Source organism: Streptomyces sp. WZ-12 (assembly GCF_028898845.1).
Classification (GTDB): Bacteria; Actinomycetota; Actinomycetes; order Streptomycetales; family Streptomycetaceae; genus Streptomyces.
This window is the reverse complement of record NZ_CP118574.1, coordinates 5,137,218-5,252,560: the sequence shown is the minus strand read 5'-3', so window position 1 is coordinate 5,252,560 and position 115,343 is coordinate 5,137,218. Positions and strand designations below refer to the sequence as shown.

At 72.4% G+C, this 115,343-nt stretch carries 88 protein-coding genes, 1 tRNA gene and 4 pseudogenes; 45 read left to right on the top strand and 48 right to left on the bottom strand.

Annotated elements, in window-relative coordinates; all coding sequences use genetic code 11:
• Positions 1-212: 212 nt before the first annotated feature.
• From PV796_RS22790 to PV796_RS22780, 3 genes and pseudogenes are all read left to right on the top strand, one after another.
• On the top strand, positions 213-419 hold the full coding sequence (locus tag PV796_RS22790; RefSeq protein WP_274915192.1) for an SDR family oxidoreductase: 207 nt from the start codon (positions 213-215) through the stop codon (positions 417-419).
• Positions 420-1,201: 782 nt separating this feature from the next.
• Positions 1,202-1,675 (top strand): annotated as a pseudogene (locus PV796_RS22785) (transposase); the annotation flags it as partial.
• Between the two features lie 279 nt (positions 1,676-1,954).
• Positions 1,955-2,027 (top strand) — tRNA-Arg (locus tag PV796_RS22780).
• Between the two features lie 1,039 nt (positions 2,028-3,066).
• On the opposite strand, the gene PV796_RS22775 is transcribed toward PV796_RS22780, so the two are convergent.
• The 5 genes from PV796_RS22775 to PV796_RS22755 form a co-directional block, all read right to left on the bottom strand.
• Positions 3,067-4,638: a glycosyltransferase gene (locus PV796_RS22775; protein ID WP_274915191.1), complete on the bottom strand. Its 1,572-nt coding sequence runs from the start codon at positions 4,636-4,638 to the stop codon at positions 3,067-3,069.
• A gap of 178 nt (positions 4,639-4,816) precedes the next feature.
• Positions 4,817-7,045 (bottom strand): FtsX-like permease family protein, encoded by a 2,229-nt coding sequence (locus tag PV796_RS22770; protein ID WP_274915190.1) that lies wholly within the window; start codon positions 7,043-7,045, stop codon positions 4,817-4,819.
• Complete coding sequence (locus PV796_RS22765; RefSeq protein ID WP_274915189.1) at positions 7,042-7,725, bottom strand: ABC transporter ATP-binding protein; 684 nt, start codon at positions 7,723-7,725, stop codon at positions 7,042-7,044. The genes PV796_RS22770 and PV796_RS22765 overlap by 4 nt, the downstream gene beginning before the upstream one ends.
• 156 nt (positions 7,726-7,881) lie before the next feature.
• Positions 7,882-8,229 carry a hypothetical protein gene (locus PV796_RS22760; RefSeq protein ID WP_274915188.1) on the bottom strand — a complete coding sequence of 116 codons (348 nt, stop codon included), beginning with the start codon at positions 8,227-8,229 and terminating at the stop codon, positions 7,882-7,884.
• Between the two features lie 624 nt (positions 8,230-8,853).
• Positions 8,854-11,304 (bottom strand): tetratricopeptide repeat protein, encoded by a 2,451-nt coding sequence (locus tag PV796_RS22755; RefSeq protein ID WP_274915187.1) that lies wholly within the window; start codon positions 11,302-11,304, stop codon positions 8,854-8,856.
• Positions 11,305-11,530: 226 nt separating this feature from the next.
• On the opposite strand from PV796_RS22755, the pseudogene PV796_RS22750 reads away from it, so the two are divergent.
• A pseudogene (locus PV796_RS22750) lies at positions 11,531-12,229 on the top strand (RecQ family ATP-dependent DNA helicase); the annotation flags it as partial.
• Between the two features lie 16 nt (positions 12,230-12,245).
• Here the strand turns inward: PV796_RS22750 and PV796_RS22745 are convergent.
• Positions 12,246-13,010 carry an IS5 family transposase gene (locus tag PV796_RS22745; RefSeq protein WP_274918887.1) on the bottom strand — a complete coding sequence of 255 codons (765 nt, stop codon included), beginning with the start codon at positions 13,008-13,010 and terminating at the stop codon, positions 12,246-12,248.
• A gap of 115 nt (positions 13,011-13,125) precedes the next feature.
• Between PV796_RS22745 and PV796_RS22740 the strand changes: the two are divergent.
• Positions 13,126-14,454, top strand: a pseudogene (locus PV796_RS22740) (RecQ family ATP-dependent DNA helicase); the annotation flags it as partial.
• A gap of 60 nt (positions 14,455-14,514) precedes the next feature.
• On the opposite strand, the gene PV796_RS22735 reads toward PV796_RS22740, so the two are convergent.
• Positions 14,515-15,807, bottom strand: a complete 1,293-nt coding sequence (locus tag PV796_RS22735) for a sensor histidine kinase (protein ID WP_274915186.1) — start codon at positions 15,805-15,807, stop codon at positions 14,515-14,517.
• Positions 15,804-16,511, bottom strand: coding sequence for a hypothetical protein (locus tag PV796_RS22730; RefSeq protein WP_274915185.1), 708 nt, complete (start codon positions 16,509-16,511; stop codon positions 15,804-15,806). Before PV796_RS22730 ends, PV796_RS22735 begins: the two co-directional genes overlap by 4 nt.
• Positions 16,512-16,829: 318 nt before the next feature.
• Between PV796_RS22730 and PV796_RS22725 the strand changes: the two genes are divergently transcribed.
• Positions 16,830-17,114, top strand: a complete 285-nt coding sequence (locus PV796_RS22725) for a hypothetical protein (protein ID WP_274915184.1) — start codon at positions 16,830-16,832, stop codon at positions 17,112-17,114.
• A 102-nt stretch (positions 17,115-17,216) separates the two neighbouring features.
• On the opposite strand, the gene PV796_RS22720 is transcribed toward PV796_RS22725, so the two are convergent.
• A complete protein-coding gene (locus PV796_RS22720) occupies positions 17,217-18,074 on the bottom strand; it encodes an isocitrate lyase/PEP mutase family protein (RefSeq protein ID WP_274915183.1) in 858 nt (285 codons plus the stop codon).
• 63 nt (positions 18,075-18,137) lie between these two features.
• On the opposite strand from PV796_RS22720, the gene PV796_RS22715 reads away from it, so the two are divergent.
• Positions 18,138-18,947 (top strand): ArsR/SmtB family transcription factor, encoded by an 810-nt coding sequence (locus PV796_RS22715; protein WP_274915182.1) that lies wholly within the window; start codon positions 18,138-18,140, stop codon positions 18,945-18,947.
• Positions 18,948-19,063: 116 nt separating this feature from the next.
• On the opposite strand, the gene PV796_RS22710 is transcribed toward PV796_RS22715, so the two are convergent.
• Positions 19,064-20,644 carry a glycosyltransferase family 39 protein gene (locus tag PV796_RS22710; RefSeq protein WP_274915181.1) on the bottom strand — a complete coding sequence of 527 codons (1,581 nt, stop codon included), beginning with the start codon at positions 20,642-20,644 and terminating at the stop codon, positions 19,064-19,066.
• Between the two features lie 464 nt (positions 20,645-21,108).
• Between PV796_RS22710 and PV796_RS22705 the strand changes: the two genes are divergently transcribed.
• Positions 21,109-21,438, top strand: coding sequence for a hypothetical protein (locus tag PV796_RS22705; protein WP_274915180.1), 330 nt, complete (start codon positions 21,109-21,111; stop codon positions 21,436-21,438).
• A 91-nt stretch (positions 21,439-21,529) separates the two neighbouring features.
• Here PV796_RS22705 and PV796_RS22700 read toward each other — a convergent pair whose 3' ends face one another.
• On the bottom strand, positions 21,530-24,286 hold the full coding sequence (locus PV796_RS22700; RefSeq protein WP_274915179.1) for a D-alanyl-D-alanine carboxypeptidase family protein: 2,757 nt from the start codon (positions 24,284-24,286) through the stop codon (positions 21,530-21,532).
• A 260-nt stretch (positions 24,287-24,546) separates the two neighbouring features.
• Between PV796_RS22700 and PV796_RS22695 the strand changes: the two genes are divergently transcribed.
• The 3 genes from PV796_RS22695 (at position 24,547) to PV796_RS22685 (ending at position 26,854) form a co-directional block, all read left to right on the top strand.
• On the top strand, positions 24,547-25,320 hold the full coding sequence (locus tag PV796_RS22695) for a GOLPH3/VPS74 family protein (RefSeq protein ID WP_274915178.1): 774 nt from the start codon (positions 24,547-24,549) through the stop codon (positions 25,318-25,320).
• Between the two features lie 248 nt (positions 25,321-25,568).
• The gene (locus PV796_RS22690; protein ID WP_274915177.1) at positions 25,569-26,435 is read left to right on the top strand and encodes a helix-turn-helix domain-containing protein; all 867 of its coding nucleotides are present in this window, start codon (positions 25,569-25,571) and stop codon (positions 26,433-26,435) included.
• Between the two features lie 212 nt (positions 26,436-26,647).
• Positions 26,648-26,854, top strand: a complete 207-nt coding sequence (locus tag PV796_RS22685) for a DUF397 domain-containing protein (protein ID WP_274915176.1) — start codon at positions 26,648-26,650, stop codon at positions 26,852-26,854.
• Positions 26,855-26,986: 132 nt separating this feature from the next.
• Here the strand turns inward: PV796_RS22685 and PV796_RS22680 are convergent, their stop codons facing one another.
• Positions 26,987-27,856 (bottom strand): hypothetical protein, encoded by an 870-nt coding sequence (locus tag PV796_RS22680; RefSeq protein WP_274915175.1) that lies wholly within the window; start codon positions 27,854-27,856, stop codon positions 26,987-26,989.
• Between the two features lie 177 nt (positions 27,857-28,033).
• On the opposite strand from PV796_RS22680, the gene PV796_RS22675 reads away from it, so the two are divergent.
• The 4 genes from PV796_RS22675 to PV796_RS22660 all read left to right on the top strand — a co-directional run bounded on the left by PV796_RS22675 (position 28,034) and on the right by PV796_RS22660 (position 32,750).
• Positions 28,034-29,251 carry an aminotransferase-like domain-containing protein gene (locus tag PV796_RS22675; RefSeq protein WP_274915174.1) on the top strand — a complete coding sequence of 406 codons (1,218 nt, stop codon included), beginning with the start codon at positions 28,034-28,036 and terminating at the stop codon, positions 29,249-29,251.
• 171 nt (positions 29,252-29,422) lie between these two features.
• A complete protein-coding gene (locus PV796_RS22670; protein ID WP_274915173.1) occupies positions 29,423-30,028 on the top strand; it encodes a DUF2690 domain-containing protein in 606 nt (201 codons plus the stop codon).
• A gap of 122 nt (positions 30,029-30,150) precedes the next feature.
• Positions 30,151-30,936, top strand: coding sequence for an SDR family oxidoreductase (locus tag PV796_RS22665; protein ID WP_274915172.1), 786 nt, complete (start codon positions 30,151-30,153; stop codon positions 30,934-30,936).
• Between the two features lie 287 nt (positions 30,937-31,223).
• Positions 31,224-32,750, top strand: a complete 1,527-nt coding sequence (locus PV796_RS22660; RefSeq protein WP_274915171.1) for a sodium:solute symporter family protein — start codon at positions 31,224-31,226, stop codon at positions 32,748-32,750.
• A gap of 52 nt (positions 32,751-32,802) precedes the next feature.
• On the opposite strand, the gene PV796_RS22655 is transcribed toward PV796_RS22660, so the two are convergent.
• Positions 32,803-33,924 carry an ADP-ribosylglycohydrolase family protein gene (locus PV796_RS22655; RefSeq protein WP_274915170.1) on the bottom strand — a complete coding sequence of 374 codons (1,122 nt, stop codon included), beginning with the start codon at positions 33,922-33,924 and terminating at the stop codon, positions 32,803-32,805.
• 192 nt (positions 33,925-34,116) lie between these two features.
• Between PV796_RS22655 and PV796_RS22650 the strand changes: the two genes are divergently transcribed.
• Positions 34,117-35,097 (top strand): D-2-hydroxyacid dehydrogenase family protein, encoded by a 981-nt coding sequence (locus tag PV796_RS22650; protein ID WP_274915169.1) that lies wholly within the window; start codon positions 34,117-34,119, stop codon positions 35,095-35,097.
• Between the two features lie 124 nt (positions 35,098-35,221).
• Positions 35,222-35,476 carry a hypothetical protein gene (locus PV796_RS22645; RefSeq protein WP_274915168.1) on the top strand — a complete coding sequence of 85 codons (255 nt, stop codon included), beginning with the start codon at positions 35,222-35,224 and terminating at the stop codon, positions 35,474-35,476.
• 219 nt (positions 35,477-35,695) lie between these two features.
• On the opposite strand, the gene PV796_RS22640 is transcribed toward PV796_RS22645, so the two are convergent.
• The 3 genes from PV796_RS22640 to PV796_RS22630 all read right to left on the bottom strand — a co-directional run bounded on the left by PV796_RS22640 (position 35,696) and on the right by PV796_RS22630 (position 39,996).
• Positions 35,696-38,356, bottom strand: coding sequence for a bifunctional FO biosynthesis protein CofGH (locus tag PV796_RS22640; RefSeq protein WP_274915167.1), 2,661 nt, complete (start codon positions 38,354-38,356; stop codon positions 35,696-35,698).
• A 209-nt stretch (positions 38,357-38,565) separates the two neighbouring features.
• Complete coding sequence (locus PV796_RS22635; protein WP_274915166.1) at positions 38,566-38,967, bottom strand: VOC family protein; 402 nt, start codon at positions 38,965-38,967, stop codon at positions 38,566-38,568.
• Between the two features lie 204 nt (positions 38,968-39,171).
• Positions 39,172-39,996, bottom strand: a complete 825-nt coding sequence (locus tag PV796_RS22630; RefSeq protein ID WP_274915165.1) for a TIGR03619 family F420-dependent LLM class oxidoreductase — start codon at positions 39,994-39,996, stop codon at positions 39,172-39,174.
• Positions 39,997-40,384: 388 nt separating this feature from the next.
• Here PV796_RS22630 and PV796_RS22625 point away from each other — a divergent pair, with 388 nt between their 5' ends.
• Positions 40,385-41,920: a CehA/McbA family metallohydrolase gene (locus tag PV796_RS22625; protein WP_274915164.1), complete on the top strand. Its 1,536-nt coding sequence runs from the start codon at positions 40,385-40,387 to the stop codon at positions 41,918-41,920.
• Between the two features lie 193 nt (positions 41,921-42,113).
• Here the strand turns inward: PV796_RS22625 and PV796_RS22620 are convergent, their stop codons facing one another.
• The 7 genes and pseudogenes from PV796_RS22620 to PV796_RS22590 all read right to left on the bottom strand — a co-directional run bounded on the left by PV796_RS22620 (position 42,114) and on the right by PV796_RS22590 (position 50,607).
• Positions 42,114-43,700 (bottom strand): APC family permease, encoded by a 1,587-nt coding sequence (locus PV796_RS22620; protein ID WP_274915163.1) that lies wholly within the window; start codon positions 43,698-43,700, stop codon positions 42,114-42,116.
• A 318-nt stretch (positions 43,701-44,018) separates the two neighbouring features.
• Positions 44,019-45,521 (bottom strand): aldehyde dehydrogenase family protein, encoded by a 1,503-nt coding sequence (locus tag PV796_RS22615; protein WP_274915161.1) that lies wholly within the window; start codon positions 45,519-45,521, stop codon positions 44,019-44,021.
• A complete protein-coding gene (locus PV796_RS22610) occupies positions 45,518-47,257 on the bottom strand; it encodes an N-acyl-D-amino-acid deacylase family protein (protein ID WP_274915160.1) in 1,740 nt (579 codons plus the stop codon). Before PV796_RS22610 ends, PV796_RS22615 begins: the two co-directional genes overlap by 4 nt.
• A 61-nt stretch (positions 47,258-47,318) precedes the next feature.
• Positions 47,319-48,455 (bottom strand): LLM class flavin-dependent oxidoreductase, encoded by a 1,137-nt coding sequence (locus tag PV796_RS22605; protein ID WP_274915159.1) that lies wholly within the window; start codon positions 48,453-48,455, stop codon positions 47,319-47,321.
• A 342-nt stretch (positions 48,456-48,797) separates the two neighbouring features.
• Positions 48,798-48,921, bottom strand: a pseudogene (locus PV796_RS22600) (short-chain dehydrogenase); the annotation flags it as partial.
• A gap of 56 nt (positions 48,922-48,977) precedes the next feature.
• Positions 48,978-49,928, bottom strand: a complete 951-nt coding sequence (locus tag PV796_RS22595) for a TIGR03619 family F420-dependent LLM class oxidoreductase (RefSeq protein WP_274915158.1) — start codon at positions 49,926-49,928, stop codon at positions 48,978-48,980.
• Positions 49,929-50,307: 379 nt separating this feature from the next.
• Positions 50,308-50,607: a hypothetical protein gene (locus PV796_RS22590; RefSeq protein ID WP_274915157.1), complete on the bottom strand. Its 300-nt coding sequence runs from the start codon at positions 50,605-50,607 to the stop codon at positions 50,308-50,310.
• A gap of 375 nt (positions 50,608-50,982) precedes the next feature.
• Here PV796_RS22590 and PV796_RS22585 point away from each other — a divergent pair, with 375 nt between their 5' ends.
• From PV796_RS22585 to PV796_RS22565, 5 genes are all read left to right on the top strand, one after another.
• Positions 50,983-52,209, top strand: a complete 1,227-nt coding sequence (locus PV796_RS22585; RefSeq protein ID WP_274915156.1) for a helix-turn-helix domain-containing protein — start codon at positions 50,983-50,985, stop codon at positions 52,207-52,209.
• Between the two features lie 53 nt (positions 52,210-52,262).
• Positions 52,263-52,586 (top strand): hypothetical protein, encoded by a 324-nt coding sequence (locus PV796_RS22580; protein ID WP_342456926.1) that lies wholly within the window; start codon positions 52,263-52,265, stop codon positions 52,584-52,586.
• Between the two features lie 228 nt (positions 52,587-52,814).
• Positions 52,815-53,033, top strand: a complete 219-nt coding sequence (locus tag PV796_RS22575; protein WP_274915155.1) for a hypothetical protein — start codon at positions 52,815-52,817, stop codon at positions 53,031-53,033.
• Positions 53,020-53,529: a DUF6879 family protein gene (locus PV796_RS22570; RefSeq protein WP_274915154.1), complete on the top strand. Its 510-nt coding sequence runs from the start codon at positions 53,020-53,022 to the stop codon at positions 53,527-53,529. Before PV796_RS22575 ends, PV796_RS22570 begins: the two co-directional genes overlap by 14 nt.
• Positions 53,481-54,344, top strand: coding sequence for a helix-turn-helix domain-containing protein (locus PV796_RS22565; RefSeq protein WP_342456965.1), 864 nt, complete (start codon positions 53,481-53,483; stop codon positions 54,342-54,344). The genes PV796_RS22570 and PV796_RS22565 overlap by 49 nt, the downstream gene beginning before the upstream one ends.
• A gap of 537 nt (positions 54,345-54,881) precedes the next feature.
• Here PV796_RS22565 and PV796_RS22560 read toward each other — a convergent pair.
• Entirely contained in the window at positions 54,882-56,138 is a 1,257-nt protein-coding gene (locus PV796_RS22560) for an amidohydrolase family protein (protein ID WP_274915153.1), read from the bottom strand.
• A gap of 589 nt (positions 56,139-56,727) precedes the next feature.
• Here PV796_RS22560 and PV796_RS22555 point away from each other — a divergent pair.
• The 5 genes from PV796_RS22555 (at position 56,728) to PV796_RS22535 (ending at position 63,297) form a co-directional block, all read left to right on the top strand.
• Positions 56,728-59,667, top strand: coding sequence for an AfsR/SARP family transcriptional regulator (locus tag PV796_RS22555; protein ID WP_274915152.1), 2,940 nt, complete (start codon positions 56,728-56,730; stop codon positions 59,665-59,667).
• A gap of 216 nt (positions 59,668-59,883) precedes the next feature.
• The gene (locus PV796_RS22550) at positions 59,884-60,102 is read left to right on the top strand and encodes a hypothetical protein (protein ID WP_274915150.1); all 219 of its coding nucleotides are present in this window, start codon (positions 59,884-59,886) and stop codon (positions 60,100-60,102) included.
• A 245-nt stretch (positions 60,103-60,347) separates the two neighbouring features.
• On the top strand, positions 60,348-60,569 hold the full coding sequence (locus PV796_RS22545; RefSeq protein ID WP_274915149.1) for a hypothetical protein: 222 nt from the start codon (positions 60,348-60,350) through the stop codon (positions 60,567-60,569).
• A 255-nt stretch (positions 60,570-60,824) separates the two neighbouring features.
• Entirely contained in the window at positions 60,825-62,432 is a 1,608-nt protein-coding gene (locus PV796_RS22540) for a class I adenylate-forming enzyme family protein (protein ID WP_274915148.1), read from the top strand.
• Positions 62,433-62,634: 202 nt separating this feature from the next.
• Positions 62,635-63,297: a TIGR03086 family metal-binding protein gene (locus PV796_RS22535; protein WP_274915147.1), complete on the top strand. Its 663-nt coding sequence runs from the start codon at positions 62,635-62,637 to the stop codon at positions 63,295-63,297.
• Positions 63,298-63,408: 111 nt separating this feature from the next.
• On the opposite strand, the gene PV796_RS22530 is transcribed toward PV796_RS22535, so the two are convergent.
• A complete protein-coding gene (locus tag PV796_RS22530; RefSeq protein WP_274915146.1) occupies positions 63,409-65,070 on the bottom strand; it encodes a FadD3 family acyl-CoA ligase in 1,662 nt (553 codons plus the stop codon).
• 114 nt (positions 65,071-65,184) lie between these two features.
• Between PV796_RS22530 and PV796_RS22525 the strand changes: the two genes are divergently transcribed.
• From PV796_RS22525 to PV796_RS22515, 3 genes are all read left to right on the top strand, one after another.
• Entirely contained in the window at positions 65,185-66,336 is a 1,152-nt protein-coding gene (locus PV796_RS22525; RefSeq protein WP_274915145.1) for a lipid-transfer protein, read from the top strand.
• 147 nt (positions 66,337-66,483) lie between these two features.
• A complete protein-coding gene (locus PV796_RS22520; RefSeq protein ID WP_274919180.1) occupies positions 66,484-66,978 on the top strand; it encodes a Zn-ribbon domain-containing OB-fold protein in 495 nt (164 codons plus the stop codon).
• The gene (locus PV796_RS22515; RefSeq protein ID WP_274915144.1) at positions 66,975-67,763 is read left to right on the top strand and encodes an enoyl-CoA hydratase/isomerase family protein; all 789 of its coding nucleotides are present in this window, start codon (positions 66,975-66,977) and stop codon (positions 67,761-67,763) included. Before PV796_RS22520 ends, PV796_RS22515 begins: the two co-directional genes overlap by 4 nt.
• Positions 67,764-67,793: 30 nt before the next feature.
• On the opposite strand, the gene PV796_RS22510 is transcribed toward PV796_RS22515, so the two are convergent.
• Positions 67,794-68,363 (bottom strand): hypothetical protein, encoded by a 570-nt coding sequence (locus PV796_RS22510; RefSeq protein WP_274915143.1) that lies wholly within the window; start codon positions 68,361-68,363, stop codon positions 67,794-67,796.
• A 216-nt stretch (positions 68,364-68,579) separates the two neighbouring features.
• Between PV796_RS22510 and PV796_RS22505 the strand changes: the two genes are divergently transcribed.
• Positions 68,580-69,251, top strand: a complete 672-nt coding sequence (locus PV796_RS22505; RefSeq protein WP_274915142.1) for a hypothetical protein — start codon at positions 68,580-68,582, stop codon at positions 69,249-69,251.
• A 25-nt stretch (positions 69,252-69,276) separates the two neighbouring features.
• Here PV796_RS22505 and PV796_RS22500 read toward each other — a convergent pair whose 3' ends face one another.
• The gene (locus tag PV796_RS22500) at positions 69,277-71,787 is read right to left on the bottom strand and encodes an outer membrane protein assembly factor BamB family protein (RefSeq protein ID WP_446750617.1); all 2,511 of its coding nucleotides are present in this window, start codon (positions 71,785-71,787) and stop codon (positions 69,277-69,279) included.
• 821 nt (positions 71,788-72,608) lie between these two features.
• Between PV796_RS22500 and PV796_RS22495 the strand changes: the two genes are divergently transcribed.
• Positions 72,609-73,256, top strand: coding sequence for a TetR family transcriptional regulator (locus PV796_RS22495; protein ID WP_274915140.1), 648 nt, complete (start codon positions 72,609-72,611; stop codon positions 73,254-73,256).
• A gap of 293 nt (positions 73,257-73,549) precedes the next feature.
• Here the strand turns inward: PV796_RS22495 and PV796_RS22490 are convergent, their stop codons facing one another.
• Together PV796_RS22490 and PV796_RS22485 are read right to left on the bottom strand one after the other, a co-directional pair.
• Entirely contained in the window at positions 73,550-74,020 is a 471-nt protein-coding gene (locus PV796_RS22490; protein ID WP_274915138.1) for a nitroreductase family deazaflavin-dependent oxidoreductase, read from the bottom strand.
• A complete protein-coding gene (locus tag PV796_RS22485; RefSeq protein ID WP_274915137.1) occupies positions 74,020-75,300 on the bottom strand; it encodes an acyl-CoA dehydrogenase family protein in 1,281 nt (426 codons plus the stop codon). Before PV796_RS22485 ends, PV796_RS22490 begins: the two co-directional genes overlap by 1 nt.
• Positions 75,301-75,595: 295 nt before the next feature.
• Here PV796_RS22485 and PV796_RS22480 point away from each other — a divergent pair, with 295 nt between their 5' ends.
• Together PV796_RS22480 and PV796_RS22475 are read left to right on the top strand one after the other, a co-directional pair.
• Positions 75,596-76,786: a thiolase C-terminal domain-containing protein gene (locus tag PV796_RS22480; protein ID WP_274915136.1), complete on the top strand. Its 1,191-nt coding sequence runs from the start codon at positions 75,596-75,598 to the stop codon at positions 76,784-76,786.
• Between the two features lie 67 nt (positions 76,787-76,853).
• On the top strand, positions 76,854-77,585 hold the full coding sequence (locus PV796_RS22475; RefSeq protein ID WP_274915135.1) for a pyridoxine/pyridoxamine 5'-phosphate oxidase: 732 nt from the start codon (positions 76,854-76,856) through the stop codon (positions 77,583-77,585).
• Between the two features lie 129 nt (positions 77,586-77,714).
• Here PV796_RS22475 and PV796_RS22470 read toward each other — a convergent pair whose 3' ends face one another.
• Positions 77,715-78,209, bottom strand: coding sequence for a Zn-ribbon domain-containing OB-fold protein (locus PV796_RS22470; protein ID WP_274915134.1), 495 nt, complete (start codon positions 78,207-78,209; stop codon positions 77,715-77,717).
• A 507-nt stretch (positions 78,210-78,716) separates the two neighbouring features.
• On the opposite strand from PV796_RS22470, the gene PV796_RS22465 reads away from it, so the two are divergent.
• The 3 genes from PV796_RS22465 (at position 78,717) to PV796_RS22455 (ending at position 82,812) form a co-directional block, all read left to right on the top strand.
• Positions 78,717-80,999 (top strand): acetate--CoA ligase family protein, encoded by a 2,283-nt coding sequence (locus PV796_RS22465; protein ID WP_274915133.1) that lies wholly within the window; start codon positions 78,717-78,719, stop codon positions 80,997-80,999.
• 49 nt (positions 81,000-81,048) lie between these two features.
• Positions 81,049-81,909: an enoyl-CoA hydratase/isomerase family protein gene (locus PV796_RS22460; RefSeq protein WP_274915132.1), complete on the top strand. Its 861-nt coding sequence runs from the start codon at positions 81,049-81,051 to the stop codon at positions 81,907-81,909.
• 267 nt (positions 81,910-82,176) lie between these two features.
• On the top strand, positions 82,177-82,812 hold the full coding sequence (locus PV796_RS22455; RefSeq protein ID WP_274915131.1) for a flavin reductase family protein: 636 nt from the start codon (positions 82,177-82,179) through the stop codon (positions 82,810-82,812).
• A 102-nt stretch (positions 82,813-82,914) separates the two neighbouring features.
• Here PV796_RS22455 and PV796_RS22450 read toward each other — a convergent pair whose 3' ends face one another.
• The 4 genes from PV796_RS22450 to PV796_RS22435 all read right to left on the bottom strand — a co-directional run bounded on the left by PV796_RS22450 (position 82,915) and on the right by PV796_RS22435 (position 87,677).
• On the bottom strand, positions 82,915-84,246 hold the full coding sequence (locus PV796_RS22450; protein ID WP_274915130.1) for an MFS transporter: 1,332 nt from the start codon (positions 84,244-84,246) through the stop codon (positions 82,915-82,917).
• Positions 84,247-84,340: 94 nt separating this feature from the next.
• Positions 84,341-85,414, bottom strand: a complete 1,074-nt coding sequence (locus PV796_RS22445; protein WP_274915129.1) for an alcohol dehydrogenase catalytic domain-containing protein — start codon at positions 85,412-85,414, stop codon at positions 84,341-84,343.
• Entirely contained in the window at positions 85,411-86,637 is a 1,227-nt protein-coding gene (locus PV796_RS22440) for an acyl-CoA dehydrogenase family protein (protein WP_274915128.1), read from the bottom strand. Before PV796_RS22440 ends, PV796_RS22445 begins: the two co-directional genes overlap by 4 nt.
• Positions 86,638-86,762: 125 nt before the next feature.
• Positions 86,763-87,677 carry an SDR family oxidoreductase gene (locus tag PV796_RS22435; protein ID WP_274915127.1) on the bottom strand — a complete coding sequence of 305 codons (915 nt, stop codon included), beginning with the start codon at positions 87,675-87,677 and terminating at the stop codon, positions 86,763-86,765.
• Between the two features lie 153 nt (positions 87,678-87,830).
• Between PV796_RS22435 and PV796_RS22430 the strand changes: the two genes are divergently transcribed.
• Entirely contained in the window at positions 87,831-88,757 is a 927-nt protein-coding gene (locus PV796_RS22430) for a cyclase family protein (RefSeq protein WP_274915125.1), read from the top strand.
• A gap of 333 nt (positions 88,758-89,090) precedes the next feature.
• Here PV796_RS22430 and PV796_RS22425 read toward each other — a convergent pair whose 3' ends face one another.
• The 3 genes from PV796_RS22425 to PV796_RS22415 all read right to left on the bottom strand — a co-directional run bounded on the left by PV796_RS22425 (position 89,091) and on the right by PV796_RS22415 (position 92,206).
• Positions 89,091-89,564, bottom strand: a complete 474-nt coding sequence (locus PV796_RS22425; protein ID WP_274915124.1) for an ATP-binding protein — start codon at positions 89,562-89,564, stop codon at positions 89,091-89,093.
• 478 nt (positions 89,565-90,042) lie between these two features.
• Entirely contained in the window at positions 90,043-91,005 is a 963-nt protein-coding gene (locus PV796_RS22420; RefSeq protein WP_274915123.1) for an acyl-CoA dehydrogenase family protein, read from the bottom strand.
• A 7-nt stretch (positions 91,006-91,012) separates the two neighbouring features.
• Positions 91,013-92,206, bottom strand: coding sequence for an acyl-CoA dehydrogenase family protein (locus PV796_RS22415; RefSeq protein WP_274915122.1), 1,194 nt, complete (start codon positions 92,204-92,206; stop codon positions 91,013-91,015).
• Positions 92,207-92,482: 276 nt separating this feature from the next.
• Here PV796_RS22415 and PV796_RS22410 point away from each other — a divergent pair, with 276 nt between their 5' ends.
• Positions 92,483-93,994: a class I adenylate-forming enzyme family protein gene (locus PV796_RS22410; RefSeq protein WP_274915121.1), complete on the top strand. Its 1,512-nt coding sequence runs from the start codon at positions 92,483-92,485 to the stop codon at positions 93,992-93,994.
• A 38-nt stretch (positions 93,995-94,032) separates the two neighbouring features.
• Here the strand turns inward: PV796_RS22410 and PV796_RS22405 are convergent, their stop codons facing one another.
• Together PV796_RS22405 and PV796_RS22400 are read right to left on the bottom strand one after the other, a co-directional pair.
• A complete protein-coding gene (locus tag PV796_RS22405; RefSeq protein WP_274915120.1) occupies positions 94,033-96,237 on the bottom strand; it encodes a hypothetical protein in 2,205 nt (734 codons plus the stop codon).
• Positions 96,238-96,506: 269 nt separating this feature from the next.
• Entirely contained in the window at positions 96,507-98,543 is a 2,037-nt protein-coding gene (locus tag PV796_RS22400; RefSeq protein WP_274915119.1) for a serine/threonine-protein kinase, read from the bottom strand.
• A gap of 189 nt (positions 98,544-98,732) precedes the next feature.
• On the opposite strand from PV796_RS22400, the gene PV796_RS22395 reads away from it, so the two are divergent.
• Positions 98,733-99,929, top strand: a complete 1,197-nt coding sequence (locus PV796_RS22395; RefSeq protein ID WP_274915118.1) for a serine hydrolase domain-containing protein — start codon at positions 98,733-98,735, stop codon at positions 99,927-99,929.
• Between the two features lie 11 nt (positions 99,930-99,940).
• Here PV796_RS22395 and PV796_RS22390 read toward each other — a convergent pair whose 3' ends face one another.
• On the bottom strand, positions 99,941-101,650 hold the full coding sequence (locus PV796_RS22390; RefSeq protein WP_274915117.1) for a glycerol-3-phosphate dehydrogenase/oxidase: 1,710 nt from the start codon (positions 101,648-101,650) through the stop codon (positions 99,941-99,943).
• Positions 101,651-101,901: 251 nt separating this feature from the next.
• On the opposite strand from PV796_RS22390, the gene PV796_RS22385 reads away from it, so the two are divergent.
• Positions 101,902-103,149 carry a nucleotide sugar dehydrogenase gene (locus tag PV796_RS22385; RefSeq protein ID WP_274915116.1) on the top strand — a complete coding sequence of 416 codons (1,248 nt, stop codon included), beginning with the start codon at positions 101,902-101,904 and terminating at the stop codon, positions 103,147-103,149.
• A gap of 139 nt (positions 103,150-103,288) precedes the next feature.
• On the opposite strand, the gene PV796_RS22380 is transcribed toward PV796_RS22385, so the two are convergent.
• The 4 genes from PV796_RS22380 to PV796_RS22365 all read right to left on the bottom strand — a co-directional run bounded on the left by PV796_RS22380 (position 103,289) and on the right by PV796_RS22365 (position 107,634).
• The gene (locus PV796_RS22380) at positions 103,289-104,404 is read right to left on the bottom strand and encodes a GuaB3 family IMP dehydrogenase-related protein (protein ID WP_039635462.1); all 1,116 of its coding nucleotides are present in this window, start codon (positions 104,402-104,404) and stop codon (positions 103,289-103,291) included.
• Positions 104,405-104,494: 90 nt separating this feature from the next.
• Complete coding sequence (gene guaB / locus PV796_RS22375; protein ID WP_274915115.1) at positions 104,495-105,997, bottom strand: IMP dehydrogenase; 1,503 nt, start codon at positions 105,995-105,997, stop codon at positions 104,495-104,497.
• A gap of 170 nt (positions 105,998-106,167) precedes the next feature.
• A complete protein-coding gene (locus PV796_RS22370) occupies positions 106,168-106,743 on the bottom strand; it encodes a sigma-70 family RNA polymerase sigma factor (RefSeq protein ID WP_274915114.1) in 576 nt (191 codons plus the stop codon).
• Positions 106,744-107,022: 279 nt separating this feature from the next.
• On the bottom strand, positions 107,023-107,634 hold the full coding sequence (locus PV796_RS22365; protein WP_003948568.1) for a response regulator transcription factor: 612 nt from the start codon (positions 107,632-107,634) through the stop codon (positions 107,023-107,025).
• Positions 107,635-108,017: 383 nt separating this feature from the next.
• Here PV796_RS22365 and PV796_RS22360 point away from each other — a divergent pair, with 383 nt between their 5' ends.
• Positions 108,018-108,350: a WhiB family transcriptional regulator gene (locus tag PV796_RS22360; RefSeq protein WP_016571318.1), complete on the top strand. Its 333-nt coding sequence runs from the start codon at positions 108,018-108,020 to the stop codon at positions 108,348-108,350.
• A 90-nt stretch (positions 108,351-108,440) separates the two neighbouring features.
• Here the strand turns inward: PV796_RS22360 and PV796_RS22355 are convergent, their stop codons facing one another.
• Positions 108,441-109,352: a LysR family transcriptional regulator gene (locus PV796_RS22355; RefSeq protein WP_274915112.1), complete on the bottom strand. Its 912-nt coding sequence runs from the start codon at positions 109,350-109,352 to the stop codon at positions 108,441-108,443.
• Positions 109,353-109,430: 78 nt separating this feature from the next.
• Between PV796_RS22355 and PV796_RS22350 the strand changes: the two genes are divergently transcribed.
• Positions 109,431-110,102, top strand: coding sequence for an MOSC domain-containing protein (locus tag PV796_RS22350; RefSeq protein ID WP_274915110.1), 672 nt, complete (start codon positions 109,431-109,433; stop codon positions 110,100-110,102).
• Between the two features lie 88 nt (positions 110,103-110,190).
• Here the strand turns inward: PV796_RS22350 and PV796_RS22345 are convergent, their stop codons facing one another.
• A complete protein-coding gene (locus PV796_RS22345) occupies positions 110,191-110,964 on the bottom strand; it encodes an SDR family NAD(P)-dependent oxidoreductase (protein WP_274915109.1) in 774 nt (257 codons plus the stop codon).
• Between the two features lie 544 nt (positions 110,965-111,508).
• Here PV796_RS22345 and PV796_RS22340 point away from each other — a divergent pair.
• Positions 111,509-112,522 carry a hydroxyacid dehydrogenase gene (locus PV796_RS22340; RefSeq protein WP_274915108.1) on the top strand — a complete coding sequence of 338 codons (1,014 nt, stop codon included), beginning with the start codon at positions 111,509-111,511 and terminating at the stop codon, positions 112,520-112,522.
• Positions 112,523-113,058: 536 nt separating this feature from the next.
• On the opposite strand, the gene groL is transcribed toward PV796_RS22340, so the two are convergent.
• Both groL and groES read right to left on the bottom strand, forming a co-directional pair.
• Positions 113,059-114,684 (bottom strand): chaperonin GroEL, encoded by a 1,626-nt coding sequence (gene groL / locus PV796_RS22335; protein WP_274915107.1) that lies wholly within the window; start codon positions 114,682-114,684, stop codon positions 113,059-113,061.
• Positions 114,685-114,818: 134 nt separating this feature from the next.
• Complete coding sequence (groES, locus tag PV796_RS22330) at positions 114,819-115,127, bottom strand: co-chaperone GroES (protein WP_016571324.1); 309 nt, start codon at positions 115,125-115,127, stop codon at positions 114,819-114,821.
• Between the last annotated feature and the right edge of the window lie 216 nt (positions 115,128-115,343).

The window sequence follows — 115,343 nt, the reverse complement described above, 5'->3', positions numbered from 1 at the left end:
TGTGCCCAAAGCCCCCTCCAAAGCGGAAGTCGCCACCACCACCGATGCCACCACCGGGAAAAGCGCATCCACCGTGTCGACCCGGCCGCCCGCCTCTACTACGAAAACAGCGAGAAGGAAAAGCGGCCCTCCCGGGGCACGGAATGGTTCTTCGCCTCAGCCCGCGACGACGGCTACTGGCGCCGCATCACCCGGGGCTCATATCCACCAAGATGGGCATGCAAATCGTGCAGGACATGGTGGACTTGGGGCTCTGGCCGAGCGCCGAAGAAGCCATCGGCGAGGTCGTGGAGCGCACCCCGCTCGGGCGCCTTGGAGAGGTCACCGACATGGCCGACGCGGTGGTTTTCCTCGCCTCCGACGCCGCCCGGTTCATCACCGGCGCCGGGCTTCCAATCGACGGCGGAATGGGAATGTGAGCCGGCGCGCGGTGGAATCAGACAGGCGGTATCGCTCCTGGACGGTGGCCCGAGGAGATCTCACCCAATGCCGGCGACTTAGGTCGACCGCTGTCCGTGTTGGTCCCGTTCGGCTACCTGTCCGGGGTTCCGCCGAACGCAACGAAGTCGTCCCGGGCCCACCAGGGACCGGGACGACTTCGTTGTCAGGCCATGGTGGCATGGGCACGGGCTGGCCCTCCAGCGTAGGCCGGCTGTTGAACCGCGTCAGGTGCCGGGGATGGCGTGCCATACCCTGCCGGCGCTTGTCGACGAGGTGCTGGAGAAAACGAGCCGGGCTTCAGCGGCGCTTTCGAGCACTGCCGTCTCGGCTGGGGGACGGGAGCGTGATCGCCAAGGTTGTGGCGGGGCGACGGGACCTGCTGGGGGCTGCGGGCTGTGCCTCCCGTCGTCGACGGCGCTGGCCAAACTGCGGCACCGTCTAGGGACGGCGCACTTCGAGCTGCTCTTGCGGCGGCTCTCCGGCCCGTCGGTGCCGCGGAGCGCACCGTGGTCGCACGCTTTCGGACTGCTGCTGGTCGCGGGTGACGGCACCCATGTGGATCTGGCCGACTCACTTAAGAACGCCAAAGCGTTCGCCCGCCCGAGCCGCAAGAAGGGAGCAGCGGGAACCCCCAGTCACGCGTGATCGTACTCATCGCGTGCGGCAGCCGCCGGATCATCGACGTAGCCGTCGACACCTACCGCGACAGTGAACGGGGCCTGGCCGAGAGCCTGTTGCCTGCTCCCCAGGCCGGCATGCTGCTACCGACCGGGAATTCCCCAGTTACCGCTTGTGGTGCGCGGCTCAGGCCGCCGGTGCCCACCTGTTGTGGCGGGTCCCGGCCGATCGCCAGCTACCCGTCCAACAGGTCCTGCCCGACGAGCCTTTCCCCTCGCAGTGGACCGACCCCACCGACTCCACCCGCCAGGCCAAGAAGAGAACACGCCGCCGTCAAGCCGGGAAGACACCACCGGCCCCACTGACACCCCGAGTCCCCGTAGTGCGCGTGGTCGAGGCCGCCATCGCCGTGCGCACCGACGACGGCGCCGTACGGACCGGCCACTACCGCCTGGCCACCACCTTGCTCACCCCGAAGACCGCGACTGCCGGAGCACTTGCTACCACCTACGTCAAACGATGGACCTGTGAAACCGGCTTCCGAGAGCTCAAGACCTACCTGCGCGGCACGCGCCGAGCCCCACGAGGCGCATTGATTAGCAAAACGGATAATTAACCCTCCTTCGCCCTCCCTGAAGCCAGCCCTCCACACACAGACTTCATGCGGAGATCCCTCGCAAATCCGCACGTCAGCGCAACCCTGCCGACAACTCTGCCAGCGGGGGCGAACCGCAGGGGACTCATCCGCTACCCTGTCAGAGGTCGGCTGGGATCTCCGCCGTTGCCTTCGTCCCGCACGTCGGGCGTCGCTGCACGGGCCATCCGACCAGCGGGTTTGCGTGACCGGGCCGAGAGCCAGTCACAGGGTTTTCGACAAGGTTTTCAACAAGCCCCCGCCTCCGTAGCTCAGGGGATAGAGCACCGCTCTCCTAAAGCGGGTGTCGGCAGTTCGAATCTGCCCGGGGGCACTATGCGGTAAGCCGCTGACCTGAGGTTTCTCCCCCAGGAAGGCGTGCTATTCGGCCTCGGACTCACCGTCCGGGGCCGTTTGCGTGAGCGGTGCGAAAGCCCACGGCAGCCGAACCGCCTTACCACGCCCCCTGGTTACCGACCCGAACCTCCGCCACACGCAGTAGACGCACAGGACCACGCATGCCTGACCGGATGGATTGCCCACACGACGTGCCCAAGGGCAAGAAGCGCTGCACAAAGTGCGGCAAGCAGATCTACCTGTGAGTTTGGACGGAGCGCCGAGGTACGCCTCCGACCGCTCCGCCCGCACAACCTCCCCCAACCAGACGGCCCGAGAGGACAACACGAGTCCCCTCGCACCTGAGCCGACGGGCGCAGGTCACTGGCCCGGTCCGTCCCGCGGGGAGCATTTCCGGACGCTCCCTTGAAGGATGCCGCGCCACGGCGGCGCGGCGAGGGAAAACGGTCCCGCCCTTCTACGGGTCACCGCAGGAGGGCGGGGGCCACCGCCCGCTCCGGCGTCTCCACCGCGCGCAGGTCGAAGGACCGGAGCAGGGCTCACACGGCGCGGGGACCGACTCTCCGCGCATCGAGGCAAGGAAACGCAGTGACCGCACGTCCCGACTTCGAGTTCCGCACGGCCCACGCCTGCAAGTACGACGACAACAACCCCCGGTGTGGGGAGGTGGCCACCAACGTCCCCGGCGCCGTGGCCGTCCGCAACCGGCGCCACCGTCGAGTCCACCACCGGGGAATGAACCGACTTCCTCACCGGTGCCAAGCTGGGAGAGTTCGACCCGTCCGCCTGAAGCGAAGCCAGCGATGTCCGAGTGCAGGCCGGGGAACCCGCTGCGCGGCACTGCGTGTGCTGGACGAGTCGCGGCACCTGAACCGCTGACCTGACGTGTGAACACCCCGCTCGTCTGCCGCCTCAGGCAGGTGGGCGGGGTTGTTCCCTTCTTCGCGGTTTCTTGAGCGTGGAGGTCGAGTGAGGGGCAGTCGGTGATTGCATCATCTGCTGCCCGTGACCGCTGACTACGGTTGCACGGTGATGACGGTGGCCGATCCGACGGCGCCATTCGTCGGAATGTGACGCACGCTGGTGGCGCGGTGGCCGATCAGGCGCCTCAGCGCGTCTGATGTGGGTTGGTATCGCCCTCGTTCGAAGAGGATGAAGCTGGTCTTCACGCCCGGTGCAGGCTTCACGTCCTGGTACTGGGAGTAGGTGACTGCGTCGCATCCGGAGTACCAACCCATTTCGGGCTCGTAGCCCGTGACCAGCAGGCAAGATGTTGAGGAAGTCATTTCTCGGGCAACCGGCACTGTTGACCGGCTGAGGTCCTCCGGGCCAGGCATTGCTCCCTTTGCCACGACCTGAGCGGTCCCGGCAATGGTGATGCCGGCTAGAGCCGCGACGACAAGGAGTGCCCTGCTTGCCCAACGCCCCGCTATTTCCACGATTCCTTCTACCCCGAGCACGGTAAGGAGGATGACCGGAAGGTAGACGAAGCGTGCTTCACCGTGTGCGGTGAGCCCCAGTGTGGCGAAGATCAGTACAGAGGAGAGGCCCAGGAAGACATGTCGCCGGTCACGCGGCCGTGGCAAGCTGTTTCCTCCCCGGCGAGCCTGCAAGAGTCGGCGTGCGCTCGCCCCCGCGACGAACAGGCCAGCTGTCATCACGATCGCCCCGAGGTCACCCGCGAGCCGGTAGGGGAAGATCGCGAGGTAGTAGACGAGCCCTTCACCTATGTAGTCCCGGTTCGCCTGTCCAGTGGCGGAGAAGATGATGCCCAGTGGAGAGCCGGTCTCCTGGATGGCGTAGACGAAATGCGGTAGGAGTCCGGCGGCAAGAATCCCAGTGGCGGCGAGAAGTTGACGCCAGTGTTTTCTCCAGGCGCGAAGGCCATAGACGCCTAGGCTTGCCAGCGCGATGGCGATAAGGCTCCCTAGCACTCCGTAGCGGAAGTAGAAGGCAGCAAGTATCGCGAAGGGAAGGAGCAGCAGCGCGGAGCACTTTGCCTTCTCCTGTGCGCGAACCAATAGGAAGACGACGAGCAGCAGGAGACCTGTCGCTCCGATGTCGTTGAGGAACTCCGGGGCCCGCCGAAGAAATCCGAGCCCGCTCACCACGAGCAACACCGTGACAGCAGCCCTATGAGGAGTAGTCCAGTGCGCCGTAATCAGGTGGGTGACGGCGAGCGTCGCCAACGTGAGGAGGACTGCTACACCGCGCAGCGCACCAACATCATGGTGCACGGCCAGTGCTATTCGGCCGAGGAACGGGAGCCCGAAGGGCCGGTAGAGGCCCCAGCCCGCGTCCGGAGTGCCGTCGGCCCAAGATCGGGCTTTATTGGCGTAGACCGCTTCTTCGTGTGCCATGTGCGGTTCGTTGCCTTGCAGCCATATGCACACCGTCGCGGTGAGGGCCAGAGCCCCGAGACAGTAGAGCCAAGCCGGCAGGCGCCGTGCCGAGTTCGCGAGCCGGCTCCATGCCTTCGGGCCGGCCTTCTGTTGCCACCAGGGGCGCGAGGCGAGCCACGCCGGCGCCGCGAGCAGGAGGTAGGGCCACGGCTGCCAGCCGGGAAGCCAGCCGCCCAGCCCGACCACGATGAGGACTTGCTGAGCAGCTGCTGCGACGGTCAGTCCGACGGCGGCGATGAAGAGCGCCCGGCGAGCAGTGCCGACAGGACGGCTACTGGTTCGGGGTGCCGGCGCCCAGCCCACCGAGCAAGACTCGGCCGGGGGCGCCGACGGTATGCCGGACGGGGGTGCCTCGGCGCTTCGTTCACTCACCATAGGGGCGCCACCTTGAAGATTGGCGAACCGCTGACAGGGAGCCCCAGAGCCACGTCGCAGCTGACAGGACCGCCAACGCCGCCGCCGAGGTGGTGAGCAGTCCCGGCGACAGTTCGATGCCCGCGACGGGGTTCTCCTGCGGAGCTGCGAGCCAGACGGCAACGATCACGCTGGTGACGATGGAGGCCAGCATCGGAGCCAGGAGAGACCACGCTGCCGTGGAGTAGTAGATGCTGCGGGTGCCGGACAGCACGGACAGGGGGGCGGTCTTGCGGCTGAACCGAAGGAATTCAGCGAGGTTGGCCAGCGCGATCGTAAGAGCGATCACCATCACCCCGGGCACGCCGATGAAGATGACCCATCTCCCATGGTCGGCCAGGGTGTTGGCGCCAACCAGCCACGACCCGCCCGGAACGTCGACGTCAGCGGAGTTCAGCGGAAGCGCTCGACGTACTTCCTGTTTGATGTCTGCAACAGGCAGGTCCGCACCGGTGGCGGAGACGAGAAGCACCATCGCGGGCTTGTTGCGGATGTCGGGCGCGACAGTAGGGACGACGGTCATCTGCTTCGCCTCCCCCACGGACCAGCGCAGGGCCTCGAAGACACGCCGATCCGTTTCGGCAGGAGATACCGTCACCCGTGTATGAGAACAGGTGACCTTGACCGCCTTCAGGGCCTCGCAAGGTCCTGCAAGTCGAACCGACGCAGCAGGCTTCTCCCCGTTCCGGTAAATCGAAAGTGCCTGCACGTCAGCCGGCAGCTGGTGCAACACTTCCCCCACCTCACGGGGGGATGCCTTGTCCCACTTCGGCTGCATCAGCAGCAGGCTCTGCCCTACACGGTGTGCGGTCTCCTGAGCCGCGAGCACGCTGCTGCCGAACTGGATCTGTTTGAGCTGCACCTGACTCACCAGCACCATGGCGATCCCCACTCCCGCGACGAGACGTGCGGTCACCCCCGGGTGAGCGGCCATGTGCCGACCGGCGACGAGGGAGCCCTCGGCGCCCGTCCGGCGAACGGAACCGGCCAACCGGGCCCCGAGTAGGGAGGTTCCGTAGGCGATGGCCCCCGGGAAGGTCGCCAGGACCGCCACCACGCCGATGTTGTAGAGCTTCATCCGCAGGTCGGAAAAGTGTGCGGGGTCCAACTGCTGCGGGCCCCAGACCGTGGCGAAGATCAGTACCGGGCAGGCAAGGGCGGCCCATCGCGTGATGCGGCTCGTCCGGGCAGCCAGGCGACTGGATCGCCTGGTGCCTCGTCGGCCCTGTCGGTGCAGCACGCAGACCAGCAGCAGGGTGCCGAGTGCCGCTGCGATCGTGGCGAGTGCCGTCGCCCATCCGTAATGCCTCAAGTCCACGGAGGAGAGCCAGTAGTTGATCCACGGCAGTCGCACAGCGCTGGTCGTCATGGCCAAGAACGCCGGCGCGGCTCCCAGGAGCGCTCCGGCCACGACGGGAAGCGCCGACTCGCCAAGGTTCAGCCAAGCCCGGTGCCGGTGCCCACCGCCCAGTGCGCTAAGCAGGGCGGTGCGTCGATCGCGCCCATCGGATCCCATGCGCACCGCTACGACCACCAAGGCGGCGACGGGCAGGAGGACCAGCGAGAGCGCCGTCAGCAGCTTTCCGCGGTTGGCTATGAACAGCACATCGCCGGATGCCCCACTGCCCGACCCGCCGAACCCCACGAAGGCGTAGGTGTCCTCGGCGTTGAACTGGCGATCGGTGGGGTTGGCGTAGGCGTACTTCTCGCCGGGGCTGGCCAGTCCCTCGTCACCGATGGTGCCGACGACCTTGCCGAAGCGGTGCTGCGCTCCCTCTGCTGCCAGCGCCCGCTGCAGACCGGGGGACAGAAAAGCTTCACCTGGCTTCGGCCAGTGGTTGATACCAGGAGGACGGGGGACCTCATCGGAGACAGGGCGCAGGTAGACGACGCTGTACTGACGTCCGTCGACTTCGTCGAAGGAATCGACACCGTGGGCAATGGTCTTGCGGTCGGGCGACGCGTCCTTGTATTGGAGCGCCCGCGCTGCTGACCGCGCGTTGATGCCGTCGTAGGCCGCGTAGACCGCTACTACTGACGACAGTCCCACTGCCAGGAGTGCGGCCGCCAGCAGCAACGCAACGGCGCGGACCGAGCCCCCCGGAGTGCGGCGCGCCGAAGCCCACCCCATGCGCATCAACTGGGCCCGCAGGGAACGGTTCTTCCCCTGTGGAGTCATGAGCCGGCCTCCGCTCCGCGGGACGCGAGCGTGGTTCCGCGCAGCTCCAAGCCGCGTTCGGCCCGGTCCGCCACCGTGGCGTCGTGCGTGACCACGACAAGCCCGCAGCCCCATCGCTCCGGCAGGTCGAAGAGCAGATCGCAAACGCTGTCCCGGGTGGCCGCGTCCAGCGCACCGGTCGGTTCGTCCGCCAGCAGCAGCTTCGGCTCGTTCACCAGGGCACGAGCCACCGCGGTGCGCTGCCGTTCCCCACCCGACAGGTGGCCGGTACTGACACCGTTCAACGGAACACCGAGTTCGTCCAGGATCCGCTCGGCCTTCTCGTACGCCTGGTGGGCGCCCTCGCCGGCCAACAACGCGGCCAGGGCGACGTTCTCGACCGGCGACAGCTCCGGAAGCAGCTCACCGAACTGGAAGATCACTCCCATATGAGCGCTGCGATGGCGCTCCAAGGCGCGCTGCCGCATTCGCACCACGTCGGCGCCGACCACCTCGACCACCCCGGCCGACGGCTTCACCAGACCGAGGATGCAGCCGAGCAGCGTGCTCTTGCCACTGCCGCTCGGCCCCACCACGGCAACGGACTGGCCCGCCTCCACCTGCATGTCGATGTCCTTCAACAGCGTCCGGCCGGCGATCTCGTATCCGAGTCCCCGCACTGCCAGCGGCCTGTCCCTCACGCCCGTCCTTCCCGATTCCGATCCACAGTCGGCACCTCTTGATCATTTGTGTTGTGCAGACGCGCAGCGGGAGGAACGGCAACATGCCGTTCCTCCCGCTGGAGTTCGCGGTTCGCCGAGCGCGTTTCACAGCTCAGCGATCACGCCGTGAACCGGTCAGTGGTTCACGTACTTGCCGCACTCGTCGTCGTTGTCCTTGACCCAGTTGCAAGCACGCATCTTGACGACGCGGTTGCCGTTGCCGCTCGTCGCGGTCGAGCCCATGATGCCGGACTTGTTCCACAGGTGGTACGGCTCGTTCGGGTCCGTGGTGCGGTAGTAGTCGGCGTGCGACTTGCCGAGATCGTTCTGCTGCAACTTGACGACCCGATCGGAAGTCGTCGTCCAAGCGTGTGCGTGCGCGCTCGGCGAGTACGCCTCCATCGCGAACGCCGGCGATGCGCCCACCAGCGCAAGCCCACCGATGGCAAGACCAGCCAGGCCCCGAGCGGTTGCCTTCTTCATGTTCATCTCCTCCTTGGGCGGAGGCGTGGCCCATCGCCACCCCCCCGGTGCTTCCGACACTAAATGATCTTGATGTTTTCTTTACGGACAGACCGACGTAACAGGTCACTTACTGGCTAGAAGTGCCACTTGCGTGCGTACCTCGCGACATCAAGGAGGGAAGGCACCTATTTCCGAACTCCACCTCGTTCGTGTCCCGTTCGGGCTGCCTGGCCGGGGGAGGCCGTTCAACTGGCGAGCCAGGGGTGATCTGGCCGAAAAATACCCACGAGGTGAGACTCGCCGCGATTGGGCGGTATCGGTGCTGTCCAGGCCATCAAGAGGTACGCATTCGACTGCGCGTCACCGACAAGAGGGTGGCCGGGCGTCAGGCCCCGACGCGCCGTACGGTGAGTGCCGACGGAGGGACGCTCACACGCACTCAATAGGACATGCATTGCGCGTAGTTCTGCATGTCGCACCCCTTGCCGGCCGTCCGCTATGCATGAGCGATGCGTGAGCGGACGGTGGAACACGAGGCGCCGAAGGCCGGATCAAACATCAGGCCGGGTGGCGCTGACCTGCGATAACAGCACCACTCCCCGGCAGGACCGAACACCCTCGATCAAGGATTCGACCCCACTCCTAAAGCGGGTGTCGGCAGTTCGAATCTGCCCGGGGGCACCAGCGTGAAGGCCACCTAGGAACGTTCCTGGGTGGCCTTTGGCGTCTGTGTTTGCTGGTGTCATCGGGGCGGCCGCTGGCGGTCGGGGGCTTGGGTTCTGGGCGGTTGAACGCGCCTGGGGGCGATCGGCTCGGGCCGGTGGGGTGGGGTGGGAGGCGGGTGAACTCTTGGGCCGTGGTGCGCAGTTCATGGCACGGGCGGCGGCTCGGCTTCCCGGTAGAGGGTTGGTTTGGGGGCGCACTCCGGGCCCTTTGTGGGGGATTGGGGGAGTCCTCGGAGGCGAGGGTGGTGAGCTGTGGGTGGAGGCGGTGGGTTTCGGTGGGGCGGTGTTGGGACGTGTAGAGGGTGAGGGCCTGGTGCCAGGCGGCGTGGGCCTCGGGTTTGTTGTGGGGGGCGAGGGTGTGGCCCAGGTGGTCGAGGGTGTCCGCCTGGGCTGAGGTGTCACCGAGGTCGCGGTAGAGGGCGAGGGCCTGGCGGTAGCGGTCGGCGGCCTCGTCGTGGTGGCCGGTGTGGTGGGCGAGGTAGCCGAGGCTGAGCAGGGTCCTGGCCTGGCCGCTGCGGTCTTCGGCGGCGCGGCATTGCTGGAGCGCCTGGTCGCAGTGGCGGCGGGCCTCCTCGTAGTGGCCCAGCTTGGCCAGGTACCAGCCGACCTCGTTGCGGGCGTGGGAGCCGCTGACCTTGACGTCGAGGTCCTCGTAGAGGTGCAGGGCGCGGCGGACGTGGTCCAACGCCCGTTGGTATTGGCCCTGTTGCTCCCAGGCGATGGCGATGGCCCGATGGGTGTGGGCCTGGCCGAGCCGGTCGCCGTCGCGCTCCGCGCCGGCGAGACCGTCCTGGAGGTGGACCAGCGCCGCCTCGTGCTGGCCGAGTTGGGCGTGGGCCCGGCCGAGGTGGCGGTACGAGCGCGTACGGGAGCGCGGGTCGTCCAGGTGGTTCGACGCGGCGGCGCCGGCCTTCCAGGCGGTGAGGTTGTCCTGGAGGTGCCCCTGGCGCAGTTGGAACGTGGTGAGCGTCCAGGCCAGTTGCCACACCTGCGGGTGCCAGGAGCGCTCCGCGGCCGCGTGTTGGACGGCCATGAGGTTGACGCGTTCGGCGGCGAACCAGGCCCATGCCTCGGTGGCGTCGGCGAGCGACTGAGGCCGGCAACCGGGGCCGGGGGTGCCGAGTTCGATGGGGGCGTGGTGCGGGGCGATGAGGCGGTCGGCGGTATGCGCGGTGTGGGCGGCGCACTCCGCCAGGCGCCGCAGGGCCTCTTCGAGGGCGGCGGGCTCCTGTGTGCAGCGGGCGAAGGTGGCGGCGCACAGGCGGACCAGGTCGTGCATCCAGTAACGGCCCGCCCCCTGCTGCTGCACCAGGGAGACGCGTTCCAGGTGGCGCAGCACGCGGCGCACCTCCGACGCCGGTCGGCCGACGAGACTGGTGGCGGCCGGCAGGCTGATGTCGGAGCCCGGGGCCGTCCCCAACAGGCCGAACACCGTGGCCTGTTCGTCCGTCAACTGCTCGTACGACCAGGACAGCACCGTCTCCAGGCACGCCATCGGGGGCTCCTCGGCCAGCGCGTCGAGCCGTGACGAGGCGTCCCGCAGCTCCTCGGCCAGTGCCGCGAGCGGGATCGTGGGGTTCAGTCGGGCGCGGGCGGTGACGATGCTCAGGGCCAGCGGGAGCCCCGCGCACCAGGTGAGGATCTCCGCGACCGCAGCGGGCTCGTCGGTCACCCGCCGTTCGCCGAGGTGGCGGGTCAGGAGCGCCCGCGCGCCCTGGTCGTCAAGCGTGTGGACGGTGACCGACCGGGCGCTGTGCGCGGTGATCAGGCCGGCCATGTGGTAGCGGCTGGTGACCAGCACCGTGCAGGTCGGCGTGCCGGGCAGCAGGGCGTCCACCTGGGCCGAGTCGTGGGCGTTGTCCAGGACGATCAGCAGCCGGCGGTCGGCCACCAGGCTGCGGTAGAGCCCCAGTTGGGCGGCCGGCTCGGCCGGGATCTCCGTGGGCGGGACGCCCAGGGCATCCAGGAAGCCGCGGATCGCCTCCTGCGGGGTCATCGGGCGCTGGCTCGGGTGGAAGCCCCGGAGGTCGACGAAGAGCTGGCCGTCCGGGAAGCGGTCCGCGTGCCGGTGCGCCCAGTGCAGGGCGAGCCAGGTCTTGCCGATCCCGCCGGTCCCGCCGATCGCCGCGATGATCAGCGTGGCGCCCCGGTCGGCGGCGTCGTGTGCGGCGGTGAGCTGCGCGGTCTCGCCCTCCCTGCCGATGAAGCGGTCGGGCGCGGGCGGGAGCTGGCGCGGCACCGCCGGCGCGCGGCGGGGGTGGTTGAGGTGGATCTCGCCGTCGTTCCGGCCGATCTGTACCAGGATGTCGCTGACCGTGCCGGTCGCGTTGTTGTGGATCTCGTCGGCACCCCTCGTCGCACCCGTCATGGCGGTCAGTGTGGCAGGCGGCGGGGGCGGCGGGAGGCCCGGTTCAGCGGGCCGTTCGGGGGTGGCTGGCGTCGGGGTGGGGTGGGGTGGTGATGTTGCGGTCCGGTCGGTCGTGGGGCGGCAGGGGTGGAGTTATCCACAGGCTCGGCGAGCGGTGGGGTGGAGCTCGTAGGCTTTCGGGGTGGTTCCGGCGGACGTGGGAGTGGTCGTGGGCGTGGAGGAAGACGTGCAGAGCGCGGCGGGCGTGGTGGGTGCGCCCGAAGGCGGTGTGCTGGCGGACGAGGCGGTGCAGGTGCTGCGCCGGGTGTTCGGGTACGACGCGTTCCGCGGGGATCAGCGCGAGATCATCGAGCATGTCGTCGGGGGCGGGGACGCGGTCGTCCTGATGCCCACGGGCGGCGGGAAGTCGCTGTGCTACCAGATTCCCGCGCTGGTGCGGCCGGGCGTCGGGGTGGTCATCTCGCCGCTGATCGCGCTGATGCAGGACCAGGTCGATGCGCTGCGAGCGCTGGGCGTGCGGGCCGGCTTCCTGAACTCCACGCAGGATCTTGAGGAGCGGCGGCTGGTCGAGGCCGAGTTCCTGGCCGGCGAGTTGGACGTGCTGTATCTGGCGCCGGAGCGGCTGCGGGTCGAGCAGACGGTGCAGTTGCTGGAGCGCGGGAAGATCTCGCTCTTCGCGATCGACGAGGCGCACTGCGTGGCCCAGTGGGGCCACGACTTCCGGCCGGACTACCTGGCGCTGTCGATGCTGCACGAGCGCTGGCCGGACGTGCCGCGGATCGCGCTGACCGCGACGGCGACGAAGGCGACGCACGAGGAGATCACCTCCCGGCTGCGGCTGGACGGCGCCCGGCACTTCGTCGCCAGCTTCGACCGGCCCAACATCCAGTACCGGATCGCGGCGAAGAGCGAGCCCAAGCGGCAGTGAGCCTTTGCCAACCTCACTTTGAGCAGTTCAGGTGAAGCGTCAGCACTGCTTGAACGACGCCGGTGATGCGGGTGGTGCTGCAGCGGAGTTTGCGCAGGAGGCGCCACGTTTTGAGCGTGGCCATCGCCTGCTCTCCGAGAGCCCGAATGCGCGCATGTGCGACGTTAACAGCTTGCTGACCTGCGGAGAGGTTGTTGTGCCGGCCGCGGAAGGGCACCCGGACACTCCCGCCGGCGCCCTGGTATCCCTTGTCCGCCCAGCAGGCCAGGTCGGCATCAGACAGGGCGTTGATGATGCCGTGAGTGCGGGCGGCCTTGATGTCGTGGACGGCGCCGGGCAGGGCGGGCGATGCCCACAACAGTCGGCCGTGCGGGTCGGTGAGGACCTGCACGTTCATCCCGTGCTTGCGATGCTTGCCCGAATAGAAGGGTCGGTCGGCGGCGATCCGGTCGATCGGCAGCAGGGTCCCGTCCAAGATGACGAACGCCTTGCCCTGTGCCGCCTTCACCGCCGCCGCGAGCTCCGGCGCCAGGGCGGCCAGCAGTTCCACGGCTTCGGCGACATATCGGTAGACGGTGCTGAGACCAACCTTGAACCCGGCTGCGAGCTGCGCATACGTGTGCCCACAGCGCAGGTGCGCCAACACCAGCAGGGCCTGTCGGCCAGCGGGCAGCCGGCGCCAGCGCGTACCCCGCCCGGCCCGGTGTGCAGCCAGTTGAGCCGTCAGAAACCGCAGGTGGGAAGTGGACAGGTCGAGCGCGGACGGGTAGACAAGCACGCGAAGCTCCTGGAGCAGACGAGCGATCTTGGTCGTGAACTCGTCTACCAGGAGCTTCGTCATGTCACGCACCTGGGCCCCACCCCAACACCCCATCAAGCCCAGCAGGTTGGCAAAGGCTCAGTTGCTGGAGCTGCTGCGCAGCGAGCACGCGGGCGACGCGGGGATCGTGTACTGCCTGTCCCGGGCCTCGGTGGAGAAGACCGCGCAGTTCCTGGTGGACAACGGCATCGAAGCCGTGCCATACCACGCGGGGCTGGACGCCCGGGTGCGGGCGGCGAACCAGGCGCGGTTCCTGCGGGAGGACGGGCTGGTCGTGGTCGCCACCATCGCGTTCGGGATGGGCATCGACAAGCCCGATGTGCGGTTCGTGGCCCATCTGGACCTGCCGAAGTCGGTGGAGGGGTACTACCAGGAGACCGGGCGCGCGGGACGGGACGGCCAACCGTCCACGGCCTGGCTGGCGTACGGGCTCCAGGACGTGGTGCAGCAGCGGAAGATGATCGACGGGTCGGAGGGGGACGACGCGCACCGGCGCCGGTTGTCCGCCCATCTGGACGCGATGTTGGCGCTGTGCGAGACGGTGGAGTGCCGGCGGGTGCGGCTGCTGGCCTACTTCGACCAGGAGAGCGGCCCGTGCGGCAACTGCGACACCTGCCTGACGCCGCCGCAGACCTGGGACGGGACGGTGTCCGCGCAGAAGCTGCTGTCGACGGTGGTGCGGTTGCAGCGCGAGCGGGGGCAGAAGTTCGGCGCGGGGCAGATCATCGACATCCTGCTGGGCCGGAAGACCGCCAAGGTCATCCAGTTCGATCACGACGCGCTGAGCGTCTTCGGGATCGGGGAGGACCTGCGCGAGGCCGAATGGCGGGGCGTGGTGCGGCAGTTGCTGGCCCAGGGGATGCTGGCCGTGGAGGGGGACTACGGGACGCTGGTCCTCACCGGGGAGAGCGGCGCGGTGCTGCGCGGGCAGCGGCAGGTGCCGATGCGGCGGGAGCCGGAGAAGCCGGCCCGGGCGGCCAAGGCGAAGGCCAAGGGCAAGCGGGCGCCGGTGGATCTGCCGGCGGAGGCGCTGCCGGTCTTCGAGGCGCTGCGCGCCTGGCGCGGCCGCACGGCCAAGGAGCAGGGCGTCCCCGCGTATGTGATCTTCCATGACGCGACGCTGCGGGAGATCGCGGTGACGGGCCCGGCGAGCATCGCCGAGCTGGGCGCGCTCAACGGGGTGGGCGAGAACAAGCTCGCCAAGTACGGCGAGCAGATCCTCCAGGTGCTGGAGGGACGGGGAGACGAGACGGCCGGGGGCGATGTGACGCCCGGTGCGGCCGGGACCACTGCTGCGGCTGCGGCGGCTGCGCCGACGCCCCGGAAGACCCCGGCGGCGGCACCGGCCCCGGCCGAGGACGAGGAGGTGCTGCCGGAGCCGCCGGATGACATCGACTGGTGAGGAGTGCGCGAGGCCGGAGGGGGCGCGGTCAACTCCCGCGTCAGGTACGGCGCGTGGCGCTCATGGGCCGGCCGCGGCGTCCGTCGGGGGATGCTGCGGGAAGGTGAGGATCGCGCTGGCGCCGCCGTCGGGGCCGTTGCCGAAGTGCAGGCCGAGGCCGAGGACGGCGGCCTGGCCGACGGCGATGGTCAGGCCGAGGCCGTGGCCCTTGCCGCGGCCCGGGGCGTCGGTGCGGAAGCGTTGCGGGCCGTGGCGGAGCAGCGCGTCGGGGTAGCCGGGGCCGTGGTCGCGCACCTCGATGGTGGGGGTGCCGCCGGGCGGCGCGACGACGGTGACGACGACCGGGGGCCGGCCGTGCCGGTGGGCGTTGAGGACGAGGTTGGCGAGGATGCGGTCCAGGCGGCGGCGGTCCGTTTCGACGACCGTGTCGGCGAGGATGCGCACCTCGGTGTCGAGGCCGGTGGCGCGCACGGAGCGGACGACCAGCGGGCCGAGTTCGTAGGCGGCGAGGTCGGCGTGCTCGGTGCCGGTGTCCAGCCGGGAGATCTCCAACAGGTCCTCGGTGAGCCGGTGCAGGGCCCGCAACCGGTCGTTGATCATCTCCTTGGGGCGGCCCTCCGGGAGCAGGGCGGCGGAGGCGAGGATGCCGGTGAGCGGGGTGCGCAGCTCGTGGGCGACGTCGGCGGTGAAGCGCTGTTCGGCCTCCAGGCGGCCCTGGAGGGTGGCGGCCATGGAGTCCAGGGCGGCCGCCACGGCCGTCACCTCGTCGCCCGCCGCGGGCCCGCCGCGGGGGCGTTGCCCCGCGGCCTCGCCGACCCTGGCGTCGAGGTCGCCGGCGCTGATCCGGCGGGCGACGGCCGCGGTGGTGGTCAGCCGGCGGCTGATGCGCCGGGCCAGGAAGAGGCCGGCGAGGGCGACGGCCGCGGCGGCGAGGACGGCCGAGCCGAGGATGGCGGTGTCGAACTTGTCCAGCGTCCAGCGGGTGTTCCCATACGGCGACCAGACGGCCATGATCTGGCTGCCGGCCGGCGCCGCCGCCCACATCACGGGCTGGCCGCGATAGCTGCCGACCATGCTGCCGCGCCGCCCCTTGCGCACCAACGCCCGCAACTCGCCGGGGAGTTCGGGCGGGTCGAGGACGGAGTTGATGCCCTCGCGCGAGGTGCCGTACTCGAAGAGGTCCAGCGCGACGTCGAGGTCGGCGTGGGTCTGCTTGCGGACCTGGCCGACGGTCTGGCGGGCCACCGCGTTGTGCACCAGCACCCCGAGGACGGCGGCGACCGCGCAGCACACCGCGGTCACGGTCAGCGCGATCTTCCAGCGGAGGGAGACGGCGGGCCGGCGGCGCCTCATGCCGCGCGCCCCGCCGGAGTGGGGGGCGGCGAGGAGGGCTTGGGCTTGTGGGCCACGTCGAGGGTGAGGTCCCACAGGCCCATCGCGTGGCCGTCCCAGACGTAGTCGGTGACGCTGACGTAGCGCGGGTCCTTGGTGGGTTCGCGGACCGCGAGGTGGCCGGCGGCGAGTTCGACGCCGGCGAGCACCGCGCGCAGCGCGAGGATCCGGGTGACCACCGCGTCCCGGACGGTGTAGACGCGCAGTTCGCTGGTGCGGCGGTCGAGGTCGACGACGGCGATCAGGTCGGGCTTGCCGTCGTCGGTCAGGTCGTGCAGTACCGGGCGGCGCACCGAACCGGGTGGGGGCGGGGCGGCACCGGAGGCGGCGAAGTCGGCGTCGAGGATGGTGAGCGGGTCGACGTGGGTCAGGTCGCCGCTCGGGACGCGCGGGAGGGCGGTGAGCGGTTTGAGGGCGGCCGGGTTCTCGTTCTCGCGCAGCGGGGCGGGCGAATACTGCGGCCAGAGCTCCAGCGGGGCGGTGACGCGGCGCGCCCGGCCCTCGTCCTTGAGGCCCTCGGGGCTGGCGCAGCCGGCGAGCAGGGACAGGGCCAGGGGCAGGCAGAGGGCAGCCAGGGCGAGCGAGCCGGCGCGGGCACGAGGGCCGGGCGCCGGGGCGTGCGGGCCGGCGTTCGGGGCGCTCTCCACGGGGCGGAATGCGGGCATAGCGTGATCAAGCTACCCAAGGTGCGCGCCGGGGGAATCTTTGGAACGGCCGTTCCGGCGGCGGGCGGGACGGCCGGCCGGACCGGTGGTACGGAGACGACCGCGGCGGGGCGGGTGGTGGCACGACGACGGCGACGGCTCTGGCCCGCCCCCGCCCGCTCCGGGCCTCGGGACATGCCCCCTCCGTCACAGGACTGACCGCAGAGGTCGGGCTGACTGTTACACAACGTACGGATCGCCGTTATGGACCCTCCGTAGCGTGCTCACACGAACCGCACCCCTAGGGCGGCCGCCGGCCGCCCATGTCGAGGAGCCCCCATGCGTGCTCAGCGCCGCTCCGTGATCCGTACCGCCATCGTCGCCGCCGGTGCGCTGGCCGCCTTCGCGCTCCCTACGGGCGCCGCGTTCGCCGCCAGTTCCATGGCGCCGACGGAGAGCCGGGCGTCGATCATGCTCCCGGACGACGGGCTGGCCGGCCTCGCCGAGAAGGCCGGGCACCTGCCGAAGGCGGGCGTCCTCGGCGGCGCGGCCGCGCTGGGCGCGGTCAGCGTGGGCATCGCGGTGCAGCGCCGGCGCCAGGAGCCGTCGGACCGGTCCCGGTAGGCGATCGGGGCCTGATGAACGACCGGGTCGCGGTAGACGACCCGGTCCCGGTAGACGGCCCGGTTCCGGTAACCAGTCCCGGTCACGCCCTCCCCCGGCGCCTCAGGCGTCCCCGCCGTCCCGTTCCGTCGCCAGGCGCTGGACCTGCGCGTACCCCAGGGCGTCCCCGGCGGGTGCGGTGCCCGCGCGGATCGCGTCGGCCGCCGCGCAGGCCGCCCCCAGGGCCGTGCGGAACAGCAGCGAGCCGGTGCTGATGCGGCGGACGCCGAGGTCTGCCAGCTCGCGAACGGTGTGCCGGCCCGGTGCGAAGAGGATGTTCAGGGGCGCGGGGATGCCGTCGACGAGCGTCGCGATGTCCGCCGCCGCGGTGACGCCCGGGACGAAGACGCCGTCCGCGCCGGCCGCCAGATAGGTCTCGGCCCGGGCCAGGGCCACCGACAGCGGCGGCGGGGCGTCCACCAACCAGTGGGTGTCGACCCGGGCGTTGACGAAGAGGCCCGGGGTGCGTTCCTTCACCGCGGCGATCAACTCGGCCTGCCGGGCGGCCTCTTGTAGTCCCCCACCACCGGGGAGCCCGTCCTCCACGTTGATCCCGGCCGCCCCGTAGGAGGCCAACTCCGCCGCGAGGTCGGCGACGTGTGCCGGCCCGCCGCCGTAGCCGCCCTCGATGTCGACGGTGTACGGGCAGGGCAGCCGGCCGGCGAGGCGGCGGGCCAGGGCGAGGGTGGCGTCGCGGACCTCGGCCAGGCCCAGGCCGTCCGGACGGCCGTGGGCGGCGGCGATGCCCAGGCTGGTGGTGCCGATCGCCGGGTGTCCGGCGTCGGCGAGGGCGGCGGCCGAGGCGCTGTCCCAGGCGTTGGGGAGCAGCAGCGGGCGGCCGGGGGCCTGGTGCAGGGCGTGGAAGGCAGCGGACCGCGGGGCGGGGCCCGGGGTGCGCGCGGGGTCGGCGTGGGTGGTCATGCGGGCACCGTAGGGCGACGACGCATCGGTGGTCGCCGAAACGTGGCGGCGGACAATGGACGTATGACGTCGTCCAACGGGATACACGGGCACGGGATACCGGAATCTCCGACCGACACCGGGGCCTCCGGGGCCTCCGGGCGCCCGGGCTCCGCGCCGGCCCCCGACCAGAGCCACGAGCTGGCCCGGTTGGCCGCGCTGCTGGCCGATCGCACCCGGGCCGCGTTCTGCCTGGCCCTGCTCGACGGGCGGGCCTGGACCGCCGGCGAGCTGGCCGCGTACGCGGGCGTGGCGCCGTCCACCGCGAGCGAGCACCTGTCCCGGCTGACCGACGGCGGGTTGCTCGTCGAGCGGCGGCAGGGCCGGCACCGCTACGTCCAGCTCGCCGGGGTGCGCGTCGCCGAGCTGCTGGAGTCGGTGACCGCGCACCTCGACCCGCCGTCGGCGCCGCCGCGCGGGCTGCGGGCGGTCAACGCGTCGGCGGCGCTGGCCCGCGGCCGGACCTGTTACGACCACCTGGCCGGCCGGCTCGGCGTCGCCCTCACCGACGCCATGACCGCCCGCGGACTGCTGGACCAGGACGGCGGGTTCGCGCTCACCGACACCGGGCGGGAGTGGTTCACCGACGCCCTCGGGGTGCCGGCCGACGCGCTGCGCGGCGGCCGCCGCCCGCCGGCCCGGGGCTGCCTGGACTGGACCGAGCGCCGTCAGCACCTGGCCGGCGCGGCCGGTGCCCGGCTCTGCGAACGGCTGCTGGAGCGGCACTGGATCCGCCGCATCGGCACCGGCCGGGCGGTCCGCCTCACCCCGGAGGGCACGGACGCGCTACGGGAGTTGCTGGGGATCGACGGGGCGACGGCGGGGCTGGCGTAACGGGCCACCGATCCGTAACCGGCCATGGCGCCATAACGGGCCACGGGGCGTGGCCCGTTGGGCACACGGGACGCCCAACAATGGCCGGCGTCCGCGCCGCCGCCCCTACGGAACGCTCAACAACGCCCCGCGCCCCCGGGACCGCCCACCCGCGCATACAGCGTGATCCGCGCTCCCCGTACCCGGGTGCTCCGGCACACCACGAACGACCCGCGCAGCGTGGCCCGTTTGGCGAGTTCCTGGTCGCTGTCGTCGAGGGGCTGCCCGGCCGGGTCGGCGGCGACCACGATGCGGCGGCTGGCCAGCATCCGGTCGCGGATCGCGTCGCCGGAGACCTCCGTGCCGTAGAGGGTGCGGGACGCCACCGGGCTCTGGTGCAGGGCGAGATCGCGCAGCCCGCGGAAGTCGCGCGGCCGGGTCGCCGCCCAGACCCGGCGGCGGGCCGGGGCGAAGAGCAGCCCGTCGCCCGGCTCGGACAACCGCCGGACGGACTCGGCGACCGCGGTGACGTCGTCGACCCGGCTGTCCGGGCTGCGCAGATGCACGTCAACGGGGAGCAGTGCGAGCAGCACCGCCGCCGCCCCCGCCAGGCGCCGCAGCCGCCGGCCGCGGGTCTGGCCGCCCTCGTCGGCCGGCCGCAGCAGTTGGGCCAGCGCGGCGCCGGCGAGCAACGCAAACCCGACGACGTAGTAGAGGACGTAGCGGTCCACGTAGGCGGGCTCGACGTTGGACAGGAGCAGCAGCAGGAACGTGGGGAGGAGCAGCAGCGCGAGGCCGAGGGCGCGCAGGCCGACGGGGCCGCGGGAGCGGATCGGGACGCGGGCGCAGAGGGCACCGAAGGTGGCGAGCACGGCGAAGGTCAGCAACTGGATCGGGTCCGGCCAGGTCAGCCAACTGGTCTGGGCCGCCTGGCGGGTGCTGAAGACGGCGAGCGGGGCCAGCCCCGCGACGACGGTGCCGGCGGCGAGCGCCCAGGTGCGCCGCACGCGATGCGGCAGCCGGGCCAGGACGACCGCGGCGCCGTGCGCCGGCAACGCCAGCGACGCGAACTCGTGCAGCAGACAGGCCAGCAGCATCAGCGCGGTGTAACCGGGCCAGAGGGCGCGGTGCGGACCGGGACGCGCGGTGGCGCGCGCCGGCGCCGCGGCGTGCTCGACGGCCAGCACCAGCAGGTACGACGCCCAGACCACCAGCGCGCAGACCGTCGCGTAGGAGCGGCCCTCCTGCGCGTACTGCTGGACGACCGGGACCAGCGCGAAGGTCAGCCCCGCGCACAGCCCGGCCCGCCGGCCGACCAGGCGCCACCCCAGCAGCGCCACCCCGGCGGCGGCCGCCGTCATGGCCACGACGGACGGCAGCCGCAGGCCGATCACCGCGCCGAGGGCGTCGCCGAGCGTGGCGTCGTAGACCGCGAACCAGCAGTGCATCAGCGCGTAGTACAGGCCGTGCACGACGTCGATGTGCTGGAGGGTCGCCCAGAGGTCGGGCAGGCTGCGGTGCGCCATGTCGTAGGTGACCGCCTCGTCCCGCCAGACGGCGTCGCCGCGGCGGATCCCCCAGGCGCCCAGGAACAACATCAACCCCGCGGGCACCAGCACCACCGCGCTTCGCACCGCCCATACGGGGCGGGCGGCAGCGAAGGCGACGGCCCGCCCTGTCCCCCACAGCCCCAGAGCGAGGGCCAGAGCCAGCGGCACCAGAACGGCCGTGCGCTGAGGCGAGGCGCGCAGGGCGTGAACGAGGCGTAGGCGTGTGCGGGCGGGCGCCGCCCGAGCCTTCTGGACCGTACTGATGACGGACTCCGGTTCGTCGTGAGGGCCGTCAGACCCTAGCCGCCAAACCCTCCAGCGGTGACCAGGCGAGTAGGGGCGATGAGGCACGCAGCACAGAGATCATGCGCAACAGCGCACTGCGTTATTAGGTCACATGACCGATTTCTCGCCAGCCGGTAGGGCAACTGTCAATCTTCGAGAAGAGCACTTTCACGACAAATCTACACACGCAAAACGAACTAAATGCACCATAAGCCCCATGAAGGACTTAAATTGATAGGACACATCCAGACATATTCCCCCAGAAGGGCAGCCTTTTACACTCGACGCCCCCCTATATCCCGCATAGCATCCAGCAAGATCACGAAAGATATCGAGAGAGGTTTCACGTGAAGTCCCTCAAGTCCAAGTGGGCCGTCGCCGCTTCAGGCGTCATGGCCGTCGCCGCGTTTATTGGCTCGACTCCAGCAGCAAGTGCAGCAGAGAAGCCCACGAAGGTGCACTTCTCCATCGACGGGGTCAACATACGCGCGAAGCCCGACGTCCACGCGACCGTTGTAGGCATCGGATACAAAAGCCACTCCGTCACCGGGTACTGCATGGACGCAATCGGAGATGCGACCTTCATGAAAATAAAGGACCACACCACGGGTGTGAGTGGATGGTCTTACATACAGTACGTGGGGCCGCTGAGCGGCATCCCTTATTGCCGACTCTAACCCTAACCCTCTCGGGCGGTTATCCAGCCGGTAAATAAACTGCGGCTCGGGCGCACATCTGTGCACCCGAGCCGCAGTCGCATTCTGGGACTCAGCTGATACGTGTCACCTTTGCGCCAAAGGACGGCTTAGCCAGATCGCTCTGCAGCGCCACCGGCACCTCGATCTCGCCGAGACCGCTTCCCGCGGTCAGCACGCCGACTTCGGTTCCAGCCTTCGCCTCGTGCGGAACCGGCTTTCCGTTGCCGTCCAGTTTCAGCTCCACCGCCGCTCCGGGCCAGCCGATCACGGCCATGTCCTTGGTCGCGACGACCGGGGTCGTCCCGCCAAGCCCGTCGTCGACCTGGCCGACAACCTGCCCCTTCTTTACGACCTGCTGGGTCTCAAGTTGCTTGCCTGCCGCGAGAATGAGGTCTCGACTGGCCCACATGGCAGTGTCGATCGGCGGATTCTTGTGCTGCCCGAAGACCGCGCCGATTATCAGCTGTGTAGTGTCACCAACCTTCTTCTCGGCGGCGAAGAGCAGGTTGCCGCCCGCCTTGGTCGTGGAACCGGTCTTGATGCCGACCACGCCGTACATCGGCACGAGCTTGTTGAAGTTCTTCTGTTCCTTCGCCTCCGGGCTCAGCGGAGCGCCACCCGAAGTCGTCGTGGCGTGGTAACTCGGCATTCTCGCCATCGCCCGGAAGGTCGGGTCCGCCATGGCCTTCTTCGCCAGCTTCACCTGATCCTCGGCCGTGCTGACCGTGGACTCTTTCAACCCACTCGCGTCGGTGTACGTGGTGTTCGTCATGCCGAGTTCCTTGGCGGTGTCGTTCATCTTCTTGATGAACGCCTCCTCGTCCCCCGCGTCCCAGCGGGCCAGCAGACGCGCCGCATTGTTCGCGGACGGCAGCATGACGGCTTCCAGGGCCTCCCGCTCGGAGAGCTTCTGCCCCTTCTTCATCTCGACGACCGACTCGTTCTCCCGCTTGCCGTTGACGTAGTCGTCCTCGGCCTTCTGGTCCACGTCGATGGACGGGCCGTCTTCCCCCTTCTTCAGCGGGTGATCCTTGAGGATCAGGTAGGTGGTCATCACTTTGGCCACACTCCCGATGGGGAGCGGCTTCATCTCACCGTGCGACCCCATGCGGCCGAGTCCATCGATGTCCACCACTGACTGTCCCTCACCGGGCCAGGGCAGCGACGCACTGGAGCCGCCGAACGAATGCTTCGCGTCCGCAGTGAGCGCAAGCTTGGGGTTCGGCAACGGTCGGACCGACTGGACGACCACGAAGATAATGCCGAGCAGCACCACGATCGGCGTCCAGACCTTGATCCGCCGGACGATGGTGCGCATCGGCGTCTCGGGCGGCGGCGGGGTGTTGGTGAGCTTCGCCAACAGGTCGAGCGGCGGCAGCGGTTCCTGCCGGGTCCGCTCGGACTCGGCGTCCGCGGCGTCGGGCTTCGCGGCGTCGGGCTTCGCGGCCGGCTTGTCCGGCGCGGCGGCGGGCGGCATCGCGCCGGACGCCTTGCCGGCGGGCTCGGCCTTGTCGGCGGCCTTGCCAGCGGGCTTCTCGGCGGACGCCGACGCGGACTTCTTCTCGGCGCCGGCGCCGGCGCCAACTGCCGTGCCGGCGGCCTTCTTCGCGTCCTTCGGCGCGGCCTTCTTCGCGTCCTTCCCGTCGGAGGGCGTGCCCGCTTCCTTGTCCTGGTCCTTCGCGTCGTCCGCGTCGTCCGCGTCCGAGGCACTGCCGGGCTTGCCGAGCGGGGTCTTCGGCGCGGTCTTGCCGATCGACCGCTCCGCCGAGCCGTCGTCCGCCGGCTTCAACGCCACGAACTGACTGGTCCGCTCGGCGTCCTGCTCCTCGACGTCGACCGCCTTGGCCTTGGCGTCGGCGGGCTTGGCGTCAGCCGGCTCGGCGTCGTCGGAATTGGCCTTCGCACCACCGGACTTGGGGTCATCGGCCTTGGGCGCATCGCCCCCGGCAGCGCTCGCGGCGGCACCCTTACCCGTGCCCTTGCCGGCGTCCTTCCCGGCGTCCCGCGACCCGTTCTTGCCGTTCTTGCCGTTGTCGCCCAGCTTGAAGGTGGTGGTCGGCTGATCGGCGGGACGTTCCTGCTCCGTCTCCCCCTCCGCCTTCTCCCCCTCGCCGGACGACTCCGACTTCCCGGCCTTCGCTATGGCAAACACGCGCGTCGCGTCGTCGGCCGGCGCCTCGTCGGGGCTCTCGCCCTTGCCCTTCTGCGCGCCGACCTTCTTCGCCCCGACCGTCGTGAAAACGGCGGTCGCCTGATCAACGGCCTTCTCCGCAGACTCAGCCTTCTCCGCGGCCTCGGGCTTCTTCGCGGCCTCGGACTTCTTCGCCGGCTCAGCCTTGTCGGCCGCTTCGGCCTTCTTCGCCGGCTCGGGCTTCTTCGCCGGCTCGGGCTTCTTCGCGGGCTCGGGCTTCTTCGCCGGCTCGGGCTTCGCACCCGAGGGCGCGTCGGCCCGCCGGGCGCCCTCGTCACCCTTGGCCCCGGTTTCACCCTCAGCATCGCCCGTCGCGCCGCCCTGGGCCGCCCCAGACGCCTTCACGGCCCCCTTCGCGGCCCACTTCGGCTTCGACCCGTCCGCCGCGCCGGAAGCCTTGCCGGCACCGGAGCCCTCGCTCTTGCCGCCAGAGGTCTCGCCGTCAGAGGTCTCGCCGTCAGAGGTCTTGCCGTCAGCAACCTTCGCGCCGGACTCAGACGCGTCCGGCCCGTCGGCGGACGGCTTCTCGTCGCGGCGGACCGTCAGCCGCGGATCCCGTTCGGTGCGCGCCGTCTTCCCCGACGACTGCTCCGTGTCCGACTTCTTGTCCGACTTGTCGGGGGACTCGCCCGCCACCGATGTCTCCTTCACTACGTCGCACTGCCCTGCCTGTGCTACCTGGCCCGAACGGAACCAGTGTTCCCAAGTGTCCTGTGTCCGAGCGGCCGGTTCCCACCGCCACGCGAACCGGTACAGGCCGCGCCCCTCGGAAGATGTCGCCGACGTGCTAGACGAGAACGACATACCTACCGGTTCCCTACCGAACCACCCACGCACTCTCGACAGATGAATGTGAGAGGGGTCACCCTGTCATTCATCCACGCGGGGAGGCTTGGATGGGCAGGAGCCGCAGAACAATTCCGGAGGAGCTTCTGCTGCTGGCTTTGGACCCGGCCACGGGCACCACAGCGCAGCCGCAGTCGCTCGACCTCGGCCTGGCAGGGGCCCAGCTAGTGGAGCTGGCCCTGGCAGGACGGATAGCCCCAGATGGGGATCGTATCGCCGTGGTGATGGCACGGCCGACAGGAGATCCGACTCTGGACTCCGCACTCGAACTGCTGCGCAGGCGCGGCAGTCCGGTACGCGCGGTCCACTGGATCGGCGGGCCCCGGCTGGGGCTGCGCCAGACCTACCTCACGCATCTCGAACGGTGCGGCATGGTCCATGCCGTGGCGGGACAGATGTGCGGGGTGCTGCCGACGACGCGCTACCAAGCGACGGAGACGGCGATCAGTCGGGAGATCAGGGCCCGGCTCGACAACGCGATCCGCACCGGCGTCCCACCGGACCCGCGGACCGCGGCGCTCGCCGCGCTGGCCCATGCGGTCGGCCTCGGCAAGCACCTCTACCCGGGGAACGAGGGGCGCTCATCGCGCTCCCGTCTGCGGGACCTGATCCGGCACGACCCCATGGGCGGCCTGGTCGCGCACGCCGTCATGGACGTGCAGAACGGCGTCGCGGCGCAGCCGCGGCGGGGCTCGGGTCAAAGCGGCCCGGCCGGCCGGAAGTCCACGGGCCGGGCGACCGACGCGACCGGAGTGCCGGGCCAGTCCCGGCGGCACGGACACGGGCACGGACACGGCAGCATGGCCCGGGTCGGCGCCCGCTAACGGCCGCCGGCGCGCACCACCGGGCGCTCTTGCGCAGCACCCGCACCACCCCCTTCCCGGACCCGTTCGGGAGCCGCAGTGAGAGGCGCGGGGTGGCGGACCGAGCCGTTCGGACGACGGCCGGCCCGCCACCCCGCGCACCTGTACGTGCTCGCCTTCTGTGGTCATTCGACTGCGCGGCGTCCACATGAAGTGGCAGTCTGCTCAAGAGGAAATGACAGCAGTACGGAGCCGGAGGTGCACGTACCGTGGCGTCCAACGTCAACCCCACCGTGAGGCGACGCCGATTGGGCCAGGAGCTGCGCAGGCTCCGGGAGGACAAGGGCCTGACGGCGGAGCAGGTGGCCGAGCGGCTGCTGGTCTCCCAGTCGAAGATCAGCCGACTGGAGAACGGCCGGCGCAGCATCAGCCAGCGCGACGTCCGCGACCTGTGCGGGGTCTACGAGGTCGAGGACCGCCGGATAGTGGATTCGCTGATGCAGATGGCCAAGGATTCGCGCCAGCAAGGCTGGTGGCACGCCTTCGGCGACATCCCGTACAGCGTCTACATCGGTCTGGAGACCGAGGCGGCGTCGCTGCGGACGTACGAGTCCCTGCTGGTGCCGGGTCTGTTGCAGACGCCCGGCTATGCCGAGGCGGTCATCCCCGGCACGATCCCGGAGCTGGCGCCGGAGGACCTGGAGAAGCGCATCCAGGTGCGGATGCGGCGGCAGGAGCGGGTCAACGACCCCGATCGCCCGCTGCGGCTGTGGGTCGTCCTGGACGAGAGCGCGCTACGGAGGGTGGTCGGCAGCCACCTGATCATGCGGGAGCAGTTGGAGCACCTCGTCGAGGTGAGCAGGCTGCCGCACGTGACGGTGCAGGTGCTGCCGTACGGCGCCGGGGCGCACGCCGGGATGTCCGGCACGTTCTCGATCCTGGAGTTCGACGACGCGGCGGATTCCAGCGTGGTCTACATCGAGGGCGTCACCAGCGACCTGTACCTGGAGAAGACCAACGACGTGCACAAGTACACGATCATGTACGAGCACCTGCGGGCACAGGCGTTGAGCGCGGAGGCGAGCCGGGAGTTCATCGCGGAGGCCGCCAAGCGCCATGCGGATGCGCTGAGTTGAGGGCGGGCTGGCCGGGTGTCGACGGCCGCGATCGGCCCGGAATGTTGAATTCCGGTGAACGAGGCCGCAAGGTACACCCGCGCCAGCGCGCCTGAGAAGCGATCATTGAATATGCCATGCGGACGGGTGAACGGCCCTCTCCGGCCGGTGATGTTGGCGCGTAGCGTCGGTCTCACCGAATCCCCGGTAACTCAGAGTAAGTTGGAGTGAAAATGGCCGTTCAGCCCAATTCCGCGTTCTCCTGGACCAAGTCCTCGTACTCCGGCGCCAACGCCTGTGTGGAGATCGCCGTGCCGACCGCCGTGGCCATCGCGGTCCGTGACTCCAAGGACCCCGAGGGGCCGCGCCTCACGTTCGACAACTCCTCCTGGCACAGCTTCGTTTCGGACCTCTCCGCGGGCGCGTTCGACCTCTCCTGACCCGCGCCGCAGCAACCACATTCCGTGTGATCCCAGGCACGGAAACGAGCCCTCTCGACTGGATCGCCGTCCCGGCCGAGGGGGCTCGGCCATGTCCGCGTGCCGGCGCGCGCGGCGCACCGGCCGCCGCGTTCACCGGAGTTCGTCCACGTACCGGTCGGTGCCGGGGACGGTCGGGAGGAACGGGGCGACCAGTTCCACCCGGCCCAGGCCGGCGGCGGCCACCTCCGCGTCCAGGCCGGTGAGGTGTTCCGGGAAGGCGCGGCGCGGGTCCTGTTCCAGGAACCACAGCAGGGTCAGCCGGGTGTCGACGCCCGCGACCTGTTGGACGTAGGGCATCCGGTCGGCGGGCAGCGGCGTCGGCCGGAGGACGGTGACCAGCGCCGCCGGCGAACCCGCCAACCGGCGGGGGAGATGGTGGTCGCGCAGCCAGGCCAGCAGGGCGGCGCGGTGTTCCGGGCCGTCGGTGTCGATGACCTCCAGGACGAGTCCGGCGTAGGGGTGGTCGAGGGCGTGGGTGTCGCGGGGGCCGGCAGCGCCGTCCCGGTAGACGGTGGTCGCGTGGTCGTGGAAGGCGGTGAGGACGTGGGTGCGGTCCTGGAGGATCCGGCCGTCGCGGTGCAGGCGCTGGTTGGTGGCGACGGTCCACCGCATATGGGCGTCGTAGCGGCCCGCGGTGAGCCAGTAGGTGGCGAGGTAGCAGCCGGCGGTGACGGGGCGGGCGACGGCGGAGTGCCGTGGGTAGCGCAGGAGTTGGAGGTCGCGGGTGGCGACCCAGCGGCGGCCGGCGAAGATCCAGGGCATGGCCATCGCGCCGGCGATGTAGTGGTCGTCCTCGTACCAGCGGTTGTAGGCGCGTTCGTGGCCGGGGTGCGGTTCGACCAGGGTGATCAGGGCGTGGCCGGGGCGGGCGGCGTACGGGCCGGTGGCGGGCAGGGCGGCGTAGGCGGCGAGTTCGTCGGGGGTGGCGGCGGGGGCGGTGCGGTGGTCGTCGGTCGTCATGGCGGCAGGTGTAACTGACGCATCATCAGAAGTGGAGGGGTGTGGACGAGGAATCCCGGCGGCTGAGCGGTGGTTCACCATGTGGGCAGTCCTGCGCGGGCGGCCGGAGTCTTCCTAGGCTGCCCGACACCTGCGGATAACGGTGGTTAACGCAGCGTCCGAGCGAGGAGAGTCGACATGACGGATCAGGTCCACACCGCCGCCCCCGCCCCCGAGTTCGCCGCCCGGGCGAAGCGGACCGGTTCCTCGCCCGTGCGCGAGATCCTGGCGCTCACCGCGCGCCCCGAGGTGATCTCGTTCGCCGGCGGGCTGCCGGCGCCCGAACTCTTCGACGCCGAGGGGATATCCGCGGCCTTCTCCGAGGTGCTGGCCCGGGCGCCGGAGCGGGTGTTGCAGTACTCGACCACGGAGGGCGACCCGGCGCTGCGGGCGGCCGTCGCGGCCCGCACCACCGCCCGCGGGCTGCCCACCGACCCCGACGACCTGCTGGTCACCACCGGCTCCCAGCAGGGGCTGACGCTGCTGGCCAGCGCGCTGTTGGAGCCGGGCGACGTGGTGTTGGTGGAGGACCCCTGCTATCTGGCGGCGCTGCAGATCTTCTCCCTCGCGGGCGCCCGGGTGGTGGCGGTGCCCACCGACGACGAGGGGCTGGACCCGGTGGCGTTGGACGAGATCGCCGCCCGCGAGCGCCCCAAACTCCTCTATGTCATCCCGACGTTCCAGAACCCCACCGGGCGGACGCTGACCGCGGAGCGGCGCGCCGCGGTCGCCCGGGTCGCCGCCCGGCGCGGGCTGTGGATCGCCGAGGACGACCCGTACGGGGAGCTGCGGTTCGAGGGCGAGCCGCAGCCCTGGATCGCCGCGCTGCCCGGGGCGGAGGACCGCACGGCGCTGCTCGGCTCGTTCTCCAAGGTGATGGCACCGGGGCTGCGGCTGGGCACACTGCGGGCGCCGGCGGCGCTGCGCCGGGCCTGCGTGATCGCCAAGCAGGCCGCCGATCTGCACACCTCGACCGTCGACCAGGCCGCCGCGGCGCGGTACTTGGCGGCATCGGACCTGGACGCGCATCTGGCGCGGGTCCGGGGCGCCTATCGGGAGCGGCGGGACGCCCTGGTGGCGGGGCTGCCGGCGGCGCTCCCGGAGGGCTCGCGGTGGAACCGCCCGGAGGGCGGGATGTTCGTCTGGGCGACGCTGCCGACGGGGTACGACGCGGCGGCGCTGCTGCCTCAGGTGGTGCGCCATGACGTGGCGTATGTGCCGGGGGCGCCGTTCTTCGCCGGGCGGCCGGACCCGGCGGCGATGCGACTGTCGTTCGTGACGCACGGGCCGGAGGAGATCGGCGAGGGGCTGCGGCGGCTGCGCACGGCGCTGGCCGAGTCCCGGCGGGTCGCGTAACGGCCCCGCCGGTCAGGCGCGTCGGGTGGCGGAAAAACCGCTTACCGGCGGGCCCGGTGCGGGCGGAGACTGGAGGGTCCACGGCGCACGCCCCGCGGCGCGGCCGACCGACGGGTGCGCCAACCACCCACGCCCCGCCGGACGTTGAGAGGTGTCCTCCCTGGAGGCCGGATGAGCAGTGGCCCCGACCTGAGGGACCCCGAAGATCCCCCGACCCGCCCGTCCCCGTCCCTGAGGCGCCGCCTGCGGACCGCACTGCGGGACCTCGGATCGCGGTGCCGCGGCGCCGGGCGCTGGCTGCGCGCGCACGCCCGGCACGCGCTGGTGGTGGGCGTGGTCACCTCGGTCGTCGGCGCGCTCGCCACGTTCGCCGTCAGCCAGCTTCCCAAGCTGTACGAGAAGCCGCCGCCCGGCTGCCCCGGGGCCGGCTGCGACGGCAAGGACCCGAACGCCACCGGGTGCGGGGTGGACGCGGTGACCTTCGAGCCGGCGGTGGGCAATCCGGTCCGCCTCCACCTGCGGTACAGCAAGCGCTGCGGCGCCGTCTGGGGGCGGATCGTGGCGGGCGGGGTCGGCGACGAGGTGACGGTGAGCGTGATTGGCGGCTCGTCCCGCAGCGCCTTCATCGCCACCTACCACGACGTCTACACGCCGATGGCGTCGGTGGGCGACACCTTCCGGGCGCGGTTCTGCGCGGTGCCGACGAACAGCCCCGACCGGTCCGGCTCCTGGGTCAAGTACTGCTTCGAGGCGACGCAGGCGTCGACCTGGGAGTGAGCGCGGCGGGGCGGGGCGCCGGCCTTCTCTTCGCGGCACCGCGCGCCTACCCTGTTCCCCCGCCACATAACTGACGCTACGTCAGATGCTCGACCCGTGGCCGACCGGCAGGAGGCCCGCGCATGCTGCTCCGCGACAAGACCGTCATCGTCTCCGGGGTCGGCGCCGGGCTCGGCCACCGGGTCGCGGCGGCGTGCGTACGGGACGGCGCCCGCGTCGTGCTGGGCGCGCGCACCGGCCGGAACCTCGCGGACACCGCGGCCCGGATCGACGCGTCCGGCGGGCGCACGGCCTGGCGGGCGACCGACATCGGCGACGAGGCGCAGTGCGCGGCGCTGGCCGAGGTGGCCGTGGAACGGTTCGGCGGAATCGACGCGGTGATCCATGTCGCGGCGCTGGACGACCAGTTCGGTGGGGTGCGGGACGCCGACTTCGACGCCTGGCGGCGGGTGGTCGACGTCAACCTCTTCGGCACGCTGCGGATGACCCGCGCCTGCCTGCCGGCGATGACGGCGGGCGGCGGCGGCTCGGTGGTGCTGATCGGCACCCAGTCGTCGGTGGCCGCGCCCTCGCAGGTGCAGCAGGCGGCCTACGCGGCGTCCAAGGGCGGGCTGGTGTCGGCGATGTACTCGTTGGCGCGGGAGGTCGGGCCGGACCGGATCCGGGTCAACACCGTGCAGCCGGGCTGGATGTGGGGCCCGCAGGTGGCGGCGTTCGTGCGGCGGACCGCGGCGGCCGAGGGGGTGCCGGGGTCCGCGGTGCTGGGGCACCTGGCCGGGCGGATGGCGCTGCCGGAGCTGGCGTCCGACGCGGACGTGGCGGAGGCGGCGGTCTTCCTGGCCTCGGACCGGGCGCGGGCCATCACCGGCCAGTCGCTGCTGGTGAACGCGGGCGAGCTGATGCGCTAGCGGACGGCGGCGCGGGACGGGCCCGGACCGCGCCACGGGACGGGGACCAACGGCCGTACGGGGCAGGGCCCGTGCGGCCGTTCTCCTTGTGCCGGCGTGCCACCCTCGTTCGCTTCACTGACCCCCGTTCACACCCATGACCGTCCAGACCCTTGACCGGCGCGCTCGGCGAACGGTTCAATCCCCAAAGTTCCCGCTCCCGAACGGGGACTTGGCACCGCAGGACCGCAGCACGGCGAAGTGATTCCACATCTGGAACGTTCACAAGGCGGACCCCTGGAGGGGGCATGAACAGTCTCGACTGGGCCGTGCTCATCGGCTACTTCGGCGTCATGGTCGCGATCGGGATGTGGTCGCACCGGCGGGTGGACGACGTCGGCGACTTCTTCACCGCCGGCGGCCGGATGCCGTGGTGGCTGTCCGGCATCTCGCACCACATGTCCGGCTACAGCGCCGTGATGTTCACCGGCTACGCGGGCATCGCCTACCAGTACGGCATCACCTCCTACGTCACCTGGTCCTTCCCCATCGCCGTCGGGATCGCCATCGGGGCCCGGCTGTTCGCCGGTCGGCTGAACCGGCTGCGGTCCCGGCTCGGCGTCGCCTCGCCGCTGGAGTACCTCAAGAACCGCTACGACCTGCGCACGCAGCAGGCGCTCGCCTGGTCGGGGGTGCTGCTGAAGGTGGTGGACGTGGGCGCCAAGTGGGCGGCGATCGCGACCCTGTTGTCGGTCTTCACCGGGCTCTCGCTCAACCAGGGCATCCTGCTCACCGGGGTGATCACCGGCGTCTACTGCACGGTCGGCGGGCTGTGGGCGGACGCGCTGACCGAACTGGGGCAGTTCGTCATCCAGTTGGTGGCCGGGGTCGCGATGCTGGTGACGGTGCTGGGCGAACTGGGCGGCATCGGCGGGCTGGGGACGGTCTGGGACCGGCTGCCGGACGGGCACGCCCACCCGACCGCCGGCCCGTACACCCTGACGTTCCTGCTCGCCTACCTCTTCATCAAGACCTTCGAGTACAGCGGCGGGATGTGGAGCCAGGCGCAGCGCTACATGGCCACCCGCTCCGCCCGGGAGGCGCGGCGCTCGGCGCTGCTGTCGGCGGGACTGTGGCTGGTGTGGCCGGCCGTCCTGTTCTTCCCGATGTGGGCGGCGCCGCTCCTGGTGACGGCGGAGAAGCCGGACGCCTCGGACGCGTATGCGCTGCTGACCGAACGGCTGTTGCCGCACGGCCTGTTGGGGCTGGTGGTGGTCGGCTTCTTCTCGCACTCGATGGCGATGTGCTCCTCCGACGCCAATGCGATCGCCGCGGTGTTCACCCGGGACATCGCGCCGGCGCTGTCGGCGCGGGCCCGGGGCTGGTCGCACCGGGCCGGGCTGCTGGCGGCCCGGGTGTCGACGGTGTGCTTCCTGGCGCTGTCGATGGCGATCGCGACGCAGGTCAACTCCCCGGCGTTCAAGGACATCATCACCGTCGTCATCAAGTGGGTGGCGGGGCTGGTCGGGCCGGTGTCGATCCCGTTCCTGCTGGGGATGGTGCCGGCGTTCCGCAGGTCGGGGCCGGTGGCGGCGCTGGTGTCCTGGGCGGCCGGACTGGTGGCGTTCTGGCTGACCAACTTCGGGCTGTCCGGAGTGGAGTTGCAGCTCCAGATCGCGACGCCGGTGGCGACCTCGCTGGTGCTGTTCACGCTGCTCGGCCTCGTCCGCCCGGAGAGCAGCGACGCGCGGGACGCCCTGCTGGCCCGGATCAACGGCCCCGGGGAGGGCGGGGAGGAGGCGGCCCGGGAGGCGGTGGCGTCGAGCGGGGAGTGACCGGGCGGCGCGGGCCGCCGCCCGTTGTGGAGTGGTGCCGCCTCGTGGCCCGTTAGGCGCGGGGGTAGCGGGTCAGCCAGCCGGGGGCGGAGCCGGCGGGGCCGTGGAGGGTGGGGCCCTGGGTCATCTCCATGGCGAAGTCGTCGGCGAGTTGGAGGATGGTGGCCCGACCCTCCAGCTCGACCAGCCAGTTGGCGGGCAGCGCCGTCTCGCCGTGCAGGATGCCCAGGAGGTTGCCGCAGATGGCGCCGGTGGAGTCGCTGTCGCCACCGTGGTTGACGGCGAGCAGCAGGCCGTGCCGGACGTCCTCGGCGACCAGGGCGCAGTACACGCCGATGGCCAGCGCCTCCTCGGCGGTCCAGCCCTCGCCCAGCGACGCGACCCGGGCGGCCGTCGGCATGCCCTGCCGGACGGCGCCCAGCGCGCCCTTGAGGGCGTCGGTGGTCTCCTCGTGGTCGGGGCGGGTGGCGAGGTGCGCCAGGGCCTTCTGGACGGCGCCGTCGAGGTCGTCGCCGCGGGCCAGGCCGTGGCTGATCACGGCGAACGCGCCGGCGGCGAGGTAGCCGGTGGGGTGGCCGTGGGTCTGCGCGGCGCATTCGACGGCGAGTTGGAAGACCAGTTGCGGTTCCCAGCCGACGAGCAGGCCGAACGGCGCGGAGCGCATCACCGCGCCGCAGCCCTTGGAGTCCGGGTTCTTGGGCGCCTCCAGGGTGCCCATCACCTCGTCGCCGAGGCCGCTGAGGCAGGCGCGGCCGGGGGCCCGGCGGGCGTAGAGCCACTCCTCGCGGGCCAGCCAGCCGTCGTCGTCCCGGCGCTCGTCGGGGCCCCAGTCGCGCTGGGTGGCGGCCCAGCGCAGATAGGCGCGGTGCACGTCGGTGGGCGGGTGCCAGGCGCCGGTGTCCCGGCGGACCTGGGCGCGGATCAGGCCGTCGACGGTGAAGAGGGTCAGCTGGGTGTCGTCGGTGACCGCGCCGCGCCGCCCGAAGGCGGGCACCAGGTCGGTCACGCCCTCCTGGCCGTGCGCCTCGCGGATCGCGTCCAGGGAGTCGAACTCGATGCCGGCGCCGAGCGCGTCCCCGATGGCACCGCCCAGCAGGCAGCCGCGCACCCGGCTGCGGAAGTCCTGCTGCTCGGCGCGGCCCCAGATCGCGGTGCCGCCCCCTGCCGCGCTCATGCCGGACCCCCGTCGTGCTCGCTCACTGCGCCCTCCCGGGGCTCGCACACCCGTGTCTTAGGGCGTGGGACGCCCCTGGCGAAGCACTGTATCGACCGGGAATGATCGGAACTGGGCCGGGTTTGTTTCAGGTTCGCATCGTGATCTGACCGGGCGGGGCGGCCCACTGCCCGCATAAACCCGGAGGCCCCCATGACCCCGCCCACCTCCGCCGCCCTGCCGCGCTGCGCAGTGCTGGACGACTACCAGGGCGTCGCCCTGACCATGGCCGACTGGTCGCCGCTGGCCGGCGCCGTGGACGTTCGCGTGCTGCGGGAGCCGCTGCGCACGGCGGACGAGGTGGTGGCGGCGGTCGGCGACTGCGAGATCGTGGTCGCGATGCGCGAGCGGACGCCGTTCCCGGCCCCGCTGCTGGCCCGGTTGCCGCGGCTGCGGCTGCTGGTCACCTCCGGGATGCGCAACGCCGCCATCGACCTGGCGGCGGCCGCCCGGCAGGGCGTCACGGTCTGCGGCACCGCCAGCAACGGCGAACCGCCCGTCGAGCTGACCTGGGCGCTCATCCTGGGCCTGGCCCGCAACGTGGTCGCCGAGAGCACCGCGATGGCGGCCGGCGGCCCCTGGCAGAGCACGGTCGGCGCCGATCTGCACGGCCGGACGTTGGGACTGCTCGGCGTGGGCCGGATCGGCGGCCTGGTGGCCCGGGTCGGGCTGGCCTTCGGGATGGACGTGGTGGGCTGGAGCCGGAGCCTGACCCCGCAGCGGGCCGCGGAGTTGGGCATCCGGGCCGCCGCCAGCAAGGAAGAGGTCCTGGAGGGCGGCGACTTCGTCTCGGTGCACCTCGGCCTCAACGACGCCACCCGGGGACTGCTCGGCGCGGCCGAACTCCGCCGGATGCGCCCCACGGCCTATCTCGTCAACACCGCCCGCGCCGCGATCGTCGACCAGGACGCCCTGCTCACGGCGGTGCGCGAGCGCTGGATCGCCGGCGCCGGACTGGACGTCTACGCGCAGGAGCCGCTGCCCGCCGACGCCGCGCTGCGCACCCTGCCGAACGTGCTGGCCCTCCCCCACCTCGGCTATGTCACCCGCCGCAACTACGAGGGGTACTTCCACCAGGCCGTGGAGAACATCGCGGCCCATCTGGCGGGGGAGCCGGTCCGCCGGTTGGCATGACGGGCCGGCCGGGGGCGGCTGAGGCACGAGGGGCGGGTGCGGAGGGAGCGGTTCCACCTGGCGGGTTCTCCCCCCGCCCGGGCGTTCGATGATGGCCGCGCCACCCACTGGGCATGCTCTCCCCATGTCCGAGTACGAGTGGGACCGCACCACCATGGCCGTCGTGGCCTCGGCCCTGTCCGGGGACAGTGACGGTGCGGTGGAACTCCTCCGGCCGCTCCCCCAACGCGATGTGTGCCATGTCGCGGTGCGGCTGGCCGCGATGGCCGCCGACGCGCTGATCGTCGCCGCCCAGGACGCCGGCGGCGACCGCGAGGAGGCGCTGTCGCAGTGGCAGCAGTGCATCCTCCAGCACGAGGCGGAGTACGACGAGGGCTAGGGCGCTTCTGACGGGTCTCCGTGGCGGAAGGAGCGGCGTCTGGCGGGTGCGATCGCGAGGCGCCGGGATGTCTTCCTAGCGGAGCTATGGGGGCGTGTCGGCAACGCCGCGAGCGGGTGCGCCAGACGCCGCGCCGCCGCGGAGATCCGCCGGACGCGCCCTGACGGCCGCCGGCGGCCGGACGGGAGGTGCCCCCGCCCGGCCGTCCGCGCGCCGCCGCTACTCCACCACCGGCAGCAGCTCCGGCAGATGGCCGTCCGACGCCAGCGCGGCGGCCTGGCGCTCCGCGGGGACCTGGCCGTAGGAGGTCGTCCGGGGGCGGGCCGGGCGGCCGGCGAGCTCGGCGATGGCGACCAGGTCCTGGAGGGAGCGGTAGGAGCCGTAACTCGACCCGGCCATACGGGAGATGGTCTCCTCCATCAGCGTGCCGCCGAGGTCGTTGGCACCGGAGCGGAGCATCTCCGCGGCGCCCTCGGCGCCCAGCTTCACCCAGCTCGTCTGGATGTTGGTGATGTGCGGGTGGAGCAGGATGCGGGCCATCGCCGTCACCGCGCGGTTGTCGCGGGTGGTGGGGCCGGGGCGGGCGATGCCGGCCAGATAGACGGGGGCGTTGGTGTGGATGAACGGCAGCGTGACGAACTCCGTGAAGCCGCCGGTCTCTTGCTGGATCTCGGCCAGCAGCCGGAGGTGGCCGAGCCAGTGCCGGGGCTGGTCGACGTGCCCGTACATCATCGTCGACGAGGAGCCGATGCCCAGCTCGTGGGCGGTCTTGATGACCTCGACCCAGGTGGCGGTGGGGAGTTTGCCCTTGGTGAGGACCCAGCGGACCTCGTCGTCGAGGATCTCGGCGGCGGTGCCGGGGATGGAGTCCAGGCCGGCGGCCTTGGCCTCGCTCAGCCACTCCCGGATGGACAGGCCGGTGCGGGTCGCCCCGTTGACCACCTCCATCGGCGAGAAGGCGTGCACATGCATGCCCGGGACCCGTTCCTTGACGGCGCGGGCGATGTCGAAGTATGCGGTGCCGGGCAGGTCGGGGTGGATGCCGCCCTGCATGCAGACCTCCACCGCGCCCACGTCCCACGCCTGTTGGGCGCGGTCGGCGACCTGGGAGAGGGAGAGCGTGTAGGCGTCGGCGTCGGTGCGGCGCTGGGCGAAGGCGCAGAACCGGCAGCCGGTGTAGCAGACGTTGGTGAAGTTGATGTTCCTGGTGACGATGTAGGTGACGGTGTCGCCCACGGTGGCGCGACGCAGGTCGTCGGCGATCCGGCAGAGCGCGTCCAGGGCCGGGCCGTCGGCGTGCAACAGGGCGAGCGCCTCGGCGTCGGTGAGCTTCGTCGGGTCGTCGGCGGCCTGGGAGAGGGCCCCCCGGACGTCGGCGTCGATGCGGGAGGGCACCATGCCGGGCGCGGCGGCCTCGCGCAGCGCCTCCCAGTCGCCGTAGACCTCGTCGAAGTCGTCCCGGCGGTCCGTGGTGCGGCCCTCGGTGTCGATGGTGCGGTGCAGGTCCGTGCGGCCGGAGGGGACGAACCCCTCGTCGGGCTCCTGCCAGGGGTGGCCCTCGACCACGGCGTCCTCCCGGGCCAGCCCGGTCTCCGGATCGGCGAGGGCGGCGACGTGCGGCCGCAGCCGGGGGTCCAGCCAGGGCTCGCCGCGCTGGACGAACTCCGGGTAGACGGCGAGCCGTTCGCGCAGCTCGAAGCCGGCGGCGGCGGAGCGCTCGGCCAGCTCGTCGATCTGGGGCCAGGGGCGCTCGGGGTTGACGTGGTCCACGGTGAGCGGGGAGACGCCGCCCCAGTCGTCGATGCCGGCGCCGATGAGGCGGCCGTACTCGTCGTCCACCAGATTGGGCGGCGCCTGGAGGCAGCCGGAGGGGCCCATGATGTGCCGGGCGACAGCCACGGTGGCGACCAGGTCGTCCAGGGTGGCGTCCGGCATGCGGCGCATGGCGGTGTCCGACTTGGCGCGGAAGTTCTGGATGATCAGTTCCTGGATGCCGTGGTAGGCACGGGCGACCCGGCGCAGCGCGAACAGCGACTCGGCGCGCTCCTCCGCCGTCTCGCCGATGCCGATCAGCAACCCGCTGGTGAGCGGGACGGAGCTGCGGCCGGCGTCCTCCAAGTGCCGCAGGCGGACGGCCGGTTCCTTGTCGGGCGAGCCGTGGTGCGGCATGCCCGGCTCGCTCCACAGCCGCTGGGCGGTGGTCTCCAACATCAGCCCCATGGACGGCGAGACGGGCTTGAGGCGCTGGAAGTCCGTCCACGACATGACGCCGGGGTTGAGGTGCGGCAGCAGGCCGGTCTCTTCCAGGATGCGGATGGAGATGGCGCGGACGTAGGCGATGGTGTCGTCGTAGCCGTGCGCGTCGAGCCACTCGCGGGCCTCGGGCCAGCGGTCCTCGGGCTTGTCGCCGAGCGTGATCAGGGCTTCCTTGCAGCCCAGTTCGGCGCCGCGGCGGGCGATGGCCAGGACCTCGTCCGGCGACATGAACATCCCCTCGCCGGCCCGGCGCAGCTTGCCGGGGACGGTGGCGAAGGTGCAGTAGTGGCACTTGTCGCGGCACAGGCGCGTCAGGGGGATGAAGACGCTCTTGGAATACGTGATGACACCGGGGCGGCCGGCGGCCTCCAGGCCGGCGTCGCGCACCCGGGCCGCCGAGGCGCACAGGTCCTCCAGGTCCGCACCGCGGGCCTGGAGGAGCACCGCGGCCTCCGCGACGTCCAACGCCACGCCGTCCCGGGCCCGCTTGAGCGCCCGGCGCATCGCGTTGGCCGTCGGCCGCGGGGCCGCCCCGCCCTTGACGGCCCCGTCCGCTGCCTGGTCCGAGCCCTGCTCAGATCCCTGGCGAAGGCCCTGGTCAGATCCCTGCGCGCTGGAAGTCATGCCCCGAGCATACGAGCGAGGACTGACATCTCCGCCGCCGGAGTCGGTCGGATCGATGTGCCACTGATCACGTTAAACGGAGGTTTCCTCCGGGGAGTTGGGCACGACGGACGGGGCCGGGGCGGTGGCGGGCGCCCCGGCCGACGGCACCGACCGCCGCAGAGGGGCGCGCGCCCGGCGGCGCGCGGGCCCGGTGAACCCGCCGCGGATCAGATGGAGTTCAGCAGTTGCTCGGAGTAGGTCCGGGTCAGGAACTCCATGTTGTGGCCGTCGGGGTCGTTCAGGTACAGGCCCCGGCCGCCGTCGTGGTGGTTGATCTCCTGGGGCTTGGCGTGCATCGGGTCCGCCCAGTAGGGCAGGTCGCGCTTCTGTATGCGCCCCAGGATCCCGTCGAACTCCTCCTCCGTCACCAGGAATGCGTAGTGCGTGGCGACGAACTCCCGGCCGCCGGCGACGTGCTCGGCGTAATCGAGGGTCACCCCGTTGTCCATCTTGAGCGCCGCGAACGGCCCGTACGCCTTGGGTTCGGGGGCGTCCAGCAACTCGGCGAGGAAGCGGGCCGAGGCGAACCGGTCCGTGCTGTGCACGATCGTGTGGTCGAGGCGGGGCATGGTGTCTCCCTAGGTCTCCCGGAGCTCGGCGGAACCCTCCGACGAGGCGTTCCACTGCCTTCACCACCGACGCTACGCCCGCCCGGCGCCACCGCGGATCGGTCTGCGGTACCGATCCCCGGAGGGCCGCCGTACGCCGCTGGTCCTAGGGCGGAGTGGGACGAGCGGCGCCCCCTCGCCGTCTCGCCGGTACCGCTCGCCGCCTCACAAGTACTGCGCGTAGTCGTCCAGGGTCCGCAGGACCTCCGCCTCGCCGGCCGGCGGCAGTTGGAGGACCACCTCCGCCACCCCCAGCTCCCGGTAGTGCGCCAACTTCCCCGGGGTGGGCCGCACCGCGTACGGCACCACGTCCGGCTGGCCCGCGCGGCCGGCGTCCGCCCAGGCCCGCCGCAGCGCCGGGAGGGCCTGGGCGAGGCCGCGGCCGCCGATCGGCAGCCAGCCGTCCGCGTCGGCCGCGATCCCCGCGAACAGCTTGGGGCCGGCCGCGCCGCCCAGCAGGACGCGCGGCGCGCCGCCGGCCGGCTTGGGGTGGGCGAGGGAGGCGCGGACGGAGCCGAACCGGCCCTCGTAGCCGGTGGGTTCGTCGGCCCACAGGGCGCGCATCAGCGCCAGCCGGTCGCGTACCAGGGCGCGCCGGGTCGCCCACCGCACACCGTGGTCGGCCGCCTCCTCCACGTTCCAGCCGTAGCCGACGCCGAGGGTGAACCGCCCGTTGGAGAGGTGGTCCAGGGTCGCGATCTGCTTGGCGAGGTCGATCGGGTCGTGCTGGGCGACGAGGGTGATGCCGGTGCCCAGGCGGAGCCGCTCGGTGACCGCGGCGGCCTGGCCGAGGGCGAGGAACGCGTCCAGGGTGCGGCCGTACTCGCGGGGCAGCGGCTCGCCCATGGGGGCCGGGGTGTCCCGGGAGGCCGGGATGTGGGTGTGCTCGGGCAGATACAGCCCGTCGAAGCCGCGCTGTTCCAACTCCTGTGCCAGCCGGACCGGCTGGATCGTCTCGTCGGTCAGGAAGATCGTGGTCGCGATCCGCATCCTGGGCGTCCTCCGCGTCGGGGTGGGGTGGGGCGTTGGGCGTGGGGTCAGGCGGGTGGGGTGACCGCATGGTGCCTCACCGACCGTGAGTTATCCACAGGGCTTTTCCGGCGTGTCACACGCGCGTACAACGGTTTTCACACGGCGAAATGAAGCTGGGTGTGCGCGTGGGCGTGGGGCCGTGGGACGTGCGGGACATGTCGCTGGTGCGGCGGGCGGCTGGCGACCGTGGTGGCTGGTGGTCAGCGACCGGCGACGCGCGGCCCATGGCTGGCGAACGACGACGGTGACCGAACGACCGAGCACGACGACCGAGCACGACGACCGAGCAGAACGATCGAGGACAACGACCGAGCACGACGACCAAGGACGACGACCGGGGGCGGAGATGGAGCGACGCGAGGTACTGAAACTGTCGGCGGGCGCCGGTGCGGCGGGGGCGCTGACGCTGGGGCGGGTGAGCTTCGCCGAGGCGGCGCCGGCCGCCGGGCAGGGCGGAGGCGGGCCGGGCGGAAGAGGGCCGGCCGAGCGGACCCGCACGGTCCGGGGCCATCTGCCGCCCGGCGCACCGGACTTCGTCTACGTACCGGTCGACGTCCCGCGCGGCGTAAAGGAGATCGCGGTCGCCTACCGCTACGACAGGCCGAGCGTGCCCGACGGCACCGCGGGGAACGCCTGCGACATCGGCATCTTCGACGAGCGCGGCACGGAGCTGGGCGGTGCCGGCTTCCGCGGCTGGTCGGGCGGGGCGCGGTCGGAGTTCTTCGTGCGCGCCGACGACGCCACCCCGGGCTACCTCCCGGGCCCGATCAACGCCGGCACCTGGCACCTCGCCCTCGGCCCGTACACGGTCGCCCCGCAGGGGCTGAACTACGAGGTCACCGTCACCCTGCGACACGGTCCCCCGGGGAAGACCCCGACGCCCGTCCATCCGCCCGAGCGGGCCCGGGGCCGCGGCCGCGCCTGGTACCGCGGGGACAACCACCTGCACTCCGTCTACTCCGACGGCAAGCGCACCCCGGCCCAGATCGCGGCCCTGGCCAGGGCCGCCCGGCTGGACTTCCTCACCACCACCGAGCACAACACCACCGCCAGCCACGGCGCTTGGGAGGGCCTGTGGGGCGACGACCTGCTGATCCTGACCGGTGAGGAGGTGACCACCCGCAACGGGCACGTGGTGGCGATGGGCACCGACCCCGGTGTCTTCATCGACTGGCGCTACCGCGCGCGGGACAACGCCTTCGGCCGGTACGCGCGCGCCATCCGCCGGGCCGGCGGCCTGGTCATCCCGGCGCATCCACACGCCACGTGCGTCGGCTGCAACTGGAAGTTCGGGCTGAACGAGGCGGATGCGGTGGAGGTGTGGAACGGCCCGTACGGCCCCGACGACGAGATCACCCTCGCGGAATGGGACAACACCCTGGTCGCCCATGTCCGGGGCGGCCGCGGCCCGTGGTTGCCGGCCGTCGGGCACAGCGACGCCCACCGCGATCCGGACGTGGTCGGGCTCCCGCAGACCGTGGTCCTGGCCGACGACCTCTCGCGCCCCGCCCTACAGGACGGCATCCGGGCGGGCCGGGTCTGGATCGCCGAATCCTCCGCGGTCGACCTGTCGTTCGCCGTCACCGGCGAGCGCGGCGAGCACGCCGGGATCGGCCAACGCCTGGAACTGCCGGGCGGGGCCCGGGTCACCGCCCGTCTGACGGTCTCCGGCGCACCGGGCTGCGCGGTCTCCTTCGTCACCGACCAGGGCGTCCGGCACACCGCCCCGCTGCCCCCGTCCGGAGCCGGCACGGTCACCTGGTCCACCACCCCCGACAACGCCGCCTACATACGCACCGAGCTCCGCCACCCCTCCACCACGACGGCCCTCCCGGGCCCCATGGCCGCCCTGACGAACCCGATCTTCCTGGGCGACTGGTGAGGTGGCCGCTGTCGAGCCGGCCACTCGTGCGGTGGCGAGGCGGTGAGGTGGCCGCTGGCGAGGCGGTGCCCGGTACGTCGGCGCGTGGCCCGCTGGGCCCGCGTGACCTACGTGACCCGCGTGGGTGCCGGCCGCTGACTGCCGTGTGCGGATGGTGAGTTGCGGCCTGCTGCAGCCCCGCCCTCCCCCTCCGCTACTCCTCCGCCGCCAACGCCGGCGTGGCCGTGGTGAGGATTTCGCCGCGGAAGAAGGCGGGGCTGCGGCGTTGCATGATCAGCATGAGGACGGCGCCGAGGAGGAGCAGGCCGACGCCGATGAGGAAGACCGAGCCGATGCCGAGGACCGAACTGCCCGATCCGTAGGCCGGGTTCCACATGTCGATCAGGGTCTTGCCGAAGACCGCGGCCAACAGGAGCCCGCCCAGCAACGGGAAGACGCCCTTGAAGAAGAGGTCGCGGGCGGAGCCCAGCAGGGCACGCCGGAAGAACCAGGCACAGGCGAAGGCGGTGATCGAGTAGTAGAAGCAGATCATGAGGCCCAGCGCGTAGATGGTGTCGATCAGCACGTTCTGGCTGATGAAGCTCATCACGGCGTAGAAGACGCCGGTGGCGACGCCGGCGGCGATGGTGGCCTTGCCCGGCGAGCGGAAGCGTGGGTGGATCTTGGCGAAGGACGCCGGCAGCGCCTCGTAGGTGCTCATCGCCAACACGGTGCGGGCGACGGGGATGAAGGTGGTCTGGAGGCTGGCGGCGGCCGAGGCGAGGACGGCGACGAAGAGCAGCACGCCGAGCACGGTGCCCATGACGGGGTTGGCGAGGGCGGCGAAGACGTTGTCAGCGGTCTGCGGGTTGCCCAGCCCGAGGCCCTTGCCGCCGACGCCGGCGAACATCTGCGCGGCGACGGCGGTGAGCAGGTAGGAGCCGATCAGCACGACCATGGCCAACAGGGCGGCGCGGCCTGGGGTCTTCGCGCTGCCGGCGGTCTCCTCGTTCACCGTCAGACAGGTGTCCCAGCCCCAGAACATGAAGATCGAGAGGGAGAGTCCGGCGGTGAAGGCGGAGAAGGACTGCACCGCGAAGGGGTCGAGCCAGGTCCAGGAGAAGTGCAGGGAGCCGGCGAAGTCCCCGGAGCGGGCCTTGACCACGGCCAGCGCCACGAACACGGCGAGCACGGCGAGTTGGAGGCCGACAAGGGTGTACTGCACGCCCTTGGTGGCGGTCATTCCGCGGTAGCTGATGGCGGTGGCGAGGGCGATGAAGGCCAGGCAGGTCAGGACGTGCGCGATCCGGTTGTGGTCCAGGGCGGCGATCGCGGGGCTGCCGGTGAGTTCGCCGAGCAGGAGGTAGAAGAAGGAGGTGGCGATGCCGGCCAGGTTGGAGAGCACGATGATGGTGGCGATCACCAGGCCCCAGCCGCACATCCAGCCGACCCGCGGCCCGAACGCCTTGACGGTCCAGGTGAAGGAGGTTCCGCAGTCCGGGACGGCCTTGTTCAACTCGCGGTAGGCGAAGGCGACCAGCAGCATCGGCAGGAATCCGGCCAGGAAGACGGCGGGCATCTGCACGCCGACCTCGCCGACCGTGGGGCCGAGGGTCGAGGTGAGGCAGTAGACGGGGGCGACGGTGGAGACGCCGATGACCGCGCTGCCGAGCAGGCCGACGGAGTTGCCGCTGAGGCCCTTGTTCCGGGTGTCGCCGGAGCCGCCGCGGGCGCTACTGCCGGTAGCGGCGACGCTCGTTACCGTGTCTCCGGTCTGGGGCCGGGGGTCAACCTGAACCATGAACAGGACGTTAAATGCTGCTGTTTCCGCATCCGGAAGATCGCCTTCCGGAGATCTCAACTTCACTCCACAGGAGAACCCGGCGCATCAACCACTCAATCCCAAGGGGAAGTTGAATTGGACCTTGGACTTTATGACCACACCTGAAGCTTTCCGCATTGCGAGAACCGCAGCACTGTCCGTTTTGACCGGGTTCTAAAATTTCCCGTCCGGATTCCGAACGTCACCATCCGGCCATGTTGCGGCCATGGGGTCGGCCTGCCCCGGTCGGGCCCTCGGCCACGACCGGCCGGGCCCGCGCCCCTCGCCCCGCGTCCCTCACCCCGGCCACACGATCGCCTGGAGCTCGCTGTACGCGTGCAGCGCGTAGGAGCCGACGTCCCGCCCGACCCCGCTGCGCTTGAAGCCGCCGAACGGCGCCTCCATGTTCCGGCCGACGGTGTTGACGCCGACCCCGCCGGCCCGCAGCCGCCCCGCCACCCGGAAGGCGCGGGCCACATCGCCGGACCAGACGTAGTCCAGCAGCCCGTAGTCGCTGTCGTTGGCCAGATCGATGCCCTCCTCCTCGTCGTCGAAGGGGACCACCGTCACCACCGGCCCGAAGATCTCCTCGCGGACCGCCCGCATGGCGGCCGTGCAGTCCGCGAAGAGCGTCGGCGCCACGTAGAAGCCGCGCGCCGGATCCGGCCGTTCGCCGCCGGTGACCAGGCGCGCCCCCTCCTTCACCGCGAGCGCGAGGTACCCCTCGACGCGGTCCCGGTGCGCGGCGGAGATCACCGGCCCGACGACCGTGCCCGGCCGGCGCGGATCGCCGACGGTCAGCCGCTCCGCGTACCGGGCCAGCCCCGCCACCAGCCGTTCGTAGATGCCGCGTTGGGCCAGCACCCGGGTCGGCGCGGTGCAGATCTGGCCGCTGTAGAAGGAGAAGGTGGTGCCGATGCCGGACACCGCCAAGGCCAGGTCGGCGTCGTCGAAGACCAGCGCCGCGCCCTTGCCGCCCAACTCCATGAGCTGCCGCTTCATCCCGCGGCCGCACTCCTCGGCGATCCGCCGCCCGACCGCGGTGGAGCCGGTGAAGCTGACCATGTCCACGCCGTCCGCGGCCACCGCGGCCTCGCCGACCTCCGGCCGCGACCCGCTGACGACGTTGACCACCCCGGGCGGAACACCGGCCTCCGCCAGCGCCTCGGCCATCCGGTACACCGACAGCGGGTCCTGCGGGGCCGGCTTGACCACCACCGTGTTGCCCATCGCCAGCGCCGGCGCGACCTTCCCCGCCGCGTTGGCCCACGGGTTGTTGTAGGAGGTGATGCAGGTGACCACGCCCACCGGGCGGCGCACCGCGACCGCGCCGAAGACGCCCCCGCCGCCCATCGGCCCGGCCTCGTTGATCTGCGGCGGCACCGCGGTCTCCACCGGTTCCAGCGCGCCGCGCGCGTACCGGGCGAAGCGGGCCGCGGAGACCCCGACCTGGAGGGCGCGCGCCGTCCCGGTCGTCGCACCGCTCTCCGCCTGCGCCAGCTCCGCGTAGCGGGCGGACTCCCGGCGGATCACCCGCGCGGCCCGGGAGAGGACGGCCGCGCGCTCCTCGGGCGCGGTCCGCGACCAGCCGTCGAAGGCGGCCCGGGCCGCGTCCACCGCCGCCGCGACCTGCGCCCGGCCGGCCTCCGGGGCGTACCCGACGACCTCCTCGGTCGCCGGGTCGAGCACGGCGTAGTGCCCGCCGTCGGGCTCCACCCACTCCCCGCCGATGAACAGCGGCTGGACCAACGGCCGCCCGCCGGCGCCAACTCCCCCGCCCCCGGCTCCGGTTCCGCTCACCGCGTGCTCACCGTCCTCGTGTCCCGTCCCGAGCGCAGTACGGTCCCGGGCACCGCGCCGGTCACCGCGTCGTCCCGGATCGTCTCCACCCCGTTGACCCGCACGCTGACCACGCCGATCGCCTTGGAGTCCAGCCGCGGGCTGTCCCCCGGCAGGTCGTGCACCAGCGTCGCGGCGCCCGCGTCGATCCGTTCCGGGTCGAAGAGCACCAGGTCGGCGTGGTACCCCACGGCGATCCGGCCCCGGTCGCGCAGCCCGAAGAGCTGCGCCGGGTCGTCCGTCAGCATCCGCACCGCCCGCTCCAGCCCGGCCAGCTTCCGGCCGCGCAGACAGTCGCCGAGGAAGCGGGTGGTGTAGGGGGCGCCGCACATCCGGTCCAGGTGCGCGCCGGCGTCCGAGCCGCCCAGCAGGACGTCCTCGTGCTGCCAGGTCTGCTGCCGCAGCGCCCAACTGGCCGGGTCGTTGTCGGTCGGCATCGGCCAGAGCACGGTGCGGAGTTGGTCGTTGGCGCAGATCTCGGTCAGGCAGTGGAACGGCTCCTGGCCGCGTTCGGCGGCGATGTCCCGCACCACCCGCCCGGTCAGGCCCTCGTTGGCCGCCGCGTAGGTGTCCCCGATGACGTAGCGGGCGAAGTCGGTGAGCCGGCGGAAGACCCCGGCCTCCCTGCCGTGCGCGCGGCGCAGCAGTTCGGCGCGGACGTCGGGGTCGCGCAGCCGGGCGATCCGCTCGGGCACCGGCAGGCCGAGGACCTCGCCCCAGCCCGGTATGAGGTTGAGGGCGCAGAAGGTGCCCAGCGACATGTTCATCGGGGTGAGGATCGGCATGGTGAGCGCCACGATCCGGCCGCCGGCCTTGCGGGCGCGCTCGCTGGCGACGAGCTGGCGGGGCACCCGTTCGGGGACGGCGGCGTCGATGGTCAGCACGTTCCAGTTGAGCGGGCGGCCGGCCGCCGCGGACATCTCCACCAGCAGGTCGATCTCGTCGTCGGCGAACTGGTCCAGGCAGCCGGCGACGATCGCCTCGATCTGGGTGCCCTCGTGGTCGGCGACCGCCCGGGAGAGCGCGAGCAGTTCGTCGGGGCGGGCGTGCCGGGAGGCGACCGGTGCGCCGTCGCCGTCGGAGTGGCTGGACGACTGGGTGGTGGACAGCCCCCACGCCCCGGCGTCCATCGCGTCGTGGAACAGCCGCAACATGGCGTCGAGTTGGGCCGGCGAGGGCTGTCCGCCGATCGCGTCCGGGCCCATGACGTGCCGGCGCAGCGCGCAGTGGCCGACCATGAAGCCGGCGTTGACCGCGATCCGCCCCTCCAGCGCGTCCAGGTACTCCCCGAACGTGTGCCAGTTCCAGGGCGCGCCCTGTTCCAGCGCGACCAGCGACATCCCCTCGACCCGGCTCATCATCCGCCGGGTGTAGTCGGCGTCCGCCGGCCGGTCGGGGTGGAGCGGGGCGAGGGTGAAGCCGCAGTTGCCGCCGGCGACGGTGGTCACGCCGTGGTTGAGGGACGGGGTGGCGTAGGGGTCCCAGAACAGTTGGGCGTCGTAGTGGGTGTGTGGGTCGATGAACCCGGGGGCGAGGACCAGTCCCCGCGCGTCCTCGCTCGTCCGGGCCTCCTCGGTGACGGTGCCGGGCCGGCCGACCGCCGCGATCCGCCCGTCCCGGATGCCGACATCGGCGGCGAAGGCCGGCGCGCCCGTGCCGTCCACGACGGTCGCGGCCTGGATGAGGTGGTCGAGCATGGCGTGCGTCCCTTCTGGGGTGCGGGGCGGGTGGGACGGGCGGGTGGCGCGCGGGGCGGGTTCAGCCGGCCGCCGCCACCGCCGCCCGCCGGAAGCGGGTCGTCCGGTGCACCGGATCGGTGTCGATCTTCGGGATGACGTGCTCGCCGATCAGCTTGATGGTGTTCATGGTGTCCTCGTAGGAGATCCCGATCGGCAGCCCGAAGGAGAGCTGGTCGGCGCCGGCCTGCTCCCAGCGCTTGCACTGCCGCAGCACCTCGTCGGGGTCTCCGCAGATCATCAACTCCTCGGCGATCAGGAGCTCGACGAGCTCCTCGGTGTACTCGGGGAGCAGCTCGGGCCACTGCGGTATACCGTCCGGCCGCGGGAAGGTGTCGTGGTAGCGGAAGAGCAGCGACTGGAGGTAGTTGAGCCCGCCGCCGACCGCGATCCGGACCGCCTCCTGATGGGTCGGCGCGCAGATGGCGGTGGACGTCACCATGACGTTGTCGTTGACGAAGTCCCCGACCGGCTCGGCGTCCTTGACCGCGTTCTTGTAGGAGTCGACGACCCACTCCATGTCGGCGACCTTCTGCACGCTGAAGCCGAGGACGCCCAGCCCCTTCTTCCCGGCCATCGCGTACGAGGACGGCGACCCGGCGGCGTACCACATCGCCGGGTGGGAGCCCCCGTACGGCTTGGGCAGCACCTTGCGCGGCGGGAGCTGCCAGTGCTTGCCGGTGAACCCCTGGTACTCGTCCTGGAGCCACATCCGGGGGAACTCCGCGATGGTCTCCTCCCAGATCTCCTTGGTGTGGTTCATGTCGGTGATGCCCGGCAGGAACCCCAGGATCTCGTGGCTGCCGGCGCCCCGCCCGGAGCCGAACTCGAAGCGGCCGGAGGAGAGATGGTCGAGCATGGCGACCTTCTCGGCGACCTTCACCGGGTGGTTGACGGGGGCGAGCGGGTTGAAGATGCCCGAGCCCAGGTGGATCCGCTCGGTCGCGTGGGCGAGGTAGCCGAGGTAGACGTCGTTGGCGGAGAGGTGGGAGTACTCCTCCAGGAAGTGGTGCTCGGACGCCCAGGCGTACTTGAAGCCGGACCTGTCCGCCTGGATGACGTACTCGGTCTCCTCCATCAGTGCGTGGTGCTCGGCCTCCGGATCGGCCTGCGCCCGCGCGGCGGGCACATAGCCCTGCACAAAGAGCCCGAATTCCAAGGGGGTTCACCGTCCCTTACCCGCTGCCGCGGCAGCCCGTTTCCGACGTTGGCATTTCCGGCGCTGATCGACTCCGGCGCTGATTAACTCCGACGCTGGCGGCACTCGTTCCCGCCGCCATTTCTGACGTACCGTCAGATTCACGCGACGGGACCGACTGTTCCAGCGGCACCGGGACCCGTCAATACCCCCAACGGGCAAACCTGACGCACCATCAGCACGGCGCGCCGGGGCGGCGTCAGAACGGGCTCACCCCGGCCATCCACCCCCCGTCGATCACGAACGGCTGCCCCGTGATGTACGACGAGTCCTCCGAGGACAGGAAGAGCGCCAGCCGGGCCACCTCCTCCAGCACGTCACCCAGCACCACCCGCGCGCCCTCCGCCACGAACAGCCGTGCCTCCTGCTCCCCCTGCCCCCGCGCCGCCCCGGTGATAACGATCACCCTGCCGTCCAACTTCCCCATCCCGGACCTCCTGTGGTGTACGTACGGACAGCGGCCCCCGCGCCCCCACCGCCGCCTCAACCGTTCAGCAGCGGCCCCACCTCGGCCCCGAAGACCCCGACCTGCTCGACCAGTTCGGCCCGTCCCCGACTCCGGAACCGCACCTGGACCTGCCGCACCCCCATCGCCCCGTACTCCCGCAGCGACTGGGCGATCCGCTCCGGCGGCCCGACCAGCGTCCGCCGCCCCACGTCCCACCCGGGCTTCCCCACGTACACCGGCTCCGCGATCGCCCCGACCTCGACCGGCTCGACCACCCCCGCCGCCTCCCGCAACCGCCGCAACGTCGCGATCTGCCGGGGAAGTTGCTCCCGACGGTCCCCCTGCGGCAGCCAGCCGTCCCCCCGCACCGCGGCCCGCCGCACCGCCGCCGGGGACGAGCCCCCCACCCACACCGGCGGCCGCGGCCGCTGCACCGGCCGCGGCGCCTGGCCCAACCCCCCGAACGCGAACCGGTCCCCCGCGAACTCCGGGAACTCCTCCTCCCCCAGCGCCACCTTCAACGCGTCGACCGCCTCGTCCAGCAGCGCCCCCCGCCGCGCGAAGTCCACCCCGACCGCCGCGAACTCCTCCGCCACGTGCCCGGCCCCCACCCCGAGGATCAACCGCCCCCCGGACAACCGGTCCACCGTCGCGTACTGCTTCGCGCTGATCAGCGGATGCCTCAGCCCGACCACCGCCACATGGCTGAGCAACCGCACCCGCTCCGTCACCGCCGCCAGATACGACAGCGTCGCCACCGGGTCGTACCAGACCGTCCCCATCGTCCCGGCCAGCCGCCGCGGGATCGCCACGTGCTCACAGCACGCCACGTACGCGAACCCGGCCCGATCCGCCGCCCGCGCCACCGCCACCAGGTCCTCCGGCCCGGCCCCCGCCTCCCACCCCTCCGCGAACACCACGCTCTGCGCCTGCACCGGCAGTTGCATCCCGTACGACAGCCTGTCTGGCGGCAGCACTTGCACCATGACCCGAACCCCTCCCGCTGACGAGTCGCCGTCCCGCGACCGAGTCCGGTCATGGTGATAGCTGACACCCCGTCAGGCAAGAGGTCCGGAGCACCCACCACGGGCATTGCCCTTCTCGGTCCACGGTCAGCCCGAAGCGCCCGACGCCGGGCCGCCCTTGCCCAACCCACCATCCGTACGCCGCCTCGACCGCGGTGACCACCTCGCGTCGAGCAACACAGGGGCCGATGAAGGGGCCTGCCTTCCCCGACACTTCGAGGAAGACAGGCCCCGTTGCTCCCACACCGCGCCTCCGCGGTGCGGCTTCCTTCAGGGGAGGCGCCCGGGACGCTCCCCGCAGGACGGACCGGGCCCCTGCTGGGCCCCGTCGGGGGAGTTCCTAGCCGGGGACGTCACCCGGCTCGCCCAGCCGGGCACCGCGACTGACCGCCACCCGGCGGACATCTCGCAGCGCGCGCGTCAAATGGCCTGCCAGAGAGCGGAGTTCACGCTCCGAGAGCTTCGGCTCGCCGAGCATCCCGTCCGCGTGGGCGGCCAGCTTGTCAGCCATGTCGAGCTGAACGGCCTCAATGCGGTTCGCGACCCGGGAGACATAGCCCGTCCCGTCCCCCAGAAGGAAACAGGTCTTCCCCTCGGGCGTCCCCCACGGAAGCAACCGGGGCTCCGGCGACTCGCTCATCGTGCGACCGCCTCCCGTCGGCGCCGCCCGGACGCGGGCAGTGACAACCGCAGCAGCGGCTCGAAGAGCCAAGCGCTATGTTGGCGCATGTCGTCAACCTCCTGGTGGTTGATGGCCACGCCCCCGGGCCGGTTGCGTCGGCCGCGGGGGTCTTGGGTGGCCGCCTTGTACTGACCGACCGTATGGCTCGTGACAACCGCCAAGGGACACAGTTCGTAGCCCTCGGCGCGTGCCATAACCATCCTTGCCTGCCGGTTAGTTCGCGCCGCCTGGGCCGCCCCTCAATCAACCGATTGGGCGGCGAAAGGCTGATCGCTGCATGCTGGGCTGCCTAGGCGTACCGTTCTGAGTGACGACGTCAGAACGGAGCCCGCCATGGCCCACTTCCCTGACATGCAAGAGGCCGACGGCAACGGCCAGCGGCTCGCGCGCATCCGCATGCGCCGCCGATGGACTCAACAGCGTCTTGCCACCGAGTCCGGTTACAGCCTCTCGGCGGTGAAGGCATTCGAGCAGGGACGCAGAGCGCTGGACCGACCCGCGGTGATCCTCTCCCTGTGCCGCGTCCTGGACTGCCATCCCACCGAGATCACCGGAGGCCCCGTCACCCCGCCGCAGTCCGACCTCGCCGGGCAGGCAGCGGTCGCCGGGGTGGCCGCTGTCCGTCGCGCTGTCCTCCGGCATGGGCGGCCTACGCGCCCGTCCGAGGAAGAGGTCGCGAACGTGGACCTTGTCGAGCTACGAGCGCGGGTCCGGGCGGCCAACGCCGACCGGCAAGCAGCCAAGTTGGCGAGCGCCGGCGAGATCCTGCCCGCCCTGCTGCGCGATCTCCAGGTCGCGGCCGAGGTCTCCACAGGCAGCCCGCGCCGCATGGTGTTCTCGATGCTGACCACCGCCTACGAGTGCGCGATGCAGTACCTCTACAAGCTGGGTCACGTCTCGGACGCCACCCTCGCGACGGAGCGCGTCCTGTGGTCCGCCGAGGCCACCGGCGATCCGCTGCGCGTGCTGGCCTCCCAGTGGTACGACGCCGGCGAGTTCCTGAACATCGGTGAGCACGACGAGGCGGGGGCCGTCATCGATGACGCCTTGACGACGCTCACCCGCATGTCTTCACCGCCGCCCGAGGCAGTCTCGCTCCGTGGCGCGTTCGAGCTGAAGGCCGCGCTGAACCACGCACGTGCGGCCGAAAAGAACGCCGCCGACCACCATTGGCACCGCGCGGAAGCGGTAGCGGGCGAACTCGGTAGGGACCGCGACGATTGGCATCTCCAGTTCGGCCCCACGAACGTGGCGATCTGGGGCGTGAGCCTCCCTGTCGAGCTGGGGCAGGGGCGCCTGGCCGTCGATCGGGCGAGGAAAGTCAAGCTGCCGGAGACCTACAGTCGCGAGCGACGCTCGCACCACTACATCGACATAGGGCGCGCGCACTTCTACAACGGGCAGCGCGAGCAGGCACTGGACGCTTTCCTCCACGCCGAACGCCTCGCCCCGCAGGCGACCCGGATGCATGCCGGGGTCCGCGAGACCGTGGGCACGATGCTTCGCGCTCAGAAGCGCGGGCGGCTGGTCGAGCTGGGCATTCGACTGGGAGTGGTGTGAACGACGAGAGCAAGGGCCCCGGGCCCTCTCAAGTAGCCTTTACGGTACTGACGTTGGACGGCCCGAGCGCCGCACACGCCGAGCCCGCGTTCCAGCTCGTCTACGCCGAAGCATTCGCCGAGCCGCCCTACAACGAGACCCCCGACTCCGTCGAGGCGACCTTCCGCCGCTTCCGCTCCCAGGTGCGCAAGGCCACGTTCCGCGCCGCCCTCGCCCGCACCGCCGACGGCGAGCCCGTCGGCATCGCGTACGGCTACCCCCTCGGTCCCACCACCGGCTGGTGGGCCCACCTCGCCACCCCTGTGTCCGACGACCTCCAACGCGAGGACGGCAACCGGTCGTTCGGGCTGTTGGAGCTCGCCGTGCGGGCACCGTGACGCAGGCTCGGCGCGGCCCGGCGCATGCACGAGGCGCTCCTCGCCGGGGCACGGGAGGAACAGGTCCTGCTCAAAGCCCGGCCAGTGAACGTGAAACGTACGTGATGTCCCCGCAGTTACCCGCACGCGACCTTTCCCGTTGTGGAAAGGGACACTCCTTGACCAGCCCATACCGGCGTCGGAACATCAACCGTGACGGAGGTCCACCGGCGACTCTGAGGGGAATGCATGGCCACCGAGCCGCTGCGGAAGCTGTCCGGTTCACCAGACTGCAAGAACGGCACCTGCCCGACCTTGTGGGCCAAGACCACCACCAACGACTACGTGGTTCAGGGCTACGCAATCAGCGATCCGGAAGAACTGGCCCAACTTGACCTACCCGAAGGGGAAACCGCCGTACGGATTCCCGCTGCGGTCCTGGAGGGATACTTCCGTGCTCAGCGGTGAACAGTTCGGTCGGCTCTTCGATGCCTTCGAGCGGACGGGGTTCCGGCTGGAAACGCTGTCCGAGTACGACGTGGAGGAGGAGCGCGAAGAGATCACTCGGTTCCTCGCCGGACAGGACATGGGCCCGGATTGGGCCGACAACCCTTGGGTGCGGTCGATGACCGACAAGGGCAAGCGGGTGTCCCGGGTCCACGTCCTCACCTCGCCGTTGACCGACTACCTGCGGTACGAGCTGGCCGCGTACCCCGGCAACATCCAGGCCGGGGAGTCCATCGGGATCATCGACCTCGCCGAGCAGGCCGTGACGGGTCTGCCTGACCATGACTTCTGGCTGTTCGACGACCGGCAGGTGTACCGCATGCACTACACCGAGAAGGGCGCGTTCATCGGCGCCGAGTTGCTGCCTCCGAACAAGCTCAGCACATACCGGAGCTATCGGGACGTGGCATTGCGCCATGCCGTGCCGTTCGCGGAGTACTGGGAGCGGCAGCACTGAGCACGGAGTCCATCGGCAGAGCCCTGCGGACGCTGCGAATCGCCTCCGGACTGACCGGAAGCACCGTGGCCCGCAGGGCTTCCATGTCAGCGGGAAAGCTGTCCAAGGTCGAGAACGGGCGGACGCTACCCACGCTCCAGGACGTGGACCTGATCCTGAGCGCCATCGGCGTCTCCGAAACCGTGAAGGGCGAATTCCTGGCCACGGCCCGGGCGGAAGTCACCGAAGCGACTGCGTGGCGCCTGCTGCGCCGCATGGGGCCGTGGAAGCACCAACACACGATCAAGGCCATTGAGGCCACAACCATGCATCTCAGGCTCTTTCAGGGGCAGTTGATTCCCGGGTTGCTCCAGACCCCCGAATACGCATCCGCGGTGTTCGGCCTGCCCCCGGAACTACCCGAGCCGACCCGGGCTCGAACGGTGGCGGCACGGCTTGAACGCCAGGCGACGCTCTACGAGGCTGAACGGAGCTTCCACTTCCTGATCTGCGAGCACGTCCTTCGCTGGCTGATCTGTGAACGCGCCGTGATGGCCCTCCAGCTCGATCGGCTGGTTTCCTTTGCCCGGCTCCCCAACGTCCGCATCGGAATCGTGCCCCAGAACGGCCGCCTGCCGGACTTCCCGATGAACTGCTTCAGCCTTCACGACGATCGACTAGTGATCACCGAGACATTCCATGCCGAGTACACCACTCGCGACCCCAAAGACGTGGAGACCTATAGCGAGACGTTTGCTCGGTTCTCCCAAATCGCGCTGTACGGCGATGCCATGAAGGGTCTGGCGCAAGAAATCCGGGACGAATTCTTGAGGTAACGGGAAACGAACTAGGGGGCTGGCTCCTCTCCAAGGAAAATGGCTGCTACGGCAATTGAGAAAGACCCCACCCCGGCCGCGGAATCCTGGACGGTCGAGCGCCCGGGGCGGGTGACCCAGCCGCAGGAACCCTGCGGATCCACGGGCCGTGCCTCGACGGTATGGCGGCACGGCCCCTCAGGAAAGAGGAGGTGGGTGGATGAGCGTCGCAGCCGTTGAGACGTACGCATCGCGCACGCCCGACGCCGAAGGCTGGCGCGGCATTCCGTTCCGGCACCCCCGGGAATTGGAGGCCGTCGCACAGGACGACGGCGGGAAGCACGACGGGGGCCCGATGCCCCCGGAGGCACCGCGCGACCCACAGCCGCAACCGCAAGGTGGAGATGGCAAGTAGCGCCGCCCCGGCTCTGGCTGGCGAACGCTGACGGCCGGCCGCACCGGCCCCGTCCGTGCATCCATCCATGACCGGCGGACGGGGCCCCCGTCCCGGGCGCGCGACCCGCGGGGCGACGCCATCGAGGCCGGCCCCACGCCGGCTCAGCTCCCGCCCACCCCCGGCCCCCACAGCCCCTCCCCCGTCAGTCCCAGCAGTTCGATGGCGTTGCCGCGGACGATGCGGTCGATGGTGTCGGGGGGCAGGTGGGACATCTGGGTCTCGGCTACCTGGCGGGAGTTGGGCCAGGTGGAGTCGGAGTGCGGGTAGTCGGTCTCGTAGAGGACGTTGCCGACGCCGATGGCGTCGAGGTTCCGCAGGCCGAAGGCGTCGTCGAAGAAGCAGCCGTAGACGTGGTCGGCGAAGAGCTCGGAGGGCGGGCGGAGGACTTTGTCGGCGACGCCGCCCCAGGCGCGGTTCTCCTCCCAGACGACGTCCGCGCGCTCCAGGATGTACGGGATCCACCCGATCTGCCCCTCGGCGTACATGATCCTCAGGTTCGGGAAGCGGTCGAACGTGCCGCTCAGCAGCCAGTCGACCATCGAGAAGCAGCAGTTGGCGAAGGTGATCGTGGAGCCGACGGCCGGCGGGGCGTCGGCGGAGGTGGAGGGCATCTTCGACGAGGAGCCGATGTGCATGGCGATGACCGTGCCGGTCTCGTCGCAGGCGCGCAGGAACGGGTCCCAGTAGTCGGTGTGGATGCTGGGCAGCCCCAGGTGGGGCGGGATCTCGCTGAAGCAGACGGCGCGGACGCCGCGGGCGGCGTTGCGGCGCACCTCCTCGGCGGCCAGTTCCGCGTCCCAGAGGGGGATGAGGGTGAGCGGTATCAGCCGACCGCCGGCCTGCGGGCCGCACCACTCCTGGACCATCCAGTCGTTGTACGCGCGCACCCCCAGCAGCGCCAGCTCGCGGTCCTTGGCCTCGGTGAAGGTCTGGCCGCAGAAGCGGGGGAAGGTGGGGAAGCACAGGGCGGACTGGACGTGGTTGACGTCCATGTCGGCGAGCCGTTCGGGGACGCTGAAGGAGCCGGGGCGCATCTGCTCGTAGGTGATGCCCTCCAGTTTGATCTCGTCGCGGGAGTAGCCGACGGCGGTGTCCAGGCGGGTCAGCGGGCGGTGCAGGTCCTCGTAGATCCACCAGTCGGTCATCGGGCCGTCGTCGCCCGGCGCGCCCATCTTGGGGGCGAACTTGCCGCCGACGAAGGTCACTTCGGTCAGCGGTGCGCGGACGATGCGGGGGCCGGTGTCGTGGTACTTCGACGGGAGCCGGTCCCGCCAGACGTCGGGGGGCTCCACGGTGTGGTCGTCGACCGAAATGATCCTGGGGATGGGGGTGTTGGTCTCCACCGGGTTGGTCTCCATGGGCGTTACGGTAGCGCCGATCTGACGGCCCGTCAGTAAGCTGGGGAGGGGGATGCGGAGGGCGCGGCAGGGGTTCGGGGCCGGTGGGGGCGAGCCGGCGGAGGGCGACCCGGGGCCCGCGCGCGAGAACCAACCGGCCCGCTCGTGCGTGTACGCACCCGGGCGGCTCGTCGGCGGGGCGCGGCCCACCCGCGGGGGAAGGGGAGCCCCCGGGAGAAACAAACCAGCCAGTCGGGGATGGGGCTCGGGGCCCGGGGTAGAGGGGCCACGGGCCGTGGGGCGTTGCGCGGGGCACGGGCCGGGCGGCCGAGCGGTGAGGGGACGGACGGGTGGCAGCCACTGCGAACACCGGCGCCGAGCTGGGACATTGCCGCGGGAGGGGCGCGACGGGAGAAACCGGAGGGTTTCCTTCCAAGGCTTCGCCGGGCGGCCGCGCCCCGTCGGCGGAACCGCACGAGGAGGCTTTGTGCACGCTCCGGACCCCTACTGACGTAACGGGTCGCGACAAGGCAGACTGACCGTTGCGCACGAGGTAAAGGCGCGAGGGGCCATGACAACGCGGACGGACGGGACACGGCAGGGGGACACCATGGACGACGGTCCGGGACAGGTGCGGGAGCGGCTCCGCTTCACCGTGCTCGGTCCCGTGCGGGCCTGGCGCGGCGGGTCGTCGCTCGCGGTGGGTTCGCCGCAGCAGCGCGCCCTGCTCGCCGCGCTGCTGCTGCGCGGCGGGCGGACCGCCACCGCGCCCGAGCTCGTCGACGCCCTGTGGGGCGACGAACCGCCGCACGCCGCGCTCGCCGCGCTGCGCACCTACGCCTCCCGGCTCCGCAAGGCGCTCGGCGACGACGCGGAGGCGCTGGCCAGCGAGTCCGGCGGCTACGCCCTGCGGCCGGTGAACGGCACGCCCCTGGACCTCGACCACGACACCGCCGAGCAGTACGCCGCCGACGCCGAGAAGGCCAAGGCCGCCGGGGACCGCGACCGGGCCCGCGAACTGCTCGACGCCGCCCTGGACTTGTGGGACGGCGAACCGCTCGCCGGCGTCCCCGGCCCGTACGCCGAGAACCAGCGCACCCGCCTCCAGGAGTGGCGGCTCTCGCTCACCGAGCACCGCCTCGACCTCGACCTGGAGGCCGGCTACCACGCCGAGGCGGTCTCCGAACTCACCGCGCTGACCGCCGCGCACCCGCTGCGCGAGCGGCTGCGGGAGCTGCTGATGCTGGCGCTGTACCGCAGTGGCCGGCAGGCCGAGGCGCTCGCGGTCTACGCCGACACCCGCAAACTGCTCGCCGACGAGCTGGGCGTGGACCCCCGCGCCTCGCTCTCCGAGCTCCACCAACGCATCCTGCAGGCCGACACCGAGCTCGACGCCCCGGCGCCCACCGGCGGCCCGGACGCGCTGGAGGCCACCCTGGTCCGCCCGCGCCAGCTCCCGGCCACCGTCGCCGACTTCACCGGCCGCACCGCGTTCGTCAGGGAGCTCAGCGACCAGTTGGCGACGGCGGACGGCAGCGTGATGGCGGTCTCGGCGGTCGCCGGCATCGGCGGCGTCGGCAAGACCACGCTCGCGGTGCACGTCGCGCACGCCGCGCGGGAGCACTTCCCGGACGGGCAGTTGTACGTGGACCTCCAGGGCGCCGGGCACACGCCGGCCGAACCGGAGGCGGTGCTCGGCGCGTTCCTGCGCGCCCTGGGGACGGCCGACTCGGCCATCCCCGACGGCCTGGAGGAGCGCTCCGCCCTCTTCCGCTCCACGCTTGCCGGCCGGCGGGTCCTGGCCCTGCTGGACAACGCCCGGGACGCGGCGCAGGTCCGGCCACTGCTGCCGGGCACCGCGGGCTGCGCGGCGCTGATCACCAGCCGCTCGCGGATGATCGACCTGGCCTCGGCCCATCTGGTCGACCTCGACGTGATGAGCCCGGAGGAGGCGCTGACCCTCTTCACCCGCATCGTCGGCGAGGAGCGGGTCACCTCCGAACGACAGGCCGCCATGGCCGTCGTCGGCGCCTGCGGCTTCCTCCCGCTGGCCATCCGCATCGCCGCCTCCCGGCTGGCCGCCCGCCGCACCTGGACGGTCTCGACGCTCGCCACCAAGCTGGCCGACGAGCGCCGCCGGCTCGACGAACTCCGCGCCGGCGACCTGGCGGTGAAGGCCACCTTCGAACTGGGCTACAAACAACTGGAGCCCGCCCAGGCCCGCGCCTTCCGCCTGCTGGGCCTGGCCGACGGCCCGGACATCTCCCTGATGGCGGCGGCCGCCGTGCTCGACCTGGACGCGGACGCCACCGAGGAACTCCTCGAATCGCTCGTCGACACCTCCCTCCTGGAGTCCGCCGCACCGGGCCGCTACCGCTTCCACGACCTGGTCCGCCTCTACGCCCGCGCCTGCGCCGAACGCGACGAACACCCGCCGTCCGAACGGGACGCGGCGCTGACGCGGTTGCTGGACTTCTACTTGGCGACGGCCGCCCGGATGTACGCGCTGGAGCGCCCCGGCGACCGGTTGATCGCGCACATGGAGCGCACCAACTACCCCGGACTCGACTTCCAGGACCGGGCCCTGGCCCTGGAGTGGCTGTTCATCGAGGCGGGGTGCCTGCTCTCCTGCGCCCGCCAGTCCAGCGGCCCCGCCGCGATCCGGGGCGCGGCCGACCTGCTGTTGCTCGTCAAGGACCTCGCCGAGTCCGGCGCCGAAGCCCTCCAGTACGAGCAGACCAGCATCGCCCTGCTGAAGGCCGCCCGGGAGCTCGGGAACCAGCACGCCGAGGCCCGTCTCCACCTCGCCCTGACCTATGTGCGCACCCTGACCGGCCGGCTGGACGAGGCGGACGAGAACGCCAAGTCCGCCATGCTGTTGGGCCTCGCCACCGAGGACGCGTTCACCTGCTCGTACGCGCCGAACGACCGCGGCATCATCGCCAACGCCCAGGGCCGGCACAGCGACGCCGAGGGGTACCTGCGGCAGGCCCTGGCCGCCTTCCACGACGACGACAACCGGCAGTCCGAAGCCAGCGCCCTGTGCAACCTCTCCCGGGTGCACCTGGCCACCGGGCGGGTCGACAGCGCCATCCAACTGGCACAACAGGGCATCGCCATCTACCGCGAGTTGGGCGCCAGGCGCCGGCTCGCCAACGGCATGTACGCGCTCGCCCTGGCGTACACCGAGGCGATGCGGTTGGAGGAGGCCAACCAGCAACTGACCGACGCGCTGGCCATCTTCAAGGACAGCCGCCAGCGGTTCTGGGAGGCGATGACCAACTTCCGGCTCGCCGAGGTCGATCTGGCCGGCGGCCGGCCGGCCAGTGCCGCCAACCGCGCCGAGCAGGCCCTGACGGCGCTGCGCGGCATCGGCGGCGACTCCTGGCGGGCGACCTTCCTGACCGCCCTGGGCCGGGCCCTGCACGCGCTCGGGCACGTCGGTCGGGCGCGGGTGTGCTGGCAGGAATCCCTGGCCATCTTCGAGCGCCTGGGATCCCCCGAAGGGGGCGCTGTGCAGGCGCTTCTCACCCCTGCCGCGGTCGCGTAAACCGCCGCCGCATCTCCCCAACGTCGTCGTTTATCGATCGTTCATCGCGGCGGGCCACTCTTAACAGCATCGAACCGCCGCCTCGGGGGGCAAGCGGCTCGGTGCCCAGGCCGCACAGTTATCGTGAGCGGCCGCGCCACGCCCGTCCGGCGGCCAACGGGGGAGTCGCCGGGCGGGCTGGCACAAGCTCAAGCGCCCATTCAGGAGTTGATCTCTGTGAGCACCGACAACAAGGCCCAGGTGACCGCCGAACGGGATGCCATCCGGCCGATGGACAACCACCAGCCCATCATCGCGCCGGGTGTGACCCCGAGAGCGAAAAAGAAGAAGCCCGGTGAGCGGGACATCGTCAAGCCGATGGACAACCACCAGCCCATCGCCGCGACGGGTATCACCACCGAGGACAACCACCAGCCGCTCGGTGAGCCCAAGTAAGACCCACTGAACCGACGGGGGAATACGGGGGAGCACAACCGGGGGGATCCGGGGGATCGCAGGGGTCGTCTTCCGTGGCTTGGAGGGGAAGCCATGGAAGTTCGGCCCCTGCGGCGTTTCCCGACCGGATAGTAAAAACCCACGACATTCGACCGCTTTCCCTCACAAGCGTCGAACGTCTGCGCAGACTAGCCGCTAGTTTGTTTCCGGGAACAGCAACGCCCCTATTATTCCGAGGAGTTGGAATGAACCGTACGAGAGAATTCCTGGCCGTCGCCGCCCTCACCGCGGCCGCGCTCGGCACCGCCGCGGTGCCCGCCATGGCCGACAACCACATACCCAGTGCGCCGGCCGTCGTCACCGCCCAGGACGCGCACGCGCCCATGGCGCCGCAGGACAATCACATGCCGGTGCCCTCTCAGCGGATCCACGCGCAGGTGACGCCGATGGACAACCACATGCCCTGATCGAAGGTCGCCACGACAGATCTCGCGTCGCGACATCACGGACGGGGCCGGGCAATTGCCCGGCCCCGTCCTCGTTGCCGAAGGCGGCGGGGTTTCCATTCCGAAACGGCCGGCGCGGACCAGGCGAGGCACAACGCGCGGGCGCACACCGCGCGCACAGCGCCGCCCCCAACCCACCGCCACCATCTGACACTTCGTCAGTTACGGTGCTAGAGTCGCGCGGCGCACCCCGCCCACCACTCCAGGAGGCGCGCCGTGTTCGAGGTCGCCCGTATAGGCACGTTGTGGGAGCTGGTCGAGTACCGGGCCCGGGCCTCCGGGGAGGTGCCGATGTTCTTCGACGGGGGCGGCGGCGCCGTGACGTTCGGGGCGGTGCGGGACGCGGCGCTGCGGGCGGCGGCCGGGTTCCTGGCGCTGGGGGTCGGGCCCGGGACGCGGGTGATGTGGCAGTTGCCCACCCGCGTCGACACCGTGATCGCCTCGCTCGCGCTGGCCCGGCTCGGGGCCGTGCAGACGCCGGTGATCCCACAACTCCGCGCCCGCGAGGTCGGGTTCATCCTGCGCGACGCGGCGGCGGAGTACGCGCTCGTACCGGGGGTGTGGCGCGGGTTCGACCACACGGCGATGGTGCGCGGGGCGGTCGGTGAGCGCGGTGGGGCGCGGGTGGTCTCCGTGGCGGACGGGCTTCCCGTGGGGGACCCGGACACGCTGCCGGAGCCGCCAGCCGCCGCCGACGACCGCACCCGGTGGATCTACTACACCTCCGGAACCACCGCCGCACCCAAGGGAGTCGAGCACACCGACGCCTCGCTGATCGCCGGCGGGGTGGGGCTGGCCACCGCGCTGGGGATGGCCCCCGACGACATCGGCTCGATCGCGTTCCCGTACGCGCACATCGCCGGCCCGGACTACGTCGTGGCGATGCTGGTCAGTGGGTTCCCTGCGGTGGTGCTGGAGACCTTCGACGCGGACCGGGCGGCCGAGGTCTACCGGCGCCACGGGGTGACCATGGCGGGCGGCAGCACCGCGTTCTACCGGGCGTTCCACGACGCGTCGCGGCGCCGCCGGGCGGCCGAACCGGGCGCCGCCGGGCCGCTGATCCCGTCGCTGCGGCTGCTGTCCGGCGGCGGGGCGCCGCTACCGCCCGAGCTGTACCGGGCGGCCGGGCGGGAGTTGGGGTGCGCGATCGTGCACGGGTACGGGATGACCGAGTGCCCGATGATCGCGATGGGCACGCCGTACGACGGCGACGAGCAACTGGCGCACACCGTCGGCCGACCGGTGACGGGCGCCCGGATACGGATCGTCCGGCCCGACGGGAGCGGGGCCGCGACCGGGGAGACCGGCGAGGTGACGGTGGCCGGACCGATGCTCTTCCGCCGGTACACCGATCCCGGGCTGACGGCCGGGGCGTTCGGCCCGGACGGCGCGTTCCGCACCGGCGACCTGGGCCACCTGCGCGCCGACGGGCATCTGGTGCTCACCGGGCGGCTGAAGGACATCATCATCCGCAAGGGCGAGAACATCTCCGCGCAGGAGGTCGAGGACCTGGTGCACACCCACCCGGCGGTGGCGGAGGCGGCGGTGATCGGGCTGCCGGACCGGGAGCGGGGGGAGCGGGTGTGCGCGGTGGTGACGCTCAAGGGGGCGGCGAACGTCCCCAAGGCGACCGGCGGCACCGGTACGGGCGGGGCACCGGCGCTCACCCTGGCGGGGCTCACCGCGCACCTGCGGGCGGCCGGACTGATGGCGCAGAAGCTGCCGGAGCAACTGGAGATCGCCACGGAACTGCCGCGCGGCGGGCCGCTGAACAAGGTGTTGAAGACGGCGCTGCGGGAGCGGTACGGCAGGAGCGGCGGGTAGCCGGGCTTCCCCTTCGGCTCTGCGGCCCCCTTGTCCGTCGGCGGCGCGGCGACGAGTCTCCCGGGGCGCCGCGGTCTTCACTGGTGTGGGGCGAACGCTATGGCCCGCCCCACACCAGTGAAGACCGTGACTGCGGTGAAACCAGCGAAGCCGGTGAAGTCGGCCAACGGTCGGCGAAGCCGGGCGAGAAGGGAGCCGGACGATGACGGACGCGGAGCGGAACGCGGCCCAGCACCCGGAGCAACGGCCCGCGGCGGGCGCCCCGTTGGTCGACCTCGCGGCGCAGGCCCGGGAGGTCGCCCGGCTCGCCGCGGGCACGGCCGAGGAGCAACTGGCCGCGCCCACCCCGTGCAGCGCCTATGCCGTGCGCCATCTGCTCGGCCATCTGGTCGGGCTGACCGCCGCGTTCCGGGACGCCGCGCGCAAGGAGCTGGGGCCGACCACCGACACGCCTCCGGGCACGGCGCTGCCGGAGCTCGCCCCCGGGTGGCGCGCGGAGCTGGCGGGCAACCTGGACGCGTTGGCGGCGGCCTGGCGCGCCCCGGCCGCCTGGAAGCGCGAGACGCAGGTGGGGGACGTCACCCTGCCCGGGGCCGCCGCCGGCAGGTTCGCGCTGAACGAACTGGTCGTGCACGGCTGGGACTTGGCGCGCGCCACCGGCCAGGACTACGCGCCCGACGGCCCGAGCCTGGACGTCTCGTACGCGCTGCTCGCGGCCACCGCCGCCGGCCCGGAGTCCGGGTCGCCCTTCGGCGCGGCGGTCCCGGTCTCGGCGGACGCGCCGCTGCTGGACCGGGTGGTGGCGCTCAGCGGCCGGCACCCGGACTGGACGCCGCCGCGGAACCCGCGCGCCGCTTGCCCCTGACGTCCGGGTAAGGGCGCAGGAGGGGAGACATCCGGTCCGGCCCGGCCGCCGGCCCCTCACGCCACCCGACACCGCGGCGCCACGGCACCAGCACGCCAGGGCGTCATCGCGTCACGGCGCCATCGCGTCACGGCGCCACGTCCCACCGCCTCCGTCCCCCCTCCCCCGCAGCTTCCCCTTCACCACCTTGCCGCTGGCGTTGCGCGGGAGGTCGGGGACGAACTCCACCTCCCTGGGGACCTTGTAGTTGGCCATCTCCCGGCGGGACCAGGCGATCAGGTCGTCGGCGGTGAGGCGGGAGCCGGTGCGGCGGACCGCGTACGCCTTGCCGACTTCGCCGAGGCGGCGGTCGGGGATGCCGACGACGGCGGCCTCGGTGATGTCCGGGTGGCGGGCGAGGAGTTGCTCTATCTCGGCGGGGTAGGCGTTGAAGCCGCCGACGATGAACATGTCCTTGAGCCGGTCGGTGATCCGGAGGTTGCCGTCCGCGTCGAGGACGCCGACGTCGCCGGTGCGCAGCCAGCCGTCGGGGGTCAGGGCGCGGGCGGTGGCGGCCGGGTCCTCGAAGTAGCCGGACATCACGTGGTAGCCGCGGACCAGGACCTCGCCGGGCTCGCCGGGCGGCCGCGGGCGGTCGGCGGCGTCGACGATACGGACCTCGGTGTCCGGTATCGCGCGGCCCGAGGTCGCCGCGATCACCCCGGGCGGGTCGCCGCGGCGGCACATGGTGACCACTCCGGTGCTCTCCGAGAGCCCGTAGGCGGTCAGGACGGTGGCCACCTTCAGCTCGCCGCGCAGCCGTTCCACCAGCTCCAGGGGGACGACGGCGGCGCCGGTGACGACCAGGCGCAGCGCTGAGAGGTCGTGCAGGGCGCGGTCGGGGTGGTCCAGGAGTTGCTGGTGGAGGGTGGGTGGGCCGGGGAGGACGGAGATCCGCTCGGCGGCGATGTTGGCGAGCGCGGTCTCCACGCTGAAGACCGGCTGCGGGACCATCGTCGCGCCGCGCAGCAGACAGGCGAGGGCGCCGGCCTTGTAGCCGAAGGTGTGGAAGAAGGGGTTGACGATGAGGTAGCGGTCGCCCTCCTCCAGGCCGGCCAGTTCGCTCCATACGTCGTAGGCGCGCAGGGTCTGGCCGTGGGTGATCACGGCGCCCTTGGGGTGGCCGGTGGTGCCGGAGGTGAAGATGATGTCGGACGGGTCGTCGGGGCCGAGGGCGTCGGCCCGGGCCCGCACCGTACCGGGCGGCACCGCCGCGCCCTCGGCGAGGAAGGCGCGCCAGGTGGTGAAGTCGGCGGGGGCGTCGTCGGCGAGCACCACCACCCGCTCCAGGTGCGGCAGTCCGGGCAGCGGGCCGCGCCCCTCGCCCCGCTCGGCGGCCCGGCGCAGCGAGGCGACGTAGGAGGTGCCGAGGAAGGTGCCGGTGACGAAGAGCAGCCTGGCGCGGGTGCGGCGCAGGATGTCGGCGGCCTCGGCGCCCTTGAAGCGGGTGTTGACCGGGACCAGGACGGCGCCGGAGGTCACCGCGCCGAGCGCGGCGACGATCCAGTCGAGGGTGTTGGGCGCCCAGACCGCGACCCGGTCGCCGCGGGTGACGCCGGCCGCGAGGCAGGCCGCGGCGGCCCGCTCCGCCCGCGCGCCCAACTCGGCGTAGGAGAGCCGGGTGCGGCCCTCGACCACGGCCTCCCGGGGGCCGTACCGGTCGGCGGCGGCGCGCACCAGATGGGCCAGCGAGCCGTACGCCAAGTCCGCCCGCGCATCGAGCCGTTCGTCCATCGCACTGCCTCCCGTGTGCCGCAAGGACCCGTACCGTCGCACTAGCTGACTACCCGTCAGATTAGCGGTAGCCTCCTCCGCTGTCAGCAGTGACCGCCGACCACGGAGGTGGCGATGGGGGCGACCCTCAAGGACGCTACGGCGATCGTCGGTATCGGACAGACTCCCTTTGCCAAACGGCTCCCGGAATCCGAGAAGAGCTTGGCGTGCCGGGCGATCGTCGCCGCCCTGGACGACGCCGGCATCGCGCCCTCCGAGGTGGACGCCTTCGCCTCGTACACCATGGAGGAGACCGACGAGGTCGAGATCGCCAAGTCCATCGGCGCCGGCGACGTCACCCACTTCTCCAAGGTCGGCTACGGCGGCGGCGGTTCCTGTGCGACGGTGGCGCACCTGGCCGCCGCCATCGCCACCGGGCAGGCCAGCGTCGGCGTCGCCTGGCGGTCCCGCAAGCGCGGCTCGGGGCCGCGCCCGTGGACCAACACCCGCGCCCAACTGCCCACTCCGGGGCAGTGGACCCGCCCCTTCGGACTGCTCCGCCCGGCCGACGAGATCGGCCTGCTGGCCCGGCGCTATATGCACGAATACGGCGCCACCCGCGACCACTTCTTCAACGTCGCGCTCGCCTGCCGCAACCGCGCCAACCAGAACCCGGCCGCGATGATGTACGACCGCCCGCTGACCCGCGAGATGTACATGACCGCGCGCTGGATCAGCGAACCGCTCTGCCTCTTCGACAACTGCCTGGAGACCGACGGTGCGTTGGCCTGCGTCGTGGTCGCCGCCGAGCGCGCCCGCGACTGCCGCCAGCGACCCGTCTACGTCCACGCCGCCGCCCAGGGGCTGCCCGCCCAGCACCACGGCATGGTCAACTACTGGAACGACGACCCGCTCACCGGCCCGGCCTGGACCGCCGCCCGCCACCTGTGGAAGGGCGCCGACCTGGGACCGCAGGACGTCGACGTGGCGCAGATCTATGACGCGTTCACCCCCCTGATACCCCTCTCCCTGGAGGGCTACGGCTTCTGCGGACGCGGCGAGGGCGCGGCCTTCACCGAGGGCGGCGCCCTGGAGAGCGGCGGCCGCCTGCCCCTCAACACCGCCGGCGGCGGCCTCTCCGAGGCATACGTCCACGGCTTCAACCTCATCACCGAGGGCGTCCGGCAACTGCGCGGCACCAGCACCGCGCAGGTCCCGGACGCCGCCACCTGCCTCGTCACCGCGGGCGAGGGCGTGCCCACCTCCGCGCTGCTGCTGAGGAGTTGAGACCTGATGCGCGCAGACCGCTCCCCGCGCGGCGCCACCGCCGCCGGGACCGACCCCACGACCACCCGCGATTCCGCGCCCAACGACGACCCCGCAACCGACCGCGATTCCATGACCGACCCCGCTTCCCTCACCGTCCGTGATCCCATGAACACAAGCGTGCCAGCCGCCACTGACAATCGACCCGCCGATCTCGCCGACCCCACCGCCGACCTGCTGCATCCCGTCCCCGACGACGACGGCGCCCCGTTCTGGGAGTACGCGGCCCGCGGCGAACTCCGCGTCCAGACCTGCTCCGACTGCGACGAACCGCGCTTCCCGCCCCGCCCCTGCTGCCCGCACTGCCAGTCGTTCGCCGCCCACTGGCAGCGGATGTCCGGCCGCGGCCGGATCTGGTCCTACGTCGTGCCGCACCCGCCGCTGCTGCCCGCCTACGCCGCGCAGGCCCCCTACAACGCGATCGTCGTCGAGCTCGCCGAGGCCCCCCGGATCCGCCTGGTGGGCAACCTCGTCACCGCCCCGGACGCCGCCCTGAACTCCGTCGACCCGGCCCGGCTGCGGATCGGCGCCCCGGTCCGGGCGGTCTTCCACACCCCGCCCAGTGGCCCCACCCTCCCCCGCTGGGTCCTGGAGCGCCCATGACGTCCACCGGGCTCCGCACGGAGATCACCGGCGGGGTCGCCCTGGTCACCCTGGACCGACCCGCCCGCCACAACGCCCTCGACCTCGCCACCGCCGCCGAACTGGTCGCCACCTGGCGGGAGTTCCGCTTCGACGACACCGTCCGGGCGGCCGTGCTCACCGGCGCCGGCGGCCGCGCCTTCTGCACCGGCATCGACCGCTCCGCCGAAGTGCCCCAGCCCGCCTCCCCGTTCTCCCTCGACGACCCGCTGCGCACCATCGGCCCGAAATCCAACGACCTGTGGAAACCTGTGCTCGCCGCGGTCGAGGGCATGGCCTGCGGCGGCGCGTTCTACCTGCTCGGCGAGGCGGAGTTCATCGTCGCCGCCGAGGACGCCACCTTCTTCGACCCGCACACCACCTACGGGATGGTCAGCGCCTACGAGTCCGTCCTCATGGCGCAGCGGATGCCCTACGGGGAGATCGCCCGACTCGCCCTGATGGGCACCGCCGAACGGCTCGGCGCCCGGCGCGCCCACGCCGTCGGGCTGGTCTCCGAACTGACCGCGCCGGGCTCGGCGGTCGAGACCGCGCTGCGCCGCGCCGCGGTGCTGGCCGCCCAGCCCACCGAGGCCGTCCAGGGCACCGTCCGGGCCCTGTGGGCGGCCCAAGAGGCCACCCGCTCCCGGGCGTTGGCGCACGCCCCGCACCTGATCGCGCTCGGCAACCTGCCGCCGGAGCGCCAACGCGCCCTGTTCACCGCCCGCCCCCGCACCACCGGGGACGACCCGCCGCCCGTCAGATGAGCCGCCGGCCGCGCCCGGCCGCCACCGGCCTCACATCTTGGTCTTGTGCGCCCGGGTGATCTGGCAGGTGTACCAGAACGCCTGCCAAGAGGACTGGTTCAGCGTGTACTTGGCGGTGTACGTCTCGGTCGCACCGGGCGCCACCACGACGCTGCGCTGGTGCACCCCGTAGGACGAGCCGTCCGCCGGCCGGTCCTTCATCCAGTCGACCCGCATGTCGTAGGAGAACGTGCTGGTCTTCGACGGGTTGGTGATCGAGACCGTGTAGCTGAACTGGCGCGTCGAGGCGGAGAAGTCGCAGCCGCTGCCGCGGATGTCGGACCGCCCGTCCGGGTCGAAGGTCTCCTGGGTCGGCGACGGCGAGTAGCTGTCGTAGCCGGGCGGGGTGTACGAGGGCGTCGGGTTCGCCGGGTCGTAACTGGCGGACGGCGACGCCGTCGCCCAGTCCGGCAGCGGCGCCGGCTTGGGCCGGCTGAACGCACAGCCGCTGGCGCCGGCGAGCGTGACCGCCACCACCGCGGCGACGACACCCGCCCTGACCCCCTTGCCGACCCGGCCCCCGATGGTCCCGCCCGTACGCATACGCGTGCCCTGCGCCATGTCCTTCGCCCATCCCCCGTTGTCACGTTCCCACCGCGCCACCCCAAGGGGTTGACGCGTGCACGGCACCCTAGCAAGTGCCGGTGACGGCCCGTGCGGGCCCCTGAGCGGAGCCGGCCCGGAGGCGGGCCCGCTTGTCTAGCGGGGGTCGACGGGCAGGCGTAGCGTCGGTCACGAGGGCGAGACGACGGGACGAGTCGAAGCGAGGCGACGCCGGTGGTGCGCAACGTTCTCGGCTCCCTGATCGCCCTCATCGGAGCGACGGCCGCCGTCTGGAGCCCCTTCCGTCCCTGGTACGACGGCCGTCACGGCAGCGACGTCCGCATCGAGGACCTCTTCAACGGCCTCACGGACAACGGCGCCACGCTCTTCGGCTCCCTGGTGCTCCCGATGGTCTTCGCCGGGCTGCTGACCCTGATCGGCGTGGCGCTGCGCTCCCGGTTGCTCCTCGCCCTCGCCGGGCTGGTGGTCCTGGGTTTCACCATCTTGTGGATGGTCCGCCAGGGCCAGCGCGCGGGCGAACTCACCGCCGGCACGCACGGACTGGGCGTCGGCGTCGCCAACGCCCTGGGCGGCGGCGCACTGCTGATCCTGGGCGCCCTGATCATGCGCGGGCGCGCCCGACGGGTGCCCCGCTACGAGGACGAGCCCCTGCGCCCGCCACCGCCCGAGCCCTGGGACCCGGGCCGCCCGGCCGCCCAGGAGTGGCACCCGGCACCGCACGATCCGCGGTCCACCACCCAGCCCCTCAGGCCGCAGCCACCGACCCCGCCCGTGGAGTGGGGCCGCCAACTCCCGCCGGACCACGCGGAACACGGCCCCACCGGGGCACCGCAGGGCCCACCACCGCACGGGCCGCCGCAACCGCCGCCGGACGAGCCCCGGTGAACGCGCCCTGGGCGCCCGCCCCGTCCTACGGGCGCCGCGCCTGCCCCGTCCCCTTCGCGGCGTCCAGCGCGTACACGCAACGGTCCTTGCTGCACGCGTAGACCACCCCGCCGACCGCCACCGGCGAACCGGTGATCTCGCCGCCGGTGGCCAGCTTCCAGCGCAACTGCCCGCCCATCGCGTCGAGGGTGTAGAGGCAGTGGTCGGCCGACCCGAAGTGCACCCGGCCCTCGGCGACGACCGGGGAGCCCACGATGTCGGCGCCCGCCTGGAAGCGCCAGCGCGGGGTGCCGGTCACCGCGTCGAGGGTGTAGAGGGCCTTGCCGCTGCCCAGGTGGACGGCGCCCTGCGCAACCAGGACGGGGGCCGCGGACTGGCGGGCCTCGGTGGCGATCCGCCAGCGGTCCCGGCCGTCCGCCGCGTCGAGGGCGTAGACCGTGCCGAGGTAGTCGGCCAGATAGATCCCGCCGCCGGCGACGGCCGGTCCGGGCGCGAAGGCCGGCGGGCTCAGGAAGACCGCGGGCGCCTCGAAGTGCCAACGGACGTCGCCGCGGGCGGCGTCGAAGGCGAGCACCCGGGTGCCGGCGACGACGTACACCGAGCCGTCCGGCGCGGGCAGCACCCGCATCGGGACGCCGCTGCAGGACGCCACGTCCCCCACCGGATACGACCAGAGTTCGGCGCCGGTGCGCACCTGGAGCGCCTTCAGCCGGGCGTCGGCCCAGACGTAGACCGTGCCGTCGTGCACCACCGGCGCGGTCTCGGGATTCTCGAAGTCGGTCTGGACGCCGGTCAGTTCCCACAGCAGCTCGCCGCTGGCGGCCTCCCGCGCCTGGACGCCGCCGCCGCGGGTGCTGGTGACGACGGTGCCGCGGTCGGCGGCGAGGGCGTAGATCCACGCCTCGCTGCTCAGCCGCCAGCGTTCGCCGCCGTCCGCGGCGTCCAGGGCGTAGAGGGTGGGGCCGTCGGAGGCGTGGATCCGGCCGTCGGCGACCGTCATCGCCCAGGCGACGTCGCGGGTCTTGAACTTCCGCCGCCCGCTGGCCACATCGAGGGCGTGCACCTCGAACGAGGTGACGTAGAGCAGCTCGTCGGCGACGACCGGGGTGCCCCAGACGTCGTTGGACATCCGGAACCGCCAGGGGCGCCAGCGGCCCGGCTCGGCGGGCGGGGCCTCCGGCGGGGCGGAGTGCGTGGCGTCGCCCTGGCCGGCGCCGCTGGCCGGGGCCGCGCCCTGCTGCGGTACGCCGGGGGCACCGGACGGGGGCCGGACCCAGTTCGTCCCGGCGGCGGCCTGCCCGCGCGGCTGCGGGGCCTCGGCGGCGCGGGGCCCGGGCCCTATCGGGGCGTGCGAGCCACCGAGTCGTACGGGGCCGCCGCGCCGTCGGGGGCGGGCGGGGCGGCCATCGGGGCCGGCGCGACCCCGTGCGCGGGCTGCGGGACCGGGGCGGCGCCGCGGGGGTCGGCGGCGCGGTGCGCACCCGGGGCCGGCACCGATCCGGCCGGGCCAGCCGTCGGCGGGCCGGCCGGCCTCGGCGTGCTGCGGCGGGGTCCTGGGCAGGGGCGGGAACGCGGGCTCCTGGGGGCCGGAGCCGCGGGGCACGGCGACGGCCCGCGGGGTGCTCGGCGCGACCGCGCCCCGGCCGCCGCCGCGGCGCCGCTCGATGAGCGCCACGGCACCGGGCGGCAACCAGGCCGACGCGGTGCCGCTGTCGTCCCCGCCGGAGCTGAACAGGTGCGGCGCCAACTCGGACTGGAGATCGGCCGGGGACGGCCGGTGGGCCGCCTCCATCTGCATGCAGGACTCCATCAACGGCCGCAGCTCGTCCGGCAACCCGACCAGATCGGGGCCCTCGCGGAGCAGCATGAAGACCGTCTCGACCGGGTTGGCGCCGTGGAAGGGCGCGTGCCCGGTGGCGGCGAAGACCAGGGTGGAGCCGAGCGAGAAGACGTCGCTGGCGCCGGTGACGCTGCGGGAGTCGCGGGCCTGCTCCGGCGACATGTAGGCCGGAGTGCCGACGGCCACATTGGTCATCGTCAGCCGGGTGTTGGACACCCCGGAGGCGATGCCGAAGTCGATGACCCGGGGGCCGTCCTCGACCACCAGGACGTTCGACGGCTTCAGGTCGCGGTGGACCAGGCCGGCGCCGTGGATGGACTGGAGCGCCTCCGCGATGCCGGCCGCCAACCAGCGCACCGCCTGGACGGGCAGCGGTCCGCACTCATTGACTATCTCCTCCAGGGAGGGCGCGGGGACGTACGCCGTCGCCAACCAGGGCACCGCCGCCCGGGGATCGGCGTCGACCACGGCCGCGGTGTAGAAGCCGCTGACCGCGCGGGCCGCCTCTACCTCGCGGGTGAACCGGACCCGGAAGAGCTGGTCCTCGGCGAGCTCGGAACGGACCGTCTTGATGGCCACCCGCCGGCCGGACGCCGACCGCGCCAGATAGACCAGGCCCATGCCGCCGGCCCCGAGACGGCCGAGGACCTCGAACGGGCCGATCCGCCGGGGATCGTGCTGCGTCAGCTGCTCCACCACTTGCCTGCCACCTCCCCGTGGGGCATAAAACGAGACTCTCCACACCGACGAGTCGCCGAGAGCCACTGCCCCGCGCAGCGTCTCACCGCCTGGCCGAAACGGCCGTACGCACCCTGATTCTTCCTGGCCGGGCCGGCGGTTGCGAACCCGGGGCCTGTCGGCCGTGTCACGACTCACCCCCTGCGATACGCAACAAGGCCATTACCCGGCGTATTCCACCCCGCCCTGACGTGCTCCGATACGTCCGAGTCGGGCGATTACCGCGCGGTTACCGAGCGGTTGTGCCGCGAGTGAAGGATCGCGGCCGCCGAATATCCACCGCTCATCGCCCCATCCGGACGGCCGGATTCCGTGCCGGAGGCCGTGCGACCACCCCCACCGATCCCCTTGCCCCCGGCGGATATCCGGACCGACGGCCGGTCCGCCGTGGCCGAAACCCTCCCTTTTCCCCGCCCGCTCGCCCGCATCTCTGCGCATGCCTTCCCCCGTGCCGCCCCTGAGCCAATGGCTCAATTCTGCTTCGCCCGGGGCGATTTCGGGGCCAGGACACCGCGCGTGGCGCACGGATTGCCGCGCCCCGACCGTCGCGCACCCGCCGCTCCCACGACGCCCCGTCGATCACGCCGTCATCCACCGCGGTTGTCCACAGGGTGTTGATAACAACATTCACTGGATCGGACCAATGGGCGCCCGTCCGGCACCACCGGCGATCGGGCCCACAACCAGGGCGGCAGCGGGCTTTGCACACCCCGAACTCCCGCGTCCCCATTTGCAGGCAGCCAAATCGCGCTCCGATCACCCCTCGGTAAGCTGACGGCATGACAGGACAAGTTCGAACCGTCGACGGCAGAGTTGCCGGCCGCCGCGGACAGGCGACGCGGCAAAAGCTCCTCGACTGCCTCAGCGAAATGCTCAGTTCGTCCCCCTACCGGGACGTCAAAGTCATCGATGTGGCCCGAAAAGCGGGCACTTCCCCCGCGACGTTCTACCAGTACTTCCCGGACGTTGAAGGTGCGGTCCTCGAAATCGCCGAAGAGATGGCGAAAGAGGGCGCGAGCCTGACCGATCTGGTCGCCGGACGCTCGTGGGTGGGCAAGTCCGGTTGGCAGGCGGCCGAGGAACTGGTCGACGGCTTCCTCTCCTTCTGGCGCAAGCACGACGCGATCCTGCGCGTCGTCGACCTGGGCGCCGCCGAGGGCGACAAGCGGTTCTACAAGATCCGCATGAAGATCCTCAACGCGGTCACCAACTCCCTTACGGAGTCGATCCAGGAGCTCCAGAGCAAGAACAAGGTCGACAAGGACGTGAGCGCCGCGGCGATCGCCGGTTCCCTCGTCGCCATGCTCGCGGCGGTCGCCGGCCACCAGAAGGGCTTCCAGAGCTGGGGCGTCAAGCAGGCCGAGCTGAAGCCCAACCTGGCGCTGCTGGTGCACTTCGGCATCACCGGCAAGAAGCCCACCAAGTAGCCGGCCTCCCCGGGTATCCGGACCCCAGGGGTCCGCGCCGGGACCGTCCGCCACCGGGCTCGCCGCACCGCCGGCACCATCGCGCCGGGCGCGCGCAACGACGCCGCGCCGCTGCCGCCGGGGAGGTCTCACCTTCCCCCATGTCCCGGGATTTCCGGGGCAGTTCGCCCTCCGTCCCGTGTCCGTCCTGCCATAGCCGTGAACGCCCGCGCGGTGGGCGCCGAGCCCCTCTTCAGGGGCGGTACGGCGCCCGTTGAGCGGGCGTTTCGGTGCCTCCCCGGTGCCTGTTCAGGTCAGCGCCGGTCCAACCGGAACAGTCGGATCTCCCGTTCCACCCGCGCCTGATAGGCCGCGTACGGCGGCCAGAACGCCAGCGCCGCCCGCCAGGCCCGCTCCCGCTCCGCCCCGGCCAGCAGCCGGGCCCGCACCGGAATGTCCCGGCCGCGCCAACTCACCTCCGCCTCCGGGTTCTTGAGCAGGTTAGCGGTCCAGGACGGGTGCCCCGGCCGGCCGAAGTTGCTGCCGACCACCAGCCAACCGCCGTCGTCCTGCGGCACGCAGGACAGTGGGGTACGCCGCGGCAGCCCGCTCCGGGCGCCGGTGGTGGTGAGCACGACGCCGGGCAGCATCCGGGTGCTGAGCAGCGCCTTCCCGCCCGACATCCGGTGGACGGCGCGGTCCAGCGCCGGGATGAGGTGCGGTGCCAGCCGCGCGAACGCCCGGGTCGTGGAGAGCTTCTGCACCAGGTGCACGCCGCGGCCCATCAGGCACCGACCGCCGCTCGCGCGCCCGGAACGGCGGGGGCGTCCGCGCCCGTCCCGTTTTCCCCGGCTCCGAACAGGCCCGCCTGCTCCGCCGCCCGGGCCCGCAGCCGGTGCACCGGACCCCACAACAGCTCGTCGCAGGCGGCCCGTTTGAAGTAGAGGTGCGCGGCGTGCTCCCAGGTGAAGCCGATGCCGCCGTGCAGTTGCACGGCCTCGGCGGCCACCGCGCGCAGCGCCGACAGCCCCTGGGCCAGCGCCAGCGCCCCCGCCCCGGGCTCGGGCCGCCCGCCGCCCGCCGCCCAGGCCGCGTAGTACGCCGCCGAACGGGCCGCCTGCACCTCGACGTAGAGGTCGGCGAGCCGGTGCTGCACGGCCTGGAACGCGCCGATCGGCCGGCCGAACTGGGTCCGCTCCTTGACGTAGTCGACCGTGCGGGACAGCGCCGCATCGGCCGCGCCGACCGCCTCGGCCGCCAGGCACGCGGCCGCCGTCGCCCCCGTGGCGGCCAGCGCCGCGACCACCGCGCCCGCGGCGCCGTCCTCCCCGAACGACTCCTCGCCCAACAACTCGGCCGCGACGTCCCGGAGTTCGACGCGGGCCTGCGGCCGGGTCTCGTCCATGGCGGTCTGCCGGGTCCGCAGCAGCCCCGGCGCCTCCGCGCCGTCCGGCCCCTTCGCCCGTACGGCGAAGAGCAGGGTCCGGCTGCGGGCGAAGCCGCCGGTGTGCGCGGCGACCACCAGCACGTCCGCGGTGTGCCCGTCGAGGACCTGCGCGGCCTCCCCGTAGAGCCGCCATCCGGAGCCCGCCCGTCGCGCCTGGATGCCGCCGGCCCGGCCGCCACCGGCCCAGTCGCCGTCGTTGGGCCCGGTCAGCGCCAGCGCGGTGGCCAACTGCCCGCCCGGTACGACGAGGGCGGCGGTCAACTCCCCGGCGGCCAGGGCCGGTAGCAGCTCGGCGCGACGGCGCTCCCCGCCCAGCGCCAGGATCAGTGGCGCGGCCAGTACGGCGGTGCCGACCAGCGGCGCGGGGAGCACGGCGCGGCCGGTCTCCTCGCAGGCCAGGGCGAGTTCGGTGGGTCCGCAGCCGGCGCCGCCGTACGCGGCGGGCAGGGCGAGGCCGGGCAGTCCGAGCTGTCGGGCGAGCCGGTGCCACAGCTCCTCGTCGTAGCCCGCCGGGGTGCGGACGGCCGCCTTGACCTCGTCCGGGCCGCAGCGCTTGCGCAGCAGTGCGCGCAGGGTGCGGCGGATCTCGTCCTGTTCCTCGGTGAACGCGGCATCCATCGGCGGGCTCCTCCCGACCGTGCGGCGACGCCCGTCCGGCCGGACGGGCTCCGGTCACGCCGGCTTCACTGGCCGAACTCGTTGAACTCATTGAACTGGTCGCACTGGATTCACCGGCGTCGCTGGCTTCACAGCCTGCATGATCTGACGGAGCGTCATATTAGGGCTGGGGAACGGAGTTTCCTAGAGAGGGGTGGACGGCGAGCCCCCCTCGCCGCCTGGTGCCGACCGTCCGACCCTCGGGCCGTCCGCTCACCCCTGCCCGCCCAACCGTATCTGATGTACCGTCAGATTCATGTCGCTGACGCCAGAGGCCCCCGCACGGAACCGCAAAGTCGCCGTCGCCGGAGTCGCGTTGGCGGACTGCGGGCGGGTGGACGAGGCCACCCCGTATGCCCTGCATGCGCAGGCCGCCCGGCGGGCGCTCGCCGACTCCGGGCTCGACCGGTCGGTGATCGACGGCTTCGCCTCGGCCGGGCTCGGCACCCTCGCCCCCGTCGAGGTCGCGGAATATCTGGGGCTGCGCCCCACCTGGGTGGACTCCACCTCGGTGGGCGGCGCCACCTGGGAGGTGATGGCCGCGCACGCCGCCGACGCGATCGCGGCCGGGCACGCCAACGCCGTTCTCCTGGTCTACGGCTCCACCGCCCGCGCCGACATCAAGGCCCGGCGGCGCACCGCCAACCTCTCCTTCGGCGCCCGCGGCCCGCTCCAGTTCGAGGTCCCCTACGGGCACACCCTGATCGCCAAGTACGCCATGGCCGCCCGCCGCCACCAGCACCAGTACGGGACCACCCTGGAGCAACTGGCCCAGGTGGCCGTCCAGGCGCGGGCGAACGCGGCCACCAACCCGGACGCCATGTACCGCGAGCCGATCACCGTGGACGAGGTGCTGGCCGGGCCGATGATCGCCGACCCGTTCACCAAGCTGCACTGCTGCATCCGCTCCGACGGCGGCTGCGCGGTGCTGCTCGTCGCCGAGGACTACGTGCCCGACCTCGCCAAACGCCCGGTCTGGGTGCTCGGTTCGGGCACCGCCGTCTCGCACACCACCATGTCGGAGTGGGACGACTTCACCGTCTCCCCGGCCGCCGTATCCGGCCGGCTCGCCTTCGCGCGCGCCGGCGTCCGGCCCGCGGAGATCGACCTCGCGGAGATCTACGACGCCTTCACCTATATGACCCTGGTGACACTGGAGGACCTGGGCTTCTGCGCCAAGGGGGAGGGCGGGGCGTTCGTCGAGAAGGGGCGGCTGCTGCGGGACGGCGCGTTGCCGGTCAACACCGACGGCGGCGGGCTGGCCGCCTGCCATCCCGGGATGCGGGGGCTGTTCCTGCTGGTCGAGGCGGTGCGGCAGCTCCGCGGCGAGGCCGGCCCGGGCCGCCAGGTCCACAAGGCGGGCGGCGCGCTGCCCCGGCTCGCGGTCGCGTCCGGGACCGGCGGGTGGTTCTGCTCGTCGGGGACGGTGGTGCTGGGACGGGGGTAGGGCGGCGGCGCCTGCACGGGCGGCGGCCGCGGTTCGGGGCGCGACGGCCGCGCGTAGGCTGCCCGGCATGGCCGCACATATGGATCACCGCGCCGATGGGGGCGCTCCGGAACCCGACGACCACCGAGGCGCCGACGACGAGGCCCGGGCCTTTCGGGAGCTGTTGCGCGGGCTGCGGGTCTGGGAGGGCGAGTTGCCGGCGTTCGCGGCGGAGCGGGCGCCCGCCGAGCCGCTGCCGCTGTTCCGGCGGTGGCTGCGCGAGGCCGCCGAGGCCGGCGTCCCCGAGCCGCACACCATGTCCCTGGCCACGGCGGACGCGGCCGGCGACCCGTCCGTGCGCATCGTGATGCTGCACGACGCCGACGCGCGCGGCTGGCACTTCGGCACCCACCGCGACAGCCGCAAGGGCCGCGAGCTGGCCGCCCGTCCTCGGGCCGCGCTCGCCTTCTACTGGGCGGCGGTCGGCCGCCAGGTGCGGGTCCGGGGCACGGTGACCGCGGCCGGCCCGGAGGAGAGCGCGGCCGATCTGCACCACCGCTCCACCGGCGCGCTGGCCGCCGCCCTGGTGGGCCGGCAGAGCCAGGTGCTCGGCTCCGCCGCGGAGATGGCGCGCGCCGCGGACGCCGCCTGGGAGCGCGCCCGCCGCGAACCGGACGCGCCGGTCCCGAGCTGGACGCTGTACGTACTCGACGCCGACGAGGTCGAGTTCTTCCAGGGCGATCAGCATCGGCGCCAGCATGTCCGGCTCACCTACCGCCGGACCGGCGGTGGTTGGGAGCGGGAGTTGCTCTGGCCGTGAGCCGGGGGCGGCGGCGCTGTGCCGGTCGGCGCTCCAGCCGCCGGTACATGAGGTGCGGTCCCACGTCCCCCTTCGAGGGGTGACGGGAGCCTTCGGGGACGGTGGCCAGGATCGCGAAACCGAGGGCTGTCACACCGGGCGGAACACCGGTATCGCGTGGTCGGCGCCCGCCGGGTCCGGGGTGTCGCCGGTCGCGTCGGGGTGTCGCTCGGTGCGGAAGTGCACCCTGAGCGGCATCCCGATGCGCAGCTCGGACTCCGCGCAGTCGGTCACCTCGGTCATCATCCGGGGCCCTTCGGCGAGTTCGACGACGGCCGCGACGTAGGGGACGCGGGCGCCGAAGGGTGGCAGGTCATTGCGGTGCACGACGGACCAGGTGTAGAGGACGGCACGGCCGGAGGCCGGCTCCCAGGCGACGTCCTCGCTCCAGCAGTACGGGCAGAACTCGCGCGGGTAGTGGTGCGCCACCCCGCACCCCTCGGCCCGGCACCGGCGCAGCAGCAACCGCCCCTCGGCCGCCGCCTCCCAGTACGGCCGGGTGAAGGCGTCCACCTCCGGAAGATCGAACCGTGCCGCGGCCCGCCCCGCGGTGCCCTTGTCGTGCGCCGTGTCCCGCGTCGTCATCCGCACCCACCTCCACCACCGGGCCGGTTGGCCCGCGTTGCCATGTCCCGTGCGCCGCGCCAGGCCGGGCCGGGCCGGTTCCACCCGGCGCGCCCGCTGGCCCGTTTCCGCCTTGCCGTCGCGCCGGGCCCCGGGTTGCCTGGAAGCGACCCATGCTCCGCTGCGCACCCGCGTTTCGGCACCCCTGCGGTCCTGTGCTTCCGGGCTTCCGTACGCCTGCGCTTCCGCGCTCCCGTCCTACGGCGCCACAGCACTACGGCACTACGGCACTATCAAGTTCTGACGTTGCGTCAGTTTCTGGCGTTCAGTCCAGCCGATGGCGGGCCGTGACCGCAAGGGGGCGGAGGGGGAGCGCACCACTTGTCCGCCAACCTTTACCGCGCACAACCATTCCTGACGCGCCGTCAGTTCAGTAATCTGACTGAGCGTCAGCCAGCGATTGGCCGCTGCCGAGCGCGGTGCGGCGCGCAGTCCACGAGAGCCGTCACACAGGAGCGGGCGTCTGCGATGCTTGGATCGACTCACGGCACCCTCACCACGCACTCCCGGCCGGCCCGCGTCGTGGCCTGCGGGGAGCATCCACCCCACACCGTCCACGGCATCAGCGAGCCCGACGGCGCCGATGGCCCGCGGCACCTCAACGGCGGCGGTGGCGCGGCTGGTTCGGCCGGCACCGACCTCGACGTCAGCGGGCGCCCGCTGCACGCGCCCGTGCCCGACCTGGACCGCTTCTTCCGACCCGAGTCGGTGGCGGTGGTCGGCGCCTCGGACCGTGAGGGCCGGCCCAACACCGGCATCACCCGTCAGTTGATCGCCTGGGCGGAGCGGGTCGGCGCCCGGCTGCACCCCGTCAATCCGGGGCGGGAGCGGGTCTTCGGGCTGGCCTGCCACCCGAGCGTCGCCGCGCTGCCGGAGACCGTCGATCTCGCCGTGCTGCTGGTCGGTGACCCGCTGCCGGTCATCGACGAACTGGACCGGGCCAAGGTGAAGTTCGCGGTCGCGTTCGCCTCCGGCTTCGCCGAGACCGGGCAGGACGGGGCCGCCGCCCAGGCCCGGCTGGCCGAGGCGGTCGCACGCTCCGGGCTGCGGCTGCTCGGGCCGAACACCAACCTCAACGCCTTCGAGCGGTTCCGCGACGACCTCGAAGGGCCGGCCATCGCCCTGATCACGCAGTCGGGCCACCAGGGCCGGCCGGTCTTCACCCTCCAGGAGCTGGGCGTCCGCCTCTCGCACTGGGCACCGACCGGCAACGAGGCCGATCTGGAGACCGCCGACTTCCTCTCCTACTTCGCCTCCCGTCCGGAGGTCGGCGCGATCGCCGCGTATGTGGAGGGGCTCAAGGACGGCCGCAGCTTCCTGCTCGCCGCCGACCGCGCGGCCCGCAACAGGGTGCCGGTGGTCGTCGTCAAGGTCGGCCGCACCGAGACCGGCGCCAGGACCGCCGCCTCGCACACCGGCAAGCTCACCGGCGCGGACGAGGTGGTGGACGCCGCGCTGCGGCAGTTCGGCGTGATCCGGGTGGACGGCCTGGACGAGCTCCAGGACACCGCGGCGCTGCTGGCCCGGGCCCGCAAGCCCCTCGCCGAGGGCGTCGCGGTCTATTCGATCTCCGGCGGCACCGGTGCGCACTTCGCCGACCTGGCGACCGCGGCGGGCCTGACGCTGCCCACCCTCTCCGACGCCAAGCAGGCCGAACTCCACCAGTGGATACCCGACTACCTCCGCGTCGCCAACCCGATCGACAACGGCGGGCACCCGGTGGGCGACTGGCGCGGCCGCAAGATCATCGACGCGCTTCTCGCCGACCCGGCCGTCGGCGTGCTGATCTGCCCGATCACCGGCCCCTTCCCGCCCATGAGCGACAAGCTGGCGCAGGACCTCGTGGACGCGGCCGAGCGGACCGACAAGCTGGTCTGCGTCGTCTGGGGCTCGCCGGTCGGCACCGAGGACGCCTATCGCCGCACCCTCCTCGGCTCCTCCCGGGTCGCGACCTTCCGCACCTTCGCCAACTGCATCACCGCCGTCCGCGCCTACCTGGACCACCACCGCTTCACCGCCGACTACCGCTCCCCCTTCGCCGACGCCCCGCGCGCGGCCTCCCCGGCCGTCCGCAAGGCCCGGCTGCTGCTCCAACCGGGCCAGCAGCTCAGCGAGCACGGGGCCAAGCAACTGCTGCGCGCCTACGGCATCCGCGTGCCGCGCGAGCAGTTGGTGACCAGTGCGGCCGCGGCCGTCCGGGCGGCGAGTCAGGTCGGCTATCCGGTGGTGATGAAGGGCTCCGGGCCGCAGCTCGCCCACAAGACCGAACTCGGCCTCGTCAAGGTCGGCTTGACCTCCGCCAGTCAGGTCCGCGACGCCTACCGCGAGCTGACCGACATCGCCCGCTACGAGGACCAGCCGCTGGACGGCGTCCTGGTCTGCCAGATGGTCGAGCGGGGCGTCGAGATGGTCGTTGGGGTCACCCCCGACCCGCTCTTCGGGCCGACCGTCTCCGTCGGCCTGGGCGGGGTGCTCGTGGAGGTCCTGCACGACATCGTGGTGGGCGTGCCGCCCTTCGGGGAGGACCGCGCCCGCGCCATGCTCCGCGAGCTGCGCGGCCACGCTCTCCTGGAGGGCGTCCGGGGGATGCCGCCCGCCGACACCGACGCGCTGGTCGAGACCGTGCTGCGGGTGCAGCGGATGGCCCTCGAACTCGACGGTGAACTGGCCGAGTTGGACCTCAATCCGCTGGTCGTCCTCCCCCGCGGCCAGGGCGCGGTGGCGCTGGACGCCCTTGCGATCTGCCACTGACCGCCGCGCCGGCACCCCCGGCCGCCCCTTCTCCTGGAGCCGCTCCCCCATGTCGCCCGCACCGTCCCCCCGTGCCGAAACCGCCACCGACCCGGCCCCGGCGGCCCTCGCCGCCGAACCCGTCGATTCCTTGATACTCCACGCCACTGACAACGGCGTCGTCACGCTCACCCTCGACCGTCCCGACGCCCTCAACGCGCTCACCCCCGACATGCGCGAACGCCTCATCGACCGCCTCGCCGCCGCCTCCGCCGACCCCGACGTCCGGGTCGTGCTGCTCACCGGCACCGGCAGGGGCTTCTGCTCCGGTGCGGACCTGCGCGGCGCGCCGGCCACCGGCGACCGGGTCGCCGGCGACGTCGCGCGGATGCTCCGCGGCGGCGCCCAACGGCTCGTCGCCGCCGTGTGGGACTGCGAGAAGCCGGTGCTCGCCGCGGTCAACGGCACCGCGGCGGGGCTCGGCGCGCACTTGGCGTTCGCCTGCGATCTGGTGCTGGCCGCCGAATCGGCCCGGTTCATCGAGGTGTTCGTGCGCCGCGGCCTGGTCCCGGACGGGGGCGGGGCCTATCTGCTGCCGCGGCTCATCGGCCCGCAGCGCGCCAAGGAGCTGATGTTCTTCGGCGACGCGGTGCCGGCCGCCGAGGCCGCGCGCCTGGGGCTGGTCAACCGGGTCGTCCCGGACGGCGAGTTGGCGGACGCCGCACGGGAGTGGGCCGAGCGGCTCGCCGCGGGCCCCACCCGGGCCCTGGCCCTCACCAAGCAGTTGGTGAACGCCTCGCTCGACGGCGACCGGGCGACGGCGCTGGCCGCCGAGGCCGCGGCGCAGGAGATCAACATGACGACGGCGGACGCGCAGGAGGGCGTCGCCTCGTTCGTGGCGCGCCGCCGGCCCGCGTTCCGGGGGAGGTGAGCGGGCGGGCACGGAGCCGGCCCGCGCCCGTTCACCGCGGCCGGTTCACCCTCCGGCGGCCGTAGGGACGTTCGACACCTCGCGGGTATGACGGGTGCGCCCCCGGCAGCCACCCGTCCGCCCCTCAGGCGTGCGCGGCAGCCAATCGGGAACCAGCCGCCGCTCTCCCTCTCCCCCCAACCCCCTTACTGAGGCGCTGTTTTGCAGACCGAACCACCCGCGCGAGTGGCGCCCCACCCCTTCCGATCTGACGCTCCATCAGATTCAATGAGGGGCATGATGGGACACGCCGGAATGGCGGCCACGGCCGTCCGCTATCTGCGCTCCGTAGGCGCCCCCACCACCGCGCCGGCGGCCACCGCCGCCCCCGCCGCGCCCCGCCCCGCGCTGCGCGCCGTCCGCGACGACGAGCGCGCCCCCTTGGACCCGGCCGCATTCCGGTCCGTGCTGGGCCACTTCGCGAGCGGCCTCACGATCATCACGGCCCCCGGCGAGCCGGGCCCGGCCGGCTTCGCCTGCCAGTCCTTCGCCGCGCTCTCCCTGGACCCGCCCCTGGTGGCGTTCATGGTGGGCCGCACCTCGACGACCTGGCCGCGACTGGCACGGGCCGGCGTGTTCTGCGTCAACGTCCTCGGCGCCGAACAGGGCGCGCTGTGCCGCGCGTTCGCGGTCAGCGGCGCCGACAAGTTCGCCGGCGTCCGGCACGCCCCGGCCCCCGCGACCGGCTCCCCCCGCCTCGCCGGCGTCCCCGCCTGGATCGACTGCACGATCCACGCCGTCCACACCGGCGGCGACCACCTCATCGTCGTCGGCCGCGTCGAGGCCCTCGGCACCGACCCGACCTCCGCCGAGCGAGGCCCGCTCCTCTTCCACCGGGGCGCCTTCGGCCGGCTCGCCCCGTAGGGCCGCGAGGTCGCGGGACCGGCGTCCCCAACTCGCCGCCCACAGCGTCGAGTCAGCTCTCAGGACCGGGACTCGGCGGCGGGCGCCCGCCGCCGGCACCCCTCAGGTACGCGCCCCCACCCGCCCCCGGAGCACCAGCGCCATCAGCGCCGCGACCGCGCACAGGGCGCCCGAGACGTACCAGACCGGGTCGTAGGTGCCGAAGGCGTCGCGGGCCAGGCCGCCCAGGTAGGCGATGAGGGCCGCGCCCACCTGGTGGGCGGCGAGGACCCAGCCGAAGACGATGGCGCTGTCCTCCCCGTAGTAGAGGCGGCACAGGGCGAGGGTCGGCGGCACGGTCGCGACCCAGTCGAGGCCGTAGAAGACGATGAAGAAGACCATCGGGGGATGGACGGTGTTGGAGAGCAGGACGGGGAGGAAGAGGAGGGAGAGGCCGCGGAGGCCGTAGTAGACGGCGAGCAGGCGGCGGGTGTCGAAGCGGTCGGTGAGCCAACCGGAGCCGACGGTGCCGGCGATGTCGAAGATGCCGATCACGGCCAGCAGCGAGGCGGCCGCCGTCATCGGCATGCCGTGGTCGTGGGCGGCCGGCACGAAGTGGGTCTTGACCAGGCCGTTCGTGGTGGCGCCACAGATCGCGAAGGTGCCCGACAGCAGCCAGAACGGCCCCGTCTTGGCCGACGAGACCAGGATGCGCAGGGCCCGGCGGGCGGCACCGTGCCGCGGCGGCGGCTTGGGCACGAACTCCTCGGCCCCGTACGGGCGCGCGCCGACGTCCGCCGGGTGGTCGCGCAGCAGCAGCCAGACCAGCGGGACCACGGCGAGGGCGGCCAGCGCGACGGTCACCGCGGCCGGACGCCAGGAGTGCCGCTCGACGATCATCGACAGCAGCGGCAGGAAGACCAGTTGGCCGGAGGCGCCGGCGGCGGTCAGCACGCCGGTGACCAGGCCGCGGCGGGCGACGAACCAGCGGTTGGTGACGGTCGCGGCCAGCGCCAGGGCCATGGAACCGCTGCCCAGGCCGACCAACACGCCCCAGAGCAGGATCAGCTGCCAGCTCGCGGTCATGTAGACGGTGAGGCCGGCGCCGACCGCGATCACGGTCAGCGCGGCGGCCACCACCCGACGGATGCCGAAGCGGTCCATCAGGGCGGCGGCGAACGGCGCGGTCAGCCCGTAGAGGGCGAGGTTGACCGAGACCGCGAAGCCGATGGTGCCGCGCGACCAGTGGAACTCGTCGTGCAGCGGGTCGATCAACAGGCCGGGCAGCGAGGCGAAGCCGGCCGCGCCGATCAGCGTCAGGAAGGTGACGGCGGCGACCGACCAGGCCCGGTGCGGCCGCCGGCGGCGGGCGGGGGAAGGGCCGGGCGGCGGCCCCGCGCTCGCGGGGGCGTCGGCGTCGGCGCGTACGGGCAGATCGGGCGAGGTGTGAGTCACCACAGCAGCTTCGGCGAGGCGTGGGTGACCGGACGAGTGGCCGGAGGGACAGGGCTCAACAGGATCGGGCCAATCCTCCCTCCCGCCCCTCCCCCTACTCCCCGAACACCAGCACCGCCCGTGCCACCCGCCCGTGGTGCGCGTCGTCCGCCGCCTTGGCGAAGTCCTCGACCCCGTACGTCGCGGTCACCAACTCGTCCAGCAGCAGCCGGCGTTCCCCGTACAGCCGGGCGTAGAGGGCGATGTCCCGTTGGGGGCGGGAGGAGCCGTAGCGGCAACCGAGGATGGACTTGTCCAGGTACAAGGAGGAGACCAGGAAGGACGCCTCAGCGGCGGCCGGCGGGACGCCCAGCAGCACCGCCTGCCCGTGCCGGTCCAGCACGTCGATCGCCTGCCGGATCAGCCGGGTGCTGCCCACGCACTCGAAGGCGTGGTCGGCGCCGGTCGGCAGGATCTCCTTCACCGCCCGCACGCCGTCCCGCACCGCCGAGGCGTCCACGAAGTGCGTCGCGCCGAACTGCCGCGCCACCGCCTCCTTCGCGGGGTTGGCGTCCACCGCGACGATCACCGAGGCGCCCGCCAGCCGCGCGCCCTGGAGGACGTTGAGACCGATCCCGCCGGCCCCGATCACCACCACCGACTCCCCGCGGTCCACCCGGGCCCGGTTCAGCACCGCCCCCACGCCGGTCAGCACCCCGCACCCGATCAGCGCCGCCGAGGTCAGCGGCACCGCCTTCGGGATCTTCACGGCCTGCACCGCCTTGACGACCGTGCGCTCCGCGAACGCCGAGTTGGAGGCGAAGTTGAACAGCTCCGCACCGCCCCGCCGAAAGGGCTTCCCCGGCATCCCGATCGCCTTGCGGCACATCGTCGGCCGGCCCCGGTCGCACTCCGCGCAGGTCCCGCAGTTCGCCAGCGTCGACAGCGCCACATGATCCCCGGGCACCACATGCACCACACCCGGCCCGACGGCCTCGACGACCCCCGCGCCCTCGTGTCCCAGCACCACCGGCACCGGAAACGGAATCGTGCCGTCGATCACCGACAGGTCGCTGTGGCACAACCCGGCCGCCCGGACGCCCACCAGCACCTCGCCCGGCCCCGGATCGCGCACCTGAAGATCGCCCACGACCCGGACCTGCTCGCCGTCGAATATGACGCCCCTCATTCCCGCTCCGCTCTGGGCATTTCCCGCTCCGCTCCGGGCATTTCCCGCTCCGCTCTGGGCAGGCCGAGCACCCGCTCGGCGATGATGTTGCGCTGGATCTCGTCCGAGCCGCCGTAGATCGTGTCGGCCCGGGTGAACAGGAACAGCCGTTGCAGCGCATCGAGTCGATACGGCTCCTCGGCGGACCAGTCGCCGGGCCCCACCGCCGCGACGGCACCCCGCACCGCCATCGCCAGCTCCCCGAGCCGCCGGTGCCACCCGCCCCACAACAGCTTCGCCACGCTCGGCGCCCCCGCATCACCCCCCGCCAACGTCCGCAACGCGTTCCACCGCATCACCTTCAACGCGGCCCACTGCGCCACCAGTTGTTCCCGCAGTACCGGATCCCGCACCGCCCCGCACCGCGCCGCCTCCCCCACCACCTCCGCCAACTCCCCCGCGAACCCGATCTGCTGCACGAGCGTCGACACCCCCCGCTCCCGCGCCAACAGCCCCATCGCCACCCGCCACCCCCGGCCCGCACCGCCCACCACATGGTCGGCGCGCGCCACCGCCCCGTCGAAGAACACCTCGTTGAACTCCGCGGTCCCGGTCAGCTGCCGGATCGGCCGCACCTCGATCCGCCCCGGCTGGTCCATCGGCACCAACAGGAACGACAGTCCCCGGTGCCGCCGCTCCGCGGGTTCCGTCCGCGCCAGCACGAAGCACCAATCGGCTTCCCCGGCCAACGAGGTCCACACCTTCTGCCCGCTGATCCGGTACCGGTCACCGTCCCGGACCGCCACCGTCCGCAGCCCCGCCAGGTCCGACCCGGCCCCCGGCTCGCTGTATCCCTGACACCACAGCTCCTCGCCCCGCGCCACGGCCGGCAGGAACCGCCTCCGCTGCGTCTCGTCCCCGTAGGCGAGCAACGTAGGCGCCAGCAGGTTCTCCCCGATGTGCCCCACCCGCCCCGGCGCCCCGGCCCGCGCGTACTCCTCGGCCCACACCACCTGCTGCGCCAACGACCCGGCCGGTTCCCGTACCCCCCGTGCCCCCGCTCCCACCCCAACCCGATCCAGCCCCCACCCCCCCAACTCCCGCTCCAGTCCCGCGGACCCCCACCCCCACATGCGCACTCCCCGCCCACCCGCCGCCCCCAACGCGGCGAACGCCCCCACCACATGCCCCGCCAACCACTCCCGTGCTTCCCGCCGAAACGCCTCGTCCTCGACCTCAAACACCGACGCCCTCCCTCCCACAGCAACCACAACGCACCCCTCCCCCACCCACCAACGGGAGGGGACGGGCCGGAGGGGCCGGGGCGGGAAAGCCAGCAACGTGGGCCACGGCCACCCGCCGGCCACCGCTAGACATTCGGCCGCTCCGCGGCCTTCGCCGCCCGCTCCATCTCCACCAACTGCGCCAGCATCGGCATGGGATCGACCCCGACCACCCCCGCCACCGCCTCGGCGACCCGCTCCGGCGTCCACCCGCCCTCGTCGGCGTGAACGGAGCGCAGCTCCCTGGGCTGGGCCCACACCGCGATCTTCGGCCCGGCCACCGTGTAGACCTGCCCGGTGACCCCGTCCTCCCGCGCCCGGTCGCTCAACAGGTAGACCACGAACGCCGCGACGTCCTCCGGTTCCCCGATCTCCTTGAGCTCCATCGGCACGTTGGCCGACATCCGGGTCCGGGCGACGGGCGCCACCGCGTTGGCGGTGACCCCGTACTTGTGCAGGCCCAGCGCCGCGCTGCGCACCAGCGAGATGATCCCGCCCTTGGCGGAGGCGTAGTTGGCCTGGGCGACGCTGCCCTGGTGGTTGCCGCTGGTGAAGCCGATCAGCGTGCCGGACCGCTGCTTGCGCAGCACGGCCGCGGCGGCGCGGAAGACCGTGAAGGTGCCCTTGAGGTGGGTGGCGACCACCGGGTCCCACTCCTCCTCGGACATGTTGAAGAGCATCCGCTCGCGCAGGATGCCGGCCACGCACACCACGCCGTCGATCCGCCCGTACTCGGCGAGCGCGGTGTCCACGATCCGCTGCCCGCCGGCCATCGTGGAGACGTCGTCGGCGACCGCAACGGCGCTGCCGCCGGCCGCGGTTATCTCCTTGACCACCGCCGCCGCGACCTCGCTGCTGGGCTCGCCGCCCCCGATGGCGACGCCGTAGTCGTTGACCACCACCTTCGCGCCCTCGGCGGCCGCCGCGAGGGCGACCGCCCGTCCGATGCCACGGCCGGCCCCCGTGACGGCGACCACCTTGCCGGCCAAGAAGTTCCCCATGCCGCGCCCCTTCCCACAGTTTCTGACGGGTCGTTAGATTTTTGAGCACGCACCGGCCGAGCACAAGACCCCGCACACGAGCCGTACGAGACCCCCGGCACGAGCCGCGCGGGACCCCGGACGCCGCCCACGCCGCCTCCCCCAAGGAGCCCCATGCCCCTCCCTCAGGAGTTCCACGACATCGCCCGGCGCGTGAACAACTGGGGCCGCTGGGGCCCGGACGACGAGCTCGGCACCCTGAACCTGATCACCCCGGACGTGGTGCGCGCCGCCGCCGCGACCGTCCGCAGCGGCCGCCGGGTCCCCCTCGCGCTGCCGCTCCGGCACGACGGCGTGCAGACCGGCCTGATCCCGGGGCGGGTCAACCCGCTGCACACCATGGTCGCCATCAACCACGAGCCCTTCGGTCCGGGCACCGTCGCCACCTCCGACGACACCGTCACCATGGGCCTCCAGGCCGCCACCCACTGGGACGGCCTGGCCCATGTCTCGCACTCCGGCCGGCTCTACAACGGCCGGCCCGCCGACACCGTCACCGCGCACCGCGGCGCCACCGCGGTCGGCATCGAGAAGGCCGCCCCGATCGTCTCCCGGGGGGTGCTGCTGGACGTGGCCCGGGCCCGCGGCGCCGACCGGCTGCCGCCCGGGCACGCGGTCACGCCGGAAGACCTGTCCGCCGCCGAGGAGTTGGCCGGGGCGCGGGTCCGGTCCGGCGATGTCGTCCTGGTCCGCACCGGGCACCTGAGGCACTACCTGGCCGGCGACCGGGAGGCGTACGCGTTCCCGTCGCCCGGGCTCTCGCTGCACGCCCCGGAGTGGTTCCACGCCCGCGGGGTGGCCGCGGTCGCCAACGACACCCTGACCTTCGAGGTCTTCCCGCCGGAGGTCGAGGGGTTGTGGCTGCCGGTGCACGCCTTGCACCTGGTCGAGATGGGCATGCTCCAGGGCCAGAACTGGAACCTGGAGGAACTGTCGCGGGCCTGCGCGCAGGAGTGCCGCTACGCCTTCCTGCTGTCCGCGCCGGCGGAGCCGTTCGTCGGCGCCACCGGCGCCCCGGTCGCGCCGGTGGCGGTGCTGTGAACCCCAACCCGGCGCCCCGGCCGGCCAGGTGGCGGCGCGCGCTGCGCGCCCCGAGCACGGCACCGCGGGCCGCCACCCAGCTCCGGCCGCGATCCGCACTCGTCAAGGCCGCGGGTCCCTCGCCCCTCGCGACGGACGGCCGGTCCGACGCGACGGCACCCGGGCCCGGCACACCGGGCCCCCACCCGGCACACCACACGCGCGGCGTGCCGACCCACTGTGGCCTTGACGTCCCCTCACGGCGGCATCGCTCCCCCAAGAGTGATCACCGGACCACGCCACGTCAACACCTGGTCTGGACTAATTCCGCGCCTGGCGAACCGATTCAGCGGCTTACGCCCGATTTGTCGCGGCGCAATGCGGGTCATACGCTCCAAGGTCCGCGCCGGTCGCCATCAGCAGCGCCTGCCCGCGGTCCACCTCGCACCAGATCCGCTTGCCGGCACCCTCGTGCTGCCAACCCCAGCGGTCCGCAAGGCCGTCGACCAACTCCAGCCCGCGGCCGTTGGTGTCCTCGCCGTCGGCGTGCCGCGGCCGCGGCGGACGCGCGCTGGTGTCCACCACCTCGACCCGCACGGTGCCCACCACGGCACCACTGCCCGAGAAGCACAGCCGCACCCGGGCCGACGCACCGGTATGCACCACGGCGTTGGTGACCAGCTCGGAGATCAGCAGGATCAGCGTCTCGGCGAGCGGTTCGTCCGCCCCTATGCCCGATCCCGCGAGCCTCGACCTGGCCCACCGCCGGGCCCGCCCCACTTCCGAGGGGTCGGGCCGCACTTCCAACTGCACCTGAAGCACCTGCACCGCTCACACCATCCGAACCGGCGGAAACATCGCCTCGCGCCTCCACGGAGTCACGGTGCGTGACTCCGGCGAAGCACAGCATGGTTGACGTTCAGTCACCGCAACAACCGCTTCGGGCATATTCCAGCGCAAGGGAGTATGCGTGCGGCATACTGTGCGACGCACAGCGCGGGGAGTCGAACATGGGGGGTCGTCGGGGCCTGGCCCACGGCGAGCGGCGCGCACTCGGGAGCCCGGAGCCATCCGCCGGACAGCACCGCAACTACTGCGCCACAGAACCACTCGCACCCCACGGAGCGTACCCGAGCGTGCCGCTGACTCCCCCCTGCGACGAGTCACGCCAAGGACACAACCCGATATCGACCCCGCATGACAACTTATGCGTGCGGGTTCCGACATTTCGCACCGCGGGTGCCAGAGTCTGACATTGCCGTTCTTGCGACGCTCCGTGAGCAACGACGGGCGCCGGCACGCTCCGTCACTCCCTCACCAAGGCGTCCGCCAGCCGCTCCTCCGCCTCCCGCGCGCCGCCCCAGCTCTCGGCCCTCAACCAGGCCCGTTTGAGGTGCAGATGGGCATCGGCCTCCCAGGTGAAGCCGATCCCGCCGTGCACCTGGAGGCAGTCCCGGGCGTTGCGCACCGCGGCCTCGTCCGCCAACAGCTTGGCGCCCACGGCGTCGAGGGCGTCACCGGTGACCGCCGCCGCATAGACCGCGACCCGGGCCAACTCGGCGCGGACCAGCATCTCCGCGCACAGGTGCTTCACCGCCTGGAACGAGCCGATGGCCGCGCCGAACTGGGTGCGCCGGCGGGCGTGCTCCACGGCCAGCTCCACCGTGCGGGCCGCGCTGCCCAGTTGCTGGGCGGCGGTCAGCAGCGCCGCCTCCCGGCGCAGCCGCGCCGCGTCCAGGCCGGCGAGCGGGGCGGTGCGCGGCGGGTCGAGGACGCGGGCCAGCGGGGTCAGCGGGTCGACGGAGGCGAGCGGGGCACGGCCGACCTCGGCGGGCGCGCAGCGGTAGGCCCGACCGGCACGGCCCGGTTCCCCCGCCTCCAGGAGGACCAACGCGTCGCAGTCGGCCGGGTGTTCCCAGTACACCGGGTCGGCCGCGGCGTCGCACAGGCCGACGACCCGCTCGCCGGTGGCCGCCCCGTCCACCGCCCCCGCCAGCAGCAGCCCGGCCACCAGCGGCCCCGGCAGCAGCGCCCGGCCGGCCTCCTCGAAGACCACGACGGCCTCCGGGAGCCCCAGTCCGACACCGCCGTCGGCCTCCGGCAACCGCAGCGCGAAGAGGCCGGCGGCGGCCAGCTCCCGCCACAGACGACGGTCCAGCGCCGGGGCGTCGACGGCCGCGCGCAGGCGGTCCCGGTCGAAGCGGCCGGCCAGCAGCTCCCGGGTACCGTCCCGCAACGCCCGCTGGTCCGCGTCGAGTTGGAAGCGCACCCACCCCTCACCGCCCCTTCGGCAGGCCGAGTATCCGCTCGGCGACGATGTTCCGCTGGATCTGCGAGGTGCCCGCGGCGATGGTGTACGCCAGGGCGGAGAGCCGGTCGGTGACCCAGGGGTGGTCGGCGTCCAGCGCCCGCCCGCCGAGCACCTCGGCCGCCGCGTCGTAGAGCTCCTGGCGGGCGTGCGAGTAGCGCAGCTTGAAGACCGAGCCGCCGGTGCCCGGGACGCCGCCGGTGTTCCCCCGAGGTCCCGCGTCCGCTCGACCAGGGGGGAGTCCCATGCTCTCGCTGACGTTCCACTGGGTCAGCCGCCACAGCGCGGCGAACTCGGCGTTCAGCCGGCCCAGTCGGCGGCGCAGCACCGCGTCGTCCCAGCGGCCGTTGGCGCGGGCGGCGCGGGCCAGTTCGGCGAGCACCCGGCGGCAGGCCACCACCTCGCCGACGAAGGCGGTGCCGCGCTCGAAGGAGAGCGTCACCATCGTCACCCGCCAGCCGTCGTGCTCGGCACCGATGCGGTGGGCGACCGGAATCCGGACCTCGTCGAGGAAGACCTCGGCGAACTCCGTGGAGCCGGCCAGCGTCCGCAGCGGCCGCACCGTCACTCCGGGCGCGTCCATCGGCATCGCCAACCAACTGATGCCGCGGTGCCGGGGAGCGTCGGGGTCGGTGCGGACGAGCAGTTCGCACCAGTCGGCGACCTCGGCGTGCGAGGTCCAGACCTTGGCGCCGGTCACCACGTAGTCGTCGCCGTCCCGCACCGCCCGGGTGCGCAGCGCGGCCAGGTCGGAGCCGGCGTCCGGCTCGCTGAAGCCCTGGCACCAGATCTCCTCGCCGCGCAGGATCGGCGGCAGCCAGCGGGCCCGCTGGGCGGCGGTGCCCTCGGCGGCGATGGTGGGGCCGGCGTGCAGCAGCCCGACGAAGTTGGCGCCGACGTACGGGGCGCCGGCCCGCTCGGTCTCCTCCAGGAAGATCAGGTGCTGGGTGGGGGTGGCGCCCCGCCCGCCGGCGTCGACCGGCCAGTGCAGCCCGGCGTACCCGGCGTCGTACAACATCCGTTGCCAGGCCGCGTCGTACGCCCGCCGGCCGGGCCAGTCGGTGGCCGCGGGCCCCGGCGGCAGCTTCGGCAGCACCTCGGCGAGCCAGGCCCGCAACCGGGCCCTGAAGGCTTCCTCCTCCTCGGTGTAACTGAGGTCCACTAGCGGTCCCGGTCCCGGTGCCGTGCCGGGGGCCGGGCCGCGCCGCGGTGCGCCGGCCCGCCCGCCCGGTCGTCGACGCCGGTGGCGCCCGGCGGCTCCGTCGACTGCGCCATGGTCTCCCCTCACCCGTGTCGATCGGCCGCACCATCGATCTGATGCAGCGTCAGATCTCTCTGCCGGCCCCAGGCTAGACCCACCCCCCTGGACCGACAAGACATCGGGCCGTACGCTCGGGAGCCGATCTGACGTAGCGTCAGAAACCTGTTGGAGGGCGCCATGACCGGCAGCACCCTGTGGGACCTGGTCGCCTGGCGCGCCGCCCGCACGCCCGACGCCCTCGCCCTCGTCCAGGGCGCTCGGGCCGCCCGGGACGAGCACCGGATCACCTTCGGCGCGCTGCGCGAGCGCGCCGAACGGGTCGCCGCCGGGCTGACCGCGCGCGGCGTCGGGCCCGGCAGCCGGGTCGTCTGGCAACTGCCCACCCGCATCGAGACGGTGCTGATCAGCCTCGCCCTGGCCCGGCTCGGCGCGGTGCAGAGCCCGGTCCTGCCGCTCTACCGCGACCACGAACTGGGCCAGGTGCTGCGCCGCACCCGCGCCGCCTTCGTCCTCGTCCCCGGCGCCCGGCGCGGCGTCGACCCCACCGCGACGGCGCACCGCCTGGCCCGCCAACTGCCCGTACCGCCGGCCGTCATCGAGGCGTACGACCCCCTGCCGGACGGCGACCCGGCCACCCTGCCCCCGCCGCCCACCGACCCCGACGCGCCCCGCTGGATCTACTGGACCTCCGGGACCACCGCCGCCCCGCGCGGCGTGCTGCACACCGACCGCAGCCTGCGCACCGCCGGTGAGTGGCTGGCCGACGCGCTCCGCCTGGGCCCCGCCGACGTCGGCTCGATGGCCTTCCCGTACGCCCATGTCGCCGGCCCCGACTACACCGTGATGCTGCTCCGGCACGGCATCCCGGCCGTCCTGCTGGAGCGCTTCGCGCTGCCCGCCGCCCTCGCCCCCTACCGCCGCCACCGGGTCACCGTCGCCGGCGGCTCCACCGCCTTCTACTCCCTCTTCCTCGCCGAGCAGCGCAAACTCCCCGCCGGCCGGCGGCTGTTGCCGGACCTGCGGCTGCTGGCCGGGGGCGGCGCCCCCATGCCGCCCGCGCTGTACCACGAGGTGGTGGCCGAACTGGGCTGCCAACTCACCCACGGCTACGCCCTCACCGAGGCCCCGATGGTCACCATGGGCGACCCGCGCGACGACGCCGAGCTGCTGGCCACCACCGACGGGCGCCCGCCCGCCGGCATGGAGATCAAGATCGCGCCGGGGACCGGGGAGATACTGCTGCGCGGCCCGGCGGTCTGCCGCGGTTACCTCGACGAGCCCGGGGCGTTCGACGCCGACGGCTTCCTCCGCACCGGCGACACCGGCCGCCTCGCGCCCACCGGCCACCTGGTGCTCACCGGCCGCCTGAAGGACATCATCATCCGCAAGGGCGAGAACGTCTCCGCCCGGGAGGTCGAGGACCTCCTCTACCGGCATCCGGACATCGCCGACGCGGCCGTCATCGGCCTGCCGGACCCGGAACGCGGGGAGCTGGTCTGCGCCGTGGTCGAACAGCCGCCGGGAGCCGAGGCGTTGACCCTCGGCACCGTCGCCTCCCATCTGCTCGCCCAGGGGCTCGCCCGGCACAAGCTGCCGGAGCGGCTGGAGGTGCTGCCGGAACTGCCGCGCGGCGCGACCCTGCGCAAGGTGCTCAAGCAGGAGCTGCGGGAGCGGTTCGGCGGGGCCTAGGGCGTACCCGTGGCGACCCGACCATGCGCTGCGTACCGCTATGTGGGCCGGTAGGAGCTGCTCGCCTCCGAGTACAGCCGGTCCACCTCGGCCCGGCCGGACTCCGGGCCCATGGCCAGGACGACGTGGTAGCGGCCGTCGCGGATCATCGCGAGGTTGCGGGCGTAGACCGGGCGGCCGTCGCCGTCCTTCCAGGTGAAGGTGGCCTCGGCCATCGCCGTCTGCCCCACGTCGATCCGCCGCTGCCCGGATATCTCCGACCAGCTGGCGGCGCGGTAGGCCGCCAACTCGGGCTCGGTGTCCTGCTGGTAGGCCGACGGGTCGGTGCCGAACTGCGCGGTGGCGTCGCGGCCGGGGACCACCAGCAGCTCGTAGCCCCCGCCGGCGTAGCGCACCCGGCCGTGGTCCGTGCCGGGGCGGCGCTGCCAACCCTTGCGCACCGCGATCCGGAACCCGGCGGGGTCCGCGCGGAGTTCGAACCCCGGGGCGACCGTCCCGGGGGCGGTGGTCTGCGGCTCGCCGGAGCCCGGCGTGCGGCCGGCGCCCTTGCCGTCGGTGCCGTCGCCCTGGCCGGGTGAGGGGGCGGGGCTGCTGCCGGGGGCGCCGCCCGAGGTGCCGGAGAGGTCCGCACCCGACGGCCCACCCGCCGCGTCCGCCCCGGACTTGGGCAGGAACACCACGGCGTAGGCGATCCCGGCCACCACCATCAGCAGGATCGCGGCGAGCAGTACCCGCCCCAGACTGCGCGGCGCCCGCGCCCCCCGCTCGCGCGCCCGCTGCGGCACCGGCCCGACCGCGACCTGCCCCAGCAGCTCCGCGGACTCCCGCGTCGGAGCGGCCGAACGCCCACCGGAGAGAGGGGACTTGAGAGAACGGGACGGTGCGGACCGCGGCCGGGGGGCGGTCGCCGCCCGGCCCGCAAAGGCACCCCCCGGCCGTTCCTGACCGCCCCGGAAACGCTTCGTGCGCCCCTGGCGGACCAGTTCGCCCCGGCGGCGGAGGATCGGCAGCCGGCGCGGGTCCGCGGGCCCCTCCAGCGCCGGCAGGGTCACCAGCCGGCGGCCCAGATCGGGCTCCGGCGCCGTCCGCACCAGCGCCCGTAGCCGGCCGCGCAGTTCCTCGGGCGCCGGCCGCCCGGCCGGATCCCGGCACAGCAGCTCCTCGATGACCGGGCGCAGCGCCCCGGCCTCCCCGGCCTCGGCGGGCGGCCGCGCGCCCACCAGCCGGACCAGCTCGGCGGCGCTCTCCTCCGGGAACGGCGGCCGGCCCTGCACCGCGCGGAACAACAGGGCGCCCATCGCCCACAGATCGGCGGCCGGCCCCGCCGGCCCGTCGTCGCCGCCCACCGGCCCGGCCCGCTCCGGCGCCCAGCGCTCGGTGACCGGGCCGACCATCGCCAGCCGCGCCTGGCGGGCCCGCTCGGCGGCGAGCCCGGTCAGCCCCGCGCCCGCCGCGCCGTCGACGGCCGCCTCCCCGCCGCCCACCTTGACCAGCGAAACCACCGCCGCCGCCGGCTCCTTGGGCATCGGGTCGTACCCGCACAGCGCCTCCTGGGCCGCGCCGGCCGCCAGCCCCGTCAGCACCGCCCGGCCGTCGTCACAGACCAGGACCGTGTCGGCGGTGACATTGCGGTGGCTCCAGCCGTGCGCCTGCAGGGCGCGCAGCGCGGTCAGCAGATCGGCGGCGATCTCCGCGGCGCGGTGCGGGCCGAGCGTCCGCCCGTCGAGCAGCGCGGACAGCGGGCGGGCGGGCAGGAGTTCGCCGACGATCCACAGGCCGCCGTCCTGCGCGAAGACGTCGAAGACCTGCTCCAGCAGCGGGTGGTCGGGGAGTTGGGCGGCGGCCGTGGCGGCCCAGAGGGCGCGGCGGACGGCCGGGTCCCGGGGGGTGCGGTCGGCGCCCGCCGGACCGCCCGGGCCGCCGAACGCCCCGCGGCCACCGCCGCCGAAGCCGTCCTGCGCCCGCCCGTCCGTGAACGCGCCATCCGGGAACCGGCCGTCCGTGAACTCCCCGTCCGCGGCCGGCACCTCGGCCTCCACCACCTCCGGCAGCGGCACCTGCCGGACGGCCACGGCCTGCCCGCTGTAGGTGTCGAACGCCCGGAGCGGGCCGGTGTGCCCGGCGAACGCCTCGCCGTGGGAGGCCTCGTCACCGGGCGGCGCCGACAGGCGGTAGCGCTCGGCGAGCAGGCGCCCCTGAACCCCGGACGGCGAGGGGTACGCCCCCCTCGGATGCTGCTCCACGACGCGCCTCCCCTCAGCGTGCGCCGCCCCGGCCGCTGTGCGATGCGGACCGGCGCTGGACTTCTCACGATACGGCGCGGCACTGACAGTTGAGCCCGCCGGGCCGCGCCGCGCGCAGGCGTCCGCCCCGCGGCGGGGAGGCGGGCCCGCGGACGAGCGCGCCGGCACTGCGGTCGGCCCGACAAGGAGTCAGGCGTGCGGAGGATCAGTCCGACAGGGGCTCAGCCCGGCACGGTGTCGGCCCGGCGCAGGGACTGCCCGGCACGAGCTCAGTCCTGCACCGCGAAGGTACGGAACGCGGTGTCGCGCAACTGCCGGCACTCCGCGCCGTCCCAGGCGTCCGCCTTGCAGGTGACCATGATGGCGAAGCCGTGCTGGTCGTCGGCGCGGAAGCCGCGGTTGAGGACCCGCACGTCCTCGCCGCCCTGGTGGCGGGTGAACGACCAGTCCGCGACGGTCGGATAGCCGCGCCAGTCCACCGACTTGATGCCGAGCAGGTGGTAGGAGTCGCTGGAGCTGGCCACGTTGGGCTCCAGGGCGCGCCAGGACGCCGCGGCGTCCTTGCCCGGTGAGTCGTTGAAGTCGACCTGGACGCGCGGGAAGCCGCCGGAGGCGCTGTAGATGGCGCCGGAGTTCGTCCCGGCGGTGGCGGTCTGCTTGAAGCCCTTGGGCATCGCCATCTTGAAGTGGAAGCCGCCGTTGGCGACCTGCGCGTAGCCGTCCGGGAGCGCCGCCCCGTCCTTCTTCCCGGCGCCGGGCTTGCCGTCCTGGCCGCCCGGCGTCCGGCCGCCGGGCGTGCCCGGGCCGTCGGTGCCCGCGTCCTTGCTGGCCGCGGCGGACTCCGTCGCGGGCGTGCTCGCGGCCGCCGACGCGCCGCTCTTCTTGGCGGTGCCGCCGTCGTCGCCGCTGAACGCCAGGGCCAGCAGCGTCCCGAGGACGACGACGACCACGACCACCCCGACGATCAGCGTGCGGCGTGGGACGACATCGGTCACCGACGCGCGCGGCGGAGCGGGACGACCGTCCCCGTCACCGGGTCTGGACTCCGAACGCACCGCGGCCGCGGCGTTCCGCACCGACGTCAGCGCGGCGCGCACCCGCTCCTTGGCGGCGTCGGCGTCGAACCCGGTACGGGCCGGAGCGCCGTTCGCCGGCGCCTTCCCGGCGGTCCCTCGCGTCGCGGCCGGCCCCTCGGCGGACTCTCGCACCGCCGCCGCACGGGCCGAACCGCCGTCCGTCCGCGCCCCGTTCGGCGCGTGCGCCTCCTGTGCGGCCTCCGCCGCCGCGCCGGCCGCCGCGGCAGCCCCGGCCGCCGGCCTCGCCTTCGGCTTCTTCGGCGCCCGGGACTTGGCCGCGCCCTTGACGGGCTTGGTGGCCTTGGCGGCCGACCGCTCCGCGGGATCGGCCGGCACCGTGGGCAGCGCCATCGCCCGGGTCGCGTCCGCCGGCGGCTCCGGCTTGGGCTCCGGGGCGTGGATGACCTCCAGCAGCAGCGCCCGCGCCGCCGCCTCGTCCAGCCGGCCCGCCGGGTCCTTCACCAACAGGCCGTAGATCACGTCCTCCAGCGGCCCGGCGCTCTTGGGCGGCTCGACCGGCTCGGTCATCACCGCGGTGAGGGTGGCGATCGCCGACCCCTTGTCGTACGGCGGGGAGCCCTCGACGCAGGCGTACAGCAGGCCGCCCAGGGACCACAGGTCGGCCGGCGGGCCGGGCTTCTGCCCGCGGGCCCGCTCCGGCGAGATGTACGAGGGCGCGCCGACCAGCATGCCGGTCGACGTCACCGACGGGTCGCCCTCGACCTGGGCGATGCCGAAGTCGGTGAGCACGACCCGGCCGTCGTCGGAGATCAGCACGTTGGACGGCTTCACGTCGCGGTGCAGGATGCCCTGGCCGTGGGCGGCACGCAGCACGTCGAGCACCGCCAGACCCACCTCGGCGGCGCGGCGCGGCGTGAGCGCACCGTCGTCGCGGATGACCTCGGCCAGCGAGCGGCCCTCGACCAGCTCCATCACGATCCACGGCCGGTCGTCCTCGTCGACCACGTCGTAGACCGTCACCGCGCCGTTGTTGCGGATCCGGGCGATCGCCTTGGCCTCGCGCAGGGTGCGGGTGATCAGGCGGCGCTTCTCGTCCTCCTCGACCCCGCCGGGGAAGCGCAGTTCCTTGACCGCGACCGTGCGGCCCAGCACCTCGTCACCGGCCCGCCAGACGGTGCCCATGCCGCCCCGGCCGAGAACATCGGCGAGCCGGTACCGGCCGGCGAGCAGCCTGCCCTCCTTGCCGTCCATCTCGACCTCGTCGCCCACTGAATCCCCTCTGCAATCCAGCCGAGTTGGCACTCTCGATTCTCCATCGATCGCCAAACTGGCCCAACTCGGACAACCCACCCTGGCAGAGCCTTCATTCTCCCTCATCCACAGCCGTGCGGAAGGCCCGGGTGGATTCGGGAGGCCGTCACACACCCGTCATGATGGCCCCGACGACGGGAGTTCTTTTTGCCCCTCAGCCCCGCCCCGCGCACCGCCGCGCGGGCCGCCCTGTCTGCCCTGGCCGCCCTGGGCCTGACGGCGTGTTCGAGCATTCCCTTCACCTCCGTTCCGTCCCCGGGGGCCGCGCCGTCGCCGGCCGCGGCGACGGCCGCGCTGCACCGCCTGGTCGCCGACGGCGCCCCCGGCGCGGCCTCGTTGGTCACCCGGGGCGGCCGCCTGTCCGCGTCCCGGTTCGCCGCGGCCGGCGTCGCCGATCTGCGCAACGGCCGGAAGATGCGCCGGCCGGACCACTTCCGGGCGGGCAGCCTCACCAAGACCCTCATCGCCACGGTGGTCCTGCAACTCGTCGGCGAGGGCCAACTGTCGCTGGACGGCCGGGCCGCCGACCACCTGCCGCCCGGCGTGCCGCGCTCGGGACCGCACGACGGGAGCGATCTGCGCCGGGTGACGGTCCGCCAACTGCTCGACCACACGAGCGGCCTGTTCAACTACACCGACGACCCCCGCCTCGCCACCCAGCTGTCCGGCACCGGCTTCCCCGCCCACCGCTACGACCACTACACCGCGACCGAGCTGCTGCGGATCGCGCTCGCCCACCCCCCGACCGCCGCCCCCGGCACCGCCTACGCCTACTCCAACACCAACTACCTGGTCCTCGGCCTGGTCATCCGGGCCGTCACCGGGCACCCGTACGCCGAGGAGGTACGCCGCCGCATCCTGGTCCCGTACGGCCTGCGCGACACCTCGTTCCCCGGCAACAGCCCCGCGCTGCCCACCCCGCACGGGCGCGGCTACTCCCGGATCGACGGCCGCCGGGTGGACAGCACCGCCTTCGACCCCAGCCGGGCCGGCGCCGCCGGCGAGATGATCACCACCCTCGGCGACCTCAACCGGTTCTTCGCCGCGCTGCTCGGCGGCAGGCTCCTGGCGCCCCGCCAGATGTCCGAACTGCGCAGCGAGAAGGCCACCGACGGCGCCTACGGCATGGGCCTCTACGCCACCCACCTGCCCTGCGGCGTGACGGTCTGGGGCCACAACGGCGACATCAGCGGCTCCTACGCGCAGACCGCCGGCACCGCCGACGGCCGGCACCTGGTCAGCTACCGGGTCAACACCGACGCCCCGGCCAGCCACACCGACGGCACCGCCGTCCTGACCGCCGAGTTCTGCCCGCCCCGCACCGCCCGGACCCGCCACTCCTGAGAAACCGCCCGCTACGACAGCGGCACGATGTCCGGCGCGCCCAACCGGGCCGCATCCGCCGTCAGATCGTCCGGCTGACGCTGCGACTCGCGCTCCGCCTCCACCCGCTTCTGGTAGTGCGCGACCTCCTTCTCGATCTGCGCGCTGTCCCACCCCAGGGCCGGCGCCATCAGCTCGGCGGCCTCCCGGGCGCTGCGGGTGCCGCGGTCGAAGGTCTCGATGGAGATCCGGGTGCGCCGGGTCAGCACGTCGTCGAGGTGCCGGGCGCCCTCGTGCGTGCAGGCGTAGACGACCTCGGCGCGCAGGTAGTCGTCGGCGGCGGCCAGCGGCCGGCCCAACGTGGGGTCGGCCACCACCAGTTGCAACAGCTCCTCGGCCAGCGAGCCGTAGCGGTTCAGCAGATGCTCTATGCGGGCCACGTGCAACCCGGTGCGGGCCGCGATCCGGGCCCGCGCGTTCCACAGCGCCCGGTAGCCCTCCGCGCCGGCCAGCGGCACGTCCTCGGTGACGCACTCCGCGACCCGGGCGTCCAGCCCGTGCACCGCCTCGTCCACCGCGTCCTTGGCCATCACCCGGTACGTGGTGTACTTGCCGCCCGCGATGACCACCAGACCGGGCACCGGGTGCGCGACGGTGTGTTCCCGCGACAGCTTGCTGGTGGCGTCCGACTCACCGGCCAACAACGGCCGCAGCCCGGCGTAGACGCCCTGCACGTCGTCCCGGGTCAACGGCGTGGCCAGCACCGTGTTCACGTGCTCCAGCAGGTAGTCGATGTCGGCGCTGGAGGCCGCCGGGTGCGCCTTGTCCAGGTCCCAGTCGGTGTCCGTGGTGCCGATGATCCAGTGCCGCCCCCAGGGGATGACGAACAGCACGCTCTTCTCCGTGCGCAGGATCAGCCCGGTCGTCGAGTGGATCCGGTCCTTGGGGACGACCAGGTGGATGCCCTTGGAGGCGCGGACGTGGAACTGACCGCGCTCCCCGATGAGCGCCTGGGTGTCATCGGTCCACACGCCGGTCGCGTTGACGATCTGTCGGGCCCGGATCTCGTGCTCCGCCCCGCTCTCGACGTCCTGCACCCGCGCGCCGACCACCCGCTCGCCCTCACGCAGGAACCCCACCACCCGTGCCCGGTTGGCGACTTGGGCCCCGTAGGCGGCCGCGGTCCGCACCAGGGTGGTGACGTAGCGCGCGTCGTCCATCTGCGCGTCGTAGTACTGCAACGCGCCCACCAGCGCGTCCTTCTTCAGGCAGGGCGCCACCCGCAGCGCCCGGCGGTGCGAGAGGTGCCGGTGGACGGGCAGCCCCCGGCCGTGCCCGGAGGAGACCGACATCCCGTCGTACAACGCCACCCCGGAGCCCGCGTAGAGGCGCTCCCAGCCCCGGTGCTGCAGCGGATACAGGAACGGCACCGGCTTGACCAGATGCGGCGCCAGCCGCTGGAGCAGCAGCCCGCGCTCCTTCAACGCCTCCCGCACCAGCGCGAAGTCCAACATCTCCAAGTACCGCAGGCCGCCGTGGATGAGCTTGCTCGACCGGCTGGAGGTGCCCGACGCCCAGTCCCGGGCCTCGACGAGCCCGGTGTCCAGCCCGCGGGTCGCGGCGTCCAGCGCCGTACCGGCACCGACGACCCCGCCGCCGACCACCAGGACGTCCAGTTCTCGCTCCGCCATCTGGGTGAGTGCCTTGGCGCGCTGCGCCGGTCCGAGTGTCGCTGTCTTCACCACTGCCTCCCGCTGTGATTCGGAGCCGGACCCCCGTCCGTCGATTCTGTCCGCGCCTGGTTCCGGCAACCACCGTCCGCTCGTGGTGGCAACACCCGGCCACCTTGGTCCACCAATACCCATTCTGGGTCAAATATCCGCTTAGTCTACTTATGACCTTTTGGTATCCGGCCCGCCCTCCCGCCGGACCGGACGCCGGGAGGCCACCGCGCAGGGACCTGAAACCATCGCTCGGGAAGGACGGCCGCAGCATGCCCGCAGACCTCGCCGTCATCGGACTCGGACACCTGGGTCTCCCCCTCGCCCAGGCCGCCACCGCCGCCGGCCTGGCCACCCTCGGCTACGACCCCGACCCCCGCGCGGCCGCCCTGGCCGGCGCCGGCGGCCCGCTCTCCGCCGCCGAGATCCGCCGCCTGCTCGCCGCCGGCTTCCGCACCACCACCGACCCCGCCACCCTCGGCCGGGTCCGCACCGCCGTCCTGTGCGCCCCCACCCCGCCCGACGAGGACCGCACCCCGGACCTGACCGCCCTCGCCGAGGCCGCCCGCACCCTGGCCGCCCGACTGCGCCCGCACACCACCGTCATCCTGGAATCGGCCGGACACCCGGGCACCACCGAGGAGTTCCTGCGCCCGCTGCTGGAGGCCGGCTCCGGCCTCACCGCCGGCCGCGACTTCCACCTCGCCTGCTCCCCCGCCCGCCACGACCCCGGCAACCGCACCCACCTCTACCGCAACACCCCCAAGGTCATCGGCGGCCTCACCCCCGCCTGCACCGAGGCCGCCGCCGCCTTCTACGGCCGCCTCACCGACAAGGTCGTCCGCGCCCGCGGCCCCCGCGAGGCCGAGACCGCCCACCTGCTGGAGACCAACTACCGGCACATCAACATCGCCCTGATGAACGAGATGGCGGTCTACTGCCACGAGATCGGCGTCGACCTGTGGGACGTCATCCGCTGCGCCGAGACCAAGCCGTTCGGCTTCCAGTCCTTCCGCCCCGGCCCCGGCGTCGGCGGCCACGCCGCCCCCCTCCACCCCAACCACCCCGCCACCCAAGGCAGTTCGCCCCGCTCACCGCTCCGCATGGTGGAACTCGCCCAGGAGATCAACGGCCGGATGCCCGCCTACGTCATCCAGCGCTGCACCACCCTCCTCAACGAACACGGCAAGTCCGCCCGCGGCGCCCGCATCCTGCTCCTCGGCGTCACCTACAAGCCCGACCTCGCCGACCTCACCGGCACCCCCGCCCACGAGGTCGCCGCCCGCCTCCGCCGCCTCGGCGCCCACCTCAGCTACCACGACCCCCACGTCCCCCACTGGGACGTCGCCGGCCGCCCCGTCCCCCGCGCCGACTCCCTCTACGAGGCCGCCTCCGCCGCCGACCTGACGGTGCTCCTCCAGCCCCACCGCACCTACGACCTCCAGGGCCTGGCCGTCAAAGCCCAACTCCTCCTGGACACCCGAGGCGCCACCCCCACCGGCGCCGCCCACCGCCTCTGACACCCACACCGGGGCGCCAACGACGAAGCCCGGCCGCGCAACGCGCAGCCGGGCTTTCACCTCTCCCCCACCCCAACACCCCTTCGCCGAAGGCGAGAAGAGCAACCCCGGCGGCGGGAGAGCCGAAATCGTGGGGCGACTACCGCCGCGGAGCGACGGTCACCTCAACCCGCTGGAACTCCTTGAGCTCCGAGTACCCCGTCGTCGCCATCGCCCGCCGCAACGCCCCGAAGAAGTTCATCGTCCCGTCCGGCGTCGTCGACGGCCCGCACAGGATCTCCTCCGTCGTGCCGACCGCACCGAGGTCGACCCGCTTGCCGCGCGGCACGTCCTCGTGGACCGCCTCCATGCCCCAGTGGTGGCCGCGGCCCGGCGCGTCCGTCGCCCGCGCCAGCGGCGAGCCCATCATCACCGCGTCCGCGCCACAGGCGATCGCCTTCGGCAGGTCGCCGGAGTAGCCCACGCCACCGTCGGCGATCACGTGCACGTACCGGCCGCCGGACTCGTCCATGTAGTCCCGGCGGGCCGCCGCGACGTCGGCCACCGCGGTCGCCATCGGCACCTGGATGCCCAGCACGTTCCGCGTCGTGTGCGCGGCCCCGCCGCCGAAGCCGACCAGCACGCCCGCCGCGCCGGTCCGCATCAGGTGCAGCGCCGCGGTGTACGTCGCGCAACCGCCGACGATCACCGGCACGTCCAGCTCGTAGATGAACTGCTTGAGGTTCAGCGGCTCGGCGGCGCTGGAGACGTGCTCGGCGGAGACCGTCGTCCCGCGGATCACGAAGATGTCCACGCCCGCGTCCACGACCGCCTTGGAGAACTGCGCGGTGCGCTGCGGGGAGAGCGCCGCGGCGGTGACCACACCGGCCTCGCGCACCTCCTTGATCCGCTGCCCGATCAGCTCCTCCTTGATCGGCGCGGCGTAGATCTCCTGGAGCCGCTTGGTGGCGGTGGCGCCGTCCAGCTCCGCGATCTCCGCCAGCAGCGGCTCGGGGTCCTCGTAACGGGTCCACAGCCCTTCGAGGTTGAGCACGCCGAGGCCGCCCAGCTCACCGATGCGGATCGCGGTCTGCGGCGAGACCACCGAGTCCATTGGAGCCGCCAGGAACGGCAGCTCGAAGCGGTAGGCATCGATCTGCCAGGCGATCGAGACCTCCTTCGGGTCGCGGGTGCGCCGACTGGGTACCACGGCGATGTCGTCGAACGCGTATGCCCGGCGGCCGCGCTTGCCGCGCCCGATCTCGATCTCAGTCACTGGTTCTGCCTTCCTACGGATACGCCCCCAGTATCCCCGACGGGGAAGACTGGGGGCGCATCCGGCCGCTACTCCCTTACGGAGAGCCGTTCAGCTCCGCGCGTAGTTCGGGGCCTCGGTGACCATCTGGACGTCGTGCGGGTGGCTCTCCTTCAGGCCCGCCGCGGTGATCCGCACGAACTGGCCCTTCTCCTTGAGCTCGGGGATGTCCGCGGAGCCCACGTAGCCCATGGAGGCCCGCAGACCGCCGACGAGCTGGTGCGCGACCGACGACAGCGGACCGCGGTAGGGCACCTGGCCCTCGATGCCCTCCGGCACCAACTTGTCCTCGGACAGCACGTTGTCCTGGAAGTAGCGGTCCTTCGAGAACGACCGCGCCTGACCGCGGGACTGCATCGCGCCCAGCGAGCCCATGCCCCGGTACGACTTGAACTGCTTGCCGTTGACGAAGACCATCTCGCCCGGCGACTCCTCGCAGCCGGCCAGCAGCGAGCCCAGCATCACGGTGTCCGCGCCCGCCGCGATCGCCTTCGCGATGTCGCCGGAGAACTGCAGACCGCCGTCGCCGATCAGCGGCACGTCCGCCGAGTGGCACGCCTTCGCGGCCTCGTAGATCGCGGTGACCTGCGGGACGCCGATGCCGGCGACCACCCGCGTGGTGCAGATCGAACCGGGGCCGACGCCGACCTTCACGCCGTCCACACCCGCGTCGATCAGCGCCTGGGCGCCGTCGCGGGTGGCGACGTTGCCGCCGACGACATCGACGTTGATGTTGGACTTGACCTTGGCGATCATGTCGAGGATGCCCCGGCTGTGACCGTGCGCACTGTCGATGACCAGGAAGTCCGCGCCCGCCTCGACCAGCGCCTGCGCCCGGTCGTACGCCGCGTCGCCGACGCCCACCGCGGCGCCGACGATCAGCCGGCCCTCGGCGTCCTTGGCCGCGTTCGGGTACTTCTCCGCCTTCACGAAGTCCTTGACCGTGATCAGGCCCTTGAGCACGCCCGCGTCGTCGACCAGCGGCAGCTTCTCGATCTTGTGGCGGCGCAGCAGCTCGATGGCGTCCTCGCCGGAGATGCCGACCTTGCCGGTGACCAGCGGCATCGGCGTCATGACCTCGCGGACCTGACGGCTGCGGTCCATCTCGAAGGCCATGTCGCGGTTGGTCACGATGCCCAGCAGCTTGCCCGCGGCGTCGGTGACCGGCACCCCGCTGATCCGGAACTTCGCGCAGAGCGCGTCCGCCTCCGTCAGCGGCGCGTCCGGCCGGACCGTGATCGGGTCGGTGACCATGCCGGACTCGGAGCGCTTGACCAGGTCGACCTGGTTGGCCTGGTCCTCGATCGACAGGTTGCGGTGCAGCACGCCCGCGCCACCCTGCCGCGCCATGGCGATCGCCATCCGCGCCTCGGTGACCTTGTCCATGGCGGCCGAGAGCAGCGGGATGTTCACCCGGACGTTCCGCGAGACGCGGGACGCGGTGTCCACGGCGTTCGGCAGCACCTCCGAGGCACCGGGCAGCAGCAGCACATCGTCGTACGTCAGCCCGAGCATGGCGAATTTGGCGGGCATACCCTCGACGTTGTCACTCATGACACCTTCCCCAATGCTCTTGCCTCAGCGCGGACTCCCATGCTAACGGCCTTGTGGAGTGTCCTAACCCACGAGCAATGAGGGGCTCATCACCCGTACGTTCCTACGGCGACTTCCCGCCGCGCGACGGCAACGCCCACCAGGAAATACGGCCCCGCGCCCACCGCGGCCTACTGCTCGGCCAGCGCCCGCAGCCTGCTCAGCGCCCGGTGTTGGGCGACCCGCACCGCGCCCGGCGACATCCCCAGCATCTGCCCGGTCTCCTCCGCCGTCAGCCCCACCGCCACCCGCAACAGCACCAGCTCCCGCTGGTGCTCGGGCAGATTGGCCAACAGCTTCTTGGCCCACTCGGCGTCGCTGCTCAGCAGCGCCCGCTCCTCGGGGCCCAGCGAATCGTCCGGCTGCTCGGGCATCTCGTCCGACGGCACCGCCGTGCTGCCCGGGTGCCGCATCGCGGCCCGCTGCAGATCGGCGACCTTGTGACCGGCGATGGCGAAGACGAACGCCTCGAAGGGCTTCCCGGTGTCGCGGTAGCGGGGCAGTGCGCACAGCACCGCGACACAGACCTCCTGCGCCAGGTCCTCGACGAAGTGCCGGGCGTCGCCGGGCAGCCGGGAGAGCCGGGTGCGGCAGTAGCGCAGGGCGAGTGGATGCACGTGGGCCAGCAGGTCATGGGTGGCCTGCCGGTCTCCTTCGACGGCGCGTGCGACGAGAGCGCCGATCTCCTGCTTCCCGTCATCGCGCATCGGACCATGGTGCCTTGACGCCACGCGATCCGCGGCATCAGGTCCACGCTTGTGCACTGAAGCGTTATGCGCGGCAGGTGCGCCGGCAGTCATCTCGTGCGCCCTCCCCTCGTGCCCGACCGACCCGTCCCCGAGGAACTCCATGCCTCAAGGATGCGGCACCGCGCGGGTAATCGGGCCGCCGTGGCACCGGGCGGAGTGCGGGAAGCCATGCCGCCCCGCCCGCCACAGGGCGGGCGGGGATCTTCATTCCCCCGCATCTCTGCACGTCACGACGGTTCAGCGGACCAGACCCCAGCGGAAGCCGAGCGCCACCGCGTGCGCCCGGTCGGACGCACCCAGTTTCTTGAACAGGCGCCGCGCGTGCGTCTTGACGGTGTCCTCGGACAGGAACAGCTCACGGCCGATCTCGGCGTTGGAGCGGCCGTGACTCATGCCCTCCAACACCTGGATCTCCCGGGCCGTGAGGGTCGGCGCGGCCCCCATCTCGGCGGACCGCAGCCGGCGCGGGGCGAGCCGCCACGTCGGATCGGCCAGCGCCTGGGTCACCGTCGCGCGCAGCTCCGCGCGCGAGGCGTCCTTGTGGAGATAACCGCGGGCACCGGCGGCGACCGCCAGCGCCACCCCGTCCAGATCCTCGGCCACGGTCAGCATGATGATCCGGGCGCCGGGATCGGCGGACAGCAGTCGGCGCACGGTCTCGACACCGCCGAGGCCGGGCATCCGCACGTCCATCAGGATCAGGTCCGAGCGATCGGCCCCCCAGCGGCGGAGAACCTCCTCGCCATTGGCCGCAGTGGTCACGCGCTCGACGCCGGGTACGGTCGCAACCGCCCGTCGGAGCGCCTCTCGGGCAAGCGGGGAGTCGTCACAGACGAGGACGGATGTCATGACCGCCCTCCGCAGCTGATGCGCGTCACCTTGAGCCTCCAGGCTTGGTACGTATCGTCACCTGGGCGATCGACGAACCCCTCGGACACCTGCCCGAGGGCTACCTCTGCCAACCGCCTCCGCACACTCAACGACGGTCACTCGAAAGAGTTACGGCTTCGGCGACCGAGTTCAGCACGCTCCGTGAGGAGCCGGATACGCAGACGACTCACTGAGCTGCCGGCATCCGCGCGTGCACCCTATGCCCTATTTGGCTCTGTTTCTTCCATTTTCACGCTGACTGCGACTAGATTCGCAATGAGTCATATTTACATCTACTTAGACAGTAGATGTACCGTCGTGAGCACCGAGCCCGATACGCATCGCTTTCGAGGGGACAAGCAATGGCAGATTTCTCCCGCCTCCCGGGCCCGAACGCAGACCTCTGGGACTGGCAGTTGCTGGCCGCCTGCCGTGGCGTGGACAGCTCGCTCTTCTTCCACCCCGAGGGCGAGCGAGGAGCGGCCCGCAGCGCGCGGGAGGCGTCGGCGAAGGAGGTCTGCATGCGCTGCCCCGTGCGGGCCCAGTGCGCGGCGCATGCACTGGCCGTCCGCGAGCCCTACGGAGTCTGGGGCGGCCTCACCGAGGACGAGCGCGAGGAGCTCATGGGCCGGGCCCGCCACCGGATGGTCCCGGCGAGCTCACTGCCCGGCCACGCGAGCATGCCGGGCGCCTGACCGTCGCCCCGTAGCAGTCAGCGAAGAAACGTTCCTGCGTAACTCACGACCGCGCACCGCGGGACCCCGCCCCTCCGGAGCCCGCGGCCGTCAGCGCCCCGGCGCCTGGGCGAGCTGGTCCAGCATCGCCCCGACCGCGGGCACATGCGCCAGATCCGGCAGCGTCAGCGCGACGATCTCGCGGTGCACGGCCGGCTCCATCCGCACCGCCGTCGCCCCCTTGGGGCGCACCGACTCCAGCGTCAGCTCGGGCAGCGCCGCGACCCCGAGACCCGCCCCGACCAGCCCGATCACCGCCGGATAGTCATCGGTGGCGAAGTCGATCCGCGGCGTGAACCCGGCCCCCTCACAGACCTCGACCAGATGCGTCCGGCAGCGCGGACAGCCCGCGATCCACGGCTCGTCGGCCAGGTCCGCGAAGCGGGCGGCGCCGGCCCGCGCCAGTCGGTGGCCGTCCGGCACCAGCCCGACCAACCGGTCCGACAGGACCGGCCGGACCACCAGGTCCTCCCACTCCGCACAGGCGGACGGGTCCGCGCCGCGCACCTCCGGATACCGGAAGGCCAGCGCGATCTCGCAGTCCCCGTTGCGCAACAGCTCGATCGAGCGCGGCGGTTCGGCCTCGTCCAACGACACCCGGACCCCCGGGTGCGCGGCCCGCATCCTGGCCAACGCCGTCGGCACCAGCGTCGAACTGCCCGACGGGAACGACACCAGCCGCACCCGCCCCGCCCGCAGCCCCGCGATGGCCGCGACCTCCTCCTCGGCCGCGGTCAGCCCCGCCAGGATGCCGGCCGCGTGCCGCACCAACGCCCGGCCGGCCTGCGTCAGCCGCATTTCCCGCCCGGTCCGCACCAGTAGCGGCGTCCCGGCGGACTGCTCCAGGGCCTTCATCTGCTGACTGACCGCGGGCTGGGTGCAGCCCAGCTCCCGCGCGGCGGCGGAGAAGGAACCGGTCTGGGCGACGGCGCGCAGCACCCGCAGATGACGAGCTTCGATCACCCCTCAAGCATAAGTCCGCCTTGGATACTCCGCGAAAAACGGAATGCCGGCTTTAGCTTGATGTCCTACCGTGCGGCCATGAACGCGAAGCTGCTGACCGTGAACATCGGGCGGGCCACCCCGTCCGCGCACACCAAAGCCGAGGGTGGAACGGGCATCGACAAGCGCCCCCTGGACGGGCCCGTCGCGGTGGCCGCCCCCGGCCCCAAGGGCGTCGGCGGCAGCGGCCTCGCGGGCGACGCGGTGGTCGACCGCCGCCACCACGGCGGCGACGACCAGGCCGTCTACGCCTACGCCCGCGAGGACCTCGACGACTGGCAGCGCGAACTGGACCGCGAACTGGCCAACGGGGCGTTCGGCGAGAACCTCACCACCACCGGCGTCGACATCACCGGCGCCCGCATCGGCGAACGCTGGCGGATCGGCCCCGAGGTGCTCCTGGAGATCACCTCACCGCGCATCCCCTGCCGGACGTTCCAGGGCTGGCTGGACGAACGCGGCTGGATCAAGCGGTTCACCCAGGCCGCCGTGCCCGGCGCGTACCTGCGCGTCCTGGAAGCCGGCGAGATCCGCGCCGGCGACCCCGTACGCGTCGAGCACCGACCCGACCACGACATCACCGTCGCGCTGATGTTCCGCGCCCTCACCACGCAACGCGACCTCCTCCCCCGCCTCCTGGAAGCGGGCGCGCCCCTCCACCAGGAGGCACGGGCCTCGGCGACCAAGTACGCGGCGCTGGCGACGAACTGACGCTGCGACACCTCAGGGGCGACCCGCCGCCTGACGGGTCGCCCCTGAGGAGCACCCTCCGAGTCCCCTCCCGGGAGGCCCAACTCCCCTACTTCGGGCCGTACTTCCGCCCCGTACGGGAGGTGAGGCCGCCGAGGACGCCGCGCGGGGCCAGCTTCACCGCGCCCATCAGGGCCTTGTAGCGCGGGTCCGGGATGGAGAGCGACTTGCCGCGCGCCAGGTCCTTCATGGCCGCGTCCACGAGCCGGTCCGCGTCGAGCCACAGCCAGCCCGGAATGTTGTCCGTCCCCATGCCGGCCCGTTGGTGGAACTCGGTCCGCACGAAGCCCGGGCACAGCGCCATCAGGCGCACCCCGCTGCCGGCCAGGTCGCGCGCCGCGCCCTGGGTGAACTGCACGACCCACGCCTTGCTCGCGCCGTACGTGCCGCGCGGGACGAACGCCGCGACCGACGCCACGTTGACCACGGCGCCGCGGCGCCGCTCGCGCATCCCGCGCGCGGCCGCGGTGGTCAGCCGCAGCACCGCTTCACAGTGCACCTTCAACATCGTCAACTCGTCGGCCATCGGGACTTCGAGGTACTCGCCCTTGTTGCCGAACCCCGCGTTGTTGACCAGCAGGTCCACCGGGTGCTTCGGGTCCGCCAAACGGGCCTCGACGGCGGCGATGCCGTCCTCGGTCGCGAGGTCGGCGCTCAGCACCTCCGCCTCGATCCCATGCCGGTCGTGCAGTTCGGTGGCCTGTTCCCGCAGCCGCTTCTCGTCGCGCGCCACCAGCACCACGCTGTGCCCGTCACTCGCGAGACGGCGGGCGAATGCGGCGCCGATGCCGGCTGTTGCTCCTGTGATCAGTGCAGTCGTCATACCGGAACGGTAGCGGGGCTGACGGACTTCCCACGCTCGCGGCCACCGTGGCGTTCCCCTTCCGCCGGGGCCGGTGGGTTGGTGGTGGGCGGGGTGGGGGGCGGGGGGTGGGGTGGGGTGGGGTGGGGTGGTTCGTGGCGGCCGTGGCGGCGCGCTGTTAGCTGCCCCGGTTTTGTGGCTGGGGTGGCCTCGCCCAATCTTCGGCGGGCGGGGGGCTGAGGGGCTGCCACTCAGCCCCCCTGCCGTGGGCGACTTTCCCGCCGTCTCGGCCGGGGGGGGGCGGCCACGCGGTCGCGTCCCCTGGCGCAGCGCGCGCCCGACCACCCCGGCCGGCCCGACGGCTGACCCAGTGCCCGCACCGCTGACCACCCACGGCCCGCCCCGTCATCCCCAGCCCTCCCCCCACCCCTCACCCACCGATTACAATCCGTAACGGAACGTGGAACTCCCCACGGCCTCGCGTTCGTTGCCGGATAAGAGGAGGCGGCGGCGCACAAGGCAGCGGACCGCGCCCGGCACGGCGGGGCGAGAGAGGAGTCGCGAGATGCGTCCTGACGTGCTTTTGGCCATGGGGCCGGGGGTCGCGGAGAGGCTGCTCGGGGAGGCGCAGCGGACCCGACTGGAGGGGCTGGCCAGGGCGGATTGCCGGCTTGTCGCGCGCGAGTTGGCCGCGCCGGACCCCGAGGTGGCCGCCGCCCTCGCCGAGGCCGAGGTGTTGCTGACCTGCTGGGGCGCCCCGCCACTCACCGCCGAGGTGCTAGCCGCGGCGCCCCGGCTGCGGGCGGTCGTGCACGCGGCAGGTTCCGTCAAGCAGCTTGTGACGGCGGCCTGTTGGGAGCGGGGCATCGCGGTCAGCTCGGCCGCGGCCGTCAACGCGTTGCCGGTGGCCGAGTACACCCTCGCCGCCATCCTGTTCGCGAACAAGCGCGTGTTGCACACCGCCCACCGCTACCGCGCCCTGCGCGGCCGGCCCCACGACTGGCTGCGCGAGCTGGACGGCGCCGGCAACCACGGCCACACCGTCGGCATCGTCGGCGCCTCCCGCATAGGCCGCCGGGTCATCGAATTGCTACGCCCGTTCGCGCTGCGGGTGTTGTTGTTCGACCCGTACGTGGACGACGAGGAGGCGGGGTTGTTGGGCGTGCGCCGCGTTCCGTTGGCGGAGTTGTGCGCGGGGAGCGATGTGGTGAGCGTGCACGCCCCGGAGGTGCCCGCGACCCGGCACCTGATCGGCGCGCGCGAGCTGGCCCTGATGCCCAACGGGGCGACGCTGATCAACACCTCGCGCGGCTCGCTGATCGACGAGGCCGCGCTGGTGGCGGAGGTCTCCAGCGAGCGGATCGCCGCGGTGCTGGACGTCACCGAGCCCGAACTGCCGCCCGCCGACTCGCCGTTGTACGCGTTGCCGAACGTGCTGCTCACCCCGCACATCGCCGGTTCGCTGGGCACCGAGCTGCACCGGATGGCCGACCACGCCCTGGACGAGCTGGAGCGGTACGGGAAAGGACTGCCGTTCGCGACCCCGGTGCATCGGGAGGAGCTGAACCATTCGGCCTGACGAGCCGTCGCGATCCGTCACAAATTGCTGTGAACCATCACAAGTTGCTGTGAACCGTTGCGAGCCATGATGAGTCATCGCGAGATTCCGCGAGATACCGCAAGCCCGATAAGACACCCAAAGCCGACAGGACGCCCCCGGTCAGGTCCTGACGGCAAGGACCTGTTGGCCAGGCCCTGATGGCAAGGGCCTGAATCCGACGGCAACTTGGCCGGGCGAGAAGCCGGCGAAAGTCCTGGACGAGAACCTGATGCGAGACCCGGACGAGAGCCCGACGAGGACCCGACGGGAACCTGACAAGGCCCTGGCAGGGCCCGGGTGGGCCCCGGACAGGACAGGGCCCGAGAACAACAGGCCCTCGGTGTCATCGGTGAGGTGCGAGTCGGCAGACAGGCAGGCAGACAGGCAGGCCGTCAGCAGGTGAACCGTTGGCCGCGCGCGGGCAGCGCGCCAACGGGCGAGGCCCGGCCCCCCGGTGAGTGGGGGCCGGGCCTCGGGTGCCGGCGCGGGCGTGGCCGGCGGGTGTGCGCGGGGTGTTAGTGCGCGTGGCCGTGACCGTGGCCGGCGGCCGGGGCCTCTTCCTCTTCCTTCTTCTCGACGACCAGGGTCTCGGTCGTGAGCAGCAGGGAGGCGATGGAGGCGGCGTTCTCCAGGGCGGAGCGGGTGACCTTGACCGGGTCGATGACGCCGGCCTTGACCAGGTCGCCGTACTCGCCGGTGGCGGCGTTGAAGCCGTTGCCCTTGTCGAGCTCGGCCACCTTGGAGGTGATCACGTAGCCCTCAAGGCCGGCGTTCTCGGCGATCCAGCGCAGCGGCTCGACGGCGGCGCGGCGGACCACGGCGACACCGGTGGCCTCGTCGCCGTCCTTGCCGAGGTTGCCGTCCAGGACCTTGACGGCGTGGACGAGGGCGGAGCCACCACCGGAGACGATGCCCTCCTCGACCGCGGCGCGGGTCGCGGAGATGGCGTCCTCCAGGCGGTGCTTCTTCTCCTTGAGCTCGACCTCGGTGGCCGCACCGACGCGGATCACGCAGACGCCGCCGGCCAGCTTGGCGAGGCGCTCCTGGAGCTTCTCGCGGTCCCAGTCGGAGTCGGTGGCCTCGATCTCGGCCTTGATCTGGGCGACGCGGCCCTGGACGTCCGCGCTGTTGCCGCCGCCGTCGACGATGGTGGTGTCGTCCTTGGTGATGGTCACGCGGCGGGCGGTGCCGAGCACGTCCAGGCCGACCTGGTCGAGCTTGAGGCCGACCTCTTCGGCGACGACGGTGCCGCCGGTGAGGGTGGCCATGTCGCCGAGCATCGCCTTGCGGCGGTCGCCGAAGCCGGGGGCCTTGACGGCCACCGCGTTGAAGGTGCCGCGGATCTTGTTGACGACGAGGGTGGAGAGGGCCTCGCCCTCGACGTCCTCGGCGATGATCAGCAGCGGCTTGGAGGCGCCGGCCTGGATGATCTTCTCCAGCAGCGGCAGCAGGTCCTGGATGGAGGAGATCTTGCCCTGGTGGATCAGGATGTAGGGGTCGTCGAGGACGGCCTCCATGCGCTCCTGGTCGGTGACCATGTACGGCGAGAGGTAGCCCTTGTCGAAGGCCATGCCCTCGGTGAAGTCCAGCTCCAGGCCGAAGGTGTTGGACTCCTCGACGGTGATCACGCCGTCCTTGCCGACCTTGTCCATCGCCTCGGCGATGAGCTCGCCGACCTGGGCGTCCTGGGCGGACAGCGCGGCCACGGCGGCGATGTCGGACTTGTCGTCGATCGGGCGGGCGGTCGCCAGCAGGTCGTCGGAGACGGCCTTGACGGCGGCGTCGATGCCCTTCTTCAGGGCGGCGGGAGAGGCACCCGCGGCGACGTTGCGCAGACCCTCGCGGACCAGAGCCTGGGCCAGCACGGTGGCGGTGGTGGTGCCGTCACCCGCGATGTCGTTGGTCTTGGTCGCCACCTCCTTGACGAGCTGGGCGCCGAGGTTCTCGTACGCGTCCTCGACCTCGACCTCGCGGGCGATGGTGACGCCGTCGTTGGTGATGGTCGGGGCGCCGAACTTCTTGTCGATCACGACGTTGCGGCCCTTGGGGCCGATGGTGACCTTGACCGTGTCGGCCAGCTTGTTCACGCCGCGCTCAAGGGCGCGACGGGCGTCCTCGTCGAACTTCAGGATCTTCGCCATGGGTGCTTCAAGTCCTCTCGTTGCGATCGTCGGCCTCGCCGCCGTGACCGCTCTCGCGAAAACGAACTGCGCCCCTGCCCCGGTCGGTGAGAACGCGGGAACCAGGGGCGCAGATCAGGGCAATTCCGGGTGACTTACTTCTCGACGATCGCGAGCACGTCGCGCGCCGAGAGGACGAGGTACTCCTCGCCGCTGTACTTCACCTCGGTGCCGCCGTACTTGCTGTAGAGAACGACGTCGCCGACCTTGACGTCGAGCTCGACGCGCTTACCGTCCTCGAAGCGACCCGGACCGATGGCCAGGACGACGCCCTCCTGGGGCTTCTCCTTCGCGGTGTCCGGAATGACCAGGCCCGAGGCCGTGGTCTGCTCGGCGTCGAGCGGCTGGACCACAATGCGGTCCTCAAGCGGCTTGATGGCAACCTTGGAGCTGGCGGTCGTCACGATCCGACCTCCCCCTTCGGAGATCTCACGGGGTTAACTGTCTGAGGTGGCGACCAGGTGGATCCGTCGTCGCGGGTGCCGGACCTGCCCGTCGCTGTGTTGGCACTCTCCGTCGGGGAGTGCCAACACTGAGACTATGACGCCGTTAGCACTCGGTCAAGCGGAGTGCCAGCGCGGCGGAGACGCGTACCGTGTCTGCTGCCGGTCGGCCGGGCG

What these genes read in the sequence shown, in the direction of transcription:
- PV796_RS22790 (WP_274915192.1), top strand. Translation starts at nt 213, where the DNA reads ATGGGCATGCAAATCGTGCAGGACATGGTGGACTTGGGGCTCTGGCCG.
- PV796_RS22770 (WP_274915190.1), bottom strand. Translation starts at nt 7,045, where the DNA reads ATGACTCCACAGGGGAAGAACCGTTCCCTGCGGGCCCAGTTGATGCGC.
- PV796_RS22760 (WP_274915188.1), bottom strand. Translation starts at nt 8,229, where the DNA reads ATGAAGAAGGCAACCGCTCGGGGCCTGGCTGGTCTTGCCATCGGTGGG.
- PV796_RS22755 (WP_274915187.1), bottom strand. Translation starts at nt 11,304, where the DNA reads ATGACGGGTGCGACGAGGGGTGCCGACGAGATCCACAACAACGCGACC.
- PV796_RS22735 (WP_274915186.1), bottom strand. Translation starts at nt 15,807, where the DNA reads ATGAGGCGCCGCCGGCCCGCCGTCTCCCTCCGCTGGAAGATCGCGCTG.
- PV796_RS22730 (WP_274915185.1), bottom strand. Translation starts at nt 16,511, where the DNA reads ATGCCCGCATTCCGCCCCGTGGAGAGCGCCCCGAACGCCGGCCCGCAC.
- PV796_RS22725 (WP_274915184.1), top strand. Translation starts at nt 16,830, where the DNA reads ATGCGTGCTCAGCGCCGCTCCGTGATCCGTACCGCCATCGTCGCCGCC.
- PV796_RS22720 (WP_274915183.1), bottom strand. Translation starts at nt 18,074, where the DNA reads ATGACCACCCACGCCGACCCCGCGCGCACCCCGGGCCCCGCCCCGCGG.
- PV796_RS22715 (WP_274915182.1), top strand. Translation starts at nt 18,138, where the DNA reads ATGACGTCGTCCAACGGGATACACGGGCACGGGATACCGGAATCTCCG.
- PV796_RS22695 (WP_274915178.1), top strand. Translation starts at nt 24,547, where the DNA reads ATGGGCAGGAGCCGCAGAACAATTCCGGAGGAGCTTCTGCTGCTGGCT.
- PV796_RS22685 (WP_274915176.1), top strand. Translation starts at nt 26,648, where the DNA reads ATGGCCGTTCAGCCCAATTCCGCGTTCTCCTGGACCAAGTCCTCGTAC.
- PV796_RS22680 (WP_274915175.1), bottom strand. Translation starts at nt 27,856, where the DNA reads ATGACGACCGACGACCACCGCACCGCCCCCGCCGCCACCCCCGACGAA.
- PV796_RS22675 (WP_274915174.1), top strand. Translation starts at nt 28,034, where the DNA reads ATGACGGATCAGGTCCACACCGCCGCCCCCGCCCCCGAGTTCGCCGCC.
- PV796_RS22670 (WP_274915173.1), top strand. Translation starts at nt 29,423, where the DNA reads ATGAGCAGTGGCCCCGACCTGAGGGACCCCGAAGATCCCCCGACCCGC.
- PV796_RS22665 (WP_274915172.1), top strand. Translation starts at nt 30,151, where the DNA reads ATGCTGCTCCGCGACAAGACCGTCATCGTCTCCGGGGTCGGCGCCGGG.
- PV796_RS22660 (WP_274915171.1), top strand. Translation starts at nt 31,224, where the DNA reads ATGAACAGTCTCGACTGGGCCGTGCTCATCGGCTACTTCGGCGTCATG.
- PV796_RS22655 (WP_274915170.1), bottom strand. Translation starts at nt 33,924, where the DNA reads ATGAGCGCGGCAGGGGGCGGCACCGCGATCTGGGGCCGCGCCGAGCAG.
- PV796_RS22650 (WP_274915169.1), top strand. Translation starts at nt 34,117, where the DNA reads ATGACCCCGCCCACCTCCGCCGCCCTGCCGCGCTGCGCAGTGCTGGAC.
- PV796_RS22645 (WP_274915168.1), top strand. Translation starts at nt 35,222, where the DNA reads ATGTCCGAGTACGAGTGGGACCGCACCACCATGGCCGTCGTGGCCTCG.
- PV796_RS22640 (WP_274915167.1), bottom strand. Translation starts at nt 38,356, where the DNA reads ATGACTTCCAGCGCGCAGGGATCTGACCAGGGCCTTCGCCAGGGATCT.
- PV796_RS22635 (WP_274915166.1), bottom strand. Translation starts at nt 38,967, where the DNA reads ATGCCCCGCCTCGACCACACGATCGTGCACAGCACGGACCGGTTCGCC.
- PV796_RS22630 (WP_274915165.1), bottom strand. Translation starts at nt 39,996, where the DNA reads ATGCGGATCGCGACCACGATCTTCCTGACCGACGAGACGATCCAGCCG.
- PV796_RS22625 (WP_274915164.1), top strand. Translation starts at nt 40,385, where the DNA reads ATGGAGCGACGCGAGGTACTGAAACTGTCGGCGGGCGCCGGTGCGGCG.
- PV796_RS22620 (WP_274915163.1), bottom strand. Translation starts at nt 43,700, where the DNA reads ATGGTTCAGGTTGACCCCCGGCCCCAGACCGGAGACACGGTAACGAGC.
- PV796_RS22610 (WP_274915160.1), bottom strand. Translation starts at nt 47,257, where the DNA reads ATGCTCGACCACCTCATCCAGGCCGCGACCGTCGTGGACGGCACGGGC.
- PV796_RS22595 (WP_274915158.1), bottom strand. Translation starts at nt 49,928, where the DNA reads ATGGTGCAAGTGCTGCCGCCAGACAGGCTGTCGTACGGGATGCAACTG.
- PV796_RS22590 (WP_274915157.1), bottom strand. Translation starts at nt 50,607, where the DNA reads ATGAGCGAGTCGCCGGAGCCCCGGTTGCTTCCGTGGGGGACGCCCGAG.
- PV796_RS22585 (WP_274915156.1), top strand. Translation starts at nt 50,983, where the DNA reads ATGGCCCACTTCCCTGACATGCAAGAGGCCGACGGCAACGGCCAGCGG.
- PV796_RS22575 (WP_274915155.1), top strand. Translation starts at nt 52,815, where the DNA reads ATGGCCACCGAGCCGCTGCGGAAGCTGTCCGGTTCACCAGACTGCAAG.
- PV796_RS22560 (WP_274915153.1), bottom strand. Translation starts at nt 56,138, where the DNA reads ATGGAGACCAACCCGGTGGAGACCAACACCCCCATCCCCAGGATCATT.
- PV796_RS22555 (WP_274915152.1), top strand. Translation starts at nt 56,728, where the DNA reads ATGGACGACGGTCCGGGACAGGTGCGGGAGCGGCTCCGCTTCACCGTG.
- PV796_RS22545 (WP_274915149.1), top strand. Translation starts at nt 60,348, where the DNA reads ATGAACCGTACGAGAGAATTCCTGGCCGTCGCCGCCCTCACCGCGGCC.
- PV796_RS22535 (WP_274915147.1), top strand. Translation starts at nt 62,635, where the DNA reads ATGACGGACGCGGAGCGGAACGCGGCCCAGCACCCGGAGCAACGGCCC.
- PV796_RS22530 (WP_274915146.1), bottom strand. Translation starts at nt 65,070, where the DNA reads ATGGACGAACGGCTCGATGCGCGGGCGGACTTGGCGTACGGCTCGCTG.
- PV796_RS22525 (WP_274915145.1), top strand. Translation starts at nt 65,185, where the DNA reads ATGGGGGCGACCCTCAAGGACGCTACGGCGATCGTCGGTATCGGACAG.
- PV796_RS22520 (WP_274919180.1), top strand. Translation starts at nt 66,484, where the DNA reads ATGAACACAAGCGTGCCAGCCGCCACTGACAATCGACCCGCCGATCTC.
- PV796_RS22515 (WP_274915144.1), top strand. Translation starts at nt 66,975, where the DNA reads ATGACGTCCACCGGGCTCCGCACGGAGATCACCGGCGGGGTCGCCCTG.
- PV796_RS22510 (WP_274915143.1), bottom strand. Translation starts at nt 68,363, where the DNA reads ATGGCGCAGGGCACGCGTATGCGTACGGGCGGGACCATCGGGGGCCGG.
- PV796_RS22495 (WP_274915140.1), top strand. Translation starts at nt 72,609, where the DNA reads ATGACAGGACAAGTTCGAACCGTCGACGGCAGAGTTGCCGGCCGCCGC.
- PV796_RS22490 (WP_274915138.1), bottom strand. Translation starts at nt 74,020, where the DNA reads ATGGGCCGCGGCGTGCACCTGGTGCAGAAGCTCTCCACGACCCGGGCG.
- PV796_RS22485 (WP_274915137.1), bottom strand. Translation starts at nt 75,300, where the DNA reads ATGGATGCCGCGTTCACCGAGGAACAGGACGAGATCCGCCGCACCCTG.
- PV796_RS22480 (WP_274915136.1), top strand. Translation starts at nt 75,596, where the DNA reads ATGTCGCTGACGCCAGAGGCCCCCGCACGGAACCGCAAAGTCGCCGTC.
- PV796_RS22475 (WP_274915135.1), top strand. Translation starts at nt 76,854, where the DNA reads ATGGCCGCACATATGGATCACCGCGCCGATGGGGGCGCTCCGGAACCC.
- PV796_RS22470 (WP_274915134.1), bottom strand. Translation starts at nt 78,209, where the DNA reads ATGACGACGCGGGACACGGCGCACGACAAGGGCACCGCGGGGCGGGCC.
- PV796_RS22465 (WP_274915133.1), top strand. Translation starts at nt 78,717, where the DNA reads ATGCTTGGATCGACTCACGGCACCCTCACCACGCACTCCCGGCCGGCC.
- PV796_RS22460 (WP_274915132.1), top strand. Translation starts at nt 81,049, where the DNA reads ATGTCGCCCGCACCGTCCCCCCGTGCCGAAACCGCCACCGACCCGGCC.
- PV796_RS22455 (WP_274915131.1), top strand. Translation starts at nt 82,177, where the DNA reads ATGAGGGGCATGATGGGACACGCCGGAATGGCGGCCACGGCCGTCCGC.
- PV796_RS22445 (WP_274915129.1), bottom strand. Translation starts at nt 85,414, where the DNA reads ATGAGGGGCGTCATATTCGACGGCGAGCAGGTCCGGGTCGTGGGCGAT.
- PV796_RS22435 (WP_274915127.1), bottom strand. Translation starts at nt 87,677, where the DNA reads ATGGGGAACTTCTTGGCCGGCAAGGTGGTCGCCGTCACGGGGGCCGGC.
- PV796_RS22430 (WP_274915125.1), top strand. Translation starts at nt 87,831, where the DNA reads ATGCCCCTCCCTCAGGAGTTCCACGACATCGCCCGGCGCGTGAACAAC.
- PV796_RS22410 (WP_274915121.1), top strand. Translation starts at nt 92,483, where the DNA reads ATGACCGGCAGCACCCTGTGGGACCTGGTCGCCTGGCGCGCCGCCCGC.
- PV796_RS22385 (WP_274915116.1), top strand. Translation starts at nt 101,902, where the DNA reads ATGCCCGCAGACCTCGCCGTCATCGGACTCGGACACCTGGGTCTCCCC.
- guaB (WP_274915115.1), bottom strand. Translation starts at nt 105,997, where the DNA reads ATGAGTGACAACGTCGAGGGTATGCCCGCCAAATTCGCCATGCTCGGG.
- PV796_RS22370 (WP_274915114.1), bottom strand. Translation starts at nt 106,743, where the DNA reads ATGCGCGATGACGGGAAGCAGGAGATCGGCGCTCTCGTCGCACGCGCC.
- PV796_RS22365 (WP_003948568.1), bottom strand. Translation starts at nt 107,634, where the DNA reads ATGACATCCGTCCTCGTCTGTGACGACTCCCCGCTTGCCCGAGAGGCG.
- PV796_RS22360 (WP_016571318.1), top strand. Translation starts at nt 108,018, where the DNA reads ATGGCAGATTTCTCCCGCCTCCCGGGCCCGAACGCAGACCTCTGGGAC.
- PV796_RS22350 (WP_274915110.1), top strand. Translation starts at nt 109,431, where the DNA reads ATGAACGCGAAGCTGCTGACCGTGAACATCGGGCGGGCCACCCCGTCC.
- PV796_RS22345 (WP_274915109.1), bottom strand. Translation starts at nt 110,964, where the DNA reads ATGACGACTGCACTGATCACAGGAGCAACAGCCGGCATCGGCGCCGCA.
- PV796_RS22340 (WP_274915108.1), top strand. Translation starts at nt 111,509, where the DNA reads ATGCGTCCTGACGTGCTTTTGGCCATGGGGCCGGGGGTCGCGGAGAGG.
- groL (WP_274915107.1), bottom strand. Translation starts at nt 114,684, where the DNA reads ATGGCGAAGATCCTGAAGTTCGACGAGGACGCCCGTCGCGCCCTTGAG.